Source organism: Aeromonas sp. Y293-4 (assembly GCF_027705905.1).
Taxonomy (GTDB): domain Bacteria; phylum Pseudomonadota; class Gammaproteobacteria; order Enterobacterales; family Aeromonadaceae; genus Aeromonas; species Aeromonas veronii.
In genome coordinates, this window is sequence record NZ_JAPDCI010000017.1 from 6,106 (window position 1) to 121,448 (window position 115,343).

Below are 115,343 nucleotides of genomic sequence, written 5' to 3' on the forward strand. Positions count from 1 at the left end.
GCTATTGGCTATTGGCTATTGGCTATTGGCTATTGGCTATTGGCTATTGGCTATTGGCTATTGGCTATTGGCTATTGGCTATTGCTGACTGTGCAGGCTATGGCACTCGTTCGTGCCTGTGCAGTCAGCATGTTCTGTCAGCGTTATCAGTCGCCATCGCTGCAAATGGGCTTTATTGCCTGATTCAGCGACGCAGCAGCTCGCGGGCATTGGCCAATGTGTTATCGGTGATCTGGTCGCCACCGAGCAGGCGTGCCAGCTCGTTGAGACGGGCTGTCTCATCAAGGGCACTCATTTGGGTTTCGGTGGTTTTGCCATCGGTATGCTTGCTCACCACCATATGCTGGTGGCCGTTGCCTGCCACCTGAGGCAAGTGAGTGACCACCATCACCTGAGTGGACTCCCCGAGCTGGCGTAGCAGGCGACCTACCACAGCGGCAGTCGGACCGCTGATCCCCACATCCACCTCATCGAAAATCAGGGTCGGAGTGGAGATCTTGCGGGCGCTGATCACCACGATGGCGAGGCTGATGCGCGACAGCTCACCGCCGGAGGCCACCTTGCCAAGCGGCTGGATCGGTTGGCCTGGGTTGGTGGTGACCATAAATTCCACCCGATCTATACCCAGCGGAGAGAGGCTGCTCTGGGCATCGGGGCGCACCTCGATGGCAAAGCGGCCATCGGGCATCGCCAGTTCGTGCATGCTGCTGGTCACTTTGGCGCCCAGCTCCTGGGCGTAACGCTGGCGACTGTGGCTCAGGGCTTCGGCGGCCTGCACAAAAGCCTGACGGGCATCGGCCAGCTCATCTTCCATCCCCTCTAACCGCTCCTCATCGGAGTTGAGGCGAGCGAGATCCGAGGCCAGCTCCTGATGGTGCAGGGCCAGGTCTGCCGGTTTGACGTGGTGCTTGCGAGCCAGATTGATCGCCTTGGAGAGACGGGCCTCCAGCTCGTTGAAACGCTCGGGATCCAGCTCCAGCCGATCGAGATAGCTGCGCAGTTCGCTGTGACTCTCCTGCACCCCGATCAGGGCTTCGTTCAGCATCTCCAGTACCGGGGTGAGGCGGCTATCCATGCTGACCAGCCCCTCGGCCCGATCGACGGCTGATTGCAGCAGCCCTGCGATAGTGGTCTCTTCGTTGTCATAGAGCAGATCGAGGCAAGCCCCGCACTCTTGCATCAGTTCTGTGCCGTTGGCGAGACGCTGGTGCTCCTCTTCTATCTCTTCGAACTCCCCTGGTTGCAGGGCAAATTCGTCCAGCTCCTGCACCTGGTACTCGATCAGCTGGCGGCGGGCTTCCCGCTGCTGCTGCTCGGCCTTGAGCCGGTTCAACTCGTTTTGCAGTTGGCGCCACTGCTGATAGTGCTGGCGCACCTCGTCGAGCAGCAGATGGTGACCGGCATAGCCGTCGAGCAGGGCGAGCTGGTAGTCGGGTTTTAGCAGCATCTGGTGGGCATGTTGACCGTGCACGTTGACCAGCAGCTGGCCCAGATTCTTGAGCTGGGTGAGGGGGACAGGCACGCCGTTGATATAGCTGCGTGAACGCCCCTCGGCGGAGATGACTCGCCGGACGATACACTCACCTTCGTTTTCCAGCTCGTTGGTGGCGAGCCAGGCGCGGGCGGCCGGGTTGTTGTCGAGCAGGAAGCGGGCGCTGACCTCGCTTTTATCGCTATCGGGTCGCACCATGCCTGCTTCGGCCCGCTCTCCAAGACAGAGGCCGAGGGCGTCGATGGCGATGGATTTACCGGCACCGGTCTCCCCGGTAATGCAGGTCATGCCCGCTTGCAGATCGAGTTCGAGAAACTTGACGATGGCGAAGTTGTTGACGGTCAGCTGGGTCAGCATGGTCTCATCCTGTATAGGTCAACATTACTGTGTATGCATCCAGTATATACTGGTCTTATATACAGTAAAGAGGTGGCCACCATTTTTAAGCGAAAACGGGCCACCAGAGTGGTGACCCGTACAGGACCGAGAGGGGGCGATGAGAGGCGTGACGCCGCTCAGTGGAAGGCTGACATCAGATCCGGATGGGCGGCGATCACCTCGTCCAGTGCCTGCTCCAGCCGACTGCCACTGGTGATGAGCGGGTTGAGCACCAGGGCACGCCAGGCTGCGTGGCGGTTGCCGGTGATGGCGGCCTCGATGGTGAGCTGCTCGAACTCTTTCATCAACTGCAGCAGGCGCAGGGTGTCTTGCGGGAAGGGGGCCACGTTGAGCGGCAGCGGGCCTGACTTGGTGATAAGGGAGCTGACCTCCACCGCGCACTCATCCGGCAGACCGTTGATGGCGCCATTGTTGCGGGTGTTGACGTGCATGATGATGCGCTTGTCGTTGTGGATGGCGCTCATCAGCTCGCATGCGGCTTCCGAATAGTATTGGCCGCCGCGTCCTTCCAGCGCCTTGGGCTTCTCGGCGAGATCCGGGTTGCGATAGAGATCGAACAGCTGTTGCTCGATGACCTTGACCACCTCGCCCCGGGTACCTTCGCCATTGGCCTCACCGAGCTCCTGCTTGAGGATGTCGTCGCTCATGTAGTAGTAGCGCAGATAGGCACAGGGGATCATGCCCAGATTGGCCAGCAGGTCCTTGGGCCAGGCAAAGGGGGGAATATTGCGCGGCACCAGCGGATCCTGCCCTTGCGCGAGCCGGGCAATCACGTCGCCGAGTCGGTCCTGGCCCTGATGCTGGATCTGGCGTACGAAGATGAAGTGGTTGAGCCCGGCCACCTGCATGATGAACTCCTGCTCATTCTGGGTCTCCAGCAGGGTAGCGACCCCTTTTTGCATGATCACCGGCACGTTGCACAGCCCTACCGCTTTGATCTTGCTGTGACGCAATACCGCTTCGGTCACCATGCCTGACGGATTGGTGAAGTTGAGCAGCCAGGCATCGGGGCAGAGGCGTTCCATGTCGGCGGCGATCTGCAAGGCGATGGGGATGGTTCGGCAAGCGTTGGCAAAGCCGCCCAGTCCATTGGTCTCCTGACCGATCAGACCATATTTCAACGAGATCCGCTCATCGCTGATGCGGGCTTCCAGACAGCCGGCGCGAAACTGGGAGCAGACGTAGTCGGCGCCTTGCAGTGCCTCTTCCCGATCGAGCCGGGTTTCAACCCGTACCGCCAGCCCGGCTTTGGCCAGCATGCGGCGGGTGAGGGCAGCGATGATCGCCATCTTCTCGCGGCCATCGTCGATGTCGACCAACCAGAGTTCGCGCATTGGCAACTCGTGCTGACGCTGGATCAGCCCTTCAATCAGCTCCGGGGTATAGCTGGAGCCAGCACCGATGACCACAATCTTGAGTCCGTTTTTCATTGTCCACCTCATGAACAGGGATAGGGGTTGCACCTATTAAAGAGGGGCGTGGATGGCCAGACAAACGAAATAAGGGGCACTATGGATTAGCCAGTTTCATCCATAAGTGGAAGTGGCATACTAATGCCCTGCACCGTAACGATCGTGATCACGAGGTTATCCATGCTGGTACAACAGAACACCCTAGCCCTGCTGCACACCTTCGAGAGCACGGCCCGTCATCTCAGTTTCACCCGCGCCGCCGAGGAGATGAACCTCACCCAGGGGGCCATCAGCCACCGTATTCGTCATCTGGAAGGGCTACTGGGGTTTCGCCTGTTTATTCGCCTGACCCGCAAGCTGGCGTTGACGGAGGAGGGGGCGAGACTGTTGGCGACCCTGAGCCACTCCCTGCGCCAGATCAACGAGGAGATCGAGGATATCCGGGCTCAGGATCTGCGGGGGACGCTCCACGTGGGGGTTGCGCCTACCCTGGGGCTCAACTGGCTGATGCCAAGGTTGCCCCGTTTCCAGCAGCGCTGGCCCGGGCTGAACGTCATGATGCGGGTACGGGCGGGGGCAGTGGATTTCAACGAGGAGCGGGTGGATCTGGCCATCTACTACGGCGCCACCCGTTGCAGTGATCTGCACCGGGAGCTGTTGATGGAAGAGCAACTGGTGCCCGTCTGTTCTCCCGAATATGCCGAGCGGCTGGGATTGCTGGCGGATCCGGCCCGGCTGGCGGAGGCCTGTTTTATCCACGCCTCCGAATCGACTGATGTGCAGCAGCTCTTCTCGGAGTGGCGCCACTGGTGCGAGGGCGCGGCCATGGCTCTGCCCTATGAACAGCGTCACTACGGCTTCAATCACTATCAGATGGCGCTGCAGGCGGCGCAGGGCGGCATGGGCGTCGCAATGGGGCGGGAGGTGCTGGTGTGCAGCTTGCTGGCGCAGGGCTCGCTGGTGGCAGTGGGTGGCCCGCGGGTGCCAGCCGGGCGCAATTACGAGCTGATTTCGCCGCGGGAGAACCGCGAGCGACCGCGCTTTCGCGCCTTTAGCGACTGGCTGCGCAGCGAGGTGGCGCTCAGCCAGTCAGGCCCTGAACCGGTTCTTTAAAACAGCTTGCTACCCCAGCCGAGCTTGTTGCGCAGCACATGGAAGTAGCTGTAGTCGAGGGGATGCACCAGATGGAGCTGGTGGTGGCTCTTTTTGATGAGGATCTCGTCCCCCGGGTGTACCGCCAGCGTCACCTGACCGTCACAGCTCACCTGCATGGCGTCATCCTGATTCTCTGGCGAGACCAGCAGTCGCACTTCACTGTCGGCATCCAGCACGATGGGACGGCTGCTCAGGGTGTGCGGGAACATGGGCACCAGCGTGATGGCGTTGAGCTTGGGGGTGAGGATGGGACCACCGGCCGACAATGAATAGGCGGTGGAGCCGGTCGGGGTGGCCACTATGATGCCGTCCGAGCGCTGGCTATACATGAAGCTGCCATCGATATAGACCTCGAACTCGATCATGTGGGCGATCTTGCCCGGGTGCAGTACGGCTTCGTTGACCGCCAGATTGCTCGATTTGCGCTCGCCGTGGCGATAGACCGAGGCTTCCAGCAGGAAGCGGTGTTCGCTCTTGTAGTGACCGGAGAGCACCTGCTCCAGTGGCAATAGATAATCTTGCGGCGAGAGGTCGGTCAGAAAGCCGAGGTTACCCCGGTTGACCCCGATCACTGCCACATCGAAGCGCGACAGCACCCGTGCCGCCCCCAGCATGTTGCCGTCACCGCCGACCACGATGGCGAGATCGGCCTGCTGGCCCAGTTGTACCAGATCCATCACGTTTTCATCGAGGATGCTCAGGGTCTGGGCGACCCGGCTCTCCACCAGTACCCTAAAGCCGCGGGCGGTCAGGTATTGATGCAGGCCGGTCAGCGTCTGGTTGGCCCCCTCATGGTGGGGTTTGCCAATCAGGGCGATGGTTTTGAACGGAGAATCCATAGTCAGTCAGATCTGGGATGGGTATTGCGGGCCAGTATACAGTGCTTTGCTCCGCTTGTGACGCTCTCCCGTGTGACGGGGCTGGCTATCCCCTTGAGGCTACTGGTTAAACGGTGAGCGGTAACCCGGATAAACCGACGGTTGCTGCTATTCAGCAACCCTGATTGCCCTTTACCCCTTGAAAGCCGGGGATGCATCCCCATAATAGCGCCAACATAGTCGGTCTGTTGTCGTCCGGTCGCTCAACCAGACGTCAGGGCCCTCATAAGTAACCCCGGAATTGGAGATGTCATGAACCACGAAGAGCAAAAGGTTGAAGCGATGGAGCAAGTGGAAGCCCAGCCAGTCGAGCCGACCGATGTAGACAGTGAAGTGACAGCCGAGCAGGCCCGCATTGCCGAACTGGAAGCGCAGCTGGAAACCGCCATCCAAAAAGCGGCGGAAGAGCGTGAACGCGCCCTGCGTACCGCCGCCGAGATGGAGAACCTGCGCCGTCGTACCGAGCTGGATGTGGAGAAGGCGCACAAGTTTGCTTTGGAGAAGTTCGCCAACGAACTGCTGCCGGTGCTGGACAACCTTGAGCGTGCCATCGAACTGGCCGACAAGGAGAACGAAGCCCTCAAGCCGATGATCGAAGGTGTCGAGCTGACCCTGAAATCCATGCAGAGCGGTGTGGCCAAGTTTGGTCTGGTGGCGCTCGACCCGATCAACCAGCCGTTTGACCCCAACGCCCATCAGGCGATGAGCATGGTGCCGAGTGCCGATGTGGCCCCGAACACCGTCATTGCAGTGATGCAGAAGGGCTATGACCTCAACGGTCGGGTGATCCGTCCGGCCATGGTGATGATCGCCAAAGCGGTCGACTGATTGGCTGTGGGTGCCCGAGCCCGCCCTGTGGCGGGCTTTTTGTTTCGCAGTGCAGCACCTGTTCATCTTGCCCGGTTTACGGCTCAACGTGACCGCGCAACCATGACAAAGGGTGTGGTTTTTTAGGGTTGGGGCTTGAAGCTGCGTCTGGCGACCCCATATAGGTAGCAAGGCCGCGGCGGCACAAAAAATTTGATGCCGGGAGCTTGAAAGCCAGATTGGCAGCCCCCACCTAGCCGTTAACGCATTAAGGCGAGTTCCTCGCCAGTTTATTCAAAGTATTTGGAGATTCGTCAAATGGGTAAAATCATCGGTATTGACCTGGGTACTACCAACTCCTGCGTCGCTATTCTGGATGGCGACACTGCTCGCGTGATCGAGAACGCAGAAGGCGATCGTACTACTCCGTCCATCATTGCCTATGCCGATGATGGCGAGATCCTGGTTGGTCAGCCGGCCAAGCGTCAGGCCATCACCAACCCGAAAAACACCCTGTTCGCCATCAAGCGTCTGATCGGTCGTCGTTTTGAAGATGAAGAAGTGCAGCGTGACCTGAAAATCATGCCGTACGCCATCGCCAAAGCTGACAACGGCGACGCCTGGGTTGAAGTGAAGGGCAAGAAAATGGCACCGCCGCAGATCTCTGCCGAAGTGCTGAAAAAGATGAAGAAGACCGCCGAAGACTACCTGGGCGAGCCGGTAACCGAAGCCGTTATCACTGTTCCAGCCTACTTCAACGACGCCCAGCGTCAGGCTACCAAGGATGCCGGTCGCATCGCCGGTCTGGATGTAAAACGCATCATCAACGAACCGACTGCTGCTGCATTCGCTTACGGCGTGAACAAGGTCAAAGGCGAGCGCAAGGTTGCCGTATATGACCTGGGGGGCGGTACTTTCGATATCTCCATCATCGAGATCGACGAAGTTGAAGGCGAAACCACCTTCGAAGTACTGGCGACCAACGGTAACACCCACCTGGGTGGTGAAGACTTCGATAACCGCGTCATCAACTATCTGGTAGACGAGTTCAAGCGTGAGCAAGGCATCGACCTGCGTAACGACCAGCTGGCTCTGCAGCGTCTGAAAGATGCCGCCGAGAAAGCCAAGATCGAGCTCTCTTCTGCCCAGCAGACCGACGTCAACCTGCCGTACATCACTGCAGATGCCACCGGTCCGAAGCACATGAACATCAAGGTGACCCGCGCCAAGCTGGAATCCCTGGTAGAAGACATGGTGAAGGACTCTCTGGAGCCGGTTCGTGTCGCCCTGAAAGACTCCGGTCTGGCTGTTGGCGAGATCGACGACGTAATTTTGGTTGGTGGTCAGACCCGTATGCCGCTGGTTCAGAAGACCGTTGCCGAGTTCTTTGGCAAAGAGCCGCGTAAAGACGTCAACCCGGACGAAGCCGTGGCCATGGGTGCTGCCATCCAGGGCGCCGTACTGTCCGGTGACAAGACCGACGTACTGCTGCTGGACGTCACCCCGCTCTCCCTGGGTATCGAAACCATGGGTAGCGTGATGACTGCGCTGATCGAGAAGAACACCACCATCCCGACCAAGAAGTCCCAGGTGTTCTCGACTGCCGAAGACAACCAGTCTGCCGTGACCATTCACGTGCTGCAGGGTGAGCGCAAGCGCGCCAGCGACAACAAGTCTCTGGGCCAGTTCAACCTGGAAGGCATCCGTCCGGCACCGCGCGGTCTGCCGCAGATCGAAGTGACCTTCGACATCGATGCCAACGGTATCCTGCACGTCTCTGCAAAAGACAAAGAGACCAACAAAGAGCAGAAGATCACCATCCAGGCCTCCTCTGGTCTGTCTGATGACGAGATCGAGCGCATGGTACGCGAAGCCGAAGCCAACGCGGCCGAGGACAAGAAGTTTGAAGAGCTGGTACAGGCTCGCAACCAGGCTGATGGTCTGGTCCACTCCGTACGCAAGCAGATCACCGAAGCCGGTGAAGCCCTGCCTGCCGACGACAAGACCAAGATCGAAGCTGCTCTGAGCGAGCTGGAAGCGGCCATCAAGGGTGACGACAAGGCTGCTATCGAAGCCAAACAGCAGGCTCTGCTGGAAGCGTCCCAGAAGCTGATGGAAATTGCCCAGCAGCAGGCTCAGGCCCAGGGTGCAGCCGGTGCTGATGCCGGTCAGTCCTCCTCTTCTGCCAAGGCTGACGACGACGTAGTCGACGCCGAGTTCGAAGAAGTGAAAGACGACAAGAAGTAAGCCCTACCCAGATGGGCGAAGTCCGCTTCGCCCATCGGCTTGGTCAATGAATTCACGGGCGTTGGGTAACCAACGCCCGTCTGCGTAACCACAGGATGAGTATGTCGAAGCGCGATTTCTACGAAGTACTGGGTGTGGCGAAAGATGCCGACGATCGCGAGATCAAGAAGGCGTACAAGCGCCTGGCCATGAAGTATCACCCGGATCGTAACCAGGGTGATGCCGCATCCGAAGAGAAGTTCAAAGAGGTCAAGGAAGCCTACGAGGTCCTGACCGATGCCAACCTGCGTGCCCGTTACGACCAGTACGGCCATGCCGGTGTCGACCCGAGCCAGGGTGGCGGTGGCCACGGTGGCTTTGGCGGCGGTGCCGACTTCGCCGACATGTTTGGTGACGTATTCGGTGACATCTTCGGCGGTGGCCGTGGTGGTGCCCGTCGTGGCCCGGCCCGTGGCTCCGACCTGCGTTACACCATGGAGCTGACGCTGGAAGAGGCGGTACGCGGGGTCTCCAAGGAGATCAAGGTGCCGACCCTGGTTCACTGTGAAGTCTGTAACGGCTCCGGTGCCCACACCGGCAGCAGTGCCCAGACCTGCCCGACCTGCCACGGCTCCGGCCAGGTGCAGATGCGTCAGGGCTTCTTCGCGGTGCAGCAGGCATGTCCGCACTGTCACGGTCGCGGCAAGATCATCAAGGATCCGTGCCGCAAGTGCCACGGTGAAGGTCGCTACCAGCGCACCAAGACCCTGTCGGTGAAAATTCCGGCGGGCGTCGATACCGGCGATCGCATCCGTCTCTCCGGCGAAGGGGAAGCGGGGGAAGCAGGGGCACCGGCAGGGGATCTCTACGTACAGGTGCACGTCAAAGAGCACGAGATCTTCGTGCGTGACGGCAACAACCTCTACTGCGAAGTGCCCATCAGCTTCACCGCAGCTGCGCTGGGTGGCGAGATTGAAGTACCGACCCTGGATGGCCGCGTCAAGCTCAAGGTCACTCCGGAGACCCAGACCGGCAAGATGTTCCGCATGCGCGGCAAGGGCGTGAAGTCAGTACGCTCCGGCCAGGTAGGGGACCTGATGTGCAAGGTGGTGATCGAGACGCCGGTCAACCTCACCGAGCAGCAGAAAGAGCTGCTGCGCCAGCTGGACGAATCCTTCAGCGGCGCCGCTGCCAAGACCCACAAGCCGAAATCGGAAGGCTTTTTCGAAGGGGTGAAACGCTTCTTCGACGATCTGACCAGCTGATTTCAGCGACCCGAATAAACAGAGCCGGCCTTGTGCCGGCTCTTTTTTTGCCCGCCGTTTAGCCAGGGTCCGCCCTATTGAGTGGATCCTGATGAGGGATCCTCCTCACAACTCCCGCCAATTCCTGCTGTACAAATGTTATCCCGCTCACACTATTGCTGAAACGGTTTAGTTGCTGTATTGAGTTGGCTAAAGCGGTTTAGCTATGCTCTGGCTGTCGATAACAACAGCGCCCGTTCGGGCTACAGATGACAGGTGAGGAAGATGATGATGTTCAAGAGCAAGTTGGCGCTGGCGGTAGCGCTGGGATTGGGGATGAGCAACCCGCTGTGGGCGGCGGATGGCGGTATCGAGGCCCGTCTGGCGGCGCTGGAGGCGCGGGTACAGGCGGCTGAAGCGAGAGCCGAGGCAGCAGAGAGCCGTGCCAGTCAGGCGGAAGTGAAGGCGAGCGCGGCGAGTGAGCAGGCGCAGGTGGCCGACAACCGCAGCCAGAAGGTGGATGAGAAGACCGCCGGTGCCCAAGGTTTCGAGTTTCACGCTTACGCTCGCTCGGGCCTGTTGGTCAACAGCAATGGCAACGGTGGGCGCGGCGGCCCCTACATCACGCCAGCCGGTTCGGTGGGCGGGGCTGTCGGTCGTCTTGGCAACGAGGATGACACCTACATGGAGGCCAACCTGCTGAAAACCCAGACCTTCGAGGATGGCAGCTGGGCCCGCTACAAGCTGATGCTGGCTGACGGGGTGGAGACCAGCAACGACTGGACCGCCAGCGATTCGAGCCTCAATACCCGTCAGGTGTTTGCCGAGATCGGCAATCTGGCGAGCTTCGACGGCCCCTTCAAGAATGCGGTGCTGTGGGCGGGTAAGCGCTTTGATCGGGACAACTTCGACATCCACTGGCTCGATTCCGACGTGGTGTTCCTGGCCGGTACCGGCGGCGGTGTCTACGACGTGCAGCTGGCCGATAGCTGGAAGGCCAACTTCTCCCTCTATGGCCGCGATTACGGCGACATCAGCGCCAGCGGTCTTTCCGATATCGAGAGCTACATCCTCACCATGAACAACCGCGTCGGCAACTGGCAATGGATGGTGAACGGTCTCTCGGCCAAGGACAATGATGCCCGCATCAATGACAAGGGGGCGGGCAGCGAGGCGGCGGACAAGGGGGCACACACCCTGCTGGCCTACCACGGCGAGAGCTTCTTTGGCATCAACCCCGGTTTTGCCAAGGCGGCGGTGCTGTACGGTCATGGGCTGGGGGCCGAGGTCAAGGGGCTGGGCTCTGACAGCGAGCTGTTGCCGGACGCCGATGCAGTGCGGGTCGCCGTGTTTGGCGCCACCGATCTCAACTCGCGCTGGCGTTTTGCCCCGGCCCTGCTAGCCGAGCAGAGTCAGGATCGCTACGTGAAAGGGGACGAGTACCGCTGGCTCACCTTCAATACCCGGGTGGCGCAGGTGCTGAGCCAGAACGTCGAGCTGGTCTACGAGGCGGCCTGGCAGTACATGGATCTCGACCCCAAGGGTTACAAGGGACGCCAGGCGGTGAACGGCAACTTCACCAAGCTCACCTTCGCCCCCACCTTCAAGGCGCAGACCGCCGGTTTCTTCGAACGTCCCGAGCTGCGGGTGTTCGCCAGCTGGATGGACTGGTCCTCCGAGCTCGACAACTACGCCAGCGACGATGCCATGGGCCAGAGCAACTTCACCGCCGGTGGCGAGTGGAACTTTGGCTTACAGATGGAAACCTGGTTCTAGTTCGTTATCCCGATCACAAAAATGGCAGCCGGTGCCGAGATCTGTTGGTTGGCTAAAACGGTTTAGCTGATAATGCCAGCCAACAGAACAGAGTTCGGGTTTGACCGTGGATCCGATGCAGCAGTGGAGTAGCAAGGTGACGAATCGAGTGTGGGTAATGGGGGATGCGGTGGTGGACTTGATCCCGGAAGGGGCGTTGAACTACCTCAAGTGTCCGGGTGGTGCGCCCGCCAATGTGGCGGTTGGTGTGGCACGGCTGGGTGGCGATGCGGCCTTTATCGGCCGGGTTGGTGCTGACCCGTTCGGCCGCTTTATGGCCGACACCCTGAGCGGGGAGGGGGTGGATATCGGTGCGCTACGGCTCGATCCTGACCATCGCACCTCTACCGTGCTGGTGGCACTGGATGATGAGGGGGAGCGCAGCTTCACCTTTATGGTGCGCCCCAGTGCCGACCAGTTCCTCACCCCAGATGAGTTGCCCCACTTCGATGCCGGTCAGTGGTTGCTGACCTGCTCCATCGCGCTCGCCAACGAGCCGGTGCGCACCAGCTGCCTGCAGGCCATGGCGGACATCAAGGCGGCAGGCGGGCGGGTCTGCTTCGACCCCAACCTGCGCCCCGAGGTGTGGGGCAACCCGGCCGAGATGCTGCCGCTGGTGCGTCAGGCAATTACACAGGCGGATGTGGTCAAGCTCTCCATCGAGGAGCTGCAACTGCTGAGTGGCGAGGATGAACTGGCCGCCGGGCTCGCCACTCTCTCTGGCCCGGCGCTGGTGCTGGTGACCAGAGGGGCGGCCGGGGTGGTGGCTCGCCTTGATGGCGAGTTGCTGGAGTGGGTGGGGCAGAAAGTAACGCCCATCGACACCACGGGGGCGGGGGATGCCTTCGTCGCCGGTCTGCTGGCGGCGCTGGCCGGGCGCTCGTCGCTGCCGACTCTGGCCGAGCTACCCGCCATCCTGGCTCAGGCCCACGGTTGCGGGGCGCTCGCCACCACCGCCAAGGGGGCGATGACGGCGCTGCCGACCCGCTCCGAACTGGATGCCTTTTTGCGATCAAGCGCAAGCGGCTGTTGAGCTGAGGCTAGAAGCTCGGCTCGACAGCCCCTACTCTCATGTGACAAGGGCCCGCCAGCGTGGCGGGTCATAAGAGGAAGAATATGAATATCAGTGCGATAGCCAAGGATCTGGTGCCCCTGCTCGGGGGCAAGGAGAATATCGTCAGCGCAGCCCACTGCGCCACCCGGCTGCGGTTGGTGCTGGCCGATGACAGCAAGGTAAACAAGGCCGCCATCGACAAGCTGGAGGGGGTCAAGGGGTGCTTTAGCAACGCGGGCCAAATTCAGGTGATCTTCGGCACCGGTCTGGTCAACAAGGTCTATGCGGAGTTCGTGGCGCTGACCGGTACCGGCACCGCCAGCAAGGCGGAGCTGACCGACATGGCGGCGGCCAAGCTCAACGTGGCCCAGCGGTTGGCGCGAACCCTCTCCAACATCTTCGTGCCGATCATTCCGGCCATCGTCGCCTCGGGCCTGCTGATGGGGCTGCTCGGCATGGTGCGCACCTACGGTTGGGTCAATGCCGACAGCGCCCTGTTTGTGATGCTCGACATGTTCAGCTCGGCGGCCTTTATCATATTGCCGATCCTCATCGGCTTTACGGCGGCGCGGGAGTTTGGCGGCAATCCGTACCTCGGGGCGACCCTCGGCGGCATCCTCACCCACCCGGCGCTGACCAACGCCTGGGGCGTGGCCGGTGGTTTCAAGACCATGGACTTCTTCGGGCTGGATGTGGCGATGATCGGCTATCAGGGCACCGTCTTCCCGGTGCTGCTGGCGGTCTGGTTTATGTCCCATCTGGAGAAACAGCTGCGCAAGCGCATTCCGGATGCGCTGGATCTGATCCTCACGCCGTTTCTCACCGTCATCATCACCGGCTTTGTAGCGCTGCTTTTTATCGGCCCGGCGGGTCGGGTGCTGGGGGATGGCATCTCGTTCGGTCTGAGCGCCCTCTATGAGCAGGCGGGCTGGCTGGCGGGGCTGGTATTTGGCGGCACTTACTCGCTGATCGTCATCACCGGCATCCATCATAGCTTCCACGCCATCGAGGCGGGGTTGTTGGCCAATCCGCAAATTGGCGTCAATTTCCTGCTGCCCATCTGGGCCATGGCCAACGTGGCACAGGGTGGGGCTTGCCTCGCGGTCTACTTCAAGACCCGCGACGTGAAGATCAAGGCGATTACCGTGCCGGCTGCCATGTCCTGCCTGCTGGGTATCACGGAAGCGGCGATCTTCGGGGTGAACCTGCGTTACATCAAACCCTTCCTCGCCGGTCTGTTTGGCGGGGCCTGCGGCGGTGCCTACGTGGTGGCGGCCAAGGTGGGGATGACGGCGGTGGGGCTGACCGGTATTCCCGGCATGGCCATCGTCCAGCCCATGAGCCTTATTCATTACATCATCGGGCTGGTGATCGCCTTTGGCGCCGCTTTCGCCGCTTCCTACCTGCTCAAGTACAAGGTGGAGTGATGAAGGAAAGCGATCTTCTCAACCAGATTGTCCGGTCGCTGCTGGCCGGACAGCTCAAGGCGGCGGCCGATCCCCATCGGCCCCGCTGGCATCTGGCAGCCCCGGTGGGGCTGCTTAACGATCCCAACGGTTTTATCGAGCACGACGGGCGCTACCACCTCTTCTACCAGTGGAATCCGCTCGGCTGCGAGCACCGCAACAAGGGCTGGGGCCATGTCACCTCCACCGATCTGCTGCATTGGCAGCACGAGCCGGTGGCGCTGTTGCCCACCGAAGCCTATGAGAGCCACGGCTGCTATTCGGGCTCGGCGGTGAGCGACGAGCAGGGGCGCCTGACTCTTATCTACACCGGCAATGTCAAATACCCGGATGGCAGTCGTACCGCTTATCAGTGTCTGGCCCGCGCCGACGGTGAGGCCGGTTTTGCCAAGCTGGGGCCTGTGCTGGATCTGCCCGCAGGCTACAGCGGCCATGTGCGCGATCCCAAGGTGTGGCACGACGGCCAGCAGTGGCTGATGGTGCTGGGGGCTCGCACTCTGGGCGACAAGGGGGAAGTGCTGCTCTATCGCGGCGAAACCCTGCAAAGCTGGCAGTGGGTGGGTCCCATCGCCGGTAGCGGGCGAGGGGGGCTGGGTGAGTTTGGCTATATGTGGGAGTGCCCGGATCTCTTCCCGCTGGTCGATCGCCATGTGCTGATCAGCTGCCCGCAGGGGATTGCCCCGGTGGGCGAGGATTATCGCAACCTCTACCAGTGCGGCTGGCTGGCGGGAGATTTCGACGGCGAGCGCTTCGAGCACGGGGCTTTCCACGAGCTGGACCGGGGCTTTGAGTTCTATGCCCCCCAGACCACTCTGGATAGCCAGGGTCGGCGCTTGCTGTTTGGCTGGCTGGGTCTGCCGGAGGCGAACGAGATGAGCCAGCCCACCATCCCCTATGGCTGGATCCACCAGATGAGCTGCCCGCGGGAGCTGTTCTGGCAGGATGAGTGGCTCTGCCAGCGGCCGGTGGCGGAGCTGGCGGCATTGAAGGGAGAGCAGACCCGCTTCGAGGGGACGCTTGGCGAGTTTCCGGGGCTGGCCATCGACTCGGCCTGGCTCGATATGGGGCTCTGCGGTGAGGGGAGTCTCTGGTTCGGCGCCGTGGCCGAGCTGGTGTGGCAGCCGGGGCGCATCACCTTGCGGCGCCAGAACTGGCAGAGCGGGGCGTGGGAGACTCGCAGCAGCCCATGGGCTGGCGGGCGGATCACCGTGCTGTGCGATCGCTCCAGTCTGGAGTGTTTCATCGATGAGGGTCGCCACACCCTGTCGGCGCGCTACTTCCCCGGGGAGAAGCCGCAACTTTCATCAGGTAACGGCGATGATGGCTGCAAAATTTGCCTCAATCACTGGCCGCTGTCGGCGTGCTTAGTACAATAGCCCGGTTCTAGTCAGCCGGGAGGCCAGGTGGAGAAGAAGAAACGGATCACGATTGCCCAGATCGCCGAACTGGCGGGGGTGTCCAAGGCGACCGCCAGTCTGGTGCTCAACGGGAAGAGTGCGGAGTACCGGATTGCCGACGATACCCGCAAGCGCATTCAGGCGGTGGCGGAGGAGTGTCACTACCTGCCGAGCTTTCATGCCCGCTCCCTGCGCGAGACCCGCAGCTACACCTGGGGGCTGGTGATCCCCGATCTCACCAACTTCGGTTTTGCCCGCATTGCCCGTGCCCTCGAGGCGCACTGCCGGGAGGCGGGCATCCAGCTGCTGATCGCCTGCTCCGAGGATGATCCCGCCCTCGAGCAGCGGGTGGTGGATAACCTCATCAGCCGCCAGGTGGATGGGCTGATTGTCGCCTCCAGCGGCCACAGCGATGACATCTATGCCCGCATTCACGACCGCCTGCCGGTGGTGCAGCTCGACCGCCATATTGGCGAGTCGCGCCTGCCCATGGTGATCTCCGATGCCTGCAAGGCCACCGCCGAGCTGGTGCGGGACATGGCCAGCGAGTGCGGCGAGGAGATCTACTACTTCGGCGGCCTGCTGGATCTCTCCCCCAGTCGTCACCGGCTGGCGGGCTATGAGCTGGGGCTCCATCGCGCCGGTTTTGAAGCCGATGTAGCCCGGGTGCGTCATCGCGACTATCAGCCGAGCTCCGGTTATCAGCTGATGGCCGAGCTGGTGGCCGAGCTGGGAGCGCCTCCCAGGGGGCTCTTTACCGCCTCTTTTACACTGCTGGAAGGGGTACTGCGCTACCTCAATGAGGCGGGGCTGATGGAGACAGGGATGCGCCTGTGTACCTTCGATGATCATGACCTGCTCGACTGCATTCCCATGCGCATCGACTCGGTGGCGCAGGATTGTCCGGCGCTGGCTCTCGCCGCTTTCGAGCTGATGCAGCAACTGATTGCGGGCAATCCCCCGGCGCAGACTGCCCAGGTGATCACCCCCAGGGTGCGCTGGCGCAGCCGCCGCTAGCCACTCTTCGCCCATCCCATATGAGAAAGCCCCGCCATTGCTGGCGGGGCTTTTTGCTGCGGGCGGATGGTTCGTTCCTCTGACCAACGGCTCAATCGGTGGTACTGGTGCGCCAGAACACCTGCTTGATATGAGGGTGGATGGCCAGCTTTTGCATCAGGGCATCCAGCTCGTCGCCATCGATGGAGGTAGCCAGCAGCACCGCCGAGATCTCCAGATCCCCCGCGCCAAACGGCTCGATATCGAGTTCGCTCAAGGGGTAGTTGGCCTGCTCCAGCATCTCTTCCAGCCAGTGCAGCACCTCTTTTTGATGCTCGCGCGGGGTCAGGGCCGTCACCTTGTAGGTCACTTCGGTATCCAGATTGTCCACCGGGCGACGGTTGATCTGATTGACCAGCGGTCGCAGCAGAGTGTTGGCGGCCAGCACGAACAGGGCGCCCAGAATTGCCTCCATGGCCAGTCCTGCACCACAGGCGGCGCCGACGGCGGCCACTCCCCAGAGAGTGGCGGCGGTGTTGATGCCGCGGATATTGCCCGATTCGCGCATGATGACGCCAGCGCCGAGAAAGCCGATGCCGGAGACGATATAGGCCACCACATGGACCACGTTGTAGTTGCCGCCGTGCAGGTCATAGATGCGCTGGGCCAGACTGACGAACAGGGCGGCCCCCACGGCGACCAGCACGTTGGTGCGCAGGCCCGCGGTACGTTGGCGGTATTGGCGCTCCAGCCCGACCAGACTGCCAAGCACAAAGGCGAGCAACAGGCTGGCCAGGGTGTCGAGCAGGGAGATCATGTCAATTTGTTGCCACATCTTCATGGCGTACTCCTTCTGATAAGCGCTGGCTTGGCGCAATCCATGATGAAACGCCGGGAGGCGGATGGATCAGGAGATGATTGCGCGGATGGCCAGCAGAAAAACAAAAACGCGGCGTCCCGGGGCGCGAGCATCATCAGATGCCCTGACGCTCGGAGAGGACGCAACAAGCGGGGCCAGCGTGGCTGGCCCCTTTCACAGTGGTTAACGCAGGTGTGCGGTCAGTTGAGTTCGGGAGCGCAGTCGATGCGCGGGCGCAGTTGCCAGCGTACCGGATGTGCTAATCCGACCTGATGAACGAACTGCACCAGATAGCGTCGCTGGGGCGGGGTGCACTGCAGGTTGAGCACCAGCTCACGCCCGCCGCCGCGACCCGGCTTCATTGATTGCATCGGTTGCAGCCCGGCCGGTTGCAACGTGTGGTTCACCATATCCAGCACCTGCTCCATATCGGCGCGATCCTCACAGCGGATCTGCAGCCGGTAGTGGTGCTGACGCTGTTTGCCGCCCAGCCAGCGTGGCAGCATGCCACGGCCGAGCCGGCTCAACAGGGGGTGAGCCTGGGTAGCAACAGAACCTGTTGCGACCGCGCGATCCGCAGCCGGTTTGATTGAGATAAAACGCATAGCAGCCTCCTTGTGGGAAGCAGAAACTATGCAGGCATGGCGACCGTGGCGATTGGCCTCTGGTTGCCAGACGTCAAGTGTAAAAAGGGAGAAGAGGGGAGTGGATTTCCGCTTCTCGCAGGGTTGCGAGTTGCGGCAGAGAAAGACCTGCGGCTAGCTCGCGACCTTGGTACCGACGATGAGGGTCGGTCTACAACTGTCACTTGATGAGTTGCCCACTGATGGTCTCCGCTGTGTTAAGAACGGCAAAATGGTACTCATCCAGAGCGGTGAGGTAAAGCCTTATCGACCTTCCAGCAACATTTAGATACAAGTTTGTCAATAACGGGGCCGACTGGCTACCTCCATAAGCATCAGGGAGCGACGATAGCCATCGCCGCGCGATGACGCCCCGCTAGCAGGACCGCCCCTGTCTTGCGCGACCTGTTACTTCAGCCCCAGGCGCTTGAGGAGCATGGCGGCCGGACAGAAACCGGTGAATGCGCTCTGGATCAGGTTGACCCCGACAAAGGCACTCAACCAGACAAAGCCCGGATGAACCCAGCTGGTAAGGATCAGCGAGAGCAGCAACATGCAACCCGCGACGATTCTGACTCCGTTATCTACAGTCATGGTCTTTCTCCTCATCTACTTTAGATGTTGCTAATTTAGTGTTGTTTTATACAATAGAACAAATATCAGCAATTGCTAATTTACTCTTATGAGCCAATTCGACGAGATGAACAGACATGCGACAGCCGCCGCCTCCCTGCTCAAGGCGTTGGCTCATCCCGAACGCCTGATGGTGCTCTGCCAGCTGGTGGAGGGGGAGAAGGGGGTCGGGGAGCTGCTGGCCCATAGCCAACTTGGGCAGTCGGCCTTCTCCCAGCAACTTTCGGTATTGAAGCGCTACGGCCTTATCCGTTCGCGCAAGGTCTCCCAGCAGATCTACTACTCGCTGGTGAGCGAGGCGGCCGCCGATGTGTTGGGGGCGCTGCAAACCCATTTTTGTCACTCGGAAAATAAGGAATCTTGATGATGGAAAGCCAATGGCTGCTCTCTTTGGGCGGCGGCATGCTGGCGGGGCTGTCGGCCCTGATCCTGATGTTGTTCAACGGCCGGGTGGCCGGGATCAGCGGCATTCTGGCCGGTGCGCTGCAACACCGTGCGCCGTGGCGGGTGCTATTTCTGCTGGGGCTCGGGGCGGGCGCCTGGTTGGCGCTGACTCTGGGTTGGGCCCGCATGCCCGCATTCACCACGCTGCCCGGCTGGCCCGTTGTGCTACTGGCCGGTCTGCTGGTCGGGGTCGGTACCCGTCTTGGCAATGGCTGCACCAGCGGCCACGGCATCTGTGGCATGGGGCGGCTCTCCCTGCGCTCCATCGTCGCCACCCTCACCTTTATGGCGGCAGGCTTTATCACCGTCTTCGTCACTCATCATCTGCTGTAAGGGGCTGATCGCCATGAAGTTGCTGACAAGTTTGTTTGCGGGTGTGTTGTTCGGACTGGGGATGGCCATCTCCGGCATGATGGATCCCGCCCGGGTCACCGGTTTTCTCGATCTAGCCGGGGCCTGGGATCCCAGCCTTGCCTTCGTGATGGGGGGCGCCCTGCTGGTCTTTATGCCGGGTTATTTTCTGCTGGTGAAACCCCGTCGCCAGAGTGTGCTGGGGGAGCCCATCGCCGCCGTACCAGCCCCTCAGCTGGAGCGCAGGCTGATCGGCGGGGCCGCGCTGTTTGGTATCGGCTGGGGATTGGTCGGTATCTGCCCAGGGCCTGCTCTGAGTCTCATTTCCAGCGGGCAGCCCATGATAATGTTGTTTATAGCGGCCATGGTGGCCGGGATCTTGCTGTTTGACAGAGGGCTGGCCAGGGTGCTGACCAAGGCGCCAGCTCGGGGAGTGGATAAGGTGCGCCAGTCCCATACCGCCTGATCCCGTGAAGTGACAGATTACGCCAGGGAAGGAGAGTAATGATGGAAAAGATCCGGTTGCTGGGGATCACCTTGTTGGTGATGACATCGCAGGCCATGACATCCCCCCGGGCCTTTGCCGCGGACGGGGAGCCAGAGCCCTTGTTGACAGTGGTGCCACAGCCGGTGACCGACTGGCTGACGCTGGATGGCACCGTCAGTGCCATCAATCAGGGGACGGTGGCGGCCCAGACCAGCGGCCGGGTCTCCCGCATGCTGGTGGATGTGAACGATCAGGTGCAGGCGGGGCAACCGCTGCTGGAGATCAGCGGCAAAGAGCAGTTTGCCGCCGTCACGGGGGCCGAGGCGCGGCTGGCGCGGGCGCAGGCCCAGCAAGTGGAAGCCGAGCGCCAGCTCGCCCGCTTTCAGGCGCTGATTGCCAAGGGGGTGATCACCCGCGCCCAGCTCGATAATGCCCAGGCGACGGATCGCGCCGCCCGCGCCGAGGTGAACGCTGCCGATGCGGCTCTCACTCAAGCCCGCGAGGCCTACGGTTATACCCGCATTCTGGCTCCCTATGCAGGGGTAGTGACCAAACGGCTGGTGGAGTTGGGGGAGACTGTCGCCCCCGGTACCCCGCTGCTCTCCGGCTTCTCTCTCGACACCTTGCGGGTGGAGGTGGAGTTGCCCCAATCCGCCCTGACGCTGGCTCGTGAGCCTGCGGATGTGCAGGTGCTGCTGCCGGATGGCAAGCTTGTTACCCCGGTCAAACTGACCCGCTTCAATTATGCCGACAGCCAGAGCCACGCCTTCAGGTTGCGCCTCGACTTGCCGCCGCAAACCGCCGGGGTATTGCCCGGCATGTGGCTCAAGGTGCAGCTCAAGCAGGGTGAACGTCAGGTGTTGCAGGTGCCGGATCGCGCCCTGCTGCGGCAAGGGGAATTCAATGGCGTCTATCTGCAGCAGCCCGCTGGCTGGGCCCTGACGCCGGTGCGGGTCGGCCATTGCGTCGAGGGACAGTGCGAGATCCTGGCCGGCCTGCAAGCCGGTGACAAGTTGGCCCCCGATGCCTGGGCGCAGCAGCAGGAGGTGGCCCATGAGTAGCGAGCTGAACGGCAACAAGGAGAGGCTGGGGCCTGCCGGTCGGCTGGCTGCGCTGTTTCAGGGCTCGGCCATCACGCCGCTGCTGGCGCTGGTGGGGCTGTTGCTCGGTCTGTTTGCAGTGCTGGTGACCCCCAAGGAGGAGGAGCCGCAGATCGATGTCACCTTCGCCGATGTCTATATTCCCTTCCCGGGAGCCAGCCCGGCTGAAGTGGCCTCTCTCGTTACCACCCCTGCCGAGCAGGTGGTCTCCCAGATAAAGGGCATTGATACCCTCTACTCTTTTTCCCAACCCGATGGCGCCCTGCTGGTGGTGGTGTTCAAGGTAGGGGTGAGCCGCGAGCAGGCCATCGTCGATCTCAACAACCAGCTCGAGTCCAACCGCGATTGGCTGCCACAGGGGATCGGGGTCGGTCAGCCACTGGTAAAACCCCGGGGGATCGATGATGTCCCTATCGTCAGTTTGACCTTATGGAGCAAAGAGGGGAGCAAGCAACTGGGGGCTCCCGAGCTGACCCGGGTCGCCCATGAGCTGGAGACCGAACTCAAGCGCATTCCCGGTACCCGCGATATTTACACGCTGGGCAGCCAGAGTGCCGTGTTGCGGGTGATGCCGGATCCGGCGGCCCTCAGCGCCCACGGCATCAGCTGGGGCGAACTGAGCCAGCGACTGGCGGCCGCCAATCAGGTAGGCACGACACAGGCTATCGAGCAGAACAACAGTGAGATTAAAGTGCAGGTGGGGCAGTTCCTGCAAAGTGAGCAGGAGGCTAGAGAACTGGTAGTGGGGCTGCACGACGGCAAGCCGGTCTATCTGGGGGATGTGGCCAGGGTCTCTCTGGGTCAGGATACCCCGACCAAGCGCAGCTGGATGGGGCTGGGACAGGCCAGTTATCCGGCGGTGACCCTGGCCATCGGCAAGCAGCCGGGCCAGAATGCGGTCGATGTGGCCAAGCGGGTGGAGGTGCGGGTCGAAAGTTTGCAGAACCGACTGATCCCTGCCGGGGTCGAGGTGACGGTGACCCGGGACTACGGCGTTACCGCCGAGACCAAATCCAACACCCTGCTCGGCAAGCTGATTTTTGCCACCACGGCGGTGGTGCTGCTGGTACTGGTGAGCATGGGTTGGCGCGAGGCGTTGGTAGTTGGCGTTGCCATCGTCATCACCCTGGCGCTGACTCTCTTCGCCAGCTGGGCCTGGGGCTTTACCCTCAACCGGGTGTCGCTGTTTGCGCTGATCTTCTCCATCGGCATTCTGGTGGATGACGCCATCGTGGTGGTGGAGAACATCCACCGCCATCGCGGTTTGGGCAAGGGGTCGCTCAAGGAGCTTATTCCGGGGGCGGTAGACGAGGTGGGGGGGCCGACCATACTGGCGACCCTGACCGTCATCGCGGCCCTGCTGCCGATGGCCTTTGTCAGCGGGCTGATGGGCCCTTACATGAGCCCCATTCCCATCAATGCCAGCATGGGGATGCTCATCTCCCTGCTGGTGGCCTTTATCTTCTCCCCCTGGCTGGCGAGCCATTTGCTCAAGGGCGAGGTGCACGGTGCCCACGGCGAGGCCAAGGCTGGTCTCTTTCACCGGCTGATGACCCCTTTCCTGATTGGTGATGGCGCCAAGCGTGCCAGACGCAAGCTCTGGCTGGTGGTGTTGCTGCTGGTCGGGGCCGCCACCGCCATGCCGGTGGTGCAGTGGGTGGTGCTCAAGATGCTCCCCTTTGACAACAAGTCGGAATTTCAGCTGGTGCTCGATATGCCGGAGGGGGCGACCCTGGAGCAGACCGAGCGCACCCTGCTGGCGGTCGGGCGGGAGCTTGCCAAGGTGGAGGAGGTGAAGGATTACCAGATCTACGCCGGCACCGCCGCCCCCATCAATTTCAACGGGCTGGTGCGCCACTACTTTATCCGCAGCGGCGCCAACGTGGGGGATATTCAGGTCAATCTGGTGGACAAGCATGAGCGGGATCGCAGCAGTCATCAGATTGCCCAGTCGGTTCGGGCACAGCTGCAGGCCATCGCCAGTGCGGCAGGGGGCAACCTGAAAGTCGTTGAGGTGCCGCCCGGCCCGCCGGTCTGGTCTCCCATCGTTGCCGAGATCTATGGCCCGACTCAGGCCGCCCGCGAAGCGGCCGCTCGCGCCGTACAGGCCCGTTTTGTGGCCACGGCGGATCTGGTGGATGTGGATATCTATCTGACCGACCCGCAGCCCAAGTGGCGGCTGGTGGTGGATCGCAGCAAGGCGGCCCTGCTCGGGGTCGATCTCGGGGATCTGGTGAACACCCTCAATGGCGGGGTGGGTTATCAGGATGCCAGCTGGCTGCAGGGTCACGGCGCCAAGTATCCGGTGCCGATCCGCATCGAACTGGCTCCCGGTGACAAACGGGATCTGGCGGGCGTACTGGCCCTCAAGGTGCGCAGCCAGAGCGGCCAGTTGGTGCGGGTCTCCGAGCTGGTGAGTCGCCGTGATGAGGTGGCCCCCAGCTATATCATGCACAAGAACATGCAGCCCATGGTGATGGTGGTGGCCGACATGGGTGGCCATACCGACAGCCCGCTCTACGGCATGTTTGCCGCCGGTGCCGACATCGATCTGCCCCAGTATTACGTGCAGCAGCCCGACAAGCTGGGGGAGGTGGCGCTGTTGTGGGACGGGGAGTGGAAGATCACCTACGAGACCTTCCGCGACATGGGGATTGCCTACGGAGTGGGAATGATCCTCATCTACCTGCTGGTGGTGGCCCAGTTCCGCTCCTATCTGGTGCCACTCATCATCATGGCTCCCATTCCGCTCACCATCATAGGGGTGATGCCGGGCCACGCCCTGCTGGGAGCCCAGTTTACCGCTACCTCGATGATCGGGATGATCGCCCTGGCCGGGATCATCGTACGCAACAGCATCCTGCTGGTGGACTTTATCGAGCAGCAGCGCAGCGCCGGAGTGGCGTTCGAGCAGGCGGTGATCGAAGCGGCGCAGGTGCGGGCCAAACCCATCATGCTGACGGCGTTGGCGGCGATGATCGGAGCCCTGTTTATCCTCGATGATCCCATCTTCAACGGACTGGCCATCAGCCTGATTTTCGGGATCCTGGTCTCCACTTTGCTCACCCTGGTGGTGATACCCTTGCTCTATTATGCCCTGCTCTCCCGACGCTCATGACGGGAGTCACTAGCGAAAGGATGCGCGATGAAGAGAGGTTGGTTGTGGTGGGGAAGTGGCGCTGTGGTAGCGGCTGCTGCTGTGGCATGGTGGTGGCGACCGCAGCCGACGCCGATCAGGCTGGCTGAGGTCGGGCGGGGGGATGTACTGGTCACTGTGGTCAACACCCGGGCCGGCACCATCAAGTCGTGTCAGCGGGCCGGACTCAGTCTGCCCGGTGGCGGTGTGGTGGAGCAGATCGCCGTCAAGGCCGGGGAGCGGGTAGCCCGGGGAGATCTGCTGCTGACCCTCTGGAGTGACGATATTCACGCCGATCTCGCCCGTGCCCGTGCCCAGCAGGCCCTTGGCAAGACCCAGCGCGAGGAGCGTTGCAGCGAGGCGGCCTACTACGAGCGGGAGGCCAATCGGCTGGCCACTTTGCTGGCCAAAAACCTCACCTCTCGCACCCTCGCCGAGCAGGCCCAGAATCTGGCCGATACCCGCCGCTATGTCTGTCAGGCATCCCGCCAGCAGGAGCGGGTTGACGAGGCGCAGGTCGCCCAGGTGGAGGCTCGCTTGAGCGAGCGTCGCTTGCTGGCGCCGTTTGCCGGAGTGGTGGCGGAGGTCAACAGCAAGTTGGGCGAATACATGACTCCCTCCCCGCCCGGAGTGGCCATGCCTCCGGTGATCGATCTTATCGACGATAACTGTCTGTATGTCTCAGCCCCCATCGATGAGGTGGATGCCGCCCGCCTCAAGGTGGGCCAGTCTGCCCGGGTACTGCTCGATGCCATGCCCGGGCGCGATTTTGCCGCCACCGTCACCCGCATCGCCCCCTATGTGAAGGAGCTGGAGAAGCAGGCCCGCACCGTGGAGGTGGAGGCGGCGCTCACTGCCCTGCCCACCGATGTCCCCCTGCTTATTGGCTACAGCGCTGACCTTGAGGTCGAGGTGACCCGCGCCACCGATGTGCTGCGGGTAGCGGCCAGCAGCCGGGCCGACGATGGCAGCGTGCTGCGGCTGGAAGGGGATAAGCTGGTGCGGGTGGTGCCCCGTTGGGGCGTGGAGAACTGGAACTGGATTGAGGTGGCCGAGGGGCTCGCTGCCGGTGATCGGCTGGCAGCCCAGCCCGGACAGATTGTCGGGGAGGGCCCTTTCAGCGCCGCCACGGAGCAGCCGGATGAGTGATCTCATTCGCCTTGATGCCGTCAGCCGTCGTTTCACTCTGGGGGGGAGCGAGGTGGCCGCCCTCGATCGCGTCTCTCTGCGGGTTGCCGAGGGGGAGTATCTGGCGGTGATGGGCCCCTCGGGCTCCGGCAAATCGACCCTGCTCAATGTGTTGGGGCTGCTGGATCGGCCAGACGAGGGGCGCTACTGGCTGGGTGGGGAGGACACCGCCACCCTGTCAGAACCCGCATTGGCCCAGCTGCGCGGCCATCGCATCGGTTTCGTGTTCCAGTCGTTTCACCTTATCTCCCGCCTCACTGCCCGTGAAAACGTCGAGCTGCCGCTGATGCTGTGCGGGATCGCCCCCGCCGAGCGCCATCGCCGAAGCCAGCAGTTGCTGGGGGAGCTGGGGCTGGAGAACCGGGCCGGACACCGCCCTGCCGAGCTTTCCGGCGGTCAGCGTCAGCGGGTAGCCATCGCCCGGGCCATGGCAATGGCGCCGCGACTGATTCTGGCCGACGAGCCCACCGGCAATCTCGACTCCCGCTCCGGGGAGGAGGTGATTGCCCTGCTGGAGGGGCTCAACCGGGAGCAGGGGATCACGCTGGTGGTGGTGACCCATGATCCGCGCCTCGGTGAGCGGGCGGGCAGGCGGATCCTGATGAACGATGGCCGCATCAACATTGATAGCGGCGGTGGCTGAATGCGGCGCCCCGATGTGATCCGCTTTGCCGCCGTGGCGTTATTGCGTCAGCGTTCACGGGCGCTGGTCTTGATCCTGGCGGTGAGTCTGAGCGTCACCTCGGTGCTGCTGCTCACCGCGCTGGGGGAGGGGGCGAGGCGCTATGTGGCGGACCAGTTCAGCTCCCTTGGCAAGGATCTGCTGGTGATGTTCCCGGGCCGCAAGGAGACCACCGGCGGGCTGCCGCCGGTCACTGGCAACAGTCTGCGGCAGATCACTCTCGATGATATGCACTACCTTGGCCAGCATCAGCCAAATGTGCGGCTGGTGCCGCTGGTGATGGGCTTTGCCGAGGCCAAACAGGGGGCGCGGCTGCGCCAGACCATGCTGCTTGGCAGCAGCAACGGGCTGCGCGATACCCACGGGCTGGAGCTGCTCTCCGGCCGCTGGCTGCCGGGGGATCCCGCAGAGGACAGGCCGGCCGTCCTGCTCGGGGCCAAGGTGGCCCGTGAGCTGTTCGGTCAGGTCGATCCGGTCGGCCAGTGGCTGCGTTTTGACAATCGCCGCTTTCGGGTGGTGGGGGTCTTCACCAGCCAGAGCAGCAATCTGGGGATGGATATGGCCGAGGCCGCGCTGATCCCGGTCGGTAGCGCCATGCGGCTGTTCAACACCGAGGGGCTGTTTCGGCTGCTGATCCAGCCGCTGGCGGGACAAGCAGTGCCCCCGCTGGTCAAGCGACTGGAGCAGCTGATGCAGGCGCGCCACGGGGTGCTCGATGTGACTGTGGTGCGCCGCGACGCCATGCTGGCCACCTTCTCCACCATTCTCTCGACCCTCACCCTGGCCGTTGCCGGCATCGGCGCCATCAGCCTGCTGGTCTCCGGCATCATGATGATGAATTTGGCGCTGATCAGCACCCGCCAGCGCACCGGCGAGATCGGCCTGCTCAAGGCGCTGGGGGCCGACAGTCGCCAGATCCGCCAGCTGTTTTTGTGGGAGGCGCTGTTGCTGAGCGGCAGTGGCGCGCTGTTTGGCACTGTGTTGGGCTATGCCCTGGTTGCCCTCGCCGGAGTGATTTGGCCCGGATTTCCGGCGGCGGTCCCTCTGCTCGCTACTTTCTGTACCATACCGGCGGCCCTGCTGACCGGGCTGTTTTTTAGCTGGCTGCCCGCCTCCCGTGCGGCACGGCAAGATCCGGTCAGCAGCCTGCGCAGCGGGCAATGGAGTGGTGGCTGATGCGCGCCGCCGATCTGCTGTTCTGGCTCTGGCGCGCCTTGTTGGCGGGGCGCAGTCGCAGCCTGCTGTCGGCGCTCGGCATTGCCATCGGGATCGCCTCGGTGACCCTGCTCACCGGCATCGGCGAGGGGCTCAGGCTCTATCTGCTCGACAGCTTCTCCCAATTTGGCACCCGGTTGATTGCCGTGACCCCGGGCAAGACCGAAACCGCAGGCGGCCCGCCCGGCATCCTCTCCAGCAGCCGTCCCCTGCTGCTGGAGGATGCCGATGCCCTCGCCAGATTGGCAGGGGTAGAGGCGGCGCTCCCTGTGGTGCAGGGGCAGGGGGAGGTACGCAGCCGCGGGCTCACCCGCAGCACCGCCATTCTGGGCACCGGTCCGGCGGTGCTCTCCGGCTGGCGACTCACCCTGGTGCAGGGGCGTTTTCTGCCCGCGGACGACAGTGCCATGCCCCGCGCCTATGCGGTGCTGGGGGCCAAGGTGGCGGCTGAGCTGTTTCCCGGCGGAGATGCGCCGGGCAGTCTGCTGCGCGCCGGTGATCGCCGTTTTCGGGTGGCCGGGGTGCTGGCCCCCAAAGGGCAATTTCTCGGCTTTGATCTGGATGACATGATCTATCTGCCCGCCGCTCACGCCCAGGCGCTGTTCAATAAGGAGGGGCTGCAGGAGATCGACGTCATCTATCGCGCCGGGCAGGCGGAGGCCGATATCACCGCCCAGATCCGGCGAGTACTGATCGCCCGCCACGGCGCTGAGGATTTCACCCTCACCTCCCAGCAGGACATGCTGACCAGCCTCGACAAGATACTCTCCATCATCAAGCTGGCGGTTGGCGGGCTCGGCATTATCTCGCTGCTGATCGGGGCGGTCGGCATCTTCAGCATCATGAGCATCGCCCAGCAGGAGCGGATCCCCGAAGTGGGCTTGCTGATGGCGCTGGGGTGTCCGCGGCGCCGCATTCTATTGCTGTTCCTGCTCGAAGCCGTGGTGCTGGCGCTGCTGGGCGGAGCCATGGGGCTGGCCCTGCTCGGCGGGCTCAAGCTGCTGCTCACCCTGCTGGCGGCTGGCTTGCCGCTTACCCTCCATCCTCTCTATCTGCTGCTGGCGCTCGGTTGCAGCGCCCTGGTCGGTCTGCTGGCCGGGGTCGCTCCTGCGCTGCGGGCAGTGCGTCTCGACCCAGTAGTTGCCCTGCGCGGTGATTAGGTCGCCCCTTCCGCAAGAGGCGCATTACGCTCGGGTCTGAACAGGGGGGACTAGGCGACCACCTCCGCAACCGACAGGCTGCGCTCAGATCTGAACAGGGGGAAGTAGCGGCGATCCGCCTGACTCATGTGGCCGACTACCAGCTCCTGAATGATGAAGTTGAGCAACTCGTCGTTGCCCAGAGTCCCCGCTTTGGCGGCGTTCAGCAGCTGGCCTGCTTTGTTGAGCAGGCGCTGGTGATCCTGACGGTGGCTGACGAGCTCCCGATAGTCGATCTCCGCCAGCATCTGCTCTTCAAAGGCGAAGTGATGGCGGGCCATGTCGAACAGGCTCTCCAGACTCTCCAGAAACGGGGCCGGATCCTCGTGCTGATCTTTCATCCGCTCCAGCAGCCGGTTGGTCAATACGAAGAGCTGGCGATGCTCGGCATCGATGCGCGGGTGACCGCACTCGTGGCCGGGTTGCCACAGCAGGGCGCCCTGCTCGGGATCAAGGCCTTCGGTATAGAGGCAGACCCGGCCGCGGCCGCGATTCTTCGCCTGATACATGGCCTGATCGGCGTGGTGCATCAGGGTTTTGGCATCCTCCCCGTGCTCGGGATAGAGCGCCAGCCCGATACTGCTGGAGATGAGCAGCTCCTGTCCCTCCAGCTGGAACGGATGGCGCAGCTGCTGGTGCAGCTTGTCGGCCACCGCCAGCACTTCGTCGCCACTCTCCGGCAGCAAGATAACGAACTCGTCGCCCCCCAGCCGTGCCACTAGATCCTGTTTGCGCACGCAGTGGCTCATCCGCTCGGCCACCATATTGAGCAGAATATCCCCGGTCTCATGGCCGAAGGTGTCGTTGATCGGCTTGAAGTGATCGAGATCGATAAACATCAATGCCAGCGGACGGGGCGTCTCCTGCTCCATCAGCTCCTTGAGCCGTTGCTGCAGCAAGCGGCGGTTGGGCAGCCCGGTGAGGGGGTCGTAGAAGGCGAGGCGGAGCATCATCTCCTCTCGCGCTGCCCGCTCGGTGATATCCCGGGTGACCCCGAGGATCGCCTCCGGCTGGGCATTGTGGTTGCCATGGAGGGTGGTGATGGTTTCGGTGGCTACCAGATGGCCATCCTTGTGGCGCAGCTGGGTGCGAATGACCCGGCGGGTCTGGTCATGTTCCCCCCGCTGCCAGGCCTCCAGGGTGGTGGAGATCTCCTCGCGCAGCAGTTGCCTTGAGGCATCCGGCAGCAGCTGTTTGAGGGGCAGGGCAAACAGCTCGGGGGCCTCGTAGCCGCTCAGAGGCGTGATGGCCGGGCTGACGTAGCGAAAGCGCAAGCTGGCTGCATCCATGGTCCAGATTACATCGGCGCTGTTCTCCGCCACGAAGCGGTAGTGTTGCTCGCTCTGGGCCAGTTCACGGGTCAGCCGCTGGCGATCCCGCGCCTCCTGGCGCAGGCGCAGATAGAGGTGCAAGAAGATGCCGAGCAGGGTCATCAGGGTAAAGGTGATGAGCATGGCCACCGCCACGCTCTTGTCGAGCAGCTGCCGTTGCTGGCGCAGCCGCTCCTGCGCCGGGTCGTAGATAAAGCGGTCGAGGTTGGGCAATACCGTGAGCATGCCCGCCTCCAGATAGGTTTTGGCGATCTGCAGCCAGCGCTCCTGCTGCATGTAGCCAGGTTCGATAAGGTCGGGCTGCATCAGCTCTCTGGTTTCGCGCGCCTCGAACTCCAGCTGTTCACGGCCAGCCCCGGTCGGGTACTGCTCCATGATGAGGTTGATCATCTCTTCGGGGTGGTCCATCGCATAGCGCCACCCCTTGAGGCTGGCCTGCTGGAAGGCGTAGACCCGATCCTGTCGGGTGATCAGCTCCCGCTCGGAGGTAAACAGGTTGTCGCCGTAGAAGTCGAAGTCGATGGTGCGCGGACTGAAGACCCGATAGGGGATCCCTTTTTGTTGCAGATAGAAGGGCTCGGTAGTGCTGTAGGCGCTGATGGCATCCACCTTGCCCGCCAGCAGTGCCTCTATCCCCTGTTTGTAGGGAAGGGTGACCCAGTCGCGGCTGCGGGTATGGTGGGAAAGGTAGGTCAACAGCTCGTTGGAGCCAGGCTCCAGCATCAGTCGCTTGTTGGCCAGATCGGCCGGGTTGCGAATATCTGGCCTATCCAGCGTGAGCAGAACCAGCGGCGAGTGCTGCAGCAGGGCGGCGAGCACCACCACCGGGCGACCGGCAGCCCGATCCAGCAGCAGATCACTGCCGCTGATGCCAAACTGGGCCTTTCCCGAGATCACCTCGCTGACCACATCGGTGCGGGAGTCCGCTTCGCGCAGGGTGACATGCAGACCTGCCTCCCGATAAAACCCTTTGGCGATGGCCGCGTAGTAACCGGCAAACTGGAACTGGTGTTGCCACGGCAACTGGACGATGACCTGCTCGCCGGCTCGCACGGGGGGAGAGGTCAGGGTCGCGATGACCATACCGACCAGCATTGGCATAAACCAGCTGAGGGGCTGGCGGGGGGCTGCGTTCTCCGTCATACAACGTTTCTCTAGGGAGCGATGTCTAGGCTAGATTCAAGCAATTTTGTGTCACCTGCAAGGGGAGAAAAGGCGTTTGCAATAGGGTATAGGGGGGTTGGAAAGTCATTTTTGTGTCGTTCATCACACGGGATGGATACATGCCGTTTTTTTGCAAGTTATGTGACCAATAAGAGAGTCATATGGCCTATCGAAGTGGTCGCATTCTAGCCACTTTTTCCCGTTTTTATCGTTGTCATTGTGGCTTGACTGCATTTTTTCCGTGGTTGCACGTCAAGCTGTGTCGTTATATCAATAGATACTTTTATGGGGCGGTCAGGTGTGACGCAAATGTGTCGCGGCTGCTGCGCACCGGTTAATGTGCAACGGCTCAGTGATGGTACCCCGTCAGTGTTATCATGCTGCCCCCAGTTCCGGATAAGGTCTTTTTATGTCCCGCTTGCGTCTGCTTGTCTCCGAATCTCACGATCCCCTGTTCAATCTGGCCGTTGAGGAGTGCATCTTCCGCCAGATGGACCCCGGCCAGCGGGTGCTGTTCCTCTGGCGCAATGCCAATACCGTGGTGATCGGTCGTGCCCAGAACCCGTGGAAGGAGTGCAATACCCGCCGCATGGAAGAGGACGGGGTGACCCTGGCGCGTCGCAGCAGCGGTGGCGGCGCCGTGTTCCACGACCTTGGCAACAGCTGCTTCACCTTCATGGCGGGCAAGCCGGAGTATGACAAGAGCGTCTCCACCGCCATCGTGCTGGACGGGCTCAAGCAATTGGGGATCGAGGCCTTTGCCTCCGGTCGCAACGATCTGCTGGTGGCCACCCCGGACGGAGAGCGCAAGGTATCGGGGTCGGCCTATCGGGAGACTCTGGATCGCGGGTTCCACCACGGCACCCTGCTGCTGGACGCCGATCTCGGCCGCCTTGCCAACTACCTCAACCCCGACCCCAAGAAGCTGGCGGCCAAGGGGATCACCTCGGTGCGCAGCCGGGTGGCCAATCTGTGCGAACTGCTACCGGGGATCGACCATCAACAGGTGAGCGAGGCGCTGGTCGAGGCTTTCTTCCACCATTACGGCGCGCGAGTTGAGCCCGAGCATATCTCCCCGGAGCAGATGCCGGATCTGCCGGGCTTTGCCGAGACCTTCGCCCGCCAGCGCAGCTGGGAGTGGAACTACGGCCATGCCCCGGCGTTCAGCCATCTGCTGGAGGAGCGGTTCAGCTGGGGCGGGGTGGAGCTGCACTTTGATGTGGAGAAAGGGGTCATCACCCGGGCGCAGCTCTTTAGCGATACTCTGGAGCCGGCCCCGTTTGATCTGCTGGCGGCCGAACTGGCGGGTTGCGGCTATCGACCGGAGGCGGTTTCCGCGCGCCTGCAGCCATGGCTGGCGGCCCTTCCGCAGCAGCAGAGTGAGCTGGCGGAGTTTGCCCGGTGGCTGTTGGCCTCCCTGCGTTGAGGGGGGGCACTGCACTGATGGCGGTCCGTTAGTGAGGGCGCTGTCAGCCAGGATGGGAGCAAGATCACGAAATTTAAAGAGGCGCCTCAAAGGCGCCTTTTTGCCAGCCCTTGTGATGGCTGATACATGACAAAAAGTAGGGTAGGCCATTAGATATTGTCGCTGTCTACCCCGCTGGCACAGGGGTATAACGGCCGCACATTTGCTGTACTAATGGTATAAAAATGAGTGACTTAGTTTATCTGCAAGACGAAAGCGTCAATGCCGTCCATCCCGATTTTTCCGCCCGTTTCGCCACAGTAAAAGCCAACTTTTTCTCGCGCAATCCCGATCTCTGGCCCGTTTTTCGCGAACCCGGATTTGCCACCCTCAACGAATTTCGGGCCCGTGGCCTGGCGCCGGATGCCCGTTTGAATGCCTGGCCTGATGGCCGCGCCCGGCTTGCCGATCTCTGCGAGACCATGCCGGTGCCCGCCACCATGCGCACCCCGGGCGAGCCGATGGCCGAGTTGCTGTTTGCCGCTGCTCTATCGAAGGATTGGGAGAACCCCTCCAGCGTCGAGAACGTCATCACCATGTCGGCGGACCCCGCCATTTACGGTGCCCAGCTGGGCATTCTGGCCAACCCCAATCTGGTCTACTCCGAATACGCCGGGGTCGCCGAGGAGCTGGAGCAGAAGGTGGTGCGCCAGATTGCGCTGCTGGCAGGCTATGACCCCGAGCGGGCCACCGGCATCTTTACCCAGGGGGGGACCTTCTGTAACCTCTACGGCTACCTGCTCGGCATTCGCAAAAGCCTGCCAGAAGCCAAGCACAAGGGGCTCGGCCACTATCAGGATTACCGCATCATCAACTCCCAGGGCGGTCACTACTCCAACATCACCAACCTCTCCCTGCTCGGGGTCGATATCGAGAACAAGACTATCCGCATTCAGGTGGGGGAGAACAACGACATCGATCTCGACCACCTCGAGCGCACCCTGACCGCCTGTTTTGCCCTGAAACACGTGGTGCCCACCATCATGCTCACCATGGGCACCACCGACACCTTCGGGGTGGATCAGGTGAAACCCGTGTTCGAGCTGCGCAATCGCCTCTGCGAGCAGTTCGAGGTGGCGGTCAAGCCCCATATCCACGTCGATGCCGCCATCGGCTGGTCGATGATCTTCTTCCTGGGTTACGACTTTGCCGCCAACCCGCTCGCCATCAACTGCGCCACCCTGGCGGGGATCGAGCGCAACGTGGCGCGCTTTGCCGAGCTCAAATATGCCGACTCCTTCACCGTCGACTTCCAGAAGTGGGGCTATGTGCCCTACACCTCCAGCCTGGTAATGATTAAAGAGCGGGATGACCTCAAGGCGATGGAGAATGACCCGGAGAACTTCTCCTACTTCGAGCGGGACATTCAGGGCCAGACCCACCTGCAATCCACCATCGAGTGCTCCCGCGGCGCGAGCGGCCTGTTCGGTGCCTATGCGGCCCTTAACTATATGGGGGTGGAGGGGTATCGCATCGTGCTGGCCCACTGCCTGCAAAATGCCAACTACTTCCGCTATCGCCTGAGTCAGCTGGGCAACGTCAAGCTGGTGGCGCAGGAGAATCAGGGGCCGAGCGTCGGCTTCAAGATCTACAACCCCGAGTGGGTGAGCGATCCGGAAGCCGAATTCGCCTTCGAGCTGGCCCGCTCAAGCGATCCCGCCTACAAGACGCGGTTGCAGCGCAACACTGACTATCACCGCAGCTTGTTCAAGGGGCGCGGCAAGGTGGGGCTCTACACCAACTGGGTGGAGGCGGTGGCCCACTCCGACTATGACGCCCGCGGCAAGTACTCCTATATCGCCGGAGAGAAGGCGGTCTTTATGAACCCCGCCTGCACCCGCGAGCAGATCGACACCTTTATCGACCATATTCGCGGTTGATGGCACTCTTCCTGACCACTGATAGTGGCCAGGGTGGTTAGGAACCTCGCCAACAGATAAACAGAAGGGCAAGCCGGCTGGCTTGCCCTTCTGTTTTCACGACTGAATCCGAAAGCGGTGGAAAAGGCCGTGCTCAGAGGGCCAGCAGTTGCTCATTCTCGATAATCTCGCACCCGGCGGGCAGTTTCGAGAGGGCGATCATGGCGCGGGCCACCTGCTGGGCCTCGATGGCGCGCCAACGGGCGAGTTTGCCCACCAGCAGCGGCCGAAACAGCGGATAGATAGCTTGAAAGATCTGCTCGGAGCGGCGCGGTGGCTGGCGATCCCCGAGCAGCATGGCGGGGCGCACGATGGCGAGCCGTGGCCAGGATTGGGCCAGCAGGGCCTGCTCCATCTCCCCCTTGGTACGCGGATAGAGAGCCGGGGAAGATGCGTTAGCCCCCATGCTCGAGACCACGATGAGCCGTTGACAACCGTGGCGGCGGGCCAGATCGGCAAAGGCGATCACATAGTCGAGATCGACCCGGCGAAACGCCTCGGCAGAGCCCGCCTCCTTGCGGGTGGTGCCGAGGGCACAGAAGGCGATATCCACCGGGCGGGAGAGGGTGACGCTAGCCAGATCATCAAAATTGACCGGTAGCCAGTGGTGCGCCTCCTTGCCCGGCTTGCGACAGAGCAGGGTCAGTTCATGTTCGGCAGGCAGTTGCTGCACCAGTTCGCGACCGATCAGGCCGCTGGCTCCGGCAATCAGGATCCGGCTCATGGGGATTCTCCCTGTGTCATTCGATGGTGTTGATGCCATAGTGGCTGCTCATCAGCATCAGGCAATTTGCGAGCAGCTGCAATGGTAGGAGATGACACGACATCCCCTGACAGGATAACGGGCAAGATAGATAGTGCGGAGGCTGGATAAAACAAAACCGGCGCGAGGCCGGTTTTGCGGGATATCAGAGCGGGGTATTGAAAGCTGCTGGCAGCGGGAAGTCACCCGTCACTGTGGTCAGCCTGTCGTTGGCGAAGGTGACGGTGAGCTCTTTGCGCTCCTTGTCGCCGTGGCCCGGCTGGAATTCATAGAGGTAGTACCAGGTGTTGGGGTCAAAGCCGTCACGCAGCATGGGGGTCCCCAGCACATAGCTGACCTGCTCGCGGGTCATCCCCTGGCGCAGTTTGTCGACCTGTTTTTGTTCCACATAGTTGCCCTGGGGAATATCGATACGATAGACCAGGCTGCAACCGGAGAGGGTGAGGGCGGTCAAAGCCGCGGCAATCAGGTGTTTCATCCGCATATCGAGTTCAGATCATCCATACAGTCTTTTTGGCTCGGCAAATCATACCGACTCCCTCCACGGAAGTAAAAAGCCATTGATCCATCAGCCAATAAAAAGGGCCGCACTGCGACCCTTTCTGGCAATCCGGCAGCCGTTACATCGCCGCGCGGAAGATGGCGACGATCTCTTCGTGGCTGGCCTGTTTCGGGTTGGTGAAGCCGCAGGCATCTTTCAGGGCGTTGCTGGCCAGGGTATCGAAGTCATCGGCCTTGACGCCGAGCTGCTCCAGACCGGCCGGGATCTTCACATCCAGCGCCAGCTGCTTGATGGCGGCAATGGCAGCGGCGGCGCCCTGTTCGTCGTTCATCGCACTCACGTCCACACCCATGTAGCGGGCGACATCCTTCAGACGAGCCGCGCTCACCTGGACGTTGAACGCCTGAACGTGGGGCAGCAGCACGGCGTTGCAGACACCGTGGGGCAGGTCGTAGAAACCGCCCAGCTGGTGGGCCATGGCGTGCACATAGCCCAGGCTTGCGTTGTTGAAAGCCATGCCGGCCAGGAACTGGGCGTAGGCCATCTGCTCGCGGGCATGCAGGTCATCGCCATGATGAACGGCGGTGCGCAGGTGCTTGGCAATCAGCTCGATGGCCATCACGGCGCTGGCATCGGTCACCGGGGTGGCGATGGTGGAGACATAGGCCTCGATGGCGTGGGTCAGGGCATCCATGCCGGTGGCGGCGGTGAGACCGGCCGGCTTGGCCAGCATCAGCTCGGGGTCGTTGACCGACATCAGCGGGGTAACGTGCTTGTCGATGATGGCCATTTTCACGTGGCGCGCTTCGTCGGTGATGATGCAGAAGCGGGTCATCTCGGAGGCGGTACCGGCGGTGGTGTTGATGGCGATAAGCGGCAGTTGCGGCTTGGCGGAGCGATCCACCCCTTCGTAATCCTTGATGCTGCCACCGTTGGCGGCCACCAGCGCGATGCCCTTGGCGCAGTCGTGGGGCGAGCCGCCACCCAGCGAGATGACACAGTCGCAGCCGTTGGCCTTGATCATGGTCAGACCCGCTTCGACGTTGCTGGTGGTGGGGTTGGGTTTGGTCTCATCGAAAACAGCGCTTTCAATACCATGTTCAGCCAGCAGGGTGGTGAGCTTGGTGACCACGCCGATCTGGTTGAGGATCTTGTCGGTGACGATCAGCGCCTTGCGGTAGCCGTAACCCTTGATATCGGCGGCAGCCTCTTGCAGGCAGCCGGCACCCATCAGGTTGATAGCGGGAATATAGAACTTGAATGTAGCCATGATGGACTTCCTATAGTTAGCCATTAAGTGGTAGTTGAGAGCTAGGCTACCATCTAGAAAGGGATACAAAAGCATCTTGTTTACAACTTTACGGGGTCGATCACGAGTCGTTAATTAAGCGCTGAACCAGGCTTGACCTTCCCGCATCTGACTCGATTTGCAGAAAAACGTTTGTCAATTATTTCATTGAGTTAGCAAACGTTTTGCGCAATGTTTATCACTGTCAATGCGTGGAAGTGTGAGGCGCTTCAAGGAATTGGAAAGCGCTTTCGACCATAGTTGGCGCCTCCCCGAAGAGGGGGGTAAAGGCTTGAAAGTATCATAAAGAATCATCTTAACTTGTGCCCTGACCATGCTGGCAGGGGGCAACCAGGAGTCCAATATGTCTGATGTATTTCACTTGGGTTTGAAGAAAGCGGATCTGCAAGGCGCCACCCTGGCGATCGTCCCCGGTGACCCCGAGCGCGTGAAGCGTATCGCAGAGCTGTTGGATAACCCGGTGCACCTGGCTAGCCATCGTGAATTCACTACCTGGCGCGGCGAGATGGACGGCAAGGCCGTGATCATCTGCTCTACCGGTATCGGTGGCCCGTCCACCTCCATCGCGGTAGAAGAGCTGGCCCAGCTGGGTATCCGCACCTTCCTGCGTATCGGTACCACTGGCGCCATCCAGCCGCACCTGAACGTGGGTGACGTGATCGTGACCACCGGTTCCGTGCGCCTCGACGGTGCCAGCCTGCACTTTGCTCCGATGGAGTTCCCGGCTGTTGCCGACTTCGACTGCACCACTGCGCTGGTGAACACCGCCAAAGAGATGGGCTCCAAGCTGCACATCGGTGTGACTGCCTCCTCTGACACCTTCTACCCGGGTCAGGAGCGTTACGACACCGTATCCGGCCGCGTAGTGAGCCGTTTCCAGGGTTCCATGAAAGAGTGGCAAGCCATGGGCGTGCTGAACTATGAGATGGAGTCCGCAACCCTGCTGACCATGTGCTCCAGCCAGGGCCTGCGTGCCGGTATGGTGGCTGGCGTTATCGTCAACCGTACCCAGCAGGAAATCCCGAACGCCGAGACCATGGCGAAAACCGAATCTGATGCCATCAAGATCGTACTGGGCGCTGCCCGCAAGCTGATCTGATAGCACCACAAAGAGTGGGGGGTGGGGGCCGTTGCGAAAGCACGGCCCCTATCTTTATCCGCCGTTTGTCCCTTTTCTTCTCGCGTCACGCCTTTCTCTATTCCTGCCGCACTCGCGTCTATTGCCATCTACTGACGGCCTCTACTGATTGCTCCTAAAAAGGCGCGGCACAGCGGATCTGCATCGGCTCGCCGCTCATCGGATGAGAAAAATCCAGCTCGCTGGCATGCAGCATCAGCCGCGGCGCCTGTTCGCAGCTGGCTGGCAGCAGGCCACCATAGAGATCGCAGCCGAGGATGGGGTGGCCCAGCAACTGACTGTGGATGCGCAGCTGATGGGTGCGGCCGGTCTCCGGCACCAGTCGTACCCGGGTCAAAGGCACGGTCTGCCCCTGCATCTGCAACTCCAGCCGCTCAATCACCTGATAGCGGGAGCGGGCGGGTTTGCCGCTGGCGGCGCAGATCTTCATCAGCGGAAAGAGGGCCGGATCCTTGGCGATGGGGGCGTCGATAACCCCTTCGTCGTCAATCAGATGACCGCACAGTAGGGCGCTGTAGGCTTTGCTCACCGCCCGCTGGCTGAACTGCTGGCAGAGCAGGGCATTGATGGCCTTGTTTCTGGCGACCACCATGATGCCTGAGGTGCCAAAATCCAGGCGATGCACCAAGGTGCAGCCTGAGAAATCCTGCACCAGTCGATAGTGAACAGAGTCGAGGTTCTGCGGGTTCTTGCCTGACAGACTCAGCAGGCCGCTCGGCTTGTTGATGAGCAGCAGGTGCTCATCTTCGAACAGGATCTCGATGGCGGCACTGCAGGGCGGGGCGATAAAGGTGTCGACGATAACGGACATAGGTGGCACAGGCTGGAAACGGGGTGCGATCATACCCGAACCGGCGCGGCCGGGCGAATGGGTGGTGCGCAGCCTCGGAAAATGAACGGGATGACGCCATGCAACCTATTGATAATGAGCCGCGTTGAGCGAGGCGGTGTGCCGTGTAAACCGCCCAGGTCAGCAACAAGGCCCCGTTTTGTGACCCCTTCCCGAGTTCATCCGAGGCTTGCTTGTTAAGGTATGGCTCCCTGTTATGTTGTAAGGACCCTTTCCATGGCACTGCCCGTTATTCTTGATTGTGATCCCGGCCACGACGACGCCATCGCCCTCATTCTGGCGCTGGCCAGCCCTGAACTGAAGGTGCTGGCGGTTACCACCAGCGCGGGCAACCAGACGCAGGACAAGACCCTCAACAATGCCCTGCGCATCCTCACCTTGCTGGGACGCGACGATATTCCGGTGGCGGCGGGGGCGCCGAAACCGCTGGCCCGGGAGCTTATTATCGCCGACAACGTCCATGGCGAATCGGGCCTCGATGGCCCCAAACTGCCGGATCCCGCCTTTGCGCCGCAGGGGATGACGGGGATCGAGTTGATGGCCAAATGTCTGCGCGAGAGCCCGCAGCCCGTGACTCTGGTGCCGACCGGCCCGCTGACCAATATCGCCCTGCTGCTGGCGGCACATCCCGAGCTCAAACCCAGGATTGCTCGCATCGTGCTGATGGGGGGCGCCGCAGGGGCTGGCAACTGGACGCCTGCGGCGGAATTCAATATTTATGTGGACCCGGAAGCGGCCGATATGGTGTTCAAGTCGGGCATTCCCATCACCATGTGCGGCCTTGATGTGACCCATGAGGCGCAGGTGATGGATGAGGATATCGAGCAGGTGCGCGCCATCACCAACCCGGTAGCCCAGTGTGTGGCCGGGCTGCTCGACTTTTTCATGATCTACCATCGGGATCCCAAGTGGGGATTTGCTGGTGCACCGCTCCACGACCCCTGTACCATTGCCTGGTTGCTGGCTCCCGAGCTGTTCCACGGGGTTGAGTGCCGGGTCGATATCGAGACCAGCGGGGTGCATTCCGTGGGGATGACGGTGGTGGATCGTTATGGTCTGACCGGCAAGCCAGCCAATGCGCTGGTATTGTTGGGGCTGGATCGTCCGGGCTTTATCGATCTGCTGGTGACGCGGCTGCGGGCGTTTGACTGAGCGCCGGTTCATTTTTGCAAGAAGGGGCGGGGAATGTGGAAGAGAGGCTTGGTGCTGCTGGCCGGGTTGCAACTGACAGGCTGTGCGACGCCATTCGAGCGGATGTGGCAGGGGCTGGCGACCTGTGAATTTACCGATCTCTATGTGGATGAGACGGGCAGGGCCGCCAATCTACAGCTGGCCAACTACACCCCCTACAAGGTGAGCGACGGCTTTGCCTGGTACAAGGTGCACGAGGAGCTACACGGCTTGCCGGTGGTCGGCTTTATCGTGCCCGCTTCCAGCTTCGAAGTGCATGCTCTCTTTGTCGATACTCCCATCGCCAATGCCCGCCGGTTGACCCACAACGCCTACGGCAGCGAGTTTGGTGACGAGCAGAAGCATGACGAGGGCTCAGCCCCTCTGCTTTTGCGCGATCCCAACAACCCCAAGCGCTCCATCATCGACTGCACCCGCGGCGAGTCTGACGGGGAGCTTGAGGATTCGGCCATGCCCGAGTAGGGCTGCCTGTCACGCCATCGGCCTGAAAAAAGAGGGGCCAGCCTTGTCGGCTGGCCCCTCTTTTTTATTGTTGCTTAGCGCCCTGATCAGGGATAGCTCAGCGTCTCCTTGATAAGCGGCAGTTGAGCCTTGATCCACGCTGGGTTGATGGGGCCCCAGTCGCTGATGCGGTAGTGCCCCTGCAGGTGGCGAGCCCCCTCGGTCTGCTCGAAGGCGCAGTTGATATCGAGTTCGGCCAGCGCCGTCAGGGTATCCTGCGCGGTGCGGCGCGGCATGCCGGTTGCCTCCATGATGGCGGGCACCGTATCCGTGCCTTGGCTGATCAGCCAGGCCACGTAGAGCCGCCGGTAGAAGCTGGTGCGGGTCTTGCTCGGCTCACTCATAGCTCGTCCTCAAGACGATCGAAGTAGCGCCAGGTTGCGATGGCTGCCTTGCCCATCACCAGCGCCCAGAGGCCGAACCAGAACCAGCGGAAGAAGCTCCAGGTGGAGGCGTCAGGCTCTGTGCTCTCGATCTTGGTGACGTTGGGGAACATGGAGAACATGTTCACGCGCCAGCCGTAGGAGGTGATGATGGCCAGGCGTTTCTCGAACTCCATCGACTTGGCCTTGGCCTGGACGTCGGCGGCGTTGAACTTGAAGTAGAAGGGCCAGCCCCACTCGGTATCTTCATTGCGAAACACCCGGATCTTCTCGCCGGGGCGCTCGGTGTAGATGTAGTAGACATCGGTGGTGGGGCCGTCAGCCGGGTTTTTCTGGCTGATGGGGCCATCCTTGTCGGTGCGCTTCACCTCGACCCCAGTGATTGTGGCGATGGTGTGCTCCGGCAGGTAGTAGTCGAGCCAGGCGGCGGAAATGAGGGCAATGAGCCCCAGTGCGATAAAGGCGGGTTTCTTGAATCTCAGGCTCATGGTGTGCTCACGTGAGGGGGAGTAACGTGCCTCTACCATACCGATATTTGACAGGGCAGCCCAGCCCCTTATGGCACCACAAGCCAAAAAATGGCGTTTAAAACAGAGACAAAGCCATTGCTCCATCAACAAGAAAGGCCCTTGCGGGCCTTTTTGTCTGGTTCACTTTGTGCGCTTACAGCTGGAATTGGGCCAGCTGCTTGCGTTGCTGCTCGGCGAGCTGGGAGAGCTCGTTGCTGGCACTGGCGCTCTGGCTGATGCCGGCGGAGCTCTGGCTCACGATCTCGTGAATATTGGTGATGTTGCGGTTGATGTCGGCGGTAACGCAGGACTGCTCCTCGGCGGCGGTGGCGACCTGGGCGTTGGCGTCGTTGATCTGGCGCACGGCACCGGTAATGCCGCTTAGCAGATCCTGCACCTGAGCGGACAAGCGCTGGTTATGGCTGAGGATCTCCAGAGTCTCCTGTACGCCGTTGTTGGCGGATTGGGACTGGCTCTGCAGCCGCTCGATGATGGCCTGGATCTCCTTGGTGGAGTCCTGGGTACGGGCCGCCAGCATTCTTACCTCGTCGGCCACCACCGCAAAGCCACGACCCGTTTCACCGGCACGGGCCGCTTCGATGGCGGCATTGAGCGCCAGCAGGTTGGTCTGCTCGGAGATCCCTTGGATCACTTCAATTACCTTGCCGATCTGCTCGGACTGGGATTTGAGCTGAGCCACGATGGCGGCGGCATCTTCCAGACTGCCCGCCATCCGGCTGTTGGCGGCGATGCTTTCGGTAAAGAGGGCGAGCCCCTGTTCGACCCGGCCGTTGGCATCCCGCGCCAGCTCATCGGCGATGGCGGCGTTGTGGTTGACGTTGTCAGCGGTGCTGGAGAGTTCGGTCACGGCGGAGGCGACCTGTTCGATCTCGCTGTGCTGCTGCTTTGCATTGGCCTCGGACTGGGTCATCACGGCGGCCAGCTCGGTGGCTGCGGAGGCGACGCTGTTGCTGATCCCGGTCAGGTTCTCGATGGTGTTGCCGAGCTGGGTAAGGGTGAGGTTGATATCTTTGGCCAGACGGGTCAGCTCGTTGTTGCCCTCCGCTTTGGCGCGCACGTTGAAGCGCCCTTGCGCCACGGCGTGCATCACCTCTTGCAACTGACCGATGGGGCTGACGATGCGCCCGGAGAGGACCCAGCCACAGATCAGCGCCGCCAGCAGGGTACCGGCGGTGAGCAACAGGGTACGCAGCAGGGTGGCGTCGTAGTGGGCCTGCTCTTCGGCCAGCTCTTGCTGGATCAGCTGGTTGATGTGGGCGGACATGCTGTCGATCTGCTTGATCAGCTGTTCACCCAGCTCGCGGAAATGGAGGCGAGCCGCCTCGTAGGCGACCGGATCGCCGCCACCCTGATGTTTTTGCGCCAGCAGCGGCAGCATGTTGCTGCGGGTATGGCTGAGGTAGGCCTGCAGGGCGGCAGCGACCTGACGGTTATCCTGCTCGGCACCGGGGAGCACCAGACGGCCGAGGATGGCGTTGATCTCCTGCTCGGCGCTGTTGAGGTTTGCGGGCAGAGCGGCAAACAGCTTGGCATCGTAGAGGCCATAGATGGCGCTGGTGCGCAGCCGGTAGGTGGCGTGGATCAGTTTGGCAATATCGTCCTTGTGCTGGACCACGGTCTGGGTCGTCTCATCTATGTCATTGATGGCTTCATCCAGACCCTGTTTGCTGATGGTGATCATCACCATCATCAGCAGGCTGGCCAGCAGCAAAGGTATCAAGACCTGGACACGTATTGATAGATTATTCAATGACATAAATGGCTCTAATCCGGAATTGGAGGAGCCGACATATTACACATGCACGTCAGGAGCTGTCACAGGCTTTTATTGCTGAAATGTGCTGAAGAAAAGGTTTTTTCTTGTGAAAAAGGAGCCATTTGGGGGTGGTTGGGCGCTTTATCCCCTGAATATGTGGTACAACTGGCTGGGTTGTGTCAATCCTGTCCCGTTTTCGTGATTTCCCGCTCTCGTCATATGGAGGTGTGTTGTGTCCAGCTGGATCGATCCGGCCATTCTGGCTCTGTTTATCCCGACCTTTTTCTTTGTCTCGGTGACCCCCGGCATGTGCATGACCCTGTCGATGACGCTGGGGATGAGCCTGGGGGTGCGCCGAACCCTGCATATGATGTGGGGGGAGCTGATCGGGGTCGGGCTGGTCTCGGTGTTGTCGGTGATCGGGGTGGCAGCTATCATGCTCAACTATCCGGGGATCTTCGCCGCCTTCAAATATGTGGGGGGCGCCTATCTGGTGTGGCTTGGCATCCAGATGTGGCAGGCCAAGGGGAAGATGGCCATTCCGGCGGATCTCTCGGCCGGTCAACAGACCAGCGCCATGGGGCTGGCGCTGCAGGGTTTCGTCACCGCCATCGCCAACCCCAAAGGGTGGGCCTTCATGATCTCCTTGCTGCCCCCCTTTATCTCTGCCGACAAGCCGATGGCGCCGCAGATCAGCGCGCTGGTGGCGCTGATCCTGGTCATCGAGTTCTCCTGCCTGCTGCTCTACGCCAGCGGTGGCCGCACCCTGCGCCACTTCCTCGCCAAGAGCGGCAACGTCACCCTGATGAACCGCATCGCCGGTACTCTGATGCTGGGGGTGGGAGTCTGGCTGGCGCTCGGGTAAGAGCTGTCAGTGACCCGCACCAGACAAGAAAAATGCCACCGGTCGGTGGCATTTTTAATGGGCGCCGGGTGGCGCAGGGTGGCGCTGGGTGGCTCAGCGAGGCTTGAAACGCTCGACCCAGGGGTTGGCGGTGAGGCCGTGCAGGATGACGCTCAATATGATGGTGCAGAGCACGGTGGCGATGATGGGACGCTGGCCAATCAGGGCTGGCTCGTTTTGCAGCACCATCACCGCAAAGACGATACTGGCAAGGCCCCGCGGCCCGAACCAGCCGATAAAGAGCTTGAGCTCCGGCTTGAGGCCGGTACCGATGAGGCTCAGCCAAACCGGCACCATCCGCAGCAGGGTGAGGCTGGCAATGGCATAGAGCCAGTATTGCCAGTGCAGCAGCTCCGGCAGAATGGGCATCAGGGTCGCGCCAAACACCATCCAGATCACCACGGAGAGCAGGTCGCCGTAGCCTTCGCAGCTGTCCATATAGGCGTGCTTGTGCTCGCCGAGGCGGTGGCCGATAAAGAGGCCACCGACAAAGGCGGCGATAAAGCCGCTGCCCCCCAGAGTCTGGGCCAGCGCAAAGCAGAGCAGGGCCAGCCCTGGCATGGTGAGCTGACGCCAGAGTGGCAGTTGCCAGCCATTGAGATAGGAGATTTTCAACAGCCGGATGGTGAGGTTGGTCAGCACAAAGGCGACCAGCAGGCCAATGCCGATCTCCTCCAGCATCAGGGTGATAGCCAGAGTGGCGGTGCCTGCGTGCTGCTCTGTGGGGGCGATAAGGGCCAGCAGCAGAAGCAGCACCGGTACGCAGATGCCGTCGTTGAGGCCGCTCTCCTGATTGAGCCCTTCACGCACCGGTGCAGGCACCGCGGGGTTGCTCACCACCGCTTTGCCGAGCGCCGCATCGGTGGGAGCAAGAATGGTGGAGAGGATGGCCATCTCCAGCAGTGGCAAGTCGGGGAAGATCCAGTGGCCAAACAGGGCGCCACAGAGCAGGGTGAGGGGCAGGCCAATCAGCAGCAGCCGGATGGGGAGTTGGCGGTTGGCCAGCAATACCTGCCAGTTGGTGTTGGCGGCATCGTTGAACAGCACGATGACCAGCGTCAGCTCGGCCAGCAGCTTGATGCCGGCGCTGTCGATAGAGAGGGAGAGCAGCTCAAGCCCGCCCGGCCCCAGTAGCCAGCCGGTCAGCAGAAAGAGCAGGGGGCCGTTGACCAGCTTTGATTCGAAGCGCCCCGCGATCAGGCTGTAGATCAGCAAGAAGGCGGCGATCACCGCCAGATTCTGGTAAAGCAGGTGTGCATCCATACAACCTCCTTTCTGCCCCCCGCAGGGGGGGGGGTTAGTCGGTCAGGCAGTCGGGGTCGAACACATACTCCCCGTCCAGCCAGCGCACGATTTCGTCAACGCAGGATTGGTCGCGAAACGGCAGGTAGCGCGCCTTGAGGGCGGCAATCTGCTCGAAGGTGAGCTGTGCCAGCCCCAGATCCTGAAACAGCGGCAGGTCGGCCTCGATCATCGCCGAGATCTGCGGGCCGCAGGTGGCGTTGAGGGCGGCATGCAGCGCCTTGTCGGGGTCGTACTGCTTGCCGAGCCGGTAGCTCATTGGCAGGGTGGCGAGGGGCAGGGCCGACAGCGCCGCCTGTTTCATCGGGTTGACCGCGTGGCCAGAGACCAGCTCTGCCAGCTCGGCAGGGCGATTCTCGAAGGCGCGCAGGTGCAGGTAGCTGCTCGCCTTGCTGCCATCGTTGACCGGGTAGTTGTCCCACAGGAAGGGCTTGCGGCCGAGCAGTTCGGTCACCTGCTTGAGGTGGCTCGCTGGATACTCGGTCGAGCAGACCTTGGGGCCGGTCCAGAAGATCTCGAAGCGGCGGTCGAGCTGTTCGCCAAGCTCCTCAAGATAGCGGGGAGGCATGGCGCCAAACACCTTCTCCAGTACCGGATCGGTCGAGTAGTAGCTGGGGCAGAAGATGAGGCGGCTTGCCTTGCTGTGGGCCGCTATGTCGTGGGCGATGGTGAGCTGGTGACGGGCCAGGTCCGGGGTATCCCCCTTCATATCGTCAAACAGCACCGCCAGAATATCGGGCTGGAGCATCTCGTCGATGAGGCGCACTTTCTCAAGCAGTGCCGGGCGTTTGCGATCGTAGTCGTGGTGCGCCCCCATGGGGCTCAAGCCCACTCCGAAGGCGAGTCCGTTGGCGCGGCACTGGCGCGCCAGTTCGGCGAGATCGGCCAACTGCTGCTCGGGCCAGGGGAGGGCCCAGTGCTTACGCAGATAGCCATCCTCTTTCGGTGCATAGATATAGAAGCCGTAACCATGGCGTGGCAGCCACTGGGCGTAGCGGGCGCGGGCCTGCCAGCTCCATCCCTTGCCAAAAAAGCCTTCAATGACCCCCAGATTGGCAGCGGGGGGCAGGGGGCCGGACAGCAAACTTTGATATGGCATAACTCTCTCCCTTCTTGCTGGGGACTTGATACGGGACGGTCGGTCAGACCGGGTCCTCTTCCTGAAAGCGCACCCCGATCTTGCTCGGCACGCTCTCGTCCATTTCGGCCACGGTCCAGATCAGGCCCTGCCATTCGATGTTGTCACCGACCACCAGATTATCGCCCAACTGACTGGCAATAAAATCGCCCAGTGTCTGATCCGCCACCTCGCTCACATCCAGCCCGTAAAGAGGGGCGAGATCCACCAGCCGTGCCGCCGCTTCCAGCAGGAAGTCACCGAAGAAGCGGGGGCCGAGATCTTGCTCCGGTGCCTGACTAAAGAGCTGACCGAGGGCGGGGAGGTCACGTTCGTGACCGATGACGCAGAGGATGTCATCGGCCTGAAGACAGGTACTGCCCGAGGGGTGGAGCAGCTCGCGGCCTCGAAACAGGGCGCAGATCCGGGTGCCGGCGGGCATCTGCAGATCCCGCAGTGGCGAGCCGATGCACCACTTCTCCTCCCCCAGCTGGTAGACGAAGGTCTCCCACTGGCTGTCGAGATCGATCTCGAGCCCCGAGCGGTTGATGGGGGACGGTGGTGCCGGTACCTCCACCCGCGCCAGTTTTGAGGCCATCGGCAGCGAGCTGCCCTGCAAAATCAGCGAGACCAGCACCACGAAGAAGGCGACGTTGAAGTAGAGCTGGGCGTTGGGCAGCCCCGCCATCATGGGGAACACCGCCAGAATGATGGGCACCGCGCCGCGCAGGCCAACCCAGGAGATAAACCAGCGCTCGCGGGGGGCGAAGTTCTTGAACGGCAGCAGCCCGATCCAGACCGACATCGGGCGGGCAAACAGGATCATCCACATCGCCAGCGCCAGCGCGGGCAGGGCGATGGGCAGCAGCTTGTGGGGTGAGGCGAGCAGCCCCAGCACCAGAAACATGCCGATTTGGCTGAGCCAGGTCAGACCGTCCAGCACCGACAATGTGGTGCTGCGGCTGCGCAGGGCGAGGTTACCGAGCAACAGACCGGTGAGATAGATGGCGAGAATGCCGCTGCCACCCACCGCCGTGGTGAGGGCGAAGATCAGCAGACCGCCGCTGACGGTGAGCAGCGGATAGAGCCCCGGCGCCAGGCGGGCGGTGTTGATGAGGCGCCACAGCAGCCAGCCGCCGCCAAGGCCAATCCCGGCGCCAAGGCCAAACTGCTTGACCAGTTGCAGCAGCAGGAAGCCCCCATCCAGCCCTTGCTGGGCGGTGGCGAGCACCTCGATCAGGGTGACGGTGAGAAACACCGCCATGGGGTCGTTGCTGCCTGACTCTATCTCCAGCGTCGCGCTCACCCGCTCGTTGAGGCTGCGCCCGCCAAGCAGGGAGAAGACCGCCGCCGCATCGGTGGAGCCGACGATGGCGCCGATCAGCATCCCCTGCATCAGGTTGAGGTCAAACAGCCAGGCAGCGGCGAGCCCCGTCAGGCCGGTGGTGATAGCCACCCCGACCGTCGCCAGCGACAAGGCAGGCCAGAGCGCCACCCGGAACGAGGAGACCCGGGTGCGCATGCCGCCGTCGAGCAGAATGATGGCAAGCGCCAGGTTGCCCACCAGATAGGCGATGGAGTAGTCAGCGAAGTGGATGCCACCTGGGCCATCCTCACCGGCCAGCATGCCGACGGCGAGGAAGATAACCAGAATGGGAATACCGAGGCGGGAAGAGAGGGCGCTCAACAGTACGCTGGCTCCCACCAACAGGGCAGCGACAAAGAAGAAACTGTTGATGGTAGCGGCATCCAAGGGCGAACTCCTTCCTGGTAATGTGCAAAGTAGGCACATTATATGCAGTTAGGCCCCCCTTGTGTGGCTTATTTGTGCATCAATTTGCACTTTCTTACATTTTTCATCCCTTTTTTCAGCATGGTCGCGCCATATTCTGACTGTGACGGGGTTAACGAAAGCGGAGTCAAAGGAGCGTCGATTTCAGGATGCGCAGGGAGGAGAGGGCGGGTAAAAGTGAAACGGCACAGCAGAGGGAGAGGGGAGCACAAGGGCGCTCCCCACGGGATGGGGCGGGATTCAGTCGTCCTCGTCATCCTTCACTTCGCGGATCTTGTCCTTGTAGTTGGGCAACTGCTTCTCCAGCCGTTTCATGTCTTTGATGGCATTGAGAAACAGCCCGAGCAGGAACAGCAGCGGCAACCCTATCCACAGCCAGAGATTCATGGGATTTTCCTTTCGTCAGGACAGGTGGTGACATAACGGGCCAAAATTTCATCAAGGTTGGCCAATATGGTCGACTTGCCTTCAATATCCGCCTGTTGCAGACAAAGCGCCAGTGCCGCGGGATCGAGCCGCTGCTCATCGGACTCCAGCGAGAAGCTGATATGCCAGGGCTCGTAGGCGACCCCGCTCTCTGCCCCGACCGGCTTGGCATAAGGGAGGAAGAAGCCGAAGTCGCTCATATGATCGCTGAGCCACTCGCTGAGATCTGCAAACCAGCCCCCGGCTTCATACTCCCACGGCTCCAGTGCCAGTTTGGTATCGGCGGGCAGGCAGTCCGGGTCGTAGATATCGAGATCGGTCCCCCAGTGGTGACGGCTGGTGCCGGGCAGGGAGCTCCAGCGCAGGATGGCGTGCAGCCGCTCCACCTCGCTTAGTTGCAGGGCATCGATGGGCTGGCTGTTGGCATCGAGCAGAGGCCGTTCGCCGCGCCACTTGCCATTCCAGATGGCGAGCTGGCGCTCGAAGCTGCGCCAGCTGGAGGCCGCCTGCAGGTTGAACCCCTCATAGGCGGCCGCCACCTGCATGTCGTTGAAGGCCGCCGCGGTGGCGGCAGTTAGACGATGGGGGCCGCGCCCCACCAGAATAAGGTGGCTCTCGTCGAGCCCCAGCAGTTGTTCCTGCGTCATGCCAGCAATCTCTCGAGCACCCCTTGGTACATGTCCGCCAGCAGATCCAGATCGTCCGCCTTCACGCACTCGTTCACCTTGTGAATGGTGGCGTTGACGGGACCGAGCTCAATCACCTCGGCGCCGGTGGGGGCGATAAAGCGCCCGTCGGAGGTGCCACCAGTGGTGAGCAGGGCTGGCTGCTGGCCATTGACCGCCTCGATGGCAGAGACTGCCGCCGCCAGCAGTTTGCCTGTGTCGGTGAGGAACGGCTGGCCGGAGAGGGTCCAGCTCAGCTGATAATCGAGGCCATGTCTATCCAGCAACGCTTCGACCCGCTCGCGGATATCCATGTCGGTCAATTCGGTGCTGAAGCGGAAGTTGAACTGCACCTGCAGCTCGCCCGGAATGACGTTGGAGGCGCCGGTGCCGGCCGAGATGTTGGCGATCTGGAAGCTGGTGGGGGGGAAGTAGGCGTTGCCCTCATCCCACACGGTGGCAGCGAGTTCCGCCAGCGCTGGCGCCGCCTTGTGGATCGGGTTGTCAGCCAGATGGGGATAGGCGACATGGCCCTGCACCCCGCGTACCAGCAGATCGCCGGTGATGGAGCCGCGGCGGCCGTTTTTCACTACATCTCCGACCACGGCGGTAGAGGAGGGCTCGCCGACGATGCACCAGCGGATCTTCTCGTTGCGGGCCTCCAGGGTGTCGATCACCCGGGTGGTGCCATTGATAAAGGGCCCCTCCTCATCGGAGGTGATGAGAAAGGCGATCGACCCGGAGTGATCCGGATGCTCGGCCACGAAGCGCTCGACCGCCACCACCATGGCAGCCAGCGAGCCCTTCATGTCGGCGGCGCCACGGCCGTAGAGCACGCCATCCTTGATGGTCGGCTCGAACGGCGGGGTGTGCCATTTGTCCAGCGGCCCGGCGGGCACCACGTCGGTGTGACCGGCGAAGCAGAACAGCGGCCCCTCGCTGCCACGACGGGCCCAGAGGTTGGTGGTGTCCTCAAACACCATGGGCTCGATGACAAACCCGAGCTTGGCGAGGCGCTCCGCCATCAGGGTCTGGCACCCTTCATCGAGGGGGGTAACGGAGGGGCGGCGGATCAGATCCTTGGCCAGTGCGATGACATCCGACATCAGTTGTCCTTAGTTGTCCTTAACGGGAGAAGAGGGATTGATAGTGATCAGCCTTGAAACCCAGAGTCAGTTCGCCGTCACGGTCGAGCAGCGGGCGCTTGATCATGGCCGGGTGCTCCAGCAGCAGGGCGCGCGCCTTGGCGGTGTCGAGCCCCTGTTTGGCCTCATCCGGCAGGGCGCGGAAGGTGGTGCCGCGACTATTGAGCAGGGCTTCCCAGCCGAGTTTTGCCAACCAGCTGTCCAGATCGTCCGGGTTCAGGCCGTCGGCGCGGTGGTCGTGAAAGCGGTAGTCGATACCGGCCTCATCCAGCCACTTGCGGGTTTTCTTGATGGTGTCGCAGTTCTTGATGCCATAGAGGGTGATGGCCATGGGGAGTCCTTCTCTTGTGGGCGCTGGCCGTGGGCCGCGTCCCGAAAATCCGAATCAACAGAGTGCAAGGGCCCGATTCTGGCATTGTGGCAATCCCATGGCAACGCCGATGGTCCGGCTCGCGGGTTTTACCGGAACTGGTCACACCTGAACGGCGATTTTGAGCACAAGGTCAGAAGCAGTGGGGCTGGCATGCCCGATGGGGTTGGGTATTGCGGGAGAAGATCGACTATTGCAGGAGAAAAAGAGAAGGGGGCAAACGCCAGATAACCAAAACGCGCCAGCGGGCGCGTTTTGGTCGGCATCATCAAGCACCTCAATCAGTGCAGGGTGGTCCACTCATGGTCAAAGACCCGGGCCCGTTCCCAGGGAGCATCAGGCAGGCTGGAAGAGAGGCCAGTGTATTTGCCCACGTCGTCCACCACGATGGCGGAGAGGATCGGCAGGTTGTTTTCGGTGCAGTACATGCGGATGCGTTGCAGCAGGGTGCGCAGTTCATCCTGGCACTGCTCCAGCCCGGCCTGCTTGGCCAGTTTGGAGTAACGAATGGTAGTGCGTTCCTTTGCAGACTCGACGAGGATGTCCCACAGCTTGTAGTCGCAGGTCGAAGCACCTGCGGTGGCTTGGCTTGTCATAACTCTCTCCGGCGCGAAATGGTCGCTATATGTCGAAGCGCATCTTCGCCAGTTCGGCGCCGTCATATGTTGATCCAACGCAAAAAAGAGGGGAGTCGCGTCACACAATTCCCGGATATGGGGTGATAAAGGTTTTCCGGCAGTTGAAATAACGAAAAATTGTTACATGGCCGACATATTATGCTAATGAATCACGGTGACGGCACCTTTATTGATAGGGATCAAAGGCAAACAGTGGTCAGATCACTAGATTTCGCTCTTCGATAAATTTATCAGGAGTGAATATTGGAACTTTTATTCGTCTTGCTCGTTCTGGTGGCCGTGGTTTACGGCATTATCAAGGATTACAACCCGCAGGCGGTGCTGGCGCTGGCGGGCATGGCCATTTTTGCGGTGGCCTACTGGCTGGGGCTGCACCCCATTCTCCCCGCTGACAAGAGCACCGGCTTCGCCCTGTTCGACCTGTTCGAAGTGTTCAAGGGGATCTTCTCCTACCGCGCGGCGGGCCTCGGCCTCACCATCATGGCGGTGGCGGGTTTTGCCACTTACATGTCCCATATCGGGGCCTCCCAGGCGCTGGTGCGAGTGGCGGTCAAACCGGTGGCAGGCATCCAGTCCAGCTACCTGATGCTCTCCATCTGTTATCTGGTGGCGGTATTCGTCTCCCTGTTCGTTACCTCCGCTACCGGCCTTGGCCTGCTGTTGATGGTCACCATGTATCCGGTGATGCGCAACCTCGGCATCAGCCCGGCCTCCGCCTGTGGTGTCATCGCCACCTCCCAGGCGTTTGAAATTGGCCCGACCCAGACCAACGCCATCTTCTCCGCCGGTCAATCCGGCATGGATCCGACCAGCTATTTTGTTGACTACCAGATCTGGCTGGTGGCCCCCATGCTGCTGGTGACCATGGTGCTGCACTTCTTCTGGCAGCGTCACTGCGATCGCAAGGATGGCTGGGATCCTGCGCTCCATCGCGGCGATCATGCCGAGCTGGACGAACAGGGCACCGAGAGCGTGCAGGCGCCTACCTGGTATGCCCTGCTGCCGATCATCCCCTTCGTGCTGATGATGACCTTCTCCAAGCTGCTGGTGAGCGACATCAAGATGAGCGTGGAGGTGGCCATGCTGCTGTCGGTCTTTATCGGCATGCTGTGCGAGCTGCTGCGTAGCCGCTCGGTGCGTAACGCGTTTGCCGGGCTGTCGAGCTTCCTCGATGGCATGGGCAAGGTGTTTGGCCCCGTGGTGGCGCTCATCGTCTGTGCCGAGCTGTTTGCCGAATCTCTCAAGGCCATCGGCGCCATCGATACCCTGCTGCACTCTGCCAGCAATGCCGGTATCGGCAGCGGTCTGATGACCCTGGTGATGGTGGCGCTGATCATGGTAGCGGCGGTCATCATGGGCTCCGGCAACGCGGCGTTCCTCAGTTTCTCGACCCTGGCACCGGCGGTGGCGGCCAAGTTTGGCGTACCTGCGGTGACCATGCTGCTGCCGATGCAGCTCGCTTCCAGTATCGGCCGCACCGTCTCCCCCATCGCAGCGGTACTGATCGCCTGTGCGGGGATTGCCAAGGTATCGCCCTTTACCGTGGTCAAACGCACCAGCGTGCCGATGGCGGGGGCGCTGGTGACGGCGCTGACCCTCAACTATCTGCTGTTTATGTAGTGATGTGGGTTATGTAGTGGTGTTTGGAATTTACCGGTCGGGCGGGTGGCATGGCTGCCCGCCTTTTTCTCACTGTGTCGCTTTGTTGCAATAGACGATCGGCCATCAACGCTGATTGTTGCATGGAGAAGATAATGACAGTTGTAAAGAGCCCGTTTTCCCTCGATAACTATCTGGCCGATTTGGCCCCGCTCATCAACCTCGATTGCGGTACTCGCACCCCGGCCGGGGTAGCGAAAGTGGCCGACATCATGACCGAGAAATATGAGGCCATCGGCTGGCAGGTGACTCGCCACCAGTTTGCTGCCGAGTGCGGCCCCTGCCTCGAGATCACCAATGCGCCGGGTGCCGATCACTACGACGTGATGCTGTGCGGCCACATGGATACCGTCTTCCCCGAGGGGACGGCGGCCAAGCGCCCGCTGAAAATCGAAGGCAATCAAGCCTTTGGCCCCGGCGTCTCGGACATGAAGAGCGGCCTGCTCTCTATCTGGTATGCACTCAAAGAGATGGATCCGGCATTGCTTGCCAAGCTCAAGGTGCTGGTCTGCTACAACTGCGACGAAGAGATTGGCTCCCCCTGGTCTAAGGATTGGCTGGTGAAAAAAGCCAAACAGAGTGGCTGCGTGCTGGTGGCCGAGGCAGCCCGTCCCAATGGGGATCTCATCAGCGCCCGCAAGGGCAATGCCAAGTACCGCATCACCTTCCACGGCAAGGCCTCCCACGCCGGTTCGGCCCTGACCGAGGGGATCTCCGCCATCACCGAGCTGGCGCACTGGGTACTGGCCATCAACGAGCAGGTCAACATGACCACGGGCACCACCATGAACGTCGGCGTGGTACAGGGCGGCACCGGTGTCAACGTGGTGCCGGACTTTGCCGAGGCGATCGTGGATTTGCGCTTCTGGAGCAACGAAGAGGCTGCTGCGGTGCACGACCGGCTCACCTTTATGGCCAACAATCCCTTCCTCGCCGGTTGTCGGGTCGAGGTGGATCGCCAGACCTTCAAGCCGGCGATGCGACCGAGTGGTGACACCGAGGCGCTGATGGCGCTGGTGGAGGCGGCAGCCAAGGAGGAGGGGATCCCCTTCAACTGGCTGGAAGCCGGTGGCGGCTCGGATGCCAACTTCACAGCAGCCGCAGGTGTACCGTCCCTCGATGGCTTCGGCCCCATGGGGGGCGGTTTCCACTCGGAGGCGGAGTTCCTGCTGCTGGAGAGCATCGAGCCGCGCATCCGCCTGCTGCAGCGGGTGCTGGGCAAGCTGGCGAAATAAGCCGGTTTATCCCTTGTTCGGGTCGCCATGGCCCGCTCAAAACTGGTCCGCTCAAATCCAAACGGGAGGCTGTTGCCTCCCGTTTTTTTATCTCGATTTTTCGCGCGCTGAGTGAGCGGGCCAGATGGCTTGCGGCCGTTACCCCTGCGGTTCGGCCAGATAGGCCAGGTGATCCTGCCGCGCCACCAGCCAGCCATCAAGGCGCAGCGGGGCGGCAAAGCCCGGGCCGTCAGTCACCATGGTGTGGTACTCCCCCTGCTCGCCGCTGGCATCGAAGCCTTCGCGCTCGGCCAGTTGTTGCAACTCAGCGAGGGTGGCGGCATCGAGGGGGCGTCCAGTCCACTCGGGAGCCAGCACCCGGGTATCGACGCAGGAGAGGTGGGCGACGATGCCGCGTGTCAGCAGATCCGCCAGCAAGGCTTGACGAGATTGCTGCCAGAGCGGGGTGTGGACGGTGAGCCCCAGCGGCTGGCAGCGTTCGCGGATCCAGTTAGGCGCACCGCCCACGCTGTCGATATCGCCGGTCACCACCCCGTCGAGGTTCCACTCCTGCTGCAAGCGGCTCAGCGCCGTCTCATAGCTCTGCTCGAACGGCGCTTCTATGGTGACCAGCAAATGGGGCAGCCCGAGGGCTTCCGCCTGACGGCGCACCAGCGGCAAGGGGTGAGCCAGAAATCGGGGCTCTGGCGGCGCAAAGGTGGCCAGTGCCACCAGCTGATGGCCCGCTTGGCGGGCATGACAGAGGGCCAGCATGGCATCTTTGCCACCGCTCCAGAGCAGGATGACGCGAGACATGGATGAGATTCCAGTGGTGAACGAGGGGGCATGCTACCCAGCGGCGGGGGCAGAGGTAAAGGCATAGTGTCCGGAAATGGCGGCGGGGAAGTGGTTGAGGTAACTGAGCGGGGAAAAAAGCAGGCCCCCGAAGCGGGGGCCTGTATTGCAATAGCGTGGTAAACGCCGCTGCGATTAGAGCAGGATGCTGGTGAGGATAAAGCCCAGCGAGCAGGAGGTCACCACCCCGATCAGCCCCGGAATGATGAAGCTGTGGTTGATGATGAACTTACCGATGCGGGTGGTGCCGGAGCGGTCGAAACCGATACAGGCCAGATCGCTCGGGTAGGTCGGCAGCACGAAGTAGCCGTAGCTGGCCGGCAGGAAGGCGATCAGCAGTTTCGGCTCGACACCCAGCGCCAGACCCATGGGGGCGATGGCGGTGAGGGCGGCGGCCTGGCTGTTTACCAGCTTGGAGATGAGGAACAGCACCAGGGCGTAGGTCCAGGGCTGGGCCTGTACCACATGGGCCAGGGTCTCTTTGAGCAGCGGCATGTGGGCCTGGAAGAAGGTCTCACTCATCCAGGCAACCCCGAATACGGAGAAGATGGCGACCATGCCTGCCTTGAAGACGGCACCGTTGGCGATCTCGCCCGGCTTGACCTTGCAGCGCATCAGGATGATGGCACCGGCGATCAGCATCATCATCTGGATCACCAGGTTCATGGAGAGCGGGCCGGTCTTGTCCTTGATGGTGAACACCGGACGCAGACCTTCGTTAGCGCCGAGCAATACCACGGCAGCGATGGCTGCGAAGAAGATCCAGGTTGACCAGTAGGCCTCTTTCGGGAACTTGGTGTTAAGCAGGGTTTCGCCACCACCGTAGATGAAGGCGCGCTGCTCCGGGTCTTTTATCTTGGCCTGGAACTCTTCGTCCTTGTCCAGATCCTTGCCGCGACGCAGGCTCCACAGGGCAGCCACGATGACACCGGTCAGGGAGGAGGGGATGGCGATCATCAGGATGTCGAGCAGGCCGTAAGCCTGACCGATACCGTGACCGGCCGCCAGAATGGAGACCATGGAGACCACGGCAACGGAGACCGGGGAGGCGCAGATGGCCATCTGGGAGGCAACGGAGGCGACAGCCATCGGGCGCTCGGGACGGATGTTCTTCTGCAGCGCGATGTCAGCGATGATGGGGAACATTGTGTAGACCACGTGGCCGGTACCGCACAGGAAGGTGAGGGTCCAGGTGGTGAGCGGCGCCAGGATAGTGATGTATTGCGGGTGACGGCGCAGCAGACGCTCGGCCACTTGCATCATCAGGTTGAGGCCACCGGCAGTCTGCAGGGTGGCGGCACAGCCGATCACCGCCAGAATGGTCAGCATTACCTGAACAGGCGGTTCGCCCGGCACCAGGCCGAAGACGAAGGTCAGCAGGAAGAGACCGATACCACTGATGAGACCGAGTCCCATGCCCCCAAAGCGGGTACCCAGCAGCAAGCAGCCGAGTACCACTAAAAATTCCATCAAGATCATTCCGTTACCTCGTGTGATTCAACCCATATTGCCGCGGGTAGCCTGAACCATGAATTGTCATTGTCTGTTTTATTTAGCCCAAAAGGGTTAGTTGCTATTCTGCTCCCCTGAAAAAGTGAAAAAATTGAGTTACTTCAATAACTCGATGAATTTTTGATTAAACCACTTAAAAACCACGTACTAACAAAAACATTATTTTTGTCACCGAGTGGTATCACTCGGGGCCAAGCCATCCGGTGGTCATGGTGGCAGCACAGTGCGGCAACAGGGCTACAGGGGAGGGGCATAAAAAGGGCTCGATTGCGGCAGAAGAGGATGAAAAAGCAAGCGCTCAGGCTATTTTTGCCAGCAAGGGCTGACTTCGGCGGGTTGGCTCACTTGGCCGCAGGTGCTTGCTGCAGATAGCGGCGCTGATAATCTTCGCTCAGCTTGGCAATATCCAATCTGACAATGGCCTGCGCCACCCGTTGCTGCAACGCCTGCTGATCGGGACGAAACATGATGTGCAGGCTCTTGTGTTCGAGGATCTTCGGGTGAAATTGCAATCCGGCGCTGCTCAGCTTGCGATCATGGTTGATGAGCCAGTGAAAGACATCCCGGTCGATCACCGCCAGATCGAGCCGGTCGCGCTGCAATTTGCGCAGGTTGAGCAGGTCTGCATCGACGGCGGCAGTGTTGAGGCGCTTGCTGGCCATCAGGGCATCGAATTCACGGGTGTTGACGTATCCCTCCACCACGCCGATCCGGTAGGGGGCGAGATCCGTGAGCTGCTGCCAGGGGATGGGGGGGCCTGAACGCTGCGCCATGCCCAGCACGCTGTCGCCCACGCTGGGGGAGCTGCGCCACAGGGTCGGCAGGGTGTCGGAGAGGTACTCGGGAAAATAGCCGCTATAAGGCTGGGTCGGGTCGGCCGCCAGCCGCACCGCCCGCTGCCAGGGATAGAAGTCGAACGTCACTTCCAGTCCCGCTTCGGCAAAGGCGCGTTTGACGATATGACCGGTGAGGCCGCCATCGGGCAGGCTCTGGCTAGTGTAGGGTGGCCACTCCAGGGTGGTCAGACGAACGGGCTCGGCCCACAGTTGAACAGGTATGCAGGACAGCAATAGCGAGAGCAGCAGGCGGTATCCCATAGGCGACGAGTTCCTTGTGCCGGTTGATCCTGAGTATCACCCATAACGGTGACAATAAAAAAGCCGACCCACAGGTCGGCTTTTGTAGTGCAGTGGCAAGATGCCGCTGATCAGAACTCGGCGGTACGCGGAGTACGCGGGAACGGGATCACGTCGCGGACGTTGCCCATGCCGGTCACGTAGACCACCAGACGCTCGAAGCCCAGACCGAAGCCGGAGTGCGGCACGGTACCGAAGCGACGCAGGTCGCGATACCACCAGTAATCTTCCTTGTTCAGGCCCATCTCGGCCAGGCGGGCATCCAGCACGTCCAGACGCTCTTCACGCTGGGAACCACCGATGATCTCGCCGATGCCTGGTGCCAGTACGTCCATCGCGGCAACGGTCTTGCCGTCGTCGTTGAGGCGCATGTAGAAGGCTTTGATATCTTTCGGGTAGTTCTTCACCACCACCGGAGACTTGAAGTGCTCCTCGGCCAGATAGCGCTCATGCTCGGAGGAGAGATCGATACCCCAGGAGACCGGGAACTCGAACTTCTTGCCGCATTTTTGCAGCACTTCGATGGCGTCGGTGTAGTCGATCTGGGCGAAGTCGGAGGAGACGAAACGCTCCAGACGGCCGATGGCATCCTTGTCCACGTGCTGGGCGAAGAACTCCAGATCGTCGCGACGCTCGGTCAGTACGGCGTTGAAGACATACTTCAGCATGGCTTCGGCCAGTGCGGCGTTATCTTCCAGATCGTTGAAGGCCACTTCCGGCTCAACCATCCAGAACTCGGCCAGGTGGCGGCTGGTGTTGGAGTTTTCAGCGCGGAAGGTCGGGCCGAAGGTGTAGACCTTGGAGAGCGCGCAGGCATAGGTTTCGGCGTTCAGCTGGCCGGATACGGTCAGGAAAGCCTCTTTGCCGAAGAAATCTTCGTTGTAGTCCACCTTGCCGGCGTCGGTGCGCGGCAGGTTTTCCATGTCCAGGGTGGAGACGCGGAACATCTCGCCGGCACCTTCGGTGTCAGAGGCGGTGATGAGCGGGGTCGCAACCCAGAGGAAACCCTCTTCGTGGAAGAAGCGGTGGATGGCTTGCGCCAGGCAGTGACGAACGCGGGTCACGGCGCCAACGATGTTGGTGCGCGGGCGCAGGTGGGCCTGTTCACGCAGGTATTCGATGCTGTGGCGCTTGGCGGCCATCGGGTAGGTGTCCGGATCTTCGACCCAGCCGACTACTTTCACCTCGGTCGCCTGCAGTTCGAAAGCCTGGCCGCTGCCCTGAGAGGCGGCAACCACGCCAGTCACTTCCACGGAGCAGGCAGTGGTCAGACGCAGCACTTCATTCTCGTAATTGGCCAGGGTATTGGGGACAACTGCCTGTACCGGATGGAAACAGGAGCCATCGGAAATGGCCAAAAATGAGATCCCCGCCTTGGAATCACGGCGAGTCCGGATCCACCCTTTGACAGTTTGGGTGGTGCCGACCGGATACTTACCGGCCAGCACATCTACTACGGATGCGTGCGTCATCGAAATATTGTCTCCAGCTTGTTCTTGCAGCGCTATTTGCAACACTAGGGAGTCTGGCCCGGGCACAGATGGCCCACCATGGCAGACTAAGCCGTTAATCTTACCCGCGCGGGTTTGATAAACAAGCAAAAATGTCGGACTCTGGTGGGGTTTTCGGCATGGTTCACTCAACAAGAGTGTCACGGGCGCAGGAGAGGTGGGTGAAAGATCGGCGGCATGGGCCAGATTGGCTGACACGGGTGTTGCAGGGGCTGGTGATGCTCTGCTGGGGCGGCTTTATCGTGCTGCTCTCCCTTTACCACTATGCCCGGCCCGAAATTGCCTACGGTTTTCTGGTCTATGGCGGGATCGAGGTGCGCGATTATTGGGACCCGGCCCTTACCCCCTGGCTGGTCTACGGGCTCTGGAGCTGCTGCGCCCTGACGCTGGCGGTGTTGCTGCTGGAGCGCAAGCGCAGCCGCCGTCAGGATGACTCCCGGCATGTCAATCTGGCCATCCTGCTATTGGTGCTGATCGCCAGTCTGCTTTTCTACTACGTCGGTTAAGCGCCCGCCTCAGCGGGGCTGATCCGGCTCCTGCCTGCTGGCCTTGGTGCGCTTGCCGAGCTGGCGCTCCACGCTGTCGAGCATCTGGTTGTAGGCCACCGCCACCCGGCCAATCTCGTCGCCGTCATCCCCCTCCAGCCGGTGACCGAAGTCGTGCAGGTCGGTGGCCTCTTCCATGGAGCGGGTCAACTGGTTGAGAGGGCGCACGATCCAGGTGCGGATGACCCAGAGGGTCAGCAGCAGTCCCATCCCGAAGATGCCGGTGAGGATCAGCGCCGAGGTGAGGATATTCTGCTCGACCCGGGTAAACAGCGAATCGAGGGAGTAGTCAAAGCGTACCGCACCAAGCACGGTGTTCTCCGGCACCAGATGACAGCTGGTGCAGTCGGTGCCGCGAAAATCCTTCTTGGCCAGCAGCGGTCGGGTGACCACCAGACGGCTGTGCATGCCGTTGTGCACCACCTCCAGACTCCCTTTGCCCACCAGAGCCAGCTCATCAAACTCATCCTTTACCTGTTCGGTCTCCCGTCCCGGCCCGAACTGTTTGCTCACCGCGTCGCCACGGACGATGCGGGCATCCTCCACATGGGCATGGTCGAGAAATTTGCCGCGCAGGGTATCGCGGGCATCCATCTTGCCGGTCAGCATCAGCATGTTGAGGCCGTCGAAATAGGCTTCGGTCTGCTCGCGGCTCTGCTCCTTGATGAGGGTCAGGATGAGATCGCGCTCGCGCACCGCCTGATAGGCTGCGGAGAAGACCAGTACCATGGAGAAGATGAAGAGCAGGAAAAAGTTGATTTTGGCAGCAATGGAGAGGCGCATGAGCAGTCTTTCTTGATGGTAAAACCGCAGCAGTTTACCCCTCTTGGGGCCTCAGGTCTGGTGTTTTGCTCACATTACGGCAAGTGAAACTGCACTGAAGTGGATAAAGTTGCCCTCTTTATATATCAAATGCGGGTAGTCAAACGGGCGGCTGCGATGGCCGCCCGCTGCATGCCTTAAAACTCGCCTTCGGTAATGGCCTGACGGATGGCGCCGGTCAATACCCGCAGCTCTTCAGGGGTGATGACGAACGGGGGCATCAGGTAGATCAGCTTGCCAAAGGGGCGGATCCAGGCGCCCAGTTCGACAAACTTGCGCTGGATGCGCGCTACATCCACCCGCTCTTTCATCTCCACCACCCCGATGGCGCCGAGCACTCGCACATCCGCGACCGCCGGGTGCAGGGTCAGCTCTACCAGTTCGGTACGCAGCTGATGCTCGATGGTGCGCACTCGCTCCTGCCACGGTGAGGCGAGCAGCAGATCGATAGAGGCGTTGGCCACCGCGCAGGCGAGCGGGTTGCCCATAAAGGTGGGGCCGTGCATAAAGACCCCCGCCTTGCCGTCACAGATGGTGCGGGCAACATGCTCGGTGGTCAGGGTCGCCGAGAGGGTGAGGTAGCCGCCAGTGAGCGCCTTGCCCAGACACATGATGTCGGGGCTGATCCCCGCCCAGTCGCAAGCAAACAGCTGGCCGGTGCGGCCAAAGCCGGTGGCGATCTCGTCGGCAATCAGCAGCACACCGAACTCGTCGCACAGGGCGCGCACCCACTGCAGGTAGCGGGGGTGATAGAAGCGCATGCCGCCAGCGCCCTGCACTATGGGCTCAAGCACGATGGCGGCGATCTCTTCGTGATGATCGGCCATGAGTGTCGCCAGCTCCACCACGCACTGTTCATCCCACTCGGCGTGGAAGCGACAGCTGGGCGCATCGACAAAATAGTGTTCCGGCAGGAATCCCTTGTAGAGCTCATGCATACCGCCATCGGGATCGCAGACGCTCATGGCGCCAAAGGTGTCGCCGTGATAGCCGCTGCGCAGGGCGACAAATTTGGCTCTTGGCGTTCCCTTGGCGTGCCAGTACTGCTGGGCCATCTTCAGCGCCACTTCCACTGCCACCGAGCCGGAATCGGCCAGAAAGACCCGATCAAGCCCCTTTGGAGTGATCTCCACCAGCTTGCGGCAGAGCTCGACCGCCGGGGCGTGGGTGAGGCCGCCAAACATCACGTGGGACATCTTGCCGAGCTGGGAGGTGGCGGCAGCGTCCAACTCCGGCACCTGATAGCCGTGCACGCAAGCCCACCAGGAGCTCATGCCATCCACCAGTTCACGGCCGTCGCTGAGAGTGATCTTCACCCCTTTGGCGCTGACCACTTCATAGCAGGGTAGGGGGTGAGTGAGGGAGGTATAGGGGTGCCAGATGTGGTGCAGGTCGAATTCTTGATTGGTCATTTGTTGTTCTGTTGTCAATTGGTTTGATCTGGTCGGTGTTGACAGTCTACGCGTGCTCTCTACACTAGCCAACAATTTCAGCCACTTGGCACTGCGCATCACCCTGAGCGCGCAGGCCCGGCGGCGGGTTTTGTGGCCGTCCATCCCAAGATGGCGGGCGCAGGATCCCACTAATAACAACCGGAAGCCATGTATGAATGCTCTCACCGCGGGCGGTCACGCCCTTCGTCATGACTGGACCCTCGCCGAGGTTCAGGCCCTGTTTGCCCTGCCGTTCAACGATCTGCTGTTTCAGGCCCAGACCGTCCACCGCGCCCACTTTGACCCGAATGAAGTGCAGGTGAGTACTTTGCTCTCCATCAAGACCGGCGCCTGCCCGGAAGATTGCAAATACTGCCCCCAGAGCGCCCGTTACCACACCGGTCTTGAGGCCGAGCGGCTGATGGAGGTGGAGAAGGTGCTGGAGCGGGCCCGCGAAGCCAAGGCCAACGGCTCGTCACGCTTTTGCATGGGGGCCGCCTGGCGCAACCCCAAAGAGAAGGACATGCCCTACATCATCCGGATGATTGAGGAGGTGCGCGGGCTCGGTATGGAGACCTGCATGACGCTAGGGATGCTGACCGCCGATCAGGCCGCCCGTCTTGGCGCTGCGGGGCTCGATTACTACAACCACAACCTCGACACCTCGCCGGAGTTCTACGGCGAGATCATCTCCACCCGCACCTATCAGGATCGGCTCGATACGCTGGAGCATGTGCGCAGCGCCGGCATGAAGGTCTGCTCTGGCGGCATCGTCGGCATGGGCGAGCAGGCCAAAGACCGTGCGGGCCTCTTGATGGCGCTCGCCAACTTGCCGCGCCACCCGGAGAGTGTGCCCATCAACATGCTGGTCAAGGTGAAGGGAACGCCGCTGGAGAACGAGGAGAACCTCGATCCGTTCGAATTTATCCGCACCATCGCCGTGGCGCGGATCATGATGCCCGCCTCCCATGTGCGCCTCTCTGCCGGGCGGGAGAAGATGAACGAGCAGATGCAGGCCATGTGTTTTATGGCCGGGGCCAACTCCATCTTCTACGGCTGCAAACTGCTGACCACCCCCAACCCGGACGAGAACAGCGACATGCAGCTGTTCAAGCGGCTCGGCATTCGTCCCGCCCAACGGGTCCAGAAGCCTGATCAGGTTCAAGAAGAGGAGCTGCTGGCCGAGGTGAGTCGCCAGAGCGAACCTGCCGAAATGTTTTATGACGCCACCCGCCCCCGTGCAGGGGCTGCGCGGTCATGAACGGCCCTGCAGTAACGGGCCCCTTTGGGTTGGGCGCGGCGCTGGCCGAGCGCGAGCAGGTGGGTCTGCTGCGCAACCGCATCGCGACCGACGGGGCGAGTGGCGGGCGGCTCAGGGTTGCAGGGCGCGAATACCTCAATTTTTCCGCCAACGACTATCTGGGACTGGCAGATCACGGCGCCATCAAGGCTGCCTTCAACGCGGGGATTGAGCGTTATGGCACGGGCTCCGGCGCCTCACCGCTGGTGACCGGTTACAGCCGTGCCCACCAAGAGCTTGAGGAGACCCTGGCCGAGTGGCTCGGGGTGGAAGCGGTACTGCTGTTCAACTGCGGCTTTTCGGCCAATCAGGCGGTGCTCAAAGCCCTGCTTGGCAAGGAACACCTGCTGTGGCAGGACAAACTCAACCACGCCTCTTTGCAGGAGATGGGCAGCCAGCTCCCTTGCAAGATGAAGCGTTTTGCCCACAACGATATGGCGGCCCTTGAACGGCAGCTTGAGCCCAATCGTGGACTGATTGTCTCGGAAGGGGTGTTCAGCATGGACGGGGATCAGGCCCCTTGGCGCGAGCTCGCAACCCTCGCAGCCCAGAGCGGCAACTGGTTGATGATCGACGATGCCCACGGTCTTGGTGTGCTGGGGCCTGAGGGGCGCGGCACCCTGGCGGCGCAGGGAGTAAATCCTGCCAACGTGCATATCCAGATGGGCACCTTTGGCAAGGCGCTTGGCGTCGCTGGCGCCTTTGTCGGCGGCAGCCGCGAGCTGGTGGAGTATCTGGTCAACTTCGCTCGCCACTATGTCTACAGCACCCATATGCCCGCCGCGCAGGCTTGCGCGGTGAGCAAGAGCATCGAACTGGTGCGCGCGGCTGATGAGTCCCGCGCCCATCTTGGCCAGCTGATCGCTCGCTTCCGGCAAGGGGCAAAGGATCAGGGTTGGCAGCTTGGCGCGAGCGATACCCCGATCCAGCCGCTGCTGGTGGGGGAGAGCAGTGTTGCCCTGCAACTGGCAGAACGGCTGCGGGAACGCGGCGTCTGGGTGAGCGCCATCCGCCCGCCAACGGTGCCAGTCGGTACGGCCCGGCTGCGCATTACCCTGAGCGCGGCTCACCGCGAGCAGGATGTGGAGCGCCTGCTCGATGCCTTGGGGGTCTGCCCTGCAGTTACAACGCTTGGGGAGGCTCACTATGGCTGAGCGTTTTCAAACGGTCGACAAGGCGCAGCTTGCTCGCCGTTTTGGCGCCGCCGCTCGTCATTACGATGCCCACGCCCGCTTTCAACAGGAGGTGGGTCAGGCGCTGTTGGAATGGATGCCAGACAGGCTGGTTGGCACTGATCTGACGGTGAGCGGGCTGGATCTGGGCTGCGGCACCGGCTTTTTCTTGCCCCAGCTGGCGAACCGTTGTCACCAGCTGGTGGGGCTGGATCTCGCCCCCGGCATGCTGGCGCAGGCCGCCTTGCGTGGCAGCGGCGCCCGCCTGCTCTGCGGTGATGCGGAGCAGCTTCCTTTCGCCGACAGCGCGTTCGACTGGGTTTTCTCCAGTCTGGCGTTGCAGTGGTGCGAGCGTCCGGCCCAGGCTTTTGGCGAGTTGCTGCGGGTGGTCAAACCGGGCGGCCAGATCTTTTTCTCGACCCTGCTCGATGAGTCGCTCTGGCAGTTGCGAGCCGCTTGGCAGCAGCTTGATGGTCGCGCCCATGTCAATCGCTTCCTCAGCCTGCCACAATTGGAGCAGGCGCTGGCTAGCGCCGGGGTATCTGCTCCCGAGCTGCGTTGTATCACCTGGGATCTCGCCTATCTTGAATTGCCGCAGTTGTTGCGCGATCTCAAGGGGATTGGGGCCAATCAGATCAATGACAATCAGGGGAGTGCCGCCCCGGCCGGTCTGAGTGGTCGCGCCAGATTGCAGCAGCTGGCGCAGGCGTATGAGGTGTTTCGCCAGCCCGATGGCAGGCTGGTCGCCAGTTATCGGGTGTGCCTCGGCCGCCTCAGCAAGCCTCGCTGAGCGCCGGGAATCGCATTGTGTGCAGGGTAGTCAACGGGCCCTGCCAAGGAGAGAACCGTATGAAATCATTCTTTATCACCGGCACCGATACCGATGTGGGCAAGACGCTGGTGGCGCGCACCCTGCTGCGCGAATTCAGCGCACAGGGAATCAAGTGCGCGGGTTACAAGCCGGTCTCGGCCGGATGTGCTCGCACTCCGGACGGGCTGCGCAACCTGGATGCCGTTCTGTTGCAGGAGGCGGCGAGTCTGCCGCTGCCCTATGAGGTGGTCAATCCGTTCGCCTATGAGCCGCCGATTGCGCCCCACATCGCCGCCAGCGAGGCGCGCCAGCCTATCACCATGCAGGGGTTGAGCGAGGGGCTACGCAAGATTGAACAGGCTGGGGCCGAACTGGCGGTAGTGGAAGGGGCGGGGGGCTGGTATTTGCCGCTCGATCGCAAGCATCTGCTGTCGGACTGGGTCAAGCAGGAGAACATGGCGGTGATCATGGTAGTGGGGGCCAAGCTGGGTTGCCTCAACCATGCGTTGCTCACCTTTGCCGCCATTCGCAATGATCAGCTGCCGGTGGCGGGGTGGGTAATTAATCGGCTCCATGGTTCCATGAGCCATTATCAGGAAAATCTGGACACCCTGAGGGGCTTGCTGCCAGCTCCCTTCCTCGGCGAAATTCCGTTTATAAACAATCCACTTGAAGCCGATTTGCAGGGGCGTCTCGATATCTCGCCGCTACTTTGACGGCATATTCAGCGAACATTCATCGAATCTCCCTAGAATGTCGACATTAACATGATCAGGTGGGGATCCCGAGTGATCCCCGGTCATGTCCCTTATCTTCACAAGGAGTCTATATGAAGCGAATTATGCTATTCCTGGTGACCAACCTGGCCGTCATGCTGGTGCTGGGGGTGGTACTCAATATCCTGTTCTCGGTTCTGGGGATCAACAAGTCCAGCATTTCCGGGCTGTTGGTGTTCTGTGCCGTGTTCGGTTTTGGGGGTTCCTTTATCTCCTTGCTGATGTCCAAGTGGATGGCCAAGCGCAGCTATGGCGTCCAGGTCATCGAGCAACCCCGTAACGAGACCGAGCACTGGCTGGTGAGCACTGTGGCCCGTCAGGCCCGCGAAGCGGGTATCAAGATGCCGGAAGTGGGGATCTACGACTCTCCCGAGATGAACGCCTTTGCAACCGGCGCCCGCCGCGATGATTCGCTGGTGGCGGTCTCCTCCGGCCTGCTCTACAGCATGAGCCGTGACGAGGCGGAAGCGGTACTGGCCCACGAGGTGAGCCACGTGGCCAATGGCGACATGGTGACCCTGACCCTGATCCAGGGGGTAGTGAACACCTTCGTGATGTTCTTCGCCCGGATCGTGGCTGGCGTCATCAGCAACTTCTTCAGCTCCAACAACGAGGAAGAGAGCAGCAGTACCGGCGGTTTTGCCTACATGATCACCGTGTTCGTGCTGGAGATGCTGTTCGGCATTCTGGCCTCCATCATCGTCATGTGGTTCAGCCGTCAGCGTGAGTTCCGTGCCGATGCCGGTGCCGCCAAGCTGGCCGGTCGCGACAAGATGATTGCCGCCCTTGAGCGCCTCTCCCGCGGTGCCGAGCCGCAGCTGGAAGGCTCCATGATGGCCTTTGGTATCAACGGCAAGCGCTCCATGAGCGAGCTGTTCATGAGCCACCCGCCCATCGAGCAGCGCATCGCCGCCCTGCGTGGTTGATAGATGCTGAATGACGGGGGATAACCCCGCATAAAAAAGGCTCTGTCCCAATTACGTGTTGAAAGGCTAATCTTGAAGTAGGCCATCACCTTGAGGTCAACCATCATGGATACCCCAGCCTTTCAACACCTGCTGTCTCTCTTTCCCCAGTTAACCCTGCGCCAGCGCCGTGTTGCTCAGCAGGAGCTCACTGCACCCCACACGATTACCTCGCTCAATACTCAGTTACCGGCATGCAGTGGCTGCCCCCATTGTCAGGCCGATGTTACCCAGCTGGCGCCTTGGGGATGGAGTCGGGGGCTGCGACGCTACCGTTGCAAACTGTGTCTGCGCACCAGCACCGTTCTGACCAAGACGCCCTTGGCCAGATTGCGTAAAGCACAGTGCTGGGAAGACTACGCGCAAGCCCTCATCGAAGGACTGACTGTCCGCAAGGCTGCGCGGCGCTGTGGGGTCAGCAAAAACACCGCGTTCCTCTGGCGTCACCGCTTCTTGCGCGCGATGGCAACCCATCAGGCCACCCGGGAAGAGGGCATCGTTGAGGTTGATGAGACCTTCTTCCTTGAATCGTTCAAGGGGCAGCGGGGACTGCCGCGTCCACCACGTCATCGCGGTGGTAAAGGTCGAACTCGTGGAACCGGGCCAGATTACATCCCGGTGATGGTGGTACAAGACCGTACAGGCCACCATGCGGATTTCCAGTTGGAGAAAATAGATGCCGAGACGGTCATCGCGGTGTTAAAGCCGTTGGTGTCACCAGATGCGGTGCTGTGTAGCGATGGGGCGGGTGTGTATGCCTGTTTCAGCAAGGAACAGGGTATAACCCATCAGGTGGTGCGCAATCGTCAAGGCGAACGGGTAGTCGGTGCGTATCACATCCAGCATGTGAACGGATATCACCATCGGTTGAAAGAGTGGATGGAGCGGTTCCATGGCGTGGCGACGCACTACCTGAAGAACTACCTGGGTTGGCGCCGGATGTTGGAGCGTTACGGAAAAGGCGTAAATATCAAAGCATGTTTGCATGAGGCGCTGGGGCGCCCCATGCAACACGTAATTGGGACATAGCCATAAAAAACGGCTGCCTTCGGGCAGCCGTTTTGCTTTGCAGCATTTTTAAAGTTTGAAGTGCCCCATCTCCTGGCGCAGCACCCGTGACAGCTGCTTGAGCTTGGCCGCCTCTTGAGATACGTGACGGGCGGCATCCCCCGATTGCTCGGAGAGAGAGGTGATGTTGCCGACGGTGGAGACTACCTCGTTGGCGGCGGTGGACTGCTCGCGCAGGGTGTGGCTGATCTCCCCCATCAGGCCGGTGAGGTTGGAGGCGTGGCTCTGGATGCTGGCGATCGCCTCGCCGGTCTGGTTAGCCAGCGTGACCCCGCGAGAGACGTTGTTGACCGTGTTCTCCATGCTGCGGATGGAGGCATCCGCCCCGCTCTGGATCTTGCTGATCATCCCGGTGATCTGCTGGGTTGAGGCCGCCGAGCGGCTGGCCAGATTGCGCACCTCGTCGGCCACCACCGCAAAGCCGCGACCCTGTTCACCGGCCCGCGCCGCCTCGATGGCCGCGTTGAGGGCCAGCAGGTTGGTCTGATCGGCGATGCCGCGGATCACCCCGATGATCTCCGAAATCTGCTGGGTATGGCCGTTGAGCTCGGAGATGGTGCTGGCCGCATCCCCCACTGTGGTGGAGATATTCTCGATGCTGCCGAGCGTCTCTTTAATGACCCCTGACCCCTCCTCCAGGGTATTGGCTGAGACCTTGCTCAGCTCGTCGGCATGAGTGGCGTTGTCGGAGAGGTGACTGATGCTCACCACCAGCTCCTCGATGGCGGCGGCCATGGTCTGGGTGCTGGTTTGCTGATCGGTGGCAAACTGGGCTGTCTGCTCGGCGATCTGGGCGATGCTGTCAGCAGAGTGGGACAGCTCCTCGGTGGAGTGGGAGACCTTGGCGATGATCCCCTTGAGGGTGGTCTGCATACCGCCGAGCAGACCGATCAGGCTCTCTTTCGATCCTGGCGGCACCTTGATGGGGCGCGAGAAGTCCCCTTCCGCCATCATATGGAGATCGGTCTTGAGCTGTTCGACCGAGGTGCCCACCAGATCGAGCAGGGAGCGATAGGTGCGCCAGAGGAAGAACATCAACACCAGACCGAGGGCGATAAAGAGATAGCGCAGCATATCGGTATTGGCGATGGCGCTCTCGACTGCCTCATGGTTGCGCTGCTCCATCATCACGTAGAAGTCATCGATAGGGGACATGATGCGCCCCTTGTTCTGGTGATAGGCTTTGTCATGCATCATGGCGATGGCTTTTTGCTGGTTGGCAACCGGGTCGCCATCGCTCTGCTGCACCAGTTTGAAGGCGGCGACCTCGGTGTTGACCAGCGCATCCGAGTTGTTTTTGGCCTCGTTGAGCTTGGCGAGTTCAGCATCGGTGAAACCGGCATCCTTCATCAGATCGATCAGGCCGCGGCGAACATTGCTGTCGGGGCGAGGATTCTGGCCGTTGGCCGCGACAAAATCCCAATAGATACGGTTGTAGCCATCCGGTCTCGGCTGTTCGCCGTTGCGAATGGCCAGTATCCGCATGTACTGCTGCTCGTAGGCTGGATCCTTGGTGATGACGTAGGTGCGACCGAGTCGGGTCATCGGAGGATTGGCGCAGCTCGTCGGCCAGCAGGTAGGAGAGATATTGTTGTCGATAACTCTCTTCCAGTTGTTTACCCGCCCAGCTGTAGGCGAAAAACACCAGTGACAGCAGGATCAGGGTGATGACGGAGAGCAAGAGGTTGAGTTGAAAGGCGGGTTTGTTCTGTTCCATGGTTTGAGCGTCCTTATTCTCACCGGGTAACCCCCTTGGTCAGACGGCAAAGGCCGCTACGTCGGAGGGGTTTTGTTGTTATTGCTGTGAGTATAGAAGTCATCGTCGGCATGGTTGCGCAGGCGGGGCGAGAAAGAGACGAGAATGGAGGAACCGCGGGTCGACAGGGGGGAAAAGGTCGGCCAGGATCGGGGCCCAGCCAGCCTTTTCGTGGCTCGATCACCCTATTTGATGACGATGTCTGTGAGCGGCACGGCGCAGCAGGCAAGGATCTTGCCCTCTGCCCGCTCGGCGGCGGTGATGGCGGGGGCGTCGGGGTGATCCACCTCGCCCGAGATCAGCGTCTGTTTGCAACTGCCGCAGATGCCGGCGCGGCAGCTCCATGGCAGCTCTACACCTTGCTTGTTGGCCTGATCCAGCACTGTGCCCTGATTGTTGCCGGTAAAGGCTTGGGCGCCGATACGCAGTTGCACCGCCTGATGGGGGCGGGCCACCGAGAGAATGGCGCCGCCAAAACTCTCCTGTCTGATCCGTGCGGTCGGAACGCCGAGGGCCGCAACTTTGGCGGCAGCATCGGCCATAAAACCGTGGGGGCCACAGATAAAGACCTCTTTTTCGGCCAGCCCTTTGATCCGTTGCAGATGCTCATCATTGAGTCGTCCTTGCAGCCCCTGCCAGTGGCTATCTGGCTGGCTAAGGATCAGGGTGAGGGTCATCCCCTGCTGCGCCATGGCATGCAGTTCGCTGGCGGCGGGTATGTCCGCTTCGCTGCGGCACAGGTGCATAAAGTGAACCTCTTCCAGTTCCCCGCGTAGCGCCAGGGTGCGCGCTATCGCCAGCATGGGGGTGACGCCGGAGCCTGCGGAGAGCAACAGTAGGTTGCGCTCGGACCCTAAGTGAAACTCGCCAGCGGGGTTGTCGGCCAGCAGCCGGTCGCCCACCTGCAGTTGCTGGTGCAGCCAGTGGGAGATGCGACCCCCCTCTACCTTCTTGACGCTGATGCTGTAACGCTCCGGATGATCTGGCGTGGAGCTCAAGGTATAGCGCCGCTGGATCCGTTCATTTTTGATATCGAGACTGATGGGCAGATGCTGGCCCGGCAGGTAGTCGGGCAGGGGCTCGCCATCGGCGGCTTCGAACCAGAAGGTCTCCAGATCCCGCGCCAGCGGTTCGCGGGCCACGCAGACCAGCTCCCGCTTCTTCGGTGCGGCGGCGGGATAGACCACCGGTCTGGTGCGCTCCAGCACCTCGATCTCGCTGCCAGCCTCAATCCACCCTTCGTTCAGGGCGATCAGGTTCTGGCCGAAGTAGACCTCGCCATCCTCGCCACGGCGGTAGCGGGTGAGGGTGGCCAGCGGCTCTTTCAGGGCGTTGAAACGATCGGTGCCTGCTTCCACCGTGGTCATGATGCAGCGGCTGCAGGGCTTGACCACCTTGAATTCCACCTCACCGATGCGGATGCGCACCCAGCTGTCCTCCTCGAAGGGCTGGGTATTGTTTGCCACCAGATTGGTGCGGAACTGGCTCATCTGATGCAGCGCATCGGAGCGCAGATTGAGATCCTCAAGGGAGGCTTGGCTTATCAGCAGCAGCGGATAACCGTCGGCAAAGCTGACCCGGGTGCCGGTCTTTTCACGAAAGCGATCAGAGGTTTCACCCAGCCAGAGCAGTTGCACCGTTTCCCCTGCCACCCGGCTCAGCCACCCATCGGCTTTGGGGTCGGTGTGCAGGGCGGTGAAACGGTCGCTCCAGACTCCGGTAGCTTGCGGGGCGCGGCTGAAGTCGACCTCTTGCAGGGTGAGCGGTTCAAAGCCCGGATAGCGCAGTTGCAAGCCACCTTCGATGGGGGTGGCCACGACCTGTTGCAGCTGGGGATGGGTACGGGCGGTGATAAAGGTGCCGTCCGGTTTGACCACCATGTAGCGGCGATCCCCTGCCAGTCCCTCTTCGGTCACCCGGGCGCGAGCCAGCGGCATACCTGCAGTCGATTTGATGGGGTAGAGGTGAATGCTGTCTAGCCTGGGCATCTTCATATCCTTGTGACGCGGCGTGATCGCCTGGAAAAAGTGGAACATAACGGTTCCCCGGCGATCCGGCAATCCTTTCAAGGGGGCGGTCTATAGTTGGGAAAACAGAACAAGAGGGCATCGGGATGAAAATAAGCTGGTTGCTGGCGGGGAGCCTTTTTTGCCACGGGCTCTGGGCGCAGGAGCTGACCCTGACCACGGGAGAGTATCCCCCTTACTGCTCCGAGACGCTGAAATATCAGGGGCTGATCCCTCATGTGGTGAGCGAGGCATTCAGGAGTGAAGGGGTGAGCGTCAAGTTCCAGTTTCTTCCCTGGAAGCGGGCCTTTCGCTTGTCGGAGGAGGGAGTGGTGGATGGCACAGTCCACTGGTATGAGTCGAGCGAGCGGCGCAAAACCCATCTCTACAGCGATCCCATCCTGAGCGAGACCTACGTCTGGTTCTATCTCAAATCCGATCCGCTGGAATGGCACGGCTATCAGGATCTGGCGGATCGCAAGCTGGCTGCGGTCAGTGGCTATACCTACAATGCAGATTTTTTTGCAGCCATCGCGCAGGTGCCGCTGCAGGTGCAGTTCGTCACCCGGCTGCGCCAGAGCTTTGATCTGCTGCTCTCCGGCCGCGCCGACCTGACGCTGGAGAACATCGATGTCGGCTACTACTCCCTGCGTCAGTTCTACCCGGCCAGTACGGTCGATCTCTTTGCAACCCATTCAAAACCGGTCATGAAAGTTGAAGGTCACCTGCTGATCAGCCGCAAGCGTGCCAACGCTGACGAGCTGATCAAAACCTTCAATCGGGGGCTCGCCAAACTGAAAGCCAGCGGTCAGCTGGAGAAGATGTTACTTGAGTCACGTTCTGGTCTCTATGAACCATAAAATGCAACATTTTTTGATCCTGATTCGCTAATCAGTACAAAAAAGCGGCCATTATCGACTCAGTTCCCAGTTTCTAACGCTTTCGCTTCTTCCCCATCCGGCCACCGTCCGCTTCGGCTACACGGTATCAAGCGCCATCGGGTGGGGCCTGTCACACAAAAAGAAGAAAGCAATGTATGAGCAAACAACTGGACATGACCCCATTGCCGGATCTCTCCCTGAAAACGGGAACAGGCCCGGTGCGTACCCGGCTACCCGTCTGGCGGCCGGCCCTGCCACCCTGCAATCACGCCTGCCCGGCTGGAGAAAATATCCAGGCCTGGCTCTCTTTGGCGCAGGCCGGCCGTTTTGAGGCGGCCTGGCAGACCCTGATCGAAGAGAACCCTTTGCCCGCCATTCATGGCCGGGTCTGTTATCACCCCTGCGAGAGCGCCTGCAATCGCGGGCAGGTGGATGAATCCGTCTCCATCCATGCCATCGAGCGTTTCCTCGGCGACGAGGCGCTGGCCCGTGGCTGGCAGCCTGCGCCACCTGCCCCTGCCAGCGGCAAGAAGGTGCTGGTAATTGGCGCTGGCCCCTCCGGTCTCTCCTGCGCCTGGCACCTCAACCGGCTCGGCCATCAGGTGGAGATCCGCGAAGCGGGGCCGCTTGCTGGCGGCATGCTGCGTTTCGGTATTCCCGCCTACCGTTTGCCCCGCGATGTGCTGGATCGGGAGGTAGCCCGTATCGTGGCGGCCGGAGTGACGCTGACCCTCAACCACAAGGTGGAGGATGTGCTGCGCGAGCGCGACGAGGGGGGCTTTGACGCCGTCTTTATGGCCATCGGCGCCCATCTGGCCAAGCGGGTCGATATTCCGGCCCGGGAAGCGGGCAAGATCCTCGATGCGGTGAGTTTCCTAGAGCAGGCCAGTCTGGCCGAAGAGCAGGGCTTGCCGCCCCCCAAACTGGGACGGCGGGTAGCGATTTATGGGGGTGGCAATACCGCTATGGATGCGGCCCGTACCGCCCGCCGTTTGGGCGTTGAAGAGGCAATGATCATCTACCGCCGCGACCGGGACCATATGCCGGCCCACGCCTTTGAAGCCGACGAGGCCGAGGAGGAGGGGATCAAGATCAACTGGCTGCGCACTATCCGCCAGCTCGATAGCACCAATATCGAAGTGGAGGTGATGGCGCTGGATGCCGAGGGCAAGCCGGTGCCCACCGGCAAGTTTGAAACCCTCGAAGCGGACTCCCTTATTCTGGCGCTGGGCCAAGAGGTGGACTTGAGCGTGCTGGAGAGTATTCCCGGCGTGCGGGTCAACAAGGAGGGGGTCGTACAGGTGGCGGGCAACCTGATGACGGATGTGCCGGGGCTATTTGCGGGCGGCGACATGGTGCCCTCCGAGCGCACCGTTACCATTGCCACCGGCCACGGCAAGAAGGCGGCACGCCATATGGATGCCTGGCTGCGCGGTCGCCACTACCACAAACCGCTCTCCTACCCGCTGGTGGGGCCGGAGCAGTTGCAACTCTGGTTCCAGACCTACGCGCCCGCCAGCAGTCAGCCGGTCAAACCGGCGTGGGCGCGGGATGACTTTGGCGAGATCATCGGCGGGCTGGATGAGGTGGCCGCCCGCTACGAGGCGGCGCGCTGCTACTCCTGCGGCAACTGCTTCGAGTGCGACGGCTGCTATGGCAGTTGCCCCGAGCAGGCCATAGCCAAGCTGGGGCCGGGCAAAGGCTATCAGGTGGATGCCGAGCGCTGCACCGGCTGCGGTGCCTGTCATGATCAGTGCCCTTGTCACGCCATCGAGCTGCGCCAACCGGAGGAGTCCCTATGAAACATGAACTGATCATGGTCGACGGTAACGAAGCCGCGGCCCGGGTGGCCTACCAGCTGAGTGAAGTGTGTGCCATCTACCCCATTACCCCGAGCTCGACTATGGCCGAACTGGCCGATGCTTGGGCGGCAGAGGGGCAGACCAACCTGTGGGGCAACATCCCCACAGTGGTGGAGATGCAGAGTGAAGGGGGGGCGGCCGGCACGGTACACGGCGCCCTGCAGGCGGGGGCGCTCGCCACCACCTTCACCGCCAGCCAGGGGTTGATGCTGATGCTGCCCAACATGTACAAGATCGCCGGTGAGCTGACCTCGGCGGTGTTCCATGTGGCGGCCCGTTCGCTGGCGGCGCAGGGGCTGTCGATTTTTGGCGACCATCAGGACGTGATGGCGGCGCGCAGCACCGGCTTTGCCATGCTTGCCTCCGGCTCGGTGCAGGAGGCGCAGGACCTGGCCTTGGTTGCCCATAGCGTCACCCTACAGTGCCGGGTGCCCTTTATCCACTTCTTCGACGGCTTTCGCACCTCCCACGAGGTGAACAAGATCACCGCGCTGCATAAAGATGAAATTCGCGCGCTGATCGACAACGACTGGGTGCGGGCCCACCGTGCGCGGGCCCTCAACCCGGATCATCCGGTGATGCGTGGCACCGCCCAGAACCCGGATACCTATTTCCAGTCCCGCGAAAGCGTCAACCCCTTCTACGAGGCGGTACCGGCGCGGGTGCAGCAGTGCATGGACAATCTCGGCGAGCTGACTGGCCGCCACTACCGGCTGGTGGAGTATCACGGCGCGCCCGATGCCACCGATGTCATCGTGCTGATGGGCTCGGGGGCGGCCACCGCCCGCACCACAGTGGATTGGCTCAACCGGCAGGATCGCAAGACCGGGGTACTGGTCATTCGCCTCTATCGCCCCTTCCCGGTACAGGCGCTGCTCGATGCGTTGCCCGAGAGCGTGCGGCGCATGGCGGTGCTGGATCGCACCAAGGAGCCGGGCGCCGGTGGCGAGCCGCTGCTGCTGGATGTGCAGAGCGCGCTGATCGACGGCTTGCAGCGCGGCCTTATCAAGCGGTTGCCGTGGCTCAGTGGCGGCCGTTACGGCCTCTCCTCCAAAGAGTTCACCCCCGCCATGTGCGCGGCGGTGTTCGAGGAGCTGGCATCCGATGCGCCGCGCCCCCGCTTTACCGTGGGGATTGTCGATGATGTGTCGGGCCTCAGTCTGGCCTGGCACCCCATCGGCGATCTGGAGCCCGCCAGCCGGGTGCGGGCGCTCTTCTTCGGCCTTGGTGCCGACGGCACTGTCGGTGCCAACAAGAACAGCATCAAGATCATCGGCGAGTTGGAGGGGTTCCACGCCCAGGGCTACTTCGTCTACGACTCCAAAAAGTCGGGCTCGCGCACCGTCTCCCACCTGCGCTTTGGCCCCGAGCCCATCGACGCCCCCTGGCTTATCGAGCAGGCGAGCTTTATCGGTTGCCACCAGTGGGGTTTTGTCGAATCGGTCGATCTGCTGGAGCACGCCGCCGAAGGGGCGACCCTGCTGCTCAATGCTCCCTATGAGCCTGACCGTGTCTGGGCCGAGCTGCCCGAGCGACTGCGTGCCCGCATCCGTGCCCTCGATATCCGCCTCTACTGCATTGATGGGGATCGGGTGGCCGAACGCAACGGTATGGGCAATCGCATCAACACCATCATGCAGACCTGCTTCTTCGCGTTGGCTGGCATCTTGCCGCGGGACGAAGCGATTGCGCTGATCAAGGAGAGCATCGAGAAGAGCTATGCCCGCAAGGGGCCCGAAGTGGTCGAGCGCAACTTCGCGGCGGTGGACGACACCCTGGCCCACCTCCATCAGGTGGCCATCCCGGCCGGTGAGGAGCAGATCAGCGACTATCCGCTGCCATTGGCGCCGGGTGGCAGCGAGTTTGTCCAGCGGGTGACCGGCGAGATGCTGGCAGGGCGCGGCGATCTGATCCCCGTCTCCATGCTGCCGGTGGATGGCACTTACCCCACCGCCACCAGCCGCTTCGAGAAACGGGATATCGCCCGCGAGATCCCGATCTGGCACTCCGATATCTGCATCCAGTGCGGCAACTGCGTCTTTGTCTGCCCCCACGCGGCGCTGCGGGCCAAGTTCTACCATCAGGATTGGCTGGCGACCGCCCCCGAGGCAGCGCAGTCGGTGCCCGTCACCGCCAAGGGCTTCCCCGACAGCCGCTACACCCTGCAACTCTATCCGGAAGATTGCACCGGCTGCGGTCAGTGCGTGCAGGCCTGTCCGGTGCGGGCCGGAGCGGATGAGAGCCATGAAGGTGAGCGCGCCATCGCCATGATGGACAAGGCTCCGCATCTGGCTGGTCAGAAGCAGGCACTGCGCTGGTTCGAGAGTCTGCCGTGGCCTGCCCGCGAACGGGTGGACTTCTCCACGGTGCGTGGTGCCCAGTTCCTCGAACCCCTGTTCGAGTTCTCCGGCGCTTGCGCCGGCTGTGGCGAGACCCCCTATCTCAAGCTGCTGACCCAGCTGTTTGGCGATCGCATGCTGGTGGCCAACGCCACCGGTTGCTCCTCCATCTATGGCGGCAACCTGCCGACCACCCCGTGGGCCAAGAATGGCGAAGGGAAGGGGCCGGCCTGGTCCAACTCCCTGTTTGAGGACAACGCCGAGTTTGGCTTTGGTTTTCGTCTCACCGCCGATCAGCATCACGGTCAGGCGGTGGCGGCCCTTGAAGCGATGAAGGGGGAGCTGGGGGAGGCGCTGGTCGAGTCGCTTATCAACGCCCCGCAGCGGCTGGAGTCGGAGATCCGCGCCCAGCGCAACCGGGTCGCGCAAGTGCGGGAGCGGCTGGAAGAGGTGAAATCCGGCAAGGCCCGCGAGCTGCTGTCACTCATCGATCAGCTGGTGCGCCGCTCGGTCTGGATTATCGGCGGCGATGGCTGGGCCTATGACATCGGCTCGGCGGGGCTCGATCATGTGCTCGCCTCCGGCCGCGATGTGAACGTGCTGGTGATGGATACCGAGGTCTACTCCAACACCGGCGGTCAGATGTCGAAATCGACCCCGCTCGGTGCCGTCGCCAAGTTTGCGGCGGGGGGCAAGACGCTGGCCAAGAAGGATGTAGCCTTGCAGGCCATCTCCTACGGCAATGTCTATGTTGCCCGTATCGCCTTTGGTGCCAACCCGCAGCAGGCGCTGCAGGCCTTGCGTGAGGCGGAGGCCTATCCGGGCCCGTCGCTTATCATCGCCTACAGCCACTGCATCGCCCACGGTATCGATATGGAGTTTGGCCTGACCCAGCAAAAACGCGCCGTCGCCTCCGGTCACTGGCCGCTGATGCGCTACAACCCGGTATTGCGCAGCGCGGGGCAGAACCCCTTCAGTCTCGACAGCTTGCGCCCCTCCATTCCCCTTGCTGAATACCGGCAGGAGGAGACCCGTTATCGGGTGCTGGCCCAGAGCCATCCGGAGGAGGCCGACCGGCTGATGCAGGTGGCGCAACAAGTGGCGTGGCAGAAGTGGGCCACCTACGAGGAGATGGCTACCCGCGAGGCCAGCCATTTCCATCCGCCGGTGTGAGGATTGGGTTAACTCTGCATAAAACGAAGCGGGCCACTGGCCCGCTTGTTTTGCTGTTAGGAAATGGCGTGTTTATCGCTGGAGTCTCATCACAAGCGCAGCAGTTATTGTGTTGATAATGATGCGTTGATATGTGAGAAAAAACGGGGCAGCATCTCAGAGATCCCCTCATTTTTAGAGACTCAAATAATTCCAAGTGTGCGGGTATATAAGCGGTGTTGCTTCAGGTAGTAGATAAATTTATCCATCAACAAGACCGCATTGGCTTCTTTCATTTTAGGTAGCAACTGGTAATAGATGACCCCTTGCCGAAAGAACGAATAGGTTCGGCTCTTGCTGGTATTGACCTTGATCGTTCTCTCTAGACCGACACTGTCTCCAGCCTTACCCAGCAGCGTCAGCAAGACGATGGCCAGGGCACTGAATAAAAACAGTCGGTCGCGCCGGACCGGATTACTGATGTGCACATCTCCCATACCCATGCCGAATTTGTAATCTTTGATATCACGAAAACTGGTCTCGATACCCCAGCGCTGGCCGTATAGTTGCAACGCCTTGGCGGCGCTCAGGTCGGTCCGGTTACTGGCCAGAAACCACGCGTCTTTCATGCCACTCTTATGACAACAATAGACCCGTTCGACAGGCTGTCGCTGCCCAGTTAGCTCCACCGCTTTGAGGGTTCGGGTGCGCCCGGTCGGCGTTAGCCAGTCCCGAGCTGGAACCTGCTCTACACCAGGGTAACCAACCAAAACATTTCCTTTAAATCTAATGAGATAAGCAAAGCCTAGCTCTTGCTCCAGGCGTTCGAACAGCTCCATGTAACCAAAGCCGCGGTCAGCTACTACCGTCACGAAGATACCCTCTGGCAACGTCTGCTTGAGCTTGGTGAGCAGCTCTTTCTCATGGGCATTGCGTTGCCCTTTGAGCAACGATTTCCGATGGGTTTTCCACAGCAGCGGAGTACTGCGACCGTGGTTGGTTTGCAGGCTGATAACCAAGGTACTGTGATCATCGGCATCGAATTCGGTCCAGTCCATGGAGACTACGATCTCGGTACGTTCACCGACCACATAGGGCACCCAATCGTCAAAGAGGCTCCAGACATTGAGCTTGGTGTTAGTGAGCAGGCGATCCACCTGTTTAACCGCATGTTTACGTTCGAGACCGTTGGCCAAGGAGAGGCCACTACCGATGGCGTGGATGGCCAGTGAACCTGACTCGATAACCCCGAGGGTAGCATTGGCGAGGGAAAGAACACGCTTAGGGAGGGTGAGAACAAGTACCCTCCACAACAAAACTGAAAATTTTAGTCGATTTAATTCAAATGCTTACAAAGGCGTATTTTTGTACTTGGTGACTTATTCGCACCTTCCCTATCTGCAGGCCAAAGCTTTCTTTTTATGCCAAGGCAGGTAAGCTGCGGGGCAAATAGCGTCAAGCAGGAGAAGGGATGATGACAGAACAACATATCGCCGGGACGATCGGCATTCTGGGGGCGGGGTGGCTGGGGCTGCCGCTGGCGCGAGCCCTGTTGGCGGCTGGCAAGCAGGTGGCGGTGACGGTCAGCAGCGCCGAAAAAGCGGCCCGTCTGCAGGGGGAGGGGATCAACGCCTATCCGCTGACCATCTCTGCCAACATGGGCTCTGCCGAGATGTCCGTTGCTGATCAACAAGAGTCGTGGCCCATCCCCTGCGAATCGTTGGTTATCTGCGTACCGCCCAGCAAGACCGATGACTACCCGCAGGCGGTGGCAAAGGCCTGCGCGTTGGCCAAAGCGAATGGCACCCGGCGGGTGCTGTTTGTCAGCGCTACCTCGGTATGGGGCGCGGGGCAGCAGGAGGGTGAAGAGCCCCAACCGCGCCATGCCCGTGGCGAGCGGATGCTGGCGGCGGAGCAGGCGGTGCTGGCGGCCGGTTTCGAGACGGTGATGATAGTGCGCCCCTCCGGCCTTTATGGCCCGGATCGCCATCCCGGCCGTTTCCTCGCGGGCAAGACCCTGGATGGCGGCGCCCAGTCGGTCAATCTGGTCCATCTGGACGATGTGGTGGCGGCTTGCATGTTGCTGCTGGAACGGGGCAAGGACGGGGATGTTTTCAACCTGAGCGCGCCTGTGCATCCGCGCCGCGAGCAGTTTTACCCCTTTGCGGCGCGCCAGCAGGGGTTGCCTGTGCCGGTTTTTATCGAGCCTGCCGGTGAATTTCAGCCCATCGACGGTCAGCTGATTTGCCAGCAGATGGGATTCAACTATCGCTGGCCCGATCCGGCCCACTGGTTTGCCGAGCTCGCCGCCTCGGGCAATTGAGGTTTGCCAAGGGGGTGATCGCCCCCTATCATGCCGCCATCCATGAGAGAGAGGCGGTAATGATGGTAGATACAAAACGTCACCCCGATGGGGAGTTGTTGCTGAGAACCCTGGCAATGCCAGCCGATACCAACCCCAATGGCGACATTTTTGGTGGCTGGATCATGTCCCAGATGGATATAGGTGGGGGCATTATGGCCAAGGAGCTGGCAAAAGGACGTATTTGTACCGTATCCGTCGAAGGCATGACGTTTCACAGTCCGGTCAAGGTGGGCGATGTGGTCTGCTGCTACGGCCGCTGCATGAAGATCGGCCGCAGTTCCATGAAGCTCAAGCTGGAGGTGTGGGTCAAGCCGGTACTGCGGGAAAACGATGCCCAGCGTTACTGCGTGACCGAGGGGATCTTCACCTATGTCGCCATCGACGAACATGGCAAATCCCGCCCGGTTCCGGTGAGTGCCTGATTAAATCAGCCGGGCATTGATGATGGATATTTCCTGCTCAAGCCCGGTTTTTTGCCGTATCATGCGTTCCAGCATCTCTTCCGAGCCCACATATTGCAGGGTGTCGAACAGGCAGAGATCGCATTGAGGGTCCCGTCTTATCTGATAGACGGTGGACAGCTCCACTTGATGACAATTTCCTTGTTGATCATAAAACGTCACGTTGTACCGAAGTTCTTTCGCCATGAGACAAGTTCCTTCTGGTTGGGTGGAACAGGGACTATCAGCTTAGTCGGCGTGGATGACGTTTGTGATGGTCGCAACAAAAAGCAAAGGCGGGCGGTTGTTAGCCAATGAAAAATAGTTATCGCATTCTTGGCACCTCCCTGCTGACCCTGGGGTTGGTAGGCTGTTTTGAGGTGCCGGATCAGAACCATCTGGTCACAGCTCAAGGGATTGTGCCGGGACTCGACTGCCAGCGTCCGCCGCTGGTAGCGTTGGCGACCACGGCGCTGCCCCGTGAATTCGGGGTGACGGTGTGGAATCTCTACAAGGGCCAGCGCAAGAACTGGCGCGAAGGGATGGACAGTTATGCCAAGGGGCAGGATCTGGTGCTGCTGCAAGAGTCGGCCACCCGTCCCGATATGCTCGACTGGCTGCGCGCCGGTGATTTCCAGTGGCAACAGCTGCAAGCCTTCACCCAGGGCGGCGTGTCGTTCGGGGTGATGACGGTGGCCAAGACCCCGCAGGCGTTCGTCTGTGGCGTGCGCTCCCCCGAACCTTTGCTGCGCATCCCCAAATCCGGGCTGGTGAGCCTCTATCCACTGCAGGGCGATCCCGACGGCGTGATGGTCATCAATATCCATGCGGTCAATTTCGAGCTGGGGATGGCCACCTTCCGCGAGCAGCTCAACGATCTGACTGCCTTGGTGCGCCGCCATCAGGGGCCGGTGATCCTGGCCGGTGATTTCAATACCTGGAGCGACAAGCGCCAGTTCTGGCTGAACAAACTGGTGGACGAGCTGGGTCTGCAAGAGGCCGTGCCGGTGCCTGATCTGCGCCGCACCGCCTTCGGTCGCCCGCTGGATCACCTCTACTACCGCAATCTGGATCTGGTCGAGGTGAGTTCACCGGCCACCGACAGCTCGGATCACAACCCCATCATTGCGCGCTTTGCCGCCCAGTCGGTGACCCCCTGATCGGGGATGATGTGCGCGTGTTGCCCATAAAAAAATCCGGCGCCTGATAGCGCCGGATTTTTTTATACGATCTGGCGGTCAACCCGCTCGGGATGACCCGCTGGCATTACTGGTAGAGACCCAGATTCGCTTTGGCATAGGCTTCGAAATCGGTGCAGCCACCGATGTGCTGCTCGTCCAGGAAGATCTGCGGCACGGTATTGACCGGCTTGCCGGCGCTCTTGGCCAGATCTTCTTTGGTGATGCCTTCGGCATGGATATCCACGTAGCGGAATTTGAAGTCATCGCGCTGTTCGGTCAGCTGCTCGGCGATCTGTACGGCACGGACACAGTAGGGGCAACCCGGGCGACCAAAAATCACTGCAAACATATTTTCTCTCCGTTTTTTAAGCCGTTTATGTATGGCCGTTGATATGAGGCAGGCAACAGCATAGCCCTGCCTCGTGGCGACTTGAAGCCGAAATTATCGATACCCTGATTCGAGTGGGCCTATTGGATCAGCTCTCATCGGCGATCTGGATCGGCTGCTGCTGATAGATGCTCTCCAGCACCCCCTTCTCGAACACAGTCCAGGGCCACGGCGCCTTGCTGGCACGGTAGCGCTCATGGGTGGCCGGATCTTGGGACAGGCCACGCTGGAACATCACAAACGCCTTGCGCTGGCCGCCCGCAGTGTCGATAAAGCCCACCAGGTTGGAAGTGCCGGTGATGGTGCCGGTCTTGGCGTGGACCTTGTTCTTCATCATGGGGGCGGTGACGCTGCGGCGCCACGCCAGGGTGCCATCCACCTGAGAGCTTGGCAGCAGCTTGATCAGGCCAAGCTCGGCATCATTTTTCTGGATGAAGTTCAGCACCGACATCATCTGACGGGCGCTGATGAGATTGTGAGCGGAAAGACCGGAGCCGTCTGCCAGAGTGGCATTGCCCAGATCGATGCCGTTCTTGGTCAGGATGGCGCGCACCGCCATGGTGCCGCTGCGATAGCTGCCCGGCTTGTTGTAGTAGTGACGGCCCACGGTTTTGAGGAAGGTATCGGCGTAGAGGTTGTCCGATTTCTTCAGCATCTTGGCGAGCATCACCGGCAGGGAGACCGAGTAGTGGGTGCCGAGGGTCTCTGCCCCTTCAGGGGCCTTGTGGGTGACCCGCAGCAGGCCATCATGCTTGATACCGGCCCGGTTCATCGCCCAGCGGATGTTGTCCCAGCCCCAGGCTTCCACGTCGTGGATGGCGAAACGCAGCCCCTGCGGCTCCTTGTTCGGGGTGATACAGCCCTTGAGCTCGTAGAAGTTGCCCTTGGCCATGTCCACTTCCAGTGCGCAGAACTGGCGCGCCATGTCGCCATAGCTCATCACCTCCACGTTGTCGGCACCGATGCCGATGGGGACGCCGGTGGCCACGTTGCCGACCGCCGGTTTGCCAATCTGGGTGGCAGTGATGGTGCCGTAGGCGCAGTTCTTGTCGATGATGACCGAGGAGACAGGAGCGGCGAAGCAGAGGGTCTGATCCCCCCACGACCAGCCGTTGCCGCGCTCGTAGCCGTTGTAGGCGCCGGTGTTGACGTAGACATTGCCCTTGATGCTGGTGACGCCGAGCTGCTTGAACAGGGCCAGCAGATCCATGCGGGAGAGGGTGGGGTCGCCGACGAAGTTGATCCAGATATCGCCGTTGATGGTGTCACCCTGTTTGGCACCGGGTTGGGCCTGAATGTCGGTGGCGAAGCGGAAGTCGGCACCCAGCTCGAGGCGGGCCGCCAGCGCGGTGAGCACCTTCATGGTGGAGGCGGGGGCGATCATCTGATCCGCGTGGCGGGCAAACTCGACGCCGTTATTGCCCTGCACCATGATGGCGTACTGGCCACCCTGAGGGGGCGTCAGCGGGGCGGCATGAGCCGCCAGAGAAGAAAAGAGAGCACAAAAACCAATCAACAGCCGCTGCATAACATCCTCTAACGTGACGAAGGGCCCGGCAGTGGTGCCGACCCTGATAATTCAACCAGCCGATGCGGGATCGACGGGATAACGCAATTCATGCCATGTATGCCGGTCGCCATCATGCCAGCGAGTTGGCGGTACGATAGCGACCCTCATAATCAAAAATTTTCTCTTTTATCTGCCAGAAGCGACCCGATTTGCGGGCGATGACAAAATCCGGATGACGGAACTGGCTTTGCGCGGCCAGCACGCTCGCCAGGGTGGCAAATTCGGGCTCCAGCCCCGGGGCGGGCCAATGATGACGCACAAAGTGCTGTTGAAACAAGCGCCGTGCGCCCGGGGAGTGAAATCCGAAGTATTCGCTGAGGGTCAACCCATCCTCATCGTGATAGGTCACCTCCAGCCGCTCCCCCTGTTTGCCGCGCCCGGCTGTGAGGGTTAGCCCCGCGCAGCGGATCACCATGCAATCCTTGAGATTGAGCGCCTCTTTAAGCTTGTCGTCAGGGTCCACCAGCAGCTGATCGCAGCTCTGGCAGCTGCGGGCGGCGATGTCGTTCTCCGCACCGCAGCCGGGGCAGATCTTGGCGCGAAAGCGGTAGTCACACTCTTCGCGGTTGCCCTCATCATCTTCAAACAGCCCCTGACAGCGGCGGCCGTAGTGCTCGATCACCTTGCCATCCTCGTCGGTCTTGCCCCAGAAGGTGTTGGCAAAACCGCAGGCGGGGCAGGGCACCTGTACCGGCTCGGTACCGGCGTGGGGGCGAGGCTCCCCCACTTCGGGGGCGAACAGGTTGAAGTTGTTGCCCGCATAGTCGAGTACCAGACAATCGCTCTTGCCCGGCGAGAGACGCAGGCCCCGCCCCACAATCTGCTGATAGAGGGAGACCGACTCGGTGGGCCTGAGCATTACGATAAGATCGACATGGGGGGCATCGAAGCCGGTGGTGAGCACCGCCACGTTGACCAGAAACTTGAGCTCCCGCGCCTTGAAGGCGCTGATGAGGGCATCGCGCTCCGGCCCCGGCGTTTCGCCGGTGATAAGGGCTGCCTGCTGGCCTCGGGCGCCAAGCAGGCCGTGAATTTCACGGGCGTGTTCGACGGTGGCGGCGAAGATCATCACCCCCTGCCGGTCGGCGGCATACTCCAGCACCTGGCTCAGGATATGGGGGGTAACCCGCTCCTGGCGCTTGAGCTCGCCGTTGAGATCCGCCTCGCTGAAGAGGCCGTTCTCCCTCGCCACCAGCTTGCTGAAGTCGTAGTGGACTATGGGGGCATCCACCATGCGCGGCGGCGTCAGGTAGCCGTTTTTGACCATAAAACGCAAGGGCAGCTCGAACACGCAGTCGCCAAACAGCCGTTCGCCGTGGCTCTTGACCATGCCGTGATAGTGGCGCCGGTAGATCCAGCCCAGCCCGAGCCGATAGGGAGTGGCGGTGAGGCCGAGGATCTTGAGGGCCGGATTGGCGGCCTTGAGGTGGTCGATCACCTGATGGTACTGGCTGTCATCATCGAGCGAGACCCGATGGCACTCATCGATGATCAGCAGCGAAAACGCTCCGTCAAAGGCATCCAGATTGCGGGCAACCGACTGCACCGAGCCGAACACCACCTGGGCGCTCGCCTCCTTGCGATCCAGGCCGGCAGCGAAAATATCGGCCTTGAGCCCCCACGCCTCGTATTTAGCGTGGTTCTGCTCCACCAGCTCCTTGACGTGGGCCAGCACCAGCACCCGACCGCGCGCTTTGCGGGCCAGCTCGGCGATCACCAGACTCTTGCCGGCCCCGGTGGGCAGCACCACCACGGCGGGATCCGGGTGTTTGCGAAAGTGGCTGATAACGGCGTTGACGGCGTCGGTCTGATAGGGTCTGAGAACGAACATGCAGGCTTGGGTATGTCGATGTGGGGTGGTGCAAGATGGCGCCATTATAGGGTGCTTGCCGTCACAAAAACAGCGGGCCGGCATGATGCCGGCCCGCAGGGTGCTTGGGTGCTGATCAATGGAACGGGAAGATGTAGTTCATCCAGCTTGCCATGCGCAGCAGCACTTTGCGCATCACAGATACATGGTGGAAGTAGTGGGTATAGATGGCAGCCTGCCCGCTGGAGCCTGCAATTACCTGATACTTGGCCCACTCGGGGTCGGTGATGGAGATAACCACCGGCAGACGACCCGGGCGCACCGCAGTGGTTTGATCCAGCAGACCGGCGTTGGCCTGCACGTTACCGGCGGCAATGGCCGGAACCACGGCTGTCACCTTGCCTTTGAAGATCTTGCCGGGTACGCCATCGATCACCACTTCGGCCTCATCGCCCACCGCCAGTCTCTGCATGCTGTTCTGCCAGAACCAGCCGACGTAGGCGGTGTCATCCTTGTGGATGAAGGTCATCACCGGACGATACATGAAGGGGGTGGCGATCATGCCGGGGCGTAGGGCCAATTGCACCACATGACCATCGCTCGGGGCATAGACCACGGTTTGTGACTGCTGGTACTTGGCTTCCATCAGCTGGGCCTGCAGATCGTTCAGGGTGGCTTTCTGCTGGTCAATCTGGGCCACGATGTCGTCCACGTTGGCTTGGGTGACGTCGAGGTCGCGCTGCTTGCCCACGCCACGGCGCATCAGGTCGCTGGCGCGATCCCGATCCAGCCTGGCGGAGCGCAGTCTCGCCTCGATGGACTTGAGGTGTTCGCGGTTGGATTCGACCCGTGCGGTGAGGCTCTCCACTTTCAGGCGGAACGGCTCGTCATCGATGCGAAACAGCACATCCCCTTTTTTCACCGGCTGGTTGGCCTGTACCGGCACCTCAACCACCCGGCCCTTGACCAGCGGCACTATGGGGGTGGAGACGTAGTAGTTGCGCGCCATCTCGGAGTAGGGGTGGTTGTAGTTCATCAGCATGATCAGGGTGCCGATGAGCAGCACGCCGCCCAGTGCTGCTGTGGGGACGGTCCACTTGTTGAGCGGGATGCGGAAGATTTTGAAGATGGCGACACACAGTGCCGTGTAGGTCAGGATCAGTAGCAGGTCCATGGTTTATCCCTGTTGCTCACTCTGTTCGATAGTGTTGATACGGCTCTTCAGATCCGCCAACTCCTGCTTGAGGGCCGCCAGCTCCTCTTCATCTTCTTGCAGCCGCTGGCTAAAGCCCCAGCCGCGATCCGGCCGATAGAGGGTTGCCCAGATCCAGAGGAAGGGCCACAGCACGTGCAGGGTAAACAGGCTGACCCAACCTGCCACATGAATGGCATCCTGATGAGGGTGATTCCGATGTTTGGCAATCTCGTAAGGAATATCGTGGATAACGATGACGCCATAAAAAATGACCAGCCCGACAAAGACGAGCAGACCAAGGGCAAAATAATCAAGGGCCATTTATAACCTCCACTGGCATGACGCACAGCTTAATCATGGGTTCCAACAAGCACTAAAGCAATTAAGAATCACACATTTATCGTCAGTTTGCCCGGAATCTTAAGGAAGGTGCGAATAAGTCATATGGCACGAGAGCATTTACTGGTAACCCATTGATATTAAATGACTAAAATTTTCATTTTTTGTTCGTGGGATACTTGTTCGCACTTTCCTTAAAGCTATTCGCTGTATTGAAGCTGAAGCCGTTCGACAGTTGTCTTATTAGTCTTTTTGTCATTAAAAAAGGCGCCATCAGGCGCCTTTTTTGTGCTGCTTTCGCTGCATTTTTTGCTGTTTTTACCCTTCGCTGGTACTGCTGACCAGCGGCTGGCGGAACTTCATCAGGAAGGCCACGGTAATGGCCGCCGTTGCAGTCAGGCCGATGATGGTGGAGGTCCCCATCTCCAGCCCGAATCCGATGGGGGCGTTGGCCAGATAGGTGATCACCACAGCAGTCATGAACATGGCGGGAATGGTGCAGATCCAGTGCAGCTTGCCCTCTTTGATGAGGTAGGCAGCCGCAGCCCACAGCATGATGACGGCGGTGGTCTGGTTGGCCCAGCCGAAGTAGCGCCAGATCACCCCGAATTCAGCCTTGGAGATGATAAAACCAAGGATAAACATGGGGATGGCAATCAGCAGACGCTTGGCCAGCGGTTTCTGGGTCATCTTCAGGAAGTCCGCCACGATCAGGCGAGCACTGCGAAATGCGGTGTCGCCCGAGGTGATAGGCAGGATCACCACACCGAGAATGGCCAGAATGCCGCCCACGGTGCCGAGCAGGCTGGTGGAGACTTCGTGTACCACGGCTGCCGGGCCGCCGTTGGCCATAGTAGCGTTGAGCGCTTCGGTGCTGTCGTAGAAGGAGAGACCCAGGGTGCACCAGATAAGGGCGATGATCCCTTCACCGATCATTGCACCGTAGAAAATGAAGCGGCCGGATTTTTCGTTCTGCATGCAGCGCGCCATCAGTGGTGACTGGGTGGCGTGGAAGCCGGATACCGCGCCACAGGCGATGGTGATGAAGAGCAGCGGCCAGAGCGGCAGTTCGGTCGGGTGCAGGTTGGAGAAGTCCATCCCGGTGTTGTAGAAGCCTTTGCCGGAGGCGATCAGGCCAACGATGAGGCCGACCGACATGAAGACCAGCAGGGCGCCGAAGATGGGATAGAAGCGACCGATGATCTTGTCGATGGGGACAATGGTCGCGAGGATGTAGTAGGCAAAGATTGCCACAATCCAGTAGACCAGATCGGTGGAGGTGAGGTTGGCCAAGAGGCCCGCCGGGCTCAGCACGAATACCACGCCCACCAGCATCAGCAGCACCACGGCAAACAGGTTCATGAAGTGCTTGGCGGCGGTGCCCAGATGCTCACCGACCACGGTTGGCACCGAGGCCCCCTTGGCGCGTACCGACAGCATGCCGGAGAAGTAGTCATGTACCGCACCGGCGAAGATGCAGCCAAAGACGATCCACAGCATGGCGACCGGGCCGTAGAGGGCACCCAGGATCGGGCCGAAGATGGGGCCGACGCCTGCGATGTTGAGCAGTTGAACCAGATAGACTTTCTTGTCCGACATGGGGACATAGTCCACCCCGTCAGCCATGGTGATGGCGGGGGTTTTCAGCTCGGGTTTCGGGCTGAATATCCGTTCGATGAATTTGCCGTATATGAAGTAGCCGGCCACAAGTAAGCCGACACAGAGGAAGAACCAGATCATTGCTACGCTCCTGCATTGTTATTTTTTAGTGTGCAGAGCGAGTCTAAAACGGTTGCGCCTGACTGGCAGGTGAAATTCCCCGAGCGGCGCTTTGGCGCGCCGAGCGGTCGGCGGCTGTGATCAGGCGCACACTCCGCGGCTCAGTCCAGCCCCAGCTGATCTTTGAGCTCCTTGAGATAGCGACGACTGACCGGCACCCGGGCGCCGCTCGGGGTGACAATCTCTGCCAGCTGGTTATCCAGCAGCTGGATCTCGAAGATGGCGTTGGGGGAGACCAGATACTGGCGGTGGCAGCGCAGCAGCGGGCTCTTTTCTTCCAGCGATTTGAGGGTGAGCTGGGTGTGGAACAGCTCGCCCTGACAGGCCACATGGACCCCGCCCAGATCGGAGAAGGCATACTCCACCTGCGCGATGGGCAGCAGCCTGACCCGATTGTGCAGATAGCCCGGAATATGTTCGATAGTCGGGGCCAGCCGCTCGATGGGCTGCGGGGAGATATCCTGCTTGAGGCGAGCGAGGGTCTTGGCGAGCCGGGCGGGCTCCACCGGCTTGAGCAGGTAGTCGAAGGCGTTCTCTTCAAAGGCCTGAATGGCATATTCGTCAAAGGCGGTGACAAAGACGATGCGGGGCAGGGGGTCGAGCATGGCGACCAGCTCCATGCCGCTCAGCTTGGGCATCTGGATATCGAGGAACACCACGTCGGGCTTGAGGCGCTGAATAAGCGGCAGCGCCTCGATGGCGTTGGCCGCTTCCCCCACGATCTCGATGGCAGGATCGCAGGCCAGCTGCTGCCTCAGCTCTTCGCGGGCATAGTGTTCGTCATCGACTATCAGAGTGCGGATCATGGTTGCTCCTTGGGGATGGTGAACGACACCCGGGTCCACTGTTCCGGCTCGCACGCAATAGTCACGCCATAGCGCTCGCCAAAGGCGCTTTTCAGTCGCCGGTCTACGATGGTCATGCCCAGACCGTCGCCAGCGGGATGTGCTTGCCAGGTGCCTGCATTATCTTCCACATGGATGGTGACGCTGGTGGGATGCTCATCGGTCCAGAGGCGAATACGCCCCTGCTCCAGCAGAGTCGAGATGCCGTGCTTGATGGCATTCTCGATCAACGGTTGCAGGGTGAAGCTGGGCAGTCGCAGTGTGGCCAGATGGGGCGGGATCTCGTTTATCACCGTCAGCCGATCGCCAAAACGGGCCAGCTCGATCTCCAGATAGGATTGGCAGTGCTCCTGCTCCTCCTGCAGAGTCGCAAGGCCGCTCTGGCGTTTGAGGTTCTTGCGAAAGAACAGCGACAGATGCAGCAGCAGATCCCGCGCCTTGTCCGGATCGCGCCGGGTGATGGCACTGATGGTGTTGAGGGTGTTGAACAGAAAGTGGGGGTTGATCTGGGCTTGGATCAGCTTGAGTTCGGACTGCACCAGCAGCCGCTGATGCTGCTCCAGCCGACCGGCCAGCAACTGCTGTGACAGCAGGTTGGCAATCCCTTCCCCCAGGGTGTGGTTGATCTTGAGAAACAGCCGCTTCTTCGGCTCGTAGAGCTTGATGGTGCCGATCACCCCCTTGTCCCCCTGCAGCGGGATCACCAGCACCGAGCCCAGCTGGCAGGCGGAGGAGAGGCTGCACCGATAGGGCTGGCTGTTGCCATCGGCAAACAGCACCTTGTTCTGGGCGATGGCCTGCATGGTGATGGCTGACGCGATGGGGGTGCCCGGCAGATGGTGATCTTCGCCGGTGCCGATAAAGGCGAGGATCTGCTCGGTGTCCGTGATGGCGACCGCCCCAACGCCGGTCTCCTCCTGAATGATGCGGGCAATCTTGTTGCTTGCCTGTGGGGTAAAGCCCTGACTCATGATCCCCACTGTACGGTTGGCGATATTGAGCGCCTTGGCGGAGAAGACCCGGGAGAACTTCTCATACATCCGCTGCTGGTCGCGGATCATGCTGATAAAGAGCGCCGCGCCACAGGAGTTGGCCAGAATCATCGGGGTGGCGATGGTGCGTACCAACAGCAGGGATTTGTCGAACGGGGTCGCCACCAGCAGGATGATGACCATCTGCATGATCTCGGCATAGAGAGTGGTAAAGAAGGCGATGCGTGGTTCAAACAGGGCATCCGTTCGCCCCGAGCGCATCAGTCGCCAGTGCACTATGCCCCCGAGCAACCCCTCGCAGGTGGTGGAGATGGCGCAGGCGAGATCGGTAAATCCCCCCAGCGTATAGCGGTGCAGACCGCCGGTCAGCCCCACCAGAAAGCCCACCAGCGGTCCCCCCAATAATCCCCCCAAGACGGCGCCGACCGCCCGGGTGTTGGCGATGGCATCGTCGATATCGAGGCCCACATAGGTTCCGAGGATGCAAAAACATGAAAATATTATGTATATCAGTACCTTGTGAGGAATCCTCACTGAATAGTTGGCAAGCGGGCGAAGCAGCGGGCTTTTCGAGAAGAGATAGGCGATCACCAGGCTGACGCTCATCTGCTGTAACAAAGAGAGAACCAACTGCATAAAAAACGCGCCTCATCAGCCAGCCTAAAAAACAACCAGCCCGTGAATAAGTGTGATCAAGATCTTGTTCGGTTGGCCCTGCGGGTCGCAACGGACCGCCAGTTTGCCAGAACAAATGGATAAAACTACATTAAATCAGCATGTTAAATTGATATTTGTGTAAGAGGCGACAGATTGCTATTGATGGATAGAGCATGAATGTATCCGTCGGATACGCCACATGGAAGTGGCATGCTCCGCCCGGCCCCCCTGGCTGGGCGTTTTTTATACATGATCAGATGGCAACCTGTTGGTGGGGATTCGTGCAATTATTCCGGTTTGTCCAATGAGTTATCCCCAGCTTCTGGGGATAACTCAGAATGCAAAGTAGTAACAGAAGCGGCGGGTCAGATTGAAGAACTGCCGCTGTCCCTCATCCAGCTCCTCCTGTTTGATAAAGGCACTGATGGTGCGTTCATCTTCCCGCAGATCGATCATGGCGACCGCTTCCGGCCGCTGGGCCTTGATATAGGGCAGGATCTTCGGCTTGAGGGGCATGGTGGGTTCGGTAGAGAGTACCAGCGCAATGCTCTCGTCGGAGAGTTTCACCAGGGATCCCGGCGGGTAGACCCCCAGCACCTTGACCAGCAACTTGACCAGATTCTGGTCGAACTTCTTCTGGGATAACTTGTAGAGCTGGCTGATGGCCTGACTCGGTGCCGCCGGCGTGCCGCTGTTGCGGGGATGAAGCAGCTCGTCGTAGAAGTCGACCAGTCCGATCAGCCGCGCCAGCGGCGGGATCTCCCCCCCCTTGATCCCCAGCGGATAACCGCTACCGTCGAGCCGTTCGTGGTGCAGATGGGCTACCTGACGAATTTTGGGCTCAAAGGCATTGAGTTGGTTCAGCATGTCAAATCCGTACTGGGGATGCATCTTGAGGAAGTTCTGCTCGGCCTTGTTTAGCTCACCACGCTTTTGGGTGATCTGGCTGGGAATTTTCAGTTCGCCGATGTCGTGGATAAGTCCCGCAAGCCCGGTCTCTTCCAGCTCGATGGGATTCATCCCCAGTTCGCGCGCCATCAACATGGCAATGAAAGCCACATTGAGACTGTGCTGCAGCAGGACATCGGTGTGGGGACTGCGGATCAGGTGGAGCCCGAGGGGGCCCTCGTGCTGACTGAGGGTGAAGGCGGCATTGCGGACGATCTGTGCGGTGTTGGCCAGCCCTTCATCCGGTTTGAGGTTGAGTGCCCCGAGCGCATCGCGTAGCTCGCTCATGGATTGGCCAAAGGCCTTGTCGGCGGCGCGCATGGAGCGGCGAAAGGCCTTTTCGTCAAAGGGGGGCGGGCCGGCATCAATCAGGGACTCCAGCTCTTCGAGATCGGGCCCGGCATCGGGGATATCGCCACGCAACAGTGGCTCGATAGGCAGATCGCTCTTGTCGGGGTCGACCATCAGCAGGGTGAGATCAAGATGACGGAGAATGTCGAGTTGCTGCTGATCCTTGATCTTGAAGGTATTGAACATAAACGGGTGGTTAGTCCATCCCGTGGGGAGATGGATATAGTGGCCTACTCTCAATTGCTCTATCGAGGCTTGGATCAGTGCCATCGGTTAACCTGCATTTCATGAATGCCTACTCAACAAGCTAGCAAAATCCGATGGATAGACAACTAAAAATCCATTTCGGGGCAGCGGAGCACCCCGTGCTGTGATGGGGCGCACGAGCGCCGTGCTTCTCTTCTTAATTCGCGCTTAAGTTTTACTTCCTACGCTGGCCCCGTCGTTTTTGTTGGCTTGGCCGGCCCGCTGCACTGCAGGCCGGTATGTAGGAGTTGTTTATGCGTGTAACTCTCGGTGTACTGCAAACCAATCTGTTGCTGGTGCTCTTTTTCGCCCTGGTACTGAACTGGCCAATCTTTTTGCATTTCTATACGGTGCTCAGCGCCCTGACCCATGTCAAAGCCGGATTTGCCATCTCGATCCCGCTGGTGCTGATCGCGGCGCTCAATGCCGTGTTTATTCCCTTCACGTTCCGGTTTGTGCTCAAGCCCTTTTTTACTGTGCTCATTCTGACTGGCTCCATCGTAAGTTACGCCATGCTCAAATACGGCGTCATCTTCGATGCCGGCATGATCCAGAACATAGTGGAGACCAACAGTGGTGAGGCGGGGGCCTATTTGAATGGCTCGGTTGCGCTCTGGTTTCTGCTGACCGGGCTGCTGCCTGTTCTGGTGCTCTGGTCACTGCGGATCCGCTATCCGGCTCGCTGGTATCAGGGGTTGGCGTTGCGGGCAGGTGTATTGGCTATCTCTCTGCTGTTTATCGGGGGCGTCGCGGCACTTTACTATCAGGATTACGCCTCGGTCGGTCGCAACAACAAGTCGCTGGCCAAAGAGATTGTGCCTGCCAACTATGTGCACGGCCTCTACAAATATGGGCGGGATGTGCTGTTTGCCACGCCGCTCCCCTACCAGCATCTGGGGACCGATGCCAGGGTGGTGGCCCGGGGAAGCAAGCCGACTTTGATGTTCCTGGTGGTGGGGGAGACGGCGCGCAGCCAGAACTACTCCCTTAACGGGTATGGCAAGGCGACCAACAGCTTTACGGCAAAAGAGCAGGGAGTGGTGTCGTTCAGGGATGTGCGCTCCTGCGGTACAGCAACCGCCGTTTCGGTGCCCTGCATGTTCTCCAACCTCACGCGCCGTGGCTACGATGACCAGCTTGCCAGCTCCCGTGACGGCCTGCTCGATGTGCTGCAACATGCCGGAGTCTCGGTATTGTGGAAAGAGAACGATGGCGGCTGCAAAGGGGTGTGCCGCAATGTGCCGACCATCGAGATCCTTCCCAAGTCCTATCCTGCGCTCTGTCAGGGGGAGTCTTGCTATGACGAGGTGCTGCTGGAGGGGCTGGATCAGCAGATTGTCGAGATGAAGGGCAACAAGCTGGTGGCTTTTCACCTGATGGGCAGCCATGGCCCGACCTATTTCCGTCGTTACCCTGCCAGCGAGCGCGTCTTTATGCCGGACTGCCCGCGCAGCGACATTGAAAACTGCAGCAACGAAGAGCTGGTCAATACCTATGACAACACCATCCGCTACACCGACAAAGTGGTGGGGCTGCTGATCGACAAGCTCAAGTCGCTGGAGAGCCAGTATGATGTGGGACTGGTCTATCTCTCCGATCACGGTGAATCCCTCGGGGCCATGGGGCTCTATCTGCATGGCACGCCATACAAGTTTGCGCCGGATGATCAGACACGGGTGCCGCTGCTGACCTGGTTCTCGCCTCAGTTACAGGCCGATCGCCAGCTTGATATGGGTTGCCTGGCGGCGGAGGCGAGCAGCCAGCGCTTCTCCCATGACAACCTCTTTCACTCCATGCTGGGGATCATGGATGTGCAGACGAGTGTTTACGACAACAAGCTGGATCTGTTCAAGCCATGTCGTGCGGGCTAAATCGCCAGCAAGCACACAATAGAAAACGGCAGCCAGTGGCTGCCGTTTGGTTATCTCGCAAGATCAGTGTCTTACTTCTGCTCCATGATGATCTGCAGCAGATCTCCCTCCAGCAGGGCGCGCTTGACCAGTGCAAAGCCGCCATAGGTCGGCTGGTTCTGGAAGCGGGCTTTCACGATGGGCAGGCCACGGTGGAAGCTCGGCAGGGATTGATGCTCGACGCAGCGACGGATGGCCGGGAAGAGGATCTCTTCGGCGGCGGTGATTTCACCGGCGATCAGCACCTTCTGCGGGTTGAACAGGTTGACCGTAATAGCCACCGCCCGTCCCAGATGCTCACCCACGTTCTCGATGACGCTGCGGGCCAGTTCATCGCCCGCCAGCGCCGCCTTGCACACCTCCTGAATGGTGATGTGCTTCTCCTGCAGCGCGCTCTGATGACCGCGGCTGATGAGCTCCTTCACCTTGTCGATGATCGCTTCGTTGGAGGCGATGGTTTCGAGGCAGCCGAAGTTGCCACAGTGACAGCGCTTGCCGAGCGGCTCGACCTGGATATGGCCGATCTCGCCGACGTTGCGGTTCTGGCCGAGGAACACCTGACCCTTGGTGATGATCCCCGAGCCCGTCCCCTGGTGGACGCTCACCAGAATGGAGTCCATGCAGTCGCGGGACTCGCCGAAGAAGTGTTCGGCTAACGCCAGCGAGCGGGTGTCGTTGCCCACGTAGCAGGGGAGGTTGAAGTGGTTCTCAAGCAGCTTCGCCAGTCCCAGATTGCGGATGTGGTACTTGGGGGTGTAGATGACCATGCCGGATTCCGGGTTGACCAGACCCGGCATGGTCAGCGCGATGCTGATGAGGTTGCGACAACGTTCGCGGTTGGCATCGATAAAGGCGCCAATCTCACGCAGCAGCATGTCGACCACGGGTTGCTGGTCGATCTCGGTCACCTGAATGACGTGCTGGTCGAGCTCCTTGCCATCGAGGTCATAGAGACTCAGTTGCAGGTAGCCGCGGCCCAGCTTGGCAGAGACAAACTGAAAGCGATGTTTGATGGTGGTCAGGGAGATGGCACGCCGCCCGCCGGTTGAGGCTTGCGGAGAGGTCTCCTTGATCAGGCCATGCTCGATCAGTTGCCGGGTTATTTTGGTCACGCTGGCCGGGGCCAGCTGACTCAACTCGGCAATCTTGACCCGGGAGATGGGGCCTTGCAGGTCGATGAGCCGATACACGGCTGCACTGTTGACCTGCTTGATAAGATCTACGTTTGCTATTTGTCCGCCAGTCATGATGTCACTGTTGTGTGTAGTGTCCGTTAACCACGGTCCCACGGACCGTGAAGTCCTGATCGAAGACAGTGAGGTTGGCTACTTTACCGACCTGGATACTACCGAGACGTGAGTCCCATCCAATGGCGCGAGCGGGGTAGAGGCTGGCCATTCTCAGTGCTTCATCGAGCGGTAATCCGACCTGCTTGACCAGATTTTCCACCCCCTCAATCATGGTGAGGGAGGAACCGCCGAGTGTACCATTCTCGTCGACACACTGACCATCGCGTAAAAAGACGGTGGTGCCACAAAAATCAAATTTCTCAAAGCCTTCCGGCGCTCCGGCTGCCGCGGTGGCATCGGTGACCAGCACCAGTCGCTCCCCCAGCGCCTTGTGAGCCAGACGCACGTTGGCCCAGTGCACGTGGTGGCCATCGACGATGATGCCCGCATAGACATCCTTGCGATCGTAGATGGCGCCCACGACGCCCGGCTCGCGACCGTTGAGGGTCGGCGTCATGGCGTTGTAGAGGTGGGTCGCAAAGCGAATACCGTTATCAAACCCGGCCATGGCCTGATCGTAACTGGCGGCAGTGTGACCGGCCGAGACCAGAATGCCCGCTTCCACCAGACGGCGGATATGGGCCGGCTCGTTGCGTTCCGGTGCCAGGGTGATCTTGGTGATGGCATCCGCGTTGGCGCAGAAGAAGTCGATCATCTCGTCCGCTGGCTGACGAATTTGCGCGGCAGGGTGGATCCCCTTGCGCTTGAGGTTGGTATAAGGCCCTTCCAGATGGACGCCCAGCACCTCGTTGGGGTGTGCAGCCATGTAGTCACGGGTCACCGCAACGGCCTGCTTCATGTCGGCATCCGGACTGGTGATCAGGGTCGGCAGGAAGCTGGTGGTACCGGATTTGAGGTTGGCCGCCTGCATGGTTGCCAGGGTCTCGACCGTGATGTCGGTGTTGAACATCACCCCGCCGCAGCCGTTGAGCTGCACATCGATAAAACCGGCGGTCAGGTTGGCGCCTTTGAGGTCAATTTGCTCGATGCCTGCAGGCAGTTCGGCCAGGTGAGAGATGGCGACAATCTTGTCGCCCTCGATAAGCACCCCGTAGCCGGTCAGCACGCAGCTGCCGGTGTAGAGGGTACAGTTGGTCAATGCGTACATGGCGACTCCTTACAGACGGCCGATGTTGGCGGCTTCCAGTTGCTGGAAGTAGCGAACGGTCTTGACCTTGAGCTCCATGGTGGAGGGCTCGTCGCACACCATCATTCCCTTCGGATGCAGTTGCAGGGTGGAGATGGTCCACATGTGGTTGACGCTGCCTTCCACGGCGGCCTGCAGGGCCAGTGCCTTGCCGTGACCGGTGACCAGGATCATGATCTCTTCCGCATCCATCAGGGTGCCGACACCCACGGTCAGGGCCAGCTTGGGCACCTGCTCCATGTCGCCACCGAAGAAGCGGGAGTTGGCGATGCGGGTGTCTTCGGTCAGGGTCTTGACCCGGGTGCGGGAGGAGAGGGAAGAGGCCGGTTCGTTGAACGCGATGTGGCCGTCGTTACCCACGCCACCCATGAACAGGTGGATCTTGCCGTAGGACTTGATTTTGTCTTCGTAGCGCTTGCACTCGGCCACCAGATCCTCGGCATTGCCGTTGAGGATGTTGATGTTCTCGGGACGAATGTCGATGTGGCTGAAGAAGTTGTTGTGCATGAAGCTGTGGTAGCTCTCCGGGTGATCTTCCGGCAGGCCAACGTACTCGTCCATGTTGAAGGTGACCACATTCTGGAAGCTCACTTCACCGGCTTTGTGCAACTCGATCAGGCGCTTGTAGGTGTTGAGCGGGGTGCCACCGGTGGGCAGGCCCAGTACGAAAGGGCGATCGCTGGTCGGCTTGAACGCGTTGATGCGGTCAACGATGTAACGAGCAGACCACAGGCCTACTTGGCTGGCAGATTTCAACGGGATCAGGCGCATATGGGATACCTCTGTGTCGGGTTGCGACCGGTTTGGCGGTGGCAATTGGCTAAGACGGATTCAAGTTGTTTTATAGCGTAAATAAAGATTGCGAACTAAGCCACATCTATCCACCACCTTTATCTTGTTTGGGTGATAACGATCACGATTATCGGTTTATTAATTTGCGCAGCGAAATAAAAGCCCTAGACTGCCAATCAAGCCTTGATGGCTTATGCGTCAAACGTGATAAGCACTTAATTTCTAGAAAAACATTAACTAAGGAGAGGAACCGTGAACATTCTCGGTTATTTGCAAAAGATCGGCCGTGCCCTGATGGTGCCGGTAGCGGTATTGCCTGCCGCAGCGATCCTGATGGGGGTTGGCTACTGGATTGACCCGAATGGTTGGGGTGGTGACAGTGCGCTGGCTGCCTTCCTGATTAAAGCGGGCGCAGCCATTATCGATAACATGTCCGTACTGTTCGCAGTCGGTGTCGCTTACGGTATGTCCAAGGATAAAGACGGTTCTGCTGCTCTGGCAGGTTTGGTCGGCTTCCTGGTCGTTACCACCCTGCTGAGCCCGGGCGCTGTGGCCCAGATCAAGAGCATCCCGGTGGAGCAGGTTCCTGCCGCGTTTGCCAAGATCAGCAACCAGTTCGTGGGTATCCTGTGTGGTGTTATCGCCGCTGAGCTGTACAACCGCTTCAGCAGCGTCGAGCTGCACAAGGCACTCTCCTTCTTCTCCGGTCGTCGTCTGGTACCGATCGTAACCTCCGTAGTGATGATCGTCGTATCTTTCATCCTGATGGCCGTATGGCCGGCAATCTACGGTGGTCTGGTCTCCTTCGGTGAGTCCATCGTGAGCCTGGGTTCTACCGGTGCCGGTATCTACGCCTTCTTCAACCGTCTGCTGATCCCGATCGGTCTGCACCACGCCCTGAACTCCGTGTTCTGGTTCAACGTGGCCGGTATCAACGACATCCCGAACTTCCTGGGTGGTCAGGCTACCATCGATGCCGCTCTGGCCGCTGGCAAGAGCCTGGAGCAGGTGAAAGGTGTGGTCGGTATGTACCAGGCTGGCTTCTTCCCCATCATGATGTTCGGTCTGCCGGGTGCCGCTCTGGCCATCTACCACTCCGCCAAGAAAGAGAACAAAGAGAAAGTTGCCTCTATCATGATCGCAGCTGCCTTTGCCTCCTTCTTCACCGGTGTAACCGAGCCGCTCGAGTTCTCCTTCATGTTCGTGGCGCCGGTACTGTATGTCATTCACGCTGTGCTGACCGGTATCTCCGTGTTCATCGCTGCCTCCATGCAGTGGATGGCCGGTTTCGGTTTCAGTGCCGGTCTGGTGGATATGGTGCTCTCCAGCCGTAACCCGCTGGCGACCAACTGGTACATGCTGATCCCTCAGGGTCTGGTCTTCTTCGGCCTCTACTACACCGTGTTCCGCGTAGTGATTGCCAAGCTGAACCTGAAAACCCCGGGTCGTGAAGATGACGAAGATACTGCTCCGGCTGCCGCTCAATCTACCAACCGTACCGAGCTGGCCAAGCAATACCTGGAAGTGCTGGGTGGTCAAGAGAACCTGGTCTCCATCGATGCCTGCATCACCCGTCTGCGTCTGACTCTGAAAGACCGCAGCATCGTCGATGAGCGCAAGCTGAAAGCCCTGGGTGCGGCCGGTGTGGTCAAACTCGGTGAGCAGAACCTGCAGGTGATTCTGGGTCCATTGGCCGAAATCATCGCCGGTGAGATGAAAGCCCTGCGTTAATCGAGCGACTCGCTCACCTCAAGTCTAAGTCCATTGTTGACATAACTAAGGGCCCCGCTCAGGGGCCCCATATAAAAAAGCCAAGAAAATCCAACCTTTACTTCAAATGAGAGCAGCAGTTATGAACTTGAAACATTCTCTGTTAGCCATTGCCATGTCTACCGTTTTTGTCAGCCAGGTCCAGGCAGCCGATGCCGCCAAGCAGGCTGTGGTCGACTCCCTCGCCAACAACCTGGTGGTCAAGTATGAAGTGGTCACCAACGACGGCGCCGGTGCCGGCCTCGATTGCCAGGCGCTCGGTTCCGAGTGGGCGAGCTGTGGCGTTGCCAAGCTGCACCTGACCAATACCGGTGCGGACGTCACCTCCAAAGACTGGAGCATCTACGTCTCTTCCATTCGTCGTATCCAGCGTGTGGATAACGACCAGTTCACCATCACTCACCTGACCGGCGATCTCTATCGTTTGACGCCAACCGAGAAGTTCCAGGGCTTTGCCAAGGATGCCACGGTCGAAGTGCCGCTGGTGGTGGAATACTGGGTACTGTTCGAATCTGACATCATGCCGAACTGGTATGTCGCCAGCGAAGGTGCCGAGCCGAAAGTACTGGCCAGCATGAGCAACATCAATGATGCCAGCACCTACGAGAAGCCGATGCCGGCCGATGGCTGGAAGCGTACCAAGGATGACAAGAACATCCTGATGAACAGCGAGACCCGCTTCGCGGCCAACCAGACCAGCACCCTGCTGCCGGCTGGCAAGATTGACAACCAGATCCTGCCGACCCCGATGAAGCAGGTAGTCAAAGCTGGCCCGCAGGTTGACTTCTCTACCATCAAACTCAATGCCCTGGACTTGCCGAGCGATCGCGCCGAGGCCCTGAAGGCTCAACTGACCAAGCTGGGTGTTACCCTCTCCGACACCGGCTACCCGGTGACCATCAAGCTCGGCAGCAAGCTCAAGCAGGCTGAAGGCTATGACATGACCATCGGTCAGAAGGGCACCGTGATCCAGGGTCGCGACATCGACGGGGCATTCTGGGGTGCACAATCCCTGATCTCCCTGCTGGGTGTTGATGACAAGCTGGTGAGCCCGATGACCGTCGAGGATGCGCCGCGCTTTGAATACCGTGGCATGCAGACCGACGTGGCCCGTCACTTCCGCAGTCTGGATACCATGAAGAAGCTGGTTGACCAGATGTCTGCCATGAAGCTCAACGTGCTGCACCTTGGCCTGACCAACGATGAAGGCTGGCGTCTGGAGATCCCGGGTCTGCCGGAGCTGACTCAGGTCGGTAGCCAGCGTTGCCACGACGAGTCCGAAACCAAGTGCCTGATGCCGCAACTGGGTTCCGGCCCGACCAGCGACAACCAGGGTTCCGGTTTCTACAGCAAGTCTGACTACGTGGATCTGGTGCGTTATGCCAAGGCCCGCGGTGTGACCGTGATCCCCGAGATCAACATGCCGGCCCACGCTCGTGCTGCCGTGATCTCCATGGAAGCGCGCTACAAGCGTCTGATGGCGGAAGGCAAAGAAGCGGAAGCCAACTAGTTCCGTCTGACTGATCCGGCTGACACCTCCAACGTCACCTCGGTCCAGTTCTACGACAAGATGTCCTTCATCAACCCTTGCCAGCCGGGTGCTGCCACCTTCGTGGCCAAGGTAATGGATGAAGTTGCCCAGATGCACCAGGCCGCCGGTCAGCCGCTGACCGCATGGCATTACGGTGGTGATGAGGCGAAGAACATCATGCAGGGCGGTGGCTATCAGGATCCGGCCGTTACCAAGAAAGAAGAGCTGGTCGCCTGGAAAGGTAACGTCGACTCCAGCAAGCAGGACAAGCCGTTTGGCAAGTCCCCGATGTGCCAGAAGATGATCGACGAAGGCAAGATCAAGGAAGTGGGCGAGCTGCCGGTTTACTTCGCCAAGGAAGTGGGCCAGATGGTCAAAGACCGCGGCTTCTCTACCCTGCAGGCGTGGGAAGATGGCCTGAAGTACGCCAGCGGTGCCAAGGACTTCGCCACCGACAACACCCGTGTCAACTTCTGGGAAACCCTCTACTGGGGTGGCTTCAACGAAGCGATGAAGTGGGCCCACAAGGGTTACCAAGTGGTGCTGTCCAACCCGGATTACCTCTACTTCGACTTCCCGAACGAAGTACACCCGGCCGAGCGTGGCTACTACTGGGCAACCCGTTTCAACGACACGCGCAAGGTGTTTGCCTTCGCCCCGGAAAACCTGCCACAGAACGCCGAGACCTCGGTTGACCGCGACGGCAACGCCTTCGTGGCCAAAGGTGACCAGGATCCGGTCAAGTTCAAGGGGATCTCCGGTCAGCAGTGGAGTGAAACCGTGCGTACCGATGCTCAGTATGAGTACATGGTCTACCCGCGTATCTTCTCCGTGGCCGAGCGTGCCTGGCACAAAGGTGGCTTCGAGCTGAACTATGTGAAGGGTCGCGAGTTCTCCGGCGAGACCAAGTTCGTCAACAAGGCCACCCTCAACAAAGAGTGGAACCAGTTTGCCAACGTATTGGGTCAGCGCGTGCTGCCGAAACTGGATCAGGCCGGTGTTGAATACCGCCTCTCCGTACCGGGTGCCAAGGTAGTGAACGGTGTGCTGGAAGCGAACGTGGATCTGCCGGGTCTGCCCATCCAGTACAGCCTGGACGGTACCAACTGGAGTGCCTATGACGCCGCGGCCAAGCCGAGCGTGAATGGCAAGGTCTACCTGCGTACCACCAGCTTCAATGGCAAGCGCACCAGCCGTGTCACCGAACTGAACTGATAGCAGTCAACCGTTAACATGAGGTGGGTCGCAAGACCCGCCTTTCCCAAGGGCGATGGCGCATCGGGTTTGGGAAAGGTTGACTGTGCGTGTGAGCCTTTGTTGTGTGTAATTGTCTGTTTTGTGTTTTTCATCACTTTCAGCCCCGCCTAGTGCGGGGCTTTTTTATGCATTTGGTGTGCAATGTGCCAAGCCACGCCGTTTTTAGTGGCGCAATGGCCGGGAAATGGCCCGGAAGTGCCAAATTCAGGTTGAGACAGCGCCCGTAATAAGGGATCATACCCGGCTTGACGGCGGGGGGATGAGGGTGCCAGCCGGCACAACTTCCGCCAGTGACGCTTTTTTGAGGTGAGCCATGAGTCAGGCGAACAGCCCAACTAACTTTATTCGTCAGATCATTGATGAAGATCTGGCCAGCGGTAAGCACAGCAGCGTGCATACCCGTTTTCCGCCCGAGCCGAACGGTTATCTCCATATCGGCCACGCCAAATCCATCTGCCTGAACTTCGGCATCGCCCGCGACTATCAGGGCCAGTGCAACCTGCGTTTCGATGACACCAACCCGGTGAAGGAAGATATCGAGTACGTAGAGTCCATCAAGCAGGACGTACAGTGGCTCGGCTTCCAGTGGAACGGCGAGATCTGCTACTCCTCCGACTATTTCGACAAGCTGCACGGCTACGCCATCGAGCTGATTGAAAAGGGTCTGGCCTATGTGGACGAGCTGACGCCCGAGCAGATGCGCGAGTACCGTGGCACTCTGACTGAAGCTGGCAAGAACAGCCCGTTCCGCGATCGCAGCGTGGAAGAGAACCTGGCGCTGTTTGCCAAGATGAAGAATGGCGAGTTCGCCGAAGGCACCGCCTGCCTGCGCGCCAAGATCGACATGGCATCCCCCTTCATGGTGATGCGTGATCCGGTTATCTACCGCATCAAGTTTGCCCACCACCACCAGACCGGTGACAAGTGGTGCATCTACCCGATGTATGACTTCACCCACTGCATCTCGGACGCGCTGGAAGGGATCACCCACTCCATCTGCACCCTGGAGTTCCAGGACAACCGTCGTCTGTACGACTGGGTGCTGGATAACATCACCATCGACTGCCACCCCCGTCAGTACGAGTTCTCTCGTCTGAACCTCGAATACACTGTCATGTCCAAGCGCAAGCTGAACCTGCTGGTGACCGAGAAGCACGTCGATGGTTGGGATGACCCGCGTATGCTGACCGTCTCCGGTCTGCGTCGTCGTGGTTACACTCCGGCCTCCATTCGCGAGTTCTGCAAACGCATCGGCGTCACCAAGCAGGACAACATCGTCGAGATGAGCATGCTGGAAGCCTGCATCCGCGAAGACCTCAACGAGCATGCCCCGCGCGCCATGGCCGTGCTGCATCCGGTGAAAGTGGTCATCGAGAACCTGGCTGCCGATGAAGTGCTGACTGCCCCGGCCCACCCGAGCAATGCCGAGATGGGGACCCGCGAGCTGAACTTTACCCGTGAAATCTTCATCGACGAAGCGGACTTCAAAGAAGAGGCGAACAAGCAGTTCAAGCGTCTGGTGCTGGGCAAGGAAGTGCGTCTGCGCAATGCCTATGTGATCAAGGCCGAGCGCATCGAGAAAGATGCCGATGGCAAAGTCACCTGCATCTACTGCTCCTACGATCCCGAGACTCTGGGCAAGGATCCGGCCGATGGCCGCAAGGTGAAAGGGGTGATCCACTGGGTCAGCGCCACCCACTCCCTGCCAGCGGAAGTGCGTCTCTACGACCGTCTGTTCAAGGTGCCGAACCCGGGCGCCGAGGATGACTTCGAAGCTGCGCTGAACCCGGAATCTCTGGTGATCATCGAGGGGGCCCGTGTCGAGGCTTCCCTGAAGGACGCCAAGCCGGAGCAGGCTTACCAGTTCGAGCGTGAAGGTTACTTCTGCGCCGACAACAAGCTCTCCAGCCCGGAGCATCTGGTGTTTAACCGCACCGTTGCCCTGCGCGACTCCTGGGGCAAGGTAGAAGGCTAAGCCGATGGGGCAGGGGAAACCCTGCCCTGTGTGCTGCCAGCGGCCTGCGCCGGACAATAAAAAAGCCAGCTGATGCTGGCTTTTTTTATTGTCCGTTATCTGCAAGTCGCGGGCGACTTATTCGTCGTGCTTGCACTCACCGGTAGCACAATGACCGTAGAGGTAGAGGCTGTGGTTGGTGAGACGGATATTGAATTTCTTGGCGATCTCGCGCTGACGCTGTTCGATCACTTCGTCGGAGAACTCGATCACCTTGCCGCAGTCGAGGCAAACCAGGTGGTCGTGGTGCTCCTGAGTGGCCAGCTCGAATACCGACTTGCCACCTTCGAAGTGGTGACGGGTAACGATACCGGCATCATCAAACTGGTTGAGAACGCGATAGACGGTAGCGAGACCAATCTCTTCACCCAGGTCGATCAGTCGTTTATAGAGATCCTCGGCGCTGGTGTGCTGGCAGTCCGGCTGTTGCAGGATTTCCAGGATTTTGACCCGGGGCAAGGTGATCTTGAGCCCGGCCTTTTTTAACGCTTGGTTGTTGTCTGCCATATTCTACTTATTCGCATTCTCGAAGGTGGGGTTATTCTGATGGACTGCCGCAGGAATGGCAACCTTGAACTCGCTTGGCCTGTCATTATAGGTCGTAGCCTCCCTAAAAATAAACCCAGCAATTCAAGGGGTTTAGTCATAAATGGCCGGTTGGATTGAAATAATCAATCGTGTCGTCCGACTTGCTGGCATGGCAGATGTTGATAAGATGTAACTTTCATATTTCTGGTCGGATGAGATCCATGGATTGGCTTTTTGACAATGCGGCCTGGGTGCGCCGCGCACTCAACGCCTGGCCCCCTTTCTGGGGTGCCGGTATCAAGATAGAGACCCTGAGCGATGACTTTCGTTATTGCCGGGTGACCCTGAAATCCCGCTGGTGGAACAAGAATGCCAACCGCACCCAGTTTGGCGGCAGCATGTTTGCCATGACAGACCCCATCTATCCACTGATGCTGATGGGCTACTTCAAGAATCGCTACTACGTCTGGGACAAGGCGGGCAGCATCAACTACATCAAGCCGGGCAAGGGCAAGCTGGTGGCCGAGTTCAACCTGACCGAGGGCAAGCTGGCCGAAATCGTGGCGGCGACCGAAGGTGGCAACAAGCACTTCCCCGAATTCGAGGTGACGGTGCAAGACAAGAGCGGCGAGCTGGTGGCGCAGGTCAATCGCACCCTCTATGTGCGGGCCAAACCGGAGCACAGAGGTGAATAACAGGGAAGAATAAAGGCAGGCATCGCAACAAGCAGATACAACAAGGGCCCCGTCGGGGCCCTTGTTGTCAGAGGTATGAGGGGGAGGTGGATTACTCCAGCTCGCCCAGGCACATCTCTTCGTGCAGCTGCTTGCACCAGCCCTTGACGCGCTCAGCAGTCAGCTCCGGCTGGCGATCTTCATCGATACCCAGACCGACAAAGTGCTTGTCATCGACCAGTGCCTTGGAGGCTTCGAACTCGTAGCCGGCAGTCGGCCAGTGACCGATGATGATGGCGCCTTTTGCTTCGACGATGTCACGCAGGGTGCCCATGGCGTCGAGGAAGTACTCGGAATAGTCTTCCTGATCACCGCAACCGAAGATGGCGACCAGCTTGTTGGTGAAGTCGATTTCGCCCAGATCGGGGAAGAAGTCGTCCCAGTCGGCCTGGGCTTCGCCGTAGTACCAAGTCGGGATGCCGAACATCAGCAGATCAAAGCTCTCGATGTCGGCCTTGCTGCTCTTGGCGATGTCACGGACTTCAATCAGGTTTTTGCCCAGCTCTTTCTGGATCATCTTGGCGACAGCTTCGGTGTTACCGGTATCGCTGCCAAAAAACAGACCTACACTTGCCATAGTGTTTAGTTACCCGTATTTGGTGTTAATGCTCAACGCTCAGACTGCAATGTCCACCGCAAAGGCGGACTCAATCTGTTGTTTCAGGATAGATTGGATCAGCTCGGCTCGGCTGATGTTCTGTTGTAACGCAAGTTGGTTCAGGCGCTCCAGCAACTCGGCCTCCACCTTTAACTCTACCCGCTTCAGCCCATTTTCCCGATCGCGCTTAAGCTGGTTACGCTTGTTGATCTTGAGCTGGGTCTCGCGGGGGAGTGGATTGGTCTTTGGCCTGCCGGGGCGCTTCTCATTTGCGAACAGATCCAGTGTTGTTCGATCAGTTTGCTGTTTGGCCATACATCACAGATGAAAATAAGTTAGCCGAGTCCTGAGCCTTCCCAGCCCAGTTCGATCAGCCCCTTGGCGACAAAACCCGCACAACCCAGAAACAGTACCAACCAGACGATAAAACGACCGAAACGGGGCACGTTGCCGCGCTTGAGCACGTCCTGAATGGCCAGGCCAATCAATATGAAAATGGCCACAAAGAATAACTTGAGGCCCAAACTTTCGATCAGGTCGATATGTTCACTTAGCATGGATTGCGCACACTCCTTATGACGGGCGCACTATATCACAAAGGATTTGAAACTGTTAACCGCCTGTCGACAGGAAATCCACAACCAATTTGTTGAACAGAGCCGGTTTTTCCGCATGCAGCCAGTGGCCGGTACCCGCGATGACACGCACCTTTGCCGCCGGGAATTGGGCCAGTGCCGCCTCGCTGTATTGCGGCTGCATATAGTCAGAATCCCCCCCCTTGATAAAGAGCACCGGCCCCTCGAAGCGGCGATCATCCTCTGGCCAGCCCATGATGTCGGCGTAGTTTTGCTCAAGCGCCGGCACATTGAAGCGCCAACCCCAGCCATGCTCGCCTCTGGCGAAGGATTTGAGCAGGAACTGGCGTACCCCGGCGATCTCGATATGTTCGGCCAACATGGCTTCCGCTTCGCTGCGGCTTTGCGGCGGCGTGTGCAGTGTGGCGTTGAGTCCGGCGAACACATTCTGGTGGCGGGAGTGGGGATAGGCGACCGGTGCCATATCGGCGACGACTAGACGGCTTACACGTGCTGGCGCCAGCTTGGCGACCTGCATCGCCACTTTGCCCCCCATCGAGTGGCCAATCAGGGTGGCGTCGGCAATATTCAGCCGATCCATCAGGGTCAGAATATCGGCCGCCTGCGCCGGATAGCTCATCTCGCTGCCATGAAAGGAGGCGCCGTGGTTACGCAGATCGACGCTGATAACCCGGTATTGCTCGCAGAGAGCACGGGCCAGCAGGCCGAGGTTATCGAGGCTGCCAAACAGGCCGTGGATCAGAATGACCGCCGGGCCCTGACCCTGCTCCTTGAAGTTCAATATGCTGTTTTGTTGCAAAATGACACCTTGTCGGTCGTGGGTGCGTATCGCTGTTTTATTTAACGCACTGGAAAGAAAAGGATTTCGTCCAACGGATAGGAAATTCATGTGGTTTTTTTTCTAAAAAATCCCGTCCGGATCGGCTATCAGTGCGGCTGATCACACACTTGGCCCGCTATTATGCCGTATTCTCGATGAGATTCATGTACATCTGCCAGCCCCTTGCTTGGGCTGTCGGGTTTGCCTATGTATAATCGCCGCATCCGAATTTCGACGAGTCCAGCGCATCCCTATGAAAACCATCGAGCTTGATGACGATCTCTACTTCTATATCGCCAGCCAGACCCGGCACATTGGTGAGAGTGCCTCCGATATCCTGCGCCGTCTGCTGGAACAGCCTGCTCACGAACGTGTGCCGGTTGCCGAGCCCGTTGCCGTCGTGCAGCCCAGTGCGGTAGCCACCCGGCAAGGGCTGCAAGCCCTGCTCGATTCCGGTGAGCTGCAAAAAGAAGAGAAGTCCATCAACCGCTTCATGCAGGTGCTCAGTACCCTCTACCGGGACGATCCGGTCGGGTTTACCCAGGCCACCGAAATCAAGGGACGCAAGCGCGTCTATTTCTCACGGGATCCCGAGGCTCTGCGTGCCAGTGGTAGCACCACCAAGCCCAAGCCGGTACCGGACACCCCGTTCTGGGTGATCACCAACACCAACACCAGCCGCAAGCAGAATATGGTGGCCCAGCTGATGGCCAGCATGGGCTATGGCGAAGAGGTGATCGCGCAGGTGTGTGGCGCCATTTAACGGTTTATCAAGACTCAGGCCTTGCCCGGCAAGGCCGCCATTACGCAAGGAAAACGCCATGGCTCAGCATTCCCACGCCGGTCAGCCGGCTCGTTTAAGCGACCTGACCAACATCCCCCGTCTGGTCAGTGCCTACTACCTCAACAAGCCGGACATGAGCCGCCCCGAGCAGCGGGTTGCCTTCGGTACCTCCGGCCACCGTGGCAGTGCCTTGCACAACGCCTTTACCGAATCCCATATTCTGGCGGTGACCCAAGCGCTGGTGGAATATCGCCGGCAGGCCGGTATCACTGGCCCGCTGTTTGTCGGCATGGATACCCATGCCCTGTCCGAATCCGCCTTTGCCAGCGCAGTCGAAGTGCTGGCGGCCAACGGCGTTGAAACTCGCATTCAAGCCGGTATGGGCTTTACCCCGACCCCGGTCATCTCTCACGCCATCCTGCGCCACAATGCAGGCAAACCGGCTGCGCGCGCTGACGGGGTGGTGATCACCCCGTCCCACAACCCGCCGGAAGATGGTGGCTTCAAGTACAACCCGCCTCACGGTGGCCCCGCCGAAGGAGAGATCACCAAGTGGGTGGAGGACCGTGCCAACGCCATTCTGGAAGCGGGTCTGGCCGGTGTGAAACGGATGCCGTTCGCCGAAGCGCTCAAGAGCCCGTTCGTGGTCGAGCACGACTATGTAACCCCTTATGTGGATGATCTGAAGAACGTGCTGGACATGGATGCCATCAAGAACGCTGGCATCAAGATCGGTGTCGATCCGCTGGGTGGCTCCGGCGTCGCCTATTGGGACGTTATCGCCAAGACCTATGGCCTGAATATCGAGGTGGTGAACTACAAGGTCGACCCGACCTTCTCCTTCATGACCCTGGATAAAGACGGCAAGATCCGGATGGACTGCTCCAGCCCGTTCGCCATGGCGAGCCTGATTGCCCTCAAAGACAAGTTCGACATCGCCCTTGGCAATGACCCTGACTATGACCGTCACGGCATCGTTACCAAGTCCGGCCTGATGAACCCGAACCACTATCTGGCGGTGGCAATCCAGTATCTGTTTACCCATCGCACCGGCTGGGCTGCCGATGCGGCTGTCGGCAAGACGCTGGTCTCCTCTTCGATGATCGACCGGGTTGCCGGCGAGATTGGCCGCACCCTGAAAGAGGTGCCGGTCGGCTTCAAGTGGTTCGTGGATGGCCTCTATAGCGGCGAGTTCGGCTTTGGCGGCGAAGAGAGCGCGGGCGCCTCCTTCCTGCGCAAAGACGGCACCGTCTGGACCACCGACAAGGATGGCTTCATTCTGGCGCTGCTGGCGGCCGAAATTCTGGCGGTTACCGGCAAGGATCCGCAGGCCCACTACGACGCACTGGAAACCAAGTTTGGCCGCTCCAGCTATCGCCGTATCGACGCCCCGGCCAACAGCGCCCAGAAAGCGGTGCTCTCCAAGCTGGATCCGGCACTGGTCGAAGCCTCTACCCTGGCCGGTGAGCCCATTATCGCCAAGCTGACCAAGGCGCCGGGCAACGATGCAGCCATCGGTGGCCTGAAGGTGGTGACCGAGAACGGCTGGTTCGCGGCGCGCCCCTCCGGCACCGAGTCCATCTACAAGATCTACATGGAGAGCTTCAAGGGCGAGGCGCACCTGGATCTGATCCAGCAAGAAGCCCAGCAGATCGTCTCTGCGGCGCTGGCCAAGGCAGGCGTCTAAATCAGGTAGTCATCCTTGAGCCCCTGATGGGGTTGAACGTTGGATATAAAAAAGGAGCCATAATGGCTCCTTTTTAATTGTCTGTTTTATACCAGCGAGTTGTCAGCGTGCCGCCTTCACCGCCAGACCCAGCTGCCACACCGCCATGGCGTAGTGGGTGCTGTGGTTGTAGCGGGTGATGGTGTAGAAGTTGGGCAGGCCGTACCAGTATTGGTAGCCGGTGCCCACATCGAGGCGCAGCAGGCTCGACTCGCTGTGATTGCCCAAGCTGCTGGTGGGGGTGAGCCCTGCGCGGCGCAGAGTGGCGACCGGGTAGCGGGTCTGGAAGCCATGCTCGTAGCCGGGCAGTTGGCCCTGACCGCGCACCGCCACCGGCTGCCCTTTCTCCCAGCCGTGGGCCTTGAAGTAGTTGGCAACGCTGCCGATGGCATCCACCGGATCCCACAAATTGGTGTGGCCGTTGCCGTCAAAGTCCACCGCATAGCGCTGGAAGCTGGAGGGCATGAACTGGCCATAGCCCATGGCCCCGGCGTAGGAGCCCTTGGGTTCTGCAGGATCCATCCCTTCATCGCGGGTCATCACCAGGAAGGCTTCCAGCTCGCTGGTGAAGAACTCGGCGCGGCGCGGATAATCAAACGCCAGGGTGGCCAGCGCATCCAGAATGCGGGTCTTGCCCATCACCCGGCCCCAGCGGGTCTCCACCCCGATAATGCCGACGATGATCTCCGGCGGTACCCCGTAGATCTGCTCCGCCCGGTTCAGCTCGCTTGCGTATTCACGCCAGAAGTTGACGCCGTTTTGCACGTTATCCGGGGTGATGAACTTGGCGCGATAGCGGTTCCAGGCGCCGGTCGGGCCGGTGGGCTTGGCGGTGGTCGGCGCCTGGGCATCCATCAGGCGGATGATCCAGTCGTAGCGCTCTGCCTGTGCCAGCAGCTGATGCAACTGGGCGTTGTCGAAGCCATGCTGCTCGACCATCTTCTGGACGAATCTGTCCACATTGGGGCGATTGGCGAAATCCCCCTTGCTAACCCCTTGTGTGTAAACGGGTTTGCTCGATGGCGCCTGATTGATAAAGGCACTGTTGGGTTGAGGCTTGACCACGGGCTTGGGGGCCGGGGCGCTGCTGCAGCCACCGAGCAGGGGGAATAACGACAGAGTGAGAAGAGAGGCAAGGCGACGCATAGGGTTCTCAAAGAGACTGACAAAAGTGTCGTCATGGTAAAACATTGTCATCCCCGTGCAAGTGTTCCGTGCGCCTCGTTGGCCACCAATTCATCGTGCGATAGATTAGCCCTTAGGTGAGGGCTGCACTGTTTAGCGCGGTGGGTGACGCAGGGTGTGGTAACCGCTCCAGAGCCGGGTCAGGGTGGTGATGGCGCAGAGCAGCGCAAAGCCGTAGGCGAGCGGGGCGAAGGCGGCGGGCCACAGACACATCAGCACAAAGAGAGCTATGGTCTCGCTCCCCTCGGTGAGGCCGCCCAGATAGTAGAGGGACTTGTGGTGGTAGACCGGATTGTCGATCCCCCGCTTGCCCGCCATGATGGCAAACGCCAGAAAGCTCGACCCTGTGCCCATAAAGGCAAACAGCAGGGTGGCGGCGGGCAGTGCATTGGCGGGGGCGGCGAGGGCAAAGCCTAGTACCACGGCGGCGTAGAAAATAAAGTCGAGCGTGATGTCGAGAAAGCCGCCGCAGTCGGTGATGCCGGTTTCCCGCGCCACTGCGCCATCGAGCCCGTCCAGCAAGCGGTTGAGCAGGATCGCCGCGAGCGCCCATTGATAGCAACCAAAGGCCAGCAGCGGCAGCGCCAGCATGCCAATAGCAAAGCCGGTGAGGCTCACCTGATTGGCGCTGATCCCGGCGCGGCAGAGCGGCTTGGCAAGCTGGCTGAGGGGGCTGCGGATCACGGGGATCAGGTGGCGGTCAAACAAGGTGAACTCCTCGGTCAAAAACAGGATTCGGTGAGGTGAAGTATGGTGCCCGGCGCGTCGTCTTCGTCGTGGGTTACCAGAATGGCGGGAATGGCCAGCGCTTTGATCTGCGCGAACACCAGCTGGCGAAAGGCGGCCCGCAGCGGCTTGTCGAGGCGGGAGAAGGGCTCGTCCAGCAGCAGGGCGTCGGGTTCCGCTAACAGCGCCCGCAGCAGGCTGACCCGCGCCCGCTGACCCCCCGATAGCAGTTGCGGCAGCTTGTCAGCCTGATCCGCCAGCGCGATCCGTGCCAATGCGGCCAGTGCCTTTTCCCGCCGCGCGCGTTTTCCCTTGATGGTCGCCGGCATGCCGAACATCAGGTTCTCCGCCACCGTCAGATGGTCAAACAGCAAGTCATTCTGAAACAGCATGCCGATGCGCCGCGCTTGCGCAGGCAAGGTGTTGAGTGGCCGCTCGCCGAGCCTTACCTCCCCCTCCAGCCGGATTGGGCCGCTCCCCGTCAGCGCGCTCGGCAGTACCCCGGCGAGCCCCGCCAGCAGGGAGCTTTTACCACAGCCGCTGGGCCCCATCAGGGTCAACACCTCGCCGGGTGCCACCTGCAGGGCGGGCAGCGAGAGCAACAGGCTTTCCTCCAGATAGAGCCGAAGAGGCGTGGTGCTCAGCACATGGCTATTTCCATCATGAGAGTTCATCGTGAGCCGCCCCCCTTGAGCGCCGGATTGATCCGCGCCGGCAGCCAGAGCGCCAGCAGATAGATAACGAGCGGCAGCAGCAGTTGCAGCAGGCCGTAGAGCCCCGCCAGCCGCCGGTTGAGGCCACTGCCGATGGCCACCGCTTCGGTGGTGATGGTGACCACTCTGCCTGCGCCAAACAGCAGGGTCGGCAGATACTGGGCCAGGCTTACCGCCGCCCCGACACCGAAGGCAAATAGCAGAGGGCGGGCCAGTAGCGGTGCTTTGACCTGCCACCAGGCTCGCCACGGTGTTGCTCCCAGCAGCAGGGCGCTTTGGGTGATCCGCAGATCGAACTGACGATAGGGGCCGTGCAGGCACAAATAGACATAGGGAAAGACAAACAGCAGCTGGCTCCAGAGCACCCAGCTCCAGCCAATGGCGCTGCTTATCGAGTCATGTGCAAGCCAGTCCAGCCCGAGCCGGATGCCAAACAGCAGGCTGGCCTGCGGCAGCAACAGCGGCAGGCAGACAAGCCAAAGTGGCCAGCGGCGGCGCCCGGCTTGCACCTCCAGACTACACACCGCCATCACCAGCGCCAGCAAGCCACTCGCCAGTGCCAACAGCGCACTGGTTGCCAGCAGCGGCAGCAGGGTTGGCAGCAGATCCAGCCAGTAGTGACCGCTCCACTGACTGGGCAAGAGGGCGGGAAAGGGCCAGCGGCGCGCCAGCGACCAGAGCAGCAGGGCCGCCAGCACCGCCAGATTGAGGGTGATCAGGGTGAATGAAAAGCATGCTGCGAGCCGGTTGGCAAAGGAGTGAGGCATCGCCCGTTTGCCATCGAGCCAGCAGCCTTTGCCCACTTCTTGATGAAACCACTCCAGTAATCTGAGCAGGGCGATCAGCAGCGCCGTGATGGCGAGCAGCAGCAGGGCGCCGCTGGCGGTGGCACCGCGCCAGAGCAGATCCGGGTCCTGATACCAGAGCCACAACCGCACCGCCAGCGGGGCGGGGGCATCGGGCCCGAGCAGCTGGGCGAGATCCACCACCGCCACACCATAGGCTGCCACCGCATAGATGGGCAGGTGCAGGGCGGGCCAGAGCGCTGGCAGCAGCAGGCGCCACCAGATCTGGGGGGGGCTGAAGCCGAGGCTCGCCCCCAGCCACTGCTGGCGCGCCAGCGGGATGGGTTGCTGCGCGGCCATCGCCATCAGCAGCAGAAAGGGGGTCTCTTTGAACACGAGCAGTGTAATCAGCCCGAGTCCTAGAGGGTCGCGAATAGTCTGCCAATCGGGGGGCAGTTCAAATCCGGTAAGGGCTGGCGAGACGAGCCGCAGCAGCCAGCCGGAGGGGGCGAGCAGAAAGGTAAAACCGATGCCAAAGGCGACGTGGGGCATGGCCAGCATCGGCGAGAGCAGGCGGCGGAGCAGGCCGAAAGCCCGGCTGTCGCTGTGGGCCAGCAGCAGGGCGGTCAACAGCAGGCTACCGAGGGTCGAGGCGGCGCCAATCCACAGGCTCAGCGCAGCGGAGTGCCACAGGCCAGGCTGGGCCAACAGCAAGGCAAGATGAGAGGCGGTCATCCCCTCCGCCAGCAGTTGCCATAGCCCCGCCAGCAGGGGAATGACGAAGATCACCAGATAAACAACGCCCATACCCATCCCGCGGTGGCGGATCAGCAACCTGCGCCATGGTCGGGAGCGGGCAAGCGGGTGACCAGCGGCACTCATCAGTGGCCGTAACGCCCGGCCCAGGCCGCTTCCAGTTTGAGCTGCCAGCTGGGATGGGGCTCTGACACTGATTTGAAGCGCAATGCCGGTTGCCCCTTTGTGGAGTCAGGCTGGGCATCGGCCCGCAGCACGCTGGGATCACCCCAGAATGCCGGATTGGCCTTGCGCGCCTGCGCTGCCGGGCTCAGCAGGAAGTTGGCCACCACCTTGGCCCCGGCGCGGGCACTGGCGTTGAAGGGGATAGCGAGAAAATGGC

98 protein-coding genes and 3 pseudogenes (1 of these 101 running past the window's edge) are annotated in these 115,343 nt (G+C 60.8%); 47 read left to right on the top strand and 54 right to left on the bottom strand.

Going from position 1 to position 115,343, the window contains the following annotated elements; translation table 11 throughout:
• Window positions 1-183 (top strand): hypothetical protein (locus OKC31_RS17060; protein WP_270657307.1); only part of this gene is annotated, 183 nt, incomplete at its 5' end.
• A 1-nt stretch (window position 184) separates the two neighbouring features.
• Here the strand turns inward: OKC31_RS17060 and recN are convergent.
• Together recN and OKC31_RS17070 are read right to left on the bottom strand one after the other, a co-directional pair.
• Window positions 185-1,849 carry a DNA repair protein RecN gene (gene recN / locus OKC31_RS17065; RefSeq protein ID WP_270657308.1) on the bottom strand — a complete coding sequence of 555 codons (1,665 nt, stop codon included), beginning with the start codon at window positions 1,847-1,849 and terminating at the stop codon, window positions 185-187.
• Between the two features lie 158 nt (window positions 1,850-2,007).
• Entirely contained in the window at window positions 2,008-3,321 is a 1,314-nt protein-coding gene (locus OKC31_RS17070) for a 6-phospho-beta-glucosidase (protein WP_270657309.1), read from the bottom strand.
• A 162-nt stretch (window positions 3,322-3,483) separates the two neighbouring features.
• On the opposite strand from OKC31_RS17070, the gene OKC31_RS17075 reads away from it, so the two are divergent.
• Window positions 3,484-4,416: a LysR substrate-binding domain-containing protein gene (locus OKC31_RS17075; protein ID WP_270657310.1), complete on the top strand. Its 933-nt coding sequence runs from the start codon at window positions 3,484-3,486 to the stop codon at window positions 4,414-4,416.
• Here the strand turns inward: OKC31_RS17075 and nadK are convergent.
• The gene (gene nadK / locus OKC31_RS17080; RefSeq protein WP_270657311.1) at window positions 4,413-5,297 is read right to left on the bottom strand and encodes an NAD(+) kinase; all 885 of its coding nucleotides are present in this window, start codon (window positions 5,295-5,297) and stop codon (window positions 4,413-4,415) included. The two genes, OKC31_RS17075 and nadK, sit on opposite strands and share 4 nt — an antisense overlap.
• A 291-nt stretch (window positions 5,298-5,588) precedes the next feature.
• Between nadK and grpE the strand changes: the two genes are divergently transcribed.
• The 8 genes from grpE (at window position 5,589) to OKC31_RS17120 (ending at window position 16,362) form a co-directional block, all read left to right on the top strand.
• Window positions 5,589-6,164, top strand: a complete 576-nt coding sequence (gene grpE, locus OKC31_RS17085; RefSeq protein ID WP_005338036.1) for a nucleotide exchange factor GrpE — start codon at window positions 5,589-5,591, stop codon at window positions 6,162-6,164.
• A gap of 297 nt (window positions 6,165-6,461) precedes the next feature.
• Complete coding sequence (dnaK, locus tag OKC31_RS17090; RefSeq protein ID WP_005338034.1) at window positions 6,462-8,390, top strand: molecular chaperone DnaK; 1,929 nt, start codon at window positions 6,462-6,464, stop codon at window positions 8,388-8,390.
• 101 nt (window positions 8,391-8,491) lie between these two features.
• On the top strand, window positions 8,492-9,634 hold the full coding sequence (gene dnaJ / locus OKC31_RS17095; RefSeq protein ID WP_005338032.1) for a molecular chaperone DnaJ: 1,143 nt from the start codon (window positions 8,492-8,494) through the stop codon (window positions 9,632-9,634).
• Between the two features lie 264 nt (window positions 9,635-9,898).
• Window positions 9,899-11,389, top strand: coding sequence for a carbohydrate porin (locus OKC31_RS17100; RefSeq protein ID WP_270657312.1), 1,491 nt, complete (start codon window positions 9,899-9,901; stop codon window positions 11,387-11,389).
• Window positions 11,390-11,504: 115 nt separating this feature from the next.
• Window positions 11,505-12,461, top strand: coding sequence for an aminoimidazole riboside kinase (locus tag OKC31_RS17105; protein ID WP_270657313.1), 957 nt, complete (start codon window positions 11,505-11,507; stop codon window positions 12,459-12,461).
• 83 nt (window positions 12,462-12,544) lie between these two features.
• The gene (locus tag OKC31_RS17110; protein ID WP_042657031.1) at window positions 12,545-13,909 is read left to right on the top strand and encodes a sucrose-specific PTS transporter subunit IIBC; all 1,365 of its coding nucleotides are present in this window, start codon (window positions 12,545-12,547) and stop codon (window positions 13,907-13,909) included.
• Window positions 13,909-15,324: a glycoside hydrolase family 32 protein gene (locus OKC31_RS17115; RefSeq protein WP_201936890.1), complete on the top strand. Its 1,416-nt coding sequence runs from the start codon at window positions 13,909-13,911 to the stop codon at window positions 15,322-15,324. Before OKC31_RS17110 ends, OKC31_RS17115 begins: the two co-directional genes overlap by 1 nt.
• Before the next feature lie 27 nt (window positions 15,325-15,351).
• Window positions 15,352-16,362 carry a LacI family DNA-binding transcriptional regulator gene (locus tag OKC31_RS17120; RefSeq protein ID WP_064336901.1) on the top strand — a complete coding sequence of 337 codons (1,011 nt, stop codon included), beginning with the start codon at window positions 15,352-15,354 and terminating at the stop codon, window positions 16,360-16,362.
• 91 nt (window positions 16,363-16,453) lie between these two features.
• Here the strand turns inward: OKC31_RS17120 and OKC31_RS17125 are convergent, their stop codons facing one another.
• The 3 genes from OKC31_RS17125 to OKC31_RS17135 all read right to left on the bottom strand — a co-directional run bounded on the left by OKC31_RS17125 (window position 16,454) and on the right by OKC31_RS17135 (window position 18,417).
• Window positions 16,454-17,182: an MgtC/SapB family protein gene (locus tag OKC31_RS17125; RefSeq protein WP_201936888.1), complete on the bottom strand. Its 729-nt coding sequence runs from the start codon at window positions 17,180-17,182 to the stop codon at window positions 16,454-16,456.
• Between the two features lie 218 nt (window positions 17,183-17,400).
• Window positions 17,401-17,805, bottom strand: a complete 405-nt coding sequence (locus OKC31_RS17130; RefSeq protein ID WP_201936887.1) for a hypothetical protein — start codon at window positions 17,803-17,805, stop codon at window positions 17,401-17,403.
• Window positions 17,806-18,231: 426 nt separating this feature from the next.
• On the bottom strand, window positions 18,232-18,417 hold the full coding sequence (locus tag OKC31_RS17135) for a YgaP family membrane protein (RefSeq protein WP_201936886.1): 186 nt from the start codon (window positions 18,415-18,417) through the stop codon (window positions 18,232-18,234).
• 88 nt (window positions 18,418-18,505) lie between these two features.
• On the opposite strand from OKC31_RS17135, the gene OKC31_RS17140 reads away from it, so the two are divergent.
• The 9 genes from OKC31_RS17140 to OKC31_RS17180 are packed head-to-tail and all read left to right on the top strand — an operon-like array spanning window position 18,506 to window position 28,219.
• Window positions 18,506-18,820, top strand: a complete 315-nt coding sequence (locus OKC31_RS17140; protein WP_005338008.1) for an ArsR/SmtB family transcription factor — start codon at window positions 18,506-18,508, stop codon at window positions 18,818-18,820.
• The gene (locus OKC31_RS17145) at window positions 18,820-19,233 is read left to right on the top strand and encodes a YeeE/YedE family protein (protein ID WP_064336897.1); all 414 of its coding nucleotides are present in this window, start codon (window positions 18,820-18,822) and stop codon (window positions 19,231-19,233) included. The genes OKC31_RS17140 and OKC31_RS17145 overlap by 1 nt, the downstream gene beginning before the upstream one ends.
• Before the next feature lie 13 nt (window positions 19,234-19,246).
• A complete protein-coding gene (locus OKC31_RS17150; RefSeq protein ID WP_270657314.1) occupies window positions 19,247-19,717 on the top strand; it encodes a YeeE/YedE family protein in 471 nt (156 codons plus the stop codon).
• 41 nt (window positions 19,718-19,758) lie between these two features.
• A complete protein-coding gene (locus OKC31_RS17155) occupies window positions 19,759-20,799 on the top strand; it encodes an efflux RND transporter periplasmic adaptor subunit (RefSeq protein WP_270657344.1) in 1,041 nt (346 codons plus the stop codon).
• Window positions 20,792-23,956: an efflux RND transporter permease subunit gene (locus OKC31_RS17160; RefSeq protein ID WP_270657315.1), complete on the top strand. Its 3,165-nt coding sequence runs from the start codon at window positions 20,792-20,794 to the stop codon at window positions 23,954-23,956. The genes OKC31_RS17155 and OKC31_RS17160 overlap by 8 nt, the downstream gene beginning before the upstream one ends.
• Window positions 23,957-23,983: 27 nt before the next feature.
• The gene (locus OKC31_RS17165) at window positions 23,984-25,123 is read left to right on the top strand and encodes an efflux RND transporter periplasmic adaptor subunit (RefSeq protein WP_270657316.1); all 1,140 of its coding nucleotides are present in this window, start codon (window positions 23,984-23,986) and stop codon (window positions 25,121-25,123) included.
• Window positions 25,116-25,805 (top strand): ABC transporter ATP-binding protein, encoded by a 690-nt coding sequence (locus OKC31_RS17170; protein ID WP_167564744.1) that lies wholly within the window; start codon window positions 25,116-25,118, stop codon window positions 25,803-25,805. The genes OKC31_RS17165 and OKC31_RS17170 overlap by 8 nt, the downstream gene beginning before the upstream one ends.
• Window positions 25,806-27,020, top strand: coding sequence for an ABC transporter permease (locus tag OKC31_RS17175; RefSeq protein ID WP_236382151.1), 1,215 nt, complete (start codon window positions 25,806-25,808; stop codon window positions 27,018-27,020).
• Window positions 27,020-28,219 carry an ABC transporter permease gene (locus OKC31_RS17180; protein ID WP_270657317.1) on the top strand — a complete coding sequence of 400 codons (1,200 nt, stop codon included), beginning with the start codon at window positions 27,020-27,022 and terminating at the stop codon, window positions 28,217-28,219. The genes OKC31_RS17175 and OKC31_RS17180 overlap by 1 nt, the downstream gene beginning before the upstream one ends.
• Window positions 28,220-28,269: 50 nt before the next feature.
• Here the strand turns inward: OKC31_RS17180 and OKC31_RS17185 are convergent, their stop codons facing one another.
• On the bottom strand, window positions 28,270-30,732 hold the full coding sequence (locus tag OKC31_RS17185) for a diguanylate cyclase domain-containing protein (RefSeq protein ID WP_429154439.1): 2,463 nt from the start codon (window positions 30,730-30,732) through the stop codon (window positions 28,270-28,272).
• Window positions 30,733-31,162: 430 nt separating this feature from the next.
• On the opposite strand from OKC31_RS17185, the gene OKC31_RS17190 reads away from it, so the two are divergent.
• Both OKC31_RS17190 and OKC31_RS17195 read left to right on the top strand, forming a co-directional pair.
• Window positions 31,163-32,179, top strand: coding sequence for a lipoate--protein ligase A (locus OKC31_RS17190; RefSeq protein ID WP_270657318.1), 1,017 nt, complete (start codon window positions 31,163-31,165; stop codon window positions 32,177-32,179).
• 224 nt (window positions 32,180-32,403) lie between these two features.
• Window positions 32,404-34,098: a pyridoxal phosphate-dependent decarboxylase family protein gene (locus tag OKC31_RS17195; protein WP_270657319.1), complete on the top strand. Its 1,695-nt coding sequence runs from the start codon at window positions 32,404-32,406 to the stop codon at window positions 34,096-34,098.
• 133 nt (window positions 34,099-34,231) lie between these two features.
• Here the strand turns inward: OKC31_RS17195 and OKC31_RS17200 are convergent, their stop codons facing one another.
• The 3 genes from OKC31_RS17200 to yiaY all read right to left on the bottom strand — a co-directional run bounded on the left by OKC31_RS17200 (window position 34,232) and on the right by yiaY (window position 36,672).
• Window positions 34,232-34,861: an NAD(P)H-binding protein gene (locus OKC31_RS17200; protein ID WP_270657320.1), complete on the bottom strand. Its 630-nt coding sequence runs from the start codon at window positions 34,859-34,861 to the stop codon at window positions 34,232-34,234.
• A 184-nt stretch (window positions 34,862-35,045) separates the two neighbouring features.
• Window positions 35,046-35,384 (bottom strand): outer membrane protein assembly factor BamE, encoded by a 339-nt coding sequence (gene bamE / locus OKC31_RS17205; RefSeq protein ID WP_005337980.1) that lies wholly within the window; start codon window positions 35,382-35,384, stop codon window positions 35,046-35,048.
• A gap of 136 nt (window positions 35,385-35,520) precedes the next feature.
• Window positions 35,521-36,672: an L-threonine dehydrogenase gene (yiaY, locus tag OKC31_RS17210; RefSeq protein WP_270657321.1), complete on the bottom strand. Its 1,152-nt coding sequence runs from the start codon at window positions 36,670-36,672 to the stop codon at window positions 35,521-35,523.
• Window positions 36,673-37,054: 382 nt separating this feature from the next.
• On the opposite strand from yiaY, the gene udp reads away from it, so the two are divergent.
• A complete protein-coding gene (udp, locus tag OKC31_RS17215) occupies window positions 37,055-37,810 on the top strand; it encodes a uridine phosphorylase (RefSeq protein ID WP_005337975.1) in 756 nt (251 codons plus the stop codon).
• Between the two features lie 154 nt (window positions 37,811-37,964).
• On the opposite strand, the gene OKC31_RS17220 is transcribed toward udp, so the two are convergent.
• Window positions 37,965-38,693 carry an RluA family pseudouridine synthase gene (locus OKC31_RS17220; RefSeq protein WP_263719190.1) on the bottom strand — a complete coding sequence of 243 codons (729 nt, stop codon included), beginning with the start codon at window positions 38,691-38,693 and terminating at the stop codon, window positions 37,965-37,967.
• A gap of 222 nt (window positions 38,694-38,915) precedes the next feature.
• Here OKC31_RS17220 and rihA point away from each other — a divergent pair, with 222 nt between their 5' ends.
• Together rihA and OKC31_RS17230 are read left to right on the top strand one after the other, a co-directional pair.
• Complete coding sequence (gene rihA / locus OKC31_RS17225) at window positions 38,916-39,851, top strand: pyrimidine-specific ribonucleoside hydrolase RihA (RefSeq protein ID WP_270657322.1); 936 nt, start codon at window positions 38,916-38,918, stop codon at window positions 39,849-39,851.
• 33 nt (window positions 39,852-39,884) lie between these two features.
• Complete coding sequence (locus OKC31_RS17230; protein WP_179903520.1) at window positions 39,885-40,352, top strand: hypothetical protein; 468 nt, start codon at window positions 39,885-39,887, stop codon at window positions 40,350-40,352.
• Between the two features lie 86 nt (window positions 40,353-40,438).
• Here OKC31_RS17230 and OKC31_RS17235 read toward each other — a convergent pair whose 3' ends face one another.
• From OKC31_RS17235 to OKC31_RS17245, 3 genes are all read right to left on the bottom strand, one after another.
• On the bottom strand, window positions 40,439-40,735 hold the full coding sequence (locus OKC31_RS17235; RefSeq protein ID WP_139463226.1) for a winged helix-turn-helix domain-containing protein: 297 nt from the start codon (window positions 40,733-40,735) through the stop codon (window positions 40,439-40,441).
• Window positions 40,732-41,262: a DUF1523 family protein gene (locus OKC31_RS17240; protein ID WP_005350438.1), complete on the bottom strand. Its 531-nt coding sequence runs from the start codon at window positions 41,260-41,262 to the stop codon at window positions 40,732-40,734. The genes OKC31_RS17235 and OKC31_RS17240 overlap by 4 nt, the downstream gene beginning before the upstream one ends.
• A 175-nt stretch (window positions 41,263-41,437) precedes the next feature.
• Complete coding sequence (locus OKC31_RS17245) at window positions 41,438-43,060, bottom strand: methyl-accepting chemotaxis protein (protein ID WP_257124632.1); 1,623 nt, start codon at window positions 43,058-43,060, stop codon at window positions 41,438-41,440.
• 232 nt (window positions 43,061-43,292) lie between these two features.
• On the opposite strand from OKC31_RS17245, the gene OKC31_RS17250 reads away from it, so the two are divergent.
• Window positions 43,293-43,925 carry a LysE family translocator gene (locus OKC31_RS17250; protein WP_005344345.1) on the top strand — a complete coding sequence of 211 codons (633 nt, stop codon included), beginning with the start codon at window positions 43,293-43,295 and terminating at the stop codon, window positions 43,923-43,925.
• A 93-nt stretch (window positions 43,926-44,018) separates the two neighbouring features.
• Here the strand turns inward: OKC31_RS17250 and OKC31_RS17255 are convergent, their stop codons facing one another.
• The 8 genes from OKC31_RS17255 to OKC31_RS17290 form a co-directional block, all read right to left on the bottom strand.
• The gene (locus OKC31_RS17255; protein ID WP_270657323.1) at window positions 44,019-45,227 is read right to left on the bottom strand and encodes a cation:proton antiporter; all 1,209 of its coding nucleotides are present in this window, start codon (window positions 45,225-45,227) and stop codon (window positions 44,019-44,021) included.
• A 34-nt stretch (window positions 45,228-45,261) separates the two neighbouring features.
• Window positions 45,262-46,365, bottom strand: a complete 1,104-nt coding sequence (locus OKC31_RS17260; RefSeq protein WP_257124634.1) for a protein O-GlcNAcase — start codon at window positions 46,363-46,365, stop codon at window positions 45,262-45,264.
• Between the two features lie 43 nt (window positions 46,366-46,408).
• Complete coding sequence (locus tag OKC31_RS17265) at window positions 46,409-48,136, bottom strand: potassium/proton antiporter (RefSeq protein ID WP_270657324.1); 1,728 nt, start codon at window positions 48,134-48,136, stop codon at window positions 46,409-46,411.
• A gap of 279 nt (window positions 48,137-48,415) precedes the next feature.
• On the bottom strand, window positions 48,416-48,562 hold the full coding sequence (locus OKC31_RS17270; protein ID WP_005337933.1) for a hypothetical protein: 147 nt from the start codon (window positions 48,560-48,562) through the stop codon (window positions 48,416-48,418).
• Window positions 48,559-49,248, bottom strand: coding sequence for a M15 family metallopeptidase (locus tag OKC31_RS17275; RefSeq protein ID WP_270657325.1), 690 nt, complete (start codon window positions 49,246-49,248; stop codon window positions 48,559-48,561). The genes OKC31_RS17270 and OKC31_RS17275 overlap by 4 nt, the downstream gene beginning before the upstream one ends.
• Window positions 49,245-50,372, bottom strand: coding sequence for a succinyl-diaminopimelate desuccinylase (gene dapE / locus OKC31_RS17280; protein WP_270657326.1), 1,128 nt, complete (start codon window positions 50,370-50,372; stop codon window positions 49,245-49,247). The genes OKC31_RS17275 and dapE overlap by 4 nt, the downstream gene beginning before the upstream one ends.
• A 19-nt stretch (window positions 50,373-50,391) precedes the next feature.
• Window positions 50,392-50,742 carry an ArsC family reductase gene (locus OKC31_RS17285; protein ID WP_064341502.1) on the bottom strand — a complete coding sequence of 117 codons (351 nt, stop codon included), beginning with the start codon at window positions 50,740-50,742 and terminating at the stop codon, window positions 50,392-50,394.
• A gap of 320 nt (window positions 50,743-51,062) precedes the next feature.
• Window positions 51,063-51,377 carry a hypothetical protein gene (locus tag OKC31_RS17290; RefSeq protein WP_005337929.1) on the bottom strand — a complete coding sequence of 105 codons (315 nt, stop codon included), beginning with the start codon at window positions 51,375-51,377 and terminating at the stop codon, window positions 51,063-51,065.
• Window positions 51,378-51,662: 285 nt separating this feature from the next.
• Between OKC31_RS17290 and dcuC the strand changes: the two genes are divergently transcribed.
• Window positions 51,663-53,039, top strand: a complete 1,377-nt coding sequence (gene dcuC / locus OKC31_RS17295) for a C4-dicarboxylate transporter DcuC (protein ID WP_270657327.1) — start codon at window positions 51,663-51,665, stop codon at window positions 53,037-53,039.
• Window positions 53,040-53,173: 134 nt separating this feature from the next.
• Complete coding sequence (locus OKC31_RS17300; RefSeq protein ID WP_270657328.1) at window positions 53,174-54,313, top strand: M20 family metallopeptidase; 1,140 nt, start codon at window positions 53,174-53,176, stop codon at window positions 54,311-54,313.
• 138 nt (window positions 54,314-54,451) lie between these two features.
• Here the strand turns inward: OKC31_RS17300 and OKC31_RS17305 are convergent, their stop codons facing one another.
• The 4 genes from OKC31_RS17305 to asnS form a co-directional block, all read right to left on the bottom strand.
• Window positions 54,452-55,108: an adenine nucleotide alpha hydrolase gene (locus tag OKC31_RS17305; protein ID WP_270657329.1), complete on the bottom strand. Its 657-nt coding sequence runs from the start codon at window positions 55,106-55,108 to the stop codon at window positions 54,452-54,454.
• A gap of 174 nt (window positions 55,109-55,282) precedes the next feature.
• A complete protein-coding gene (locus OKC31_RS17310) occupies window positions 55,283-56,626 on the bottom strand; it encodes an anaerobic C4-dicarboxylate transporter (RefSeq protein WP_005337916.1) in 1,344 nt (447 codons plus the stop codon).
• A gap of 374 nt (window positions 56,627-57,000) precedes the next feature.
• On the bottom strand, window positions 57,001-57,756 hold the full coding sequence (locus OKC31_RS17315) for a substrate-binding periplasmic protein (RefSeq protein WP_270657330.1): 756 nt from the start codon (window positions 57,754-57,756) through the stop codon (window positions 57,001-57,003).
• 110 nt (window positions 57,757-57,866) lie between these two features.
• Window positions 57,867-59,267, bottom strand: a complete 1,401-nt coding sequence (gene asnS / locus OKC31_RS17320) for an asparagine--tRNA ligase (protein WP_058055992.1) — start codon at window positions 59,265-59,267, stop codon at window positions 57,867-57,869.
• Window positions 59,268-59,467: 200 nt separating this feature from the next.
• Here asnS and OKC31_RS17325 point away from each other — a divergent pair, with 200 nt between their 5' ends.
• Complete coding sequence (locus tag OKC31_RS17325; RefSeq protein ID WP_005359354.1) at window positions 59,468-59,812, top strand: hypothetical protein; 345 nt, start codon at window positions 59,468-59,470, stop codon at window positions 59,810-59,812.
• Between the two features lie 9 nt (window positions 59,813-59,821).
• Here the strand turns inward: OKC31_RS17325 and OKC31_RS17330 are convergent, their stop codons facing one another.
• A complete protein-coding gene (locus tag OKC31_RS17330) occupies window positions 59,822-60,634 on the bottom strand; it encodes a HAMP domain-containing protein (protein ID WP_075115475.1) in 813 nt (270 codons plus the stop codon).
• Window positions 60,635-60,810: 176 nt separating this feature from the next.
• Window positions 60,811-62,085, bottom strand: a complete 1,275-nt coding sequence (gene bioA / locus OKC31_RS17335; protein WP_201936832.1) for an adenosylmethionine--8-amino-7-oxononanoate transaminase — start codon at window positions 62,083-62,085, stop codon at window positions 60,811-60,813.
• Window positions 62,086-62,278: 193 nt separating this feature from the next.
• Between bioA and bioB the strand changes: the two genes are divergently transcribed.
• The 6 genes from bioB (at window position 62,279) to OKC31_RS17365 (ending at window position 68,159) form a co-directional block, all read left to right on the top strand.
• Window positions 62,279-63,367, top strand: a complete 1,089-nt coding sequence (gene bioB / locus OKC31_RS17340; RefSeq protein ID WP_270657331.1) for a biotin synthase BioB — start codon at window positions 62,279-62,281, stop codon at window positions 63,365-63,367.
• Window positions 63,364-64,560: an 8-amino-7-oxononanoate synthase gene (bioF, locus tag OKC31_RS17345; protein WP_270657332.1), complete on the top strand. Its 1,197-nt coding sequence runs from the start codon at window positions 63,364-63,366 to the stop codon at window positions 64,558-64,560. The genes bioB and bioF overlap by 4 nt, the downstream gene beginning before the upstream one ends.
• Entirely contained in the window at window positions 64,553-65,368 is an 816-nt protein-coding gene (gene bioC, locus OKC31_RS17350; RefSeq protein ID WP_257124643.1) for a malonyl-ACP O-methyltransferase BioC, read from the top strand. The genes bioF and bioC overlap by 8 nt, the downstream gene beginning before the upstream one ends.
• A gap of 59 nt (window positions 65,369-65,427) precedes the next feature.
• Entirely contained in the window at window positions 65,428-66,105 is a 678-nt protein-coding gene (bioD, locus tag OKC31_RS17355) for a dethiobiotin synthase (protein ID WP_005337893.1), read from the top strand.
• 113 nt (window positions 66,106-66,218) lie between these two features.
• Window positions 66,219-67,091: a protease HtpX gene (gene htpX / locus OKC31_RS17360; protein WP_005337890.1), complete on the top strand. Its 873-nt coding sequence runs from the start codon at window positions 66,219-66,221 to the stop codon at window positions 67,089-67,091.
• A gap of 105 nt (window positions 67,092-67,196) precedes the next feature.
• Window positions 67,197-68,159, top strand: coding sequence for an IS1595 family transposase (locus OKC31_RS17365; protein WP_270657333.1), 963 nt, complete (start codon window positions 67,197-67,199; stop codon window positions 68,157-68,159).
• Window positions 68,160-68,207: 48 nt separating this feature from the next.
• On the opposite strand, the pseudogene OKC31_RS17370 reads toward OKC31_RS17365, so the two are convergent.
• A pseudogene (locus OKC31_RS17370) lies at window positions 68,208-69,915 on the bottom strand (methyl-accepting chemotaxis protein).
• A 224-nt stretch (window positions 69,916-70,139) separates the two neighbouring features.
• On the bottom strand, window positions 70,140-71,990 hold the full coding sequence (locus OKC31_RS17375; protein WP_270657334.1) for a hybrid-cluster NAD(P)-dependent oxidoreductase: 1,851 nt from the start codon (window positions 71,988-71,990) through the stop codon (window positions 70,140-70,142).
• A gap of 77 nt (window positions 71,991-72,067) precedes the next feature.
• Between OKC31_RS17375 and OKC31_RS17380 the strand changes: the two genes are divergently transcribed.
• The 3 genes from OKC31_RS17380 (at window position 72,068) to nifJ (ending at window position 78,215) form a co-directional block, all read left to right on the top strand.
• A complete protein-coding gene (locus OKC31_RS17380; protein WP_115544057.1) occupies window positions 72,068-72,820 on the top strand; it encodes a substrate-binding periplasmic protein in 753 nt (250 codons plus the stop codon).
• Window positions 72,821-72,996: 176 nt separating this feature from the next.
• Window positions 72,997-74,643, top strand: a complete 1,647-nt coding sequence (locus OKC31_RS17385; protein ID WP_257124646.1) for an NAD(P)-binding protein — start codon at window positions 72,997-72,999, stop codon at window positions 74,641-74,643.
• Complete coding sequence (nifJ, locus tag OKC31_RS17390) at window positions 74,640-78,215, top strand: pyruvate:ferredoxin (flavodoxin) oxidoreductase (RefSeq protein ID WP_270657335.1); 3,576 nt, start codon at window positions 74,640-74,642, stop codon at window positions 78,213-78,215. The genes OKC31_RS17385 and nifJ overlap by 4 nt, the downstream gene beginning before the upstream one ends.
• A gap of 182 nt (window positions 78,216-78,397) precedes the next feature.
• Here the strand turns inward: nifJ and OKC31_RS17395 are convergent.
• A pseudogene (locus OKC31_RS17395) lies at window positions 78,398-79,477 on the bottom strand (IS4-like element ISAs18 family transposase); the annotation flags it as partial.
• Between the two features lie 191 nt (window positions 79,478-79,668).
• Here OKC31_RS17395 and OKC31_RS17400 point away from each other — a divergent pair.
• The gene (locus tag OKC31_RS17400; protein WP_257124978.1) at window positions 79,669-80,517 is read left to right on the top strand and encodes an NAD-dependent epimerase/dehydratase family protein; all 849 of its coding nucleotides are present in this window, start codon (window positions 79,669-79,671) and stop codon (window positions 80,515-80,517) included.
• 59 nt (window positions 80,518-80,576) lie between these two features.
• Window positions 80,577-80,981 carry an acyl-CoA thioester hydrolase YciA gene (gene yciA, locus OKC31_RS17405; protein WP_033113469.1) on the top strand — a complete coding sequence of 135 codons (405 nt, stop codon included), beginning with the start codon at window positions 80,577-80,579 and terminating at the stop codon, window positions 80,979-80,981.
• On the opposite strand, the gene OKC31_RS17410 is transcribed toward yciA, so the two are convergent.
• On the bottom strand, window positions 80,982-81,206 hold the full coding sequence (locus tag OKC31_RS17410) for a hypothetical protein (RefSeq protein ID WP_005344394.1): 225 nt from the start codon (window positions 81,204-81,206) through the stop codon (window positions 80,982-80,984).
• Between the two features lie 107 nt (window positions 81,207-81,313).
• On the opposite strand from OKC31_RS17410, the gene OKC31_RS17415 reads away from it, so the two are divergent.
• Window positions 81,314-82,159 carry an endonuclease/exonuclease/phosphatase family protein gene (locus OKC31_RS17415; RefSeq protein ID WP_005337873.1) on the top strand — a complete coding sequence of 282 codons (846 nt, stop codon included), beginning with the start codon at window positions 81,314-81,316 and terminating at the stop codon, window positions 82,157-82,159.
• Between the two features lie 106 nt (window positions 82,160-82,265).
• On the opposite strand, the gene OKC31_RS17420 is transcribed toward OKC31_RS17415, so the two are convergent.
• From OKC31_RS17420 to OKC31_RS17460, 9 genes are all read right to left on the bottom strand, one after another.
• Entirely contained in the window at window positions 82,266-82,562 is a 297-nt protein-coding gene (locus tag OKC31_RS17420; protein WP_223849348.1) for a GrxA family glutaredoxin, read from the bottom strand.
• A gap of 94 nt (window positions 82,563-82,656) precedes the next feature.
• Window positions 82,657-84,096, bottom strand: a complete 1,440-nt coding sequence (gene dacB / locus OKC31_RS17425; protein ID WP_005350510.1) for a D-alanyl-D-alanine carboxypeptidase/D-alanyl-D-alanine endopeptidase — start codon at window positions 84,094-84,096, stop codon at window positions 82,657-82,659.
• Window positions 84,097-84,208: 112 nt separating this feature from the next.
• Window positions 84,209-85,969, bottom strand: coding sequence for a DEAD/DEAH box helicase (locus tag OKC31_RS17430; RefSeq protein ID WP_257124648.1), 1,761 nt, complete (start codon window positions 85,967-85,969; stop codon window positions 84,209-84,211).
• Between the two features lie 115 nt (window positions 85,970-86,084).
• The gene (locus tag OKC31_RS17435; protein ID WP_075115488.1) at window positions 86,085-87,122 is read right to left on the bottom strand and encodes an HlyD family secretion protein; all 1,038 of its coding nucleotides are present in this window, start codon (window positions 87,120-87,122) and stop codon (window positions 86,085-86,087) included.
• 3 nt (window positions 87,123-87,125) lie between these two features.
• Window positions 87,126-87,464 (bottom strand): DUF3302 domain-containing protein, encoded by a 339-nt coding sequence (locus OKC31_RS17440; protein ID WP_257124649.1) that lies wholly within the window; start codon window positions 87,462-87,464, stop codon window positions 87,126-87,128.
• 336 nt (window positions 87,465-87,800) lie between these two features.
• On the bottom strand, window positions 87,801-89,222 hold the full coding sequence (locus OKC31_RS17445) for a carbon starvation CstA family protein (protein WP_005350521.1): 1,422 nt from the start codon (window positions 89,220-89,222) through the stop codon (window positions 87,801-87,803).
• Between the two features lie 140 nt (window positions 89,223-89,362).
• Window positions 89,363-90,067: a two-component system response regulator BtsR gene (btsR, locus tag OKC31_RS17450; protein WP_216979111.1), complete on the bottom strand. Its 705-nt coding sequence runs from the start codon at window positions 90,065-90,067 to the stop codon at window positions 89,363-89,365.
• Window positions 90,064-91,734: a sensor histidine kinase gene (locus tag OKC31_RS17455; protein ID WP_216954170.1), complete on the bottom strand. Its 1,671-nt coding sequence runs from the start codon at window positions 91,732-91,734 to the stop codon at window positions 90,064-90,066. Before OKC31_RS17455 ends, btsR begins: the two co-directional genes overlap by 4 nt.
• A 354-nt stretch (window positions 91,735-92,088) precedes the next feature.
• Window positions 92,089-93,324 (bottom strand): HD-GYP domain-containing protein, encoded by a 1,236-nt coding sequence (locus OKC31_RS17460; protein WP_257124650.1) that lies wholly within the window; start codon window positions 93,322-93,324, stop codon window positions 92,089-92,091.
• 230 nt (window positions 93,325-93,554) lie between these two features.
• Here OKC31_RS17460 and OKC31_RS17465 point away from each other — a divergent pair, with 230 nt between their 5' ends.
• Window positions 93,555-95,171 carry a phosphoethanolamine transferase gene (locus OKC31_RS17465; protein ID WP_194495954.1) on the top strand — a complete coding sequence of 539 codons (1,617 nt, stop codon included), beginning with the start codon at window positions 93,555-93,557 and terminating at the stop codon, window positions 95,169-95,171.
• A gap of 71 nt (window positions 95,172-95,242) precedes the next feature.
• Here OKC31_RS17465 and nagC read toward each other — a convergent pair whose 3' ends face one another.
• From nagC to nagB, 3 genes are read right to left on the bottom strand one after another with little or no spacing between them, the layout of a single operon-like run.
• A complete protein-coding gene (nagC, locus tag OKC31_RS17470) occupies window positions 95,243-96,457 on the bottom strand; it encodes a DNA-binding transcriptional regulator NagC (RefSeq protein ID WP_257124651.1) in 1,215 nt (404 codons plus the stop codon).
• 4 nt (window positions 96,458-96,461) lie between these two features.
• The gene (gene nagA / locus OKC31_RS17475) at window positions 96,462-97,607 is read right to left on the bottom strand and encodes an N-acetylglucosamine-6-phosphate deacetylase (RefSeq protein WP_021231107.1); all 1,146 of its coding nucleotides are present in this window, start codon (window positions 97,605-97,607) and stop codon (window positions 96,462-96,464) included.
• Between the two features lie 9 nt (window positions 97,608-97,616).
• Entirely contained in the window at window positions 97,617-98,417 is an 801-nt protein-coding gene (nagB, locus tag OKC31_RS17480; RefSeq protein WP_005334308.1) for a glucosamine-6-phosphate deaminase, read from the bottom strand.
• A gap of 273 nt (window positions 98,418-98,690) precedes the next feature.
• On the opposite strand from nagB, the gene nagE reads away from it, so the two are divergent.
• From nagE to glnS, 3 genes and pseudogenes are all read left to right on the top strand, one after another.
• Window positions 98,691-100,169, top strand: a complete 1,479-nt coding sequence (nagE, locus tag OKC31_RS17485; protein ID WP_021231106.1) for an N-acetylglucosamine-specific PTS transporter subunit IIBC — start codon at window positions 98,691-98,693, stop codon at window positions 100,167-100,169.
• A 121-nt stretch (window positions 100,170-100,290) separates the two neighbouring features.
• Window positions 100,291-102,954 (top strand): annotated as a pseudogene (locus OKC31_RS17490) (beta-N-acetylhexosaminidase).
• 355 nt (window positions 102,955-103,309) lie between these two features.
• A complete protein-coding gene (glnS, locus tag OKC31_RS17495; protein WP_064336856.1) occupies window positions 103,310-104,971 on the top strand; it encodes a glutamine--tRNA ligase in 1,662 nt (553 codons plus the stop codon).
• 117 nt (window positions 104,972-105,088) lie between these two features.
• On the opposite strand, the gene fur is transcribed toward glnS, so the two are convergent.
• Window positions 105,089-105,517 (bottom strand): ferric iron uptake transcriptional regulator, encoded by a 429-nt coding sequence (fur, locus tag OKC31_RS17500; protein WP_005334301.1) that lies wholly within the window; start codon window positions 105,515-105,517, stop codon window positions 105,089-105,091.
• Between the two features lie 242 nt (window positions 105,518-105,759).
• Between fur and OKC31_RS17505 the strand changes: the two genes are divergently transcribed.
• Window positions 105,760-106,233, top strand: coding sequence for a DUF4442 domain-containing protein (locus tag OKC31_RS17505; RefSeq protein ID WP_270657337.1), 474 nt, complete (start codon window positions 105,760-105,762; stop codon window positions 106,231-106,233).
• A gap of 91 nt (window positions 106,234-106,324) precedes the next feature.
• Here the strand turns inward: OKC31_RS17505 and fldA are convergent, their stop codons facing one another.
• From fldA to OKC31_RS17525, 4 genes are read right to left on the bottom strand one after another with little or no spacing between them, the layout of a single operon-like run.
• Window positions 106,325-106,849, bottom strand: a complete 525-nt coding sequence (gene fldA / locus OKC31_RS17510) for a flavodoxin FldA (RefSeq protein WP_005334298.1) — start codon at window positions 106,847-106,849, stop codon at window positions 106,325-106,327.
• A gap of 39 nt (window positions 106,850-106,888) precedes the next feature.
• Window positions 106,889-107,185 (bottom strand): LexA regulated protein, encoded by a 297-nt coding sequence (ybfE, locus tag OKC31_RS17515; RefSeq protein WP_005334297.1) that lies wholly within the window; start codon window positions 107,183-107,185, stop codon window positions 106,889-106,891.
• 20 nt (window positions 107,186-107,205) lie between these two features.
• Complete coding sequence (locus tag OKC31_RS17520) at window positions 107,206-107,427, bottom strand: DUF2788 domain-containing protein (protein ID WP_005334296.1); 222 nt, start codon at window positions 107,425-107,427, stop codon at window positions 107,206-107,208.
• Between the two features lie 55 nt (window positions 107,428-107,482).
• A complete protein-coding gene (locus tag OKC31_RS17525; RefSeq protein ID WP_082034827.1) occupies window positions 107,483-108,265 on the bottom strand; it encodes an alpha/beta fold hydrolase in 783 nt (260 codons plus the stop codon).
• A 274-nt stretch (window positions 108,266-108,539) separates the two neighbouring features.
• Between OKC31_RS17525 and seqA the strand changes: the two genes are divergently transcribed.
• Together seqA and pgm are read left to right on the top strand one after the other, a co-directional pair.
• A complete protein-coding gene (gene seqA, locus OKC31_RS17530) occupies window positions 108,540-109,049 on the top strand; it encodes a replication initiation negative regulator SeqA (protein WP_042657095.1) in 510 nt (169 codons plus the stop codon).
• Between the two features lie 58 nt (window positions 109,050-109,107).
• Entirely contained in the window at window positions 109,108-110,757 is a 1,650-nt protein-coding gene (gene pgm / locus OKC31_RS17535; protein WP_042657096.1) for a phosphoglucomutase (alpha-D-glucose-1,6-bisphosphate-dependent), read from the top strand.
• A 102-nt stretch (window positions 110,758-110,859) separates the two neighbouring features.
• On the opposite strand, the gene mltB is transcribed toward pgm, so the two are convergent.
• The 5 genes from mltB to OKC31_RS17560 all read right to left on the bottom strand — a co-directional run.
• A complete protein-coding gene (gene mltB / locus OKC31_RS17540) occupies window positions 110,860-111,942 on the bottom strand; it encodes a lytic murein transglycosylase B (RefSeq protein WP_270657339.1) in 1,083 nt (360 codons plus the stop codon).
• 132 nt (window positions 111,943-112,074) lie between these two features.
• Complete coding sequence (locus tag OKC31_RS17545; RefSeq protein WP_042657097.1) at window positions 112,075-112,689, bottom strand: CDP-alcohol phosphatidyltransferase family protein; 615 nt, start codon at window positions 112,687-112,689, stop codon at window positions 112,075-112,077.
• A 14-nt stretch (window positions 112,690-112,703) separates the two neighbouring features.
• Entirely contained in the window at window positions 112,704-113,354 is a 651-nt protein-coding gene (locus tag OKC31_RS17550) for an ATP-binding cassette domain-containing protein (protein WP_270657347.1), read from the bottom strand.
• Between the two features lie 23 nt (window positions 113,355-113,377).
• A complete protein-coding gene (locus tag OKC31_RS17555) occupies window positions 113,378-115,012 on the bottom strand; it encodes an ABC transporter permease (RefSeq protein ID WP_270657340.1) in 1,635 nt (544 codons plus the stop codon).
• A 74-nt stretch (window positions 115,013-115,086) separates the two neighbouring features.
• Window positions 115,087-115,343 carry the final stretch of an ABC transporter substrate-binding protein gene (locus OKC31_RS17560; protein WP_232099215.1) on the bottom strand. The gene runs 967 nt beyond the window's last position, so 257 of the gene's 1,224 nt are visible here — the last part of the coding sequence; the start codon falls outside the window, past its right edge; the stop codon is at window positions 115,087-115,089.

Coding starts and splice junctions, on each gene's coding strand:
- recN (WP_270657308.1), bottom strand. CDS start 1,849: ATGCTGACCCAGCTGACCGTCAACAACTTCGCCATCGTCAAGTTTCTC.
- OKC31_RS17070 (WP_270657309.1), bottom strand. CDS start 3,321: ATGAAAAACGGACTCAAGATTGTGGTCATCGGTGCTGGCTCCAGCTAT.
- OKC31_RS17075 (WP_270657310.1), top strand. CDS start 3,484: ATGCTGGTACAACAGAACACCCTAGCCCTGCTGCACACCTTCGAGAGC.
- nadK (WP_270657311.1), bottom strand. CDS start 5,297: ATGGATTCTCCGTTCAAAACCATCGCCCTGATTGGCAAACCCCACCAT.
- grpE (WP_005338036.1), top strand. CDS start 5,589: ATGAACCACGAAGAGCAAAAGGTTGAAGCGATGGAGCAAGTGGAAGCC.
- dnaK (WP_005338034.1), top strand. CDS start 6,462: ATGGGTAAAATCATCGGTATTGACCTGGGTACTACCAACTCCTGCGTC.
- dnaJ (WP_005338032.1), top strand. CDS start 8,492: ATGTCGAAGCGCGATTTCTACGAAGTACTGGGTGTGGCGAAAGATGCC.
- OKC31_RS17100 (WP_270657312.1), top strand. CDS start 9,899: ATGATGATGTTCAAGAGCAAGTTGGCGCTGGCGGTAGCGCTGGGATTG.
- OKC31_RS17105 (WP_270657313.1), top strand. CDS start 11,505: ATGCAGCAGTGGAGTAGCAAGGTGACGAATCGAGTGTGGGTAATGGGG.
- OKC31_RS17110 (WP_042657031.1), top strand. CDS start 12,545: ATGAATATCAGTGCGATAGCCAAGGATCTGGTGCCCCTGCTCGGGGGC.
- OKC31_RS17115 (WP_201936890.1), top strand. CDS start 13,909: ATGAAGGAAAGCGATCTTCTCAACCAGATTGTCCGGTCGCTGCTGGCC.
- OKC31_RS17125 (WP_201936888.1), bottom strand. CDS start 17,182: ATGAAGATGTGGCAACAAATTGACATGATCTCCCTGCTCGACACCCTG.
- OKC31_RS17130 (WP_201936887.1), bottom strand. CDS start 17,805: ATGCGTTTTATCTCAATCAAACCGGCTGCGGATCGCGCGGTCGCAACA.
- OKC31_RS17135 (WP_201936886.1), bottom strand. CDS start 18,417: ATGACTGTAGATAACGGAGTCAGAATCGTCGCGGGTTGCATGTTGCTG.
- OKC31_RS17140 (WP_005338008.1), top strand. CDS start 18,506: ATGAGCCAATTCGACGAGATGAACAGACATGCGACAGCCGCCGCCTCC.
- OKC31_RS17145 (WP_064336897.1), top strand. CDS start 18,820: ATGATGGAAAGCCAATGGCTGCTCTCTTTGGGCGGCGGCATGCTGGCG.
- OKC31_RS17150 (WP_270657314.1), top strand. CDS start 19,247: ATGAAGTTGCTGACAAGTTTGTTTGCGGGTGTGTTGTTCGGACTGGGG.
- OKC31_RS17155 (WP_270657344.1), top strand. CDS start 19,759: ATGGAAAAGATCCGGTTGCTGGGGATCACCTTGTTGGTGATGACATCG.
- OKC31_RS17160 (WP_270657315.1), top strand. CDS start 20,792: ATGAGTAGCGAGCTGAACGGCAACAAGGAGAGGCTGGGGCCTGCCGGT.
- OKC31_RS17165 (WP_270657316.1), top strand. CDS start 23,984: ATGAAGAGAGGTTGGTTGTGGTGGGGAAGTGGCGCTGTGGTAGCGGCT.
- OKC31_RS17170 (WP_167564744.1), top strand. CDS start 25,116: ATGAGTGATCTCATTCGCCTTGATGCCGTCAGCCGTCGTTTCACTCTG.
- OKC31_RS17175 (WP_236382151.1), top strand. CDS start 25,806: ATGCGGCGCCCCGATGTGATCCGCTTTGCCGCCGTGGCGTTATTGCGT.
- OKC31_RS17180 (WP_270657317.1), top strand. CDS start 27,020: ATGCGCGCCGCCGATCTGCTGTTCTGGCTCTGGCGCGCCTTGTTGGCG.
- OKC31_RS17185 (WP_429154439.1), bottom strand. CDS start 30,732: ATGACGGAGAACGCAGCCCCCCGCCAGCCCCTCAGCTGGTTTATGCCA.
- OKC31_RS17190 (WP_270657318.1), top strand. CDS start 31,163: ATGTCCCGCTTGCGTCTGCTTGTCTCCGAATCTCACGATCCCCTGTTC.
- OKC31_RS17195 (WP_270657319.1), top strand. CDS start 32,404: ATGAGTGACTTAGTTTATCTGCAAGACGAAAGCGTCAATGCCGTCCAT.
- OKC31_RS17200 (WP_270657320.1), bottom strand. CDS start 34,861: ATGAGCCGGATCCTGATTGCCGGAGCCAGCGGCCTGATCGGTCGCGAA.
- bamE (WP_005337980.1), bottom strand. CDS start 35,384: ATGCGGATGAAACACCTGATTGCCGCGGCTTTGACCGCCCTCACCCTC.
- yiaY (WP_270657321.1), bottom strand. CDS start 36,672: ATGGCTACATTCAAGTTCTATATTCCCGCTATCAACCTGATGGGTGCC.
- udp (WP_005337975.1), top strand. CDS start 37,055: ATGTCTGATGTATTTCACTTGGGTTTGAAGAAAGCGGATCTGCAAGGC.
- OKC31_RS17220 (WP_263719190.1), bottom strand. CDS start 38,693: ATGATCGCACCCCGTTTCCAGCCTGTGCCACCTATGTCCGTTATCGTC.
- rihA (WP_270657322.1), top strand. CDS start 38,916: ATGGCACTGCCCGTTATTCTTGATTGTGATCCCGGCCACGACGACGCC.
- OKC31_RS17230 (WP_179903520.1), top strand. CDS start 39,885: ATGTGGAAGAGAGGCTTGGTGCTGCTGGCCGGGTTGCAACTGACAGGC.
- OKC31_RS17235 (WP_139463226.1), bottom strand. CDS start 40,735: ATGAGTGAGCCGAGCAAGACCCGCACCAGCTTCTACCGGCGGCTCTAC.
- OKC31_RS17240 (WP_005350438.1), bottom strand. CDS start 41,262: ATGAGCCTGAGATTCAAGAAACCCGCCTTTATCGCACTGGGGCTCATT.
- OKC31_RS17245 (WP_257124632.1), bottom strand. CDS start 43,060: ATGTCATTGAATAATCTATCAATACGTGTCCAGGTCTTGATACCTTTG.
- OKC31_RS17255 (WP_270657323.1), bottom strand. CDS start 45,227: ATGGATGCACACCTGCTTTACCAGAATCTGGCGGTGATCGCCGCCTTC.
- OKC31_RS17260 (WP_257124634.1), bottom strand. CDS start 46,365: ATGCCATATCAAAGTTTGCTGTCCGGCCCCCTGCCCCCCGCTGCCAAT.
- OKC31_RS17270 (WP_005337933.1), bottom strand. CDS start 48,562: ATGAATCTCTGGCTGTGGATAGGGTTGCCGCTGCTGTTCCTGCTCGGG.
- OKC31_RS17275 (WP_270657325.1), bottom strand. CDS start 49,248: ATGACGCAGGAACAACTGCTGGGGCTCGACGAGAGCCACCTTATTCTG.
- dapE (WP_270657326.1), bottom strand. CDS start 50,372: ATGTCGGATGTCATCGCACTGGCCAAGGATCTGATCCGCCGCCCCTCC.
- OKC31_RS17285 (WP_064341502.1), bottom strand. CDS start 50,742: ATGGCCATCACCCTCTATGGCATCAAGAACTGCGACACCATCAAGAAA.
- OKC31_RS17290 (WP_005337929.1), bottom strand. CDS start 51,377: ATGACAAGCCAAGCCACCGCAGGTGCTTCGACCTGCGACTACAAGCTG.
- OKC31_RS17300 (WP_270657328.1), top strand. CDS start 53,174: ATGACAGTTGTAAAGAGCCCGTTTTCCCTCGATAACTATCTGGCCGAT.
- OKC31_RS17305 (WP_270657329.1), bottom strand. CDS start 55,108: ATGTCTCGCGTCATCCTGCTCTGGAGCGGTGGCAAAGATGCCATGCTG.
- OKC31_RS17310 (WP_005337916.1), bottom strand. CDS start 56,626: ATGATCTTGATGGAATTTTTAGTGGTACTCGGCTGCTTGCTGCTGGGT.
- OKC31_RS17315 (WP_270657330.1), bottom strand. CDS start 57,756: ATGGGATACCGCCTGCTGCTCTCGCTATTGCTGTCCTGCATACCTGTT.
- asnS (WP_058055992.1), bottom strand. CDS start 59,267: ATGACGCACGCATCCGTAGTAGATGTGCTGGCCGGTAAGTATCCGGTC.
- OKC31_RS17330 (WP_075115475.1), bottom strand. CDS start 60,634: ATGCGCCTCTCCATTGCTGCCAAAATCAACTTTTTCCTGCTCTTCATC.
- bioA (WP_201936832.1), bottom strand. CDS start 62,085: ATGACCAATCAAGAATTCGACCTGCACCACATCTGGCACCCCTATACC.
- bioB (WP_270657331.1), top strand. CDS start 62,279: ATGAATGCTCTCACCGCGGGCGGTCACGCCCTTCGTCATGACTGGACC.
- bioF (WP_270657332.1), top strand. CDS start 63,364: ATGAACGGCCCTGCAGTAACGGGCCCCTTTGGGTTGGGCGCGGCGCTG.
- bioC (WP_257124643.1), top strand. CDS start 64,553: ATGGCTGAGCGTTTTCAAACGGTCGACAAGGCGCAGCTTGCTCGCCGT.
- bioD (WP_005337893.1), top strand. CDS start 65,428: ATGAAATCATTCTTTATCACCGGCACCGATACCGATGTGGGCAAGACG.
- htpX (WP_005337890.1), top strand. CDS start 66,219: ATGAAGCGAATTATGCTATTCCTGGTGACCAACCTGGCCGTCATGCTG.
- OKC31_RS17365 (WP_270657333.1), top strand. CDS start 67,197: ATGGATACCCCAGCCTTTCAACACCTGCTGTCTCTCTTTCCCCAGTTA.
- OKC31_RS17375 (WP_270657334.1), bottom strand. CDS start 71,990: ATGTTCCACTTTTTCCAGGCGATCACGCCGCGTCACAAGGATATGAAG.
- OKC31_RS17380 (WP_115544057.1), top strand. CDS start 72,068: ATGAAAATAAGCTGGTTGCTGGCGGGGAGCCTTTTTTGCCACGGGCTC.
- OKC31_RS17385 (WP_257124646.1), top strand. CDS start 72,997: ATGAGCAAACAACTGGACATGACCCCATTGCCGGATCTCTCCCTGAAA.
- nifJ (WP_270657335.1), top strand. CDS start 74,640: ATGAAACATGAACTGATCATGGTCGACGGTAACGAAGCCGCGGCCCGG.
- OKC31_RS17400 (WP_257124978.1), top strand. CDS start 79,669: ATGACAGAACAACATATCGCCGGGACGATCGGCATTCTGGGGGCGGGG.
- yciA (WP_033113469.1), top strand. CDS start 80,577: ATGATGGTAGATACAAAACGTCACCCCGATGGGGAGTTGTTGCTGAGA.
- OKC31_RS17410 (WP_005344394.1), bottom strand. CDS start 81,206: ATGGCGAAAGAACTTCGGTACAACGTGACGTTTTATGATCAACAAGGA.
- OKC31_RS17415 (WP_005337873.1), top strand. CDS start 81,314: ATGAAAAATAGTTATCGCATTCTTGGCACCTCCCTGCTGACCCTGGGG.
- dacB (WP_005350510.1), bottom strand. CDS start 84,096: ATGCAGCGGCTGTTGATTGGTTTTTGTGCTCTCTTTTCTTCTCTGGCG.
- OKC31_RS17430 (WP_257124648.1), bottom strand. CDS start 85,969: ATGTTCGTTCTCAGACCCTATCAGACCGACGCCGTCAACGCCGTTATC.
- OKC31_RS17435 (WP_075115488.1), bottom strand. CDS start 87,122: ATGGACCTGCTACTGATCCTGACCTACACGGCACTGTGTGTCGCCATC.
- OKC31_RS17440 (WP_257124649.1), bottom strand. CDS start 87,464: ATGGCCCTTGATTATTTTGCCCTTGGTCTGCTCGTCTTTGTCGGGCTG.
- OKC31_RS17445 (WP_005350521.1), bottom strand. CDS start 89,222: ATGATCTGGTTCTTCCTCTGTGTCGGCTTACTTGTGGCCGGCTACTTC.
- btsR (WP_216979111.1), bottom strand. CDS start 90,067: ATGATCCGCACTCTGATAGTCGATGACGAACACTATGCCCGCGAAGAG.
- OKC31_RS17455 (WP_216954170.1), bottom strand. CDS start 91,734: ATGCAGTTGGTTCTCTCTTTGTTACAGCAGATGAGCGTCAGCCTGGTG.
- OKC31_RS17460 (WP_257124650.1), bottom strand. CDS start 93,324: ATGGCACTGATCCAAGCCTCGATAGAGCAATTGAGAGTAGGCCACTAT.
- OKC31_RS17465 (WP_194495954.1), top strand. CDS start 93,555: ATGCGTGTAACTCTCGGTGTACTGCAAACCAATCTGTTGCTGGTGCTC.
- nagC (WP_257124651.1), bottom strand. CDS start 96,457: ATGACTGGCGGACAAATAGCAAACGTAGATCTTATCAAGCAGGTCAAC.
- nagA (WP_021231107.1), bottom strand. CDS start 97,607: ATGTACGCATTGACCAACTGTACCCTCTACACCGGCAGCTGCGTGCTG.
- nagB (WP_005334308.1), bottom strand. CDS start 98,417: ATGCGCCTGATCCCGTTGAAATCTGCCAGCCAAGTAGGCCTGTGGTCT.
- glnS (WP_064336856.1), top strand. CDS start 103,310: ATGAGTCAGGCGAACAGCCCAACTAACTTTATTCGTCAGATCATTGAT.
- fur (WP_005334301.1), bottom strand. CDS start 105,517: ATGGCAGACAACAACCAAGCGTTAAAAAAGGCCGGGCTCAAGATCACC.
- OKC31_RS17505 (WP_270657337.1), top strand. CDS start 105,760: ATGGATTGGCTTTTTGACAATGCGGCCTGGGTGCGCCGCGCACTCAAC.
- fldA (WP_005334298.1), bottom strand. CDS start 106,849: ATGGCAAGTGTAGGTCTGTTTTTTGGCAGCGATACCGGTAACACCGAA.
- ybfE (WP_005334297.1), bottom strand. CDS start 107,185: ATGGCCAAACAGCAAACTGATCGAACAACACTGGATCTGTTCGCAAAT.
- OKC31_RS17520 (WP_005334296.1), bottom strand. CDS start 107,427: ATGCTAAGTGAACATATCGACCTGATCGAAAGTTTGGGCCTCAAGTTA.
- seqA (WP_042657095.1), top strand. CDS start 108,540: ATGAAAACCATCGAGCTTGATGACGATCTCTACTTCTATATCGCCAGC.
- pgm (WP_042657096.1), top strand. CDS start 109,108: ATGGCTCAGCATTCCCACGCCGGTCAGCCGGCTCGTTTAAGCGACCTG.
- mltB (WP_270657339.1), bottom strand. CDS start 111,942: ATGCGTCGCCTTGCCTCTCTTCTCACTCTGTCGTTATTCCCCCTGCTC.
- OKC31_RS17555 (WP_270657340.1), bottom strand. CDS start 115,012: ATGGGCGTTGTTTATCTGGTGATCTTCGTCATTCCCCTGCTGGCGGGG.